The sequence below is a fragment of the Streptococcus sp. 27098_8_73 genome (assembly GCF_041432495.1).
GTDB lineage: Bacteria > Bacillota > Bacilli > Lactobacillales > Streptococcaceae > Streptococcus.
Map to the genome: position 1 here is coordinate 1 of NZ_JAPVZT010000012.1, position 81711 is coordinate 81711.

Genomic DNA, 81711 nt, shown 5'->3' on the forward strand with positions numbered 1-81711 from the left:
CAAGAGAGCTGGATTATTAGCTGAACCATTATCTGACCAAGGTGCCTTATCAGAATATTTGAGCAAGAGACGCGTCAACATACCATCTCCACCGAAAGCTTCATACGGGATGACTTGGTTAACACCCGCCAAGAATGGACCAGGAACATTTGCTTTTTCTAGGTAGCTAGCTGGAACGTCGATATGGTCTTTAATATTTTTAGTGACTGAATCTTTGACTGCTTCTTTTGAAACAAGGCCGTTCAAGTTAACAGTTACATTTTTTGTAGCTACGAGATTGGTTAAATCTGCTTTGCCATCTTTGGCACCATAGACCTTGACAGTCGCTTGGTAAGCATATGTTCCATTAGTGCGAAGTTGGTCAAGAAGAGCTTGTCCGTCTTTACCTGTCGTGTTGCCGTTCAAATCTACTTCGTAGAAGTATTGACCTTTGGCCAAGCCTTCAAGCGGTAAGAGAGCTGGATTATTTGCTGTGCCATTGTCTGACCAAGGTGCCTTGTCAGAAGATTTGAGCAAGAGGCGCGTCAACATGCCGTCGCCACCGAAAGCTTCATACGGGATGACTTGGTTAACACCCGCCAAGAATGGACCAGGAACATTCGCTTTTTCTAGGTAGCTGGCTGGAACGTCTACTGTATCTTTAGTATTCTCAGCAACGCCTTTTTTAACTTCCTCTGGAGTTGTTACTGATTGAGGAGCAGTCGCTTCACGATCTTGTTTTGAAACTGCATCATGAGTTGCTACTGGCTTAGCTTCTTCTTCTTTTGGTTTGTTAACTTCCGACATAACCTTTTCTTCTTTTGGTTCGTTAACTTCCGACATAGCCTCTTCTTCTTTTGGTTTTGCAACTTCTTCCTTAGGAGCTAGGCTAGACTTGTCTGAAGAATTAGTTTCATCAACTACTTCCTTTGGAGCTGACTGATTTTCAGGAAGAGTTGAATCCACTCCTTCTTTTAAAACTGTCTCTGGCAACTCATTCTTTTCTAGTGATGATGAATCTGTTTGAAGAACTTCAATCGGAGTCGTAGTGAGAACATCTGCATGTACAGTGTTTGGTTGACCAACTAGCAAAAAGAAACCACTGGCAACTACGACGGAAGCCACACCCACGCTTAAACGACGGATTGACCAGCGAGTATACTTTTGATTTGGATTGAATTTCATAGGATTCTCCTTTAGATTTTTTTGATGAATCTAGTATAATCTCCTAAGATTAAATAGGGATAAGAAAGAGTTAAAATTTCTCTTAAATCTATCTTATAAAATGCTTATATTGTCTTATTATTCATAAGAAACAACTTGAGTTTCTTCACCGAACATTCCCAGTCTTAAACTTAAATCACCTACTACAATTGACAATGAGTCAAAAAAATCCACCACACTGTGGTGAATTTTCTTCTTATGCTTCAAATTCAAATGCTTCAGTTTTTTGCTTGTTTGGCAAAAGGAGGGAAAGCAAGATCCCAACCAGAGCCGGCAGCAACCAAGGTAGAGAAGCTTGAGCAAATGGCAGAGCATTAACCAGATTGAGAATAGCAGTTAGCTTGAATTGTCGTCCCAAAATGCTAGCAAAAGCAATCAGCGTCACTACTGCGATGGTCAACTGCATCCCTGGTTTAGAAAGTGGTAAAAAGCGATTAACCATGACAATCATCACAATCGTAATGGTAATAGGATAAAGAATTTCCAGAGCTGGAACTGAATACTGAATAATAGCATTCAAACCAAGATTTGCAATAGCGAAACCAACTAGCGTAAAAATAGTCGCATACACTTTATAAGATACTTTCGGGAAGGTATTGTGGAAAAATTCGCCAGTTGAGACGATAAGTCCAGCTGTTGTTGTAAAACAAGTCACCGTTACCATAATCGCTAGAAAAATTTGAGCCATCGGCCCAAAGATAGCCTGAGTCGCAGAAGACAAAACAGAGGCCCCTACGTTTGCACCTTTCGGCAAATTCGCTAGATTAAGTGGGAAGTGATTTCCAAGAAAGGCAAGGCCAATATAAAGAACGCTAAAGCCAAGTGCCACAAGAATACCCACGACCCAAATAGTAGAAATATATTCCTTTTTATTCTTGAAACCGAGCTGATTGAGCGTTGTCACGGCAACCACACTAAAAGCAACTGAAGCCAAGGCATCCAGAGTATTGTAGCCTTGAAGAAAGCCTGCTCCGAAAGCTGAAGCAGCATATTCCGCTGTTGCTCCTTGAGGAGCGGTGGAACCATATTTGGCAGCGCCTAATACAACTAAAACTACAATCAATAGGGCAAAGATTGGCGTTAAATAACGACCAATACTATCAAGGATTTTCGATGGATTAAGTGCAATCAGATAGGCAAAGGCAAAATAAACCAGCGTAAACCCAAAAAGCCAAATGGCATGAGAACCTGCAGGCAACATGGGCTCAATCCCGACAGAAAATGCAGTGGTCGCCGTCCGAGGAATGGCAAAGAAGGGACCAATTGCAAGATAAAGGGCTACCAAGTAAACTACCGCAAACCAAGGGGCAATCTTTTTCGAAATTTCATCAATATAGCCCTTGGGATTCAAAGTACCTATAATCAAGGTTAGAATAGCAATACCGACGCCCGATAGGACAAAGCCTCCAATAGCTGGCCAGAAATTTTGACCAGATTCCAAACCCAATTGAGGTGGAAAAATCAGGTTACCGGCTCCGAAAAACATTCCAAACAAAAGCAAACCGGTCAAGGATCCTTTTTTTATCATCGTCATCTCCAGTCTTTTTAAGATTTTTCCATTATACCGATAAACACCACTCATTGCAAGGATTTTGAAATAAAAATCGCCTTTTCTCAACCCTAAGAAAATCGCTAAACATAATACGATTTATTACGAATTATTTTTATTTAATTTCGATTTATATCATATTGTCGATTCCTTTTTTATTAGATGGACTTATGCTATACTAGTTATAAGTTCATTTGCGAGGTTTTAATATGTTACTTCATCTAATCTGGCTCATTCCTGCTGCTATCTTTACTTTTTTAGTCTATCGGGAACCTAGAAGTTTATTCAATGCTTATCTCCTGACCTTCACTCTTATGATGATGGGCATTGTTTTAGCTGGGCTTACGATTGTTAGTCTTGAGCGATTTATTGGTTATACACCAGCTATGATTAGCTTTTATATCCTGCTTTTAGCAGTCCCCTTTAGTATTTTTGCTTCTACTGCTTATTTGATTTTCAACGGTCGTCAAATGTTGCAGCTAGAGGGACTCAGACTAGCCAATCTCCTATCGCTTCTCTACGGCCTAGCGATCGTAGGACTTGGTTTACTGCATTTTTTCGCTCCTCGGTCATTTCTTGCAATTTTGATTTCCTTCGCTGATTTGCTACTATTTTACGGAACCTTTCTCTATCTTTCCTATATCATCTACGCATTCTTTTTAAATATTTTTCCAGTCAAGAAAGAGCCTCAGACTATTATTATCCTCGGTGCAGGATTGTTTGGAGATAAGGTGCCTCCCCTGCTGGCTCAGCGCTTGGATAAAGGGATAGCCATCTATGAGAAATTTAATCGGAGACCAGTTATCATTGTCTCTGGCGGTCAGGGAGACGACGAGTGGATTTCCGAAGCAGAGGCTATGGCAGGTTATTTGATGGAAAAAGGAGTCCCAGCTGACAGTATTTTCCTCGAAAATAAATCTCGCACTACGCTTGAAAATCTCATATTCAGCAAGCAGCTCATGCTGGCTCATGGATTGGAGCAAGATCGAGTTCTCCTAGTCACAAATTCTTTCCACGCGCTACGTGCTGGCATCTATATGAAACAAGTCGGTCTCAAAGGCCGCAGTATTGGTTCTCGCACGGCCTTCTATTTTCTTCCTTCCGCATGGATCCGAGAAACCGCTGGCTTAATCCGTATCTACTGGAAATGGCATGCGTTTATCATCGGAATTCTGCTACTTCCCTTCCTTTTCTCCTTATTCCACACATATTTTTCATTGTAAAAAGCCCTTGAAAAAGGTATAATGATGATAAGAAAAAAATGGAGGTCCGTCTAAGATGAAATTTACCATTGATAAAAGTTTAGCAGAACTTGGTATCACAAGTGTCGTCCTTGGCATTGCTAGAAATGTCGATCCTCAAGCACCTTTATCAGAGGCTTTTCTCCAGAAACAGAAAGAAGCAGAGAACTGGGCCTTGAACTGCAATCTAGCCGAAATCACTGATCATCCAACTATCCAAGGCTACTGTGATTTGCTGAAAAAAGTAGGGCGCAGTGTTAAAAAGAACCCGCCAACAGTGCCAGCTTTAATCCGCAATATCCAACACCGCGGCTCCATTCCAAGGATCAACAGCATCATTGATATTTATAATGTGGAATCCTTGCATTCTTTCCTAGCTATCGGCGGGCACGACCTTGATAAAATCGGTGATGAGATTAAATTTACTGTCAGTCAGAAGGACGATATTTTCCTTCCTATCTTATCCAAGGAAAAGCACGTAGCTCCGACCGACTATGTCTATCGAGATGAAAAAGGCATCCTTGCTTGGCTTGATGTCCGTGACAGCGACCTCTATAAATTTGATAATAGCACCAAAAATGCCATTTTCATTATCCAAGGAAATGCCCACACGTCCGTTCAAATGCGACTAGAAGCCCTTGAACGCATTCAACAGGATTTAGCAGCAGCCATGCCAAATCTCGAATTTGAAACCCATGTCATTCAAGTAGAAGATCTTTAAGCAACTTTTCACTCGACAAGTTTTTGAAGTAAAACTCCACCATTATAAATCAAAAAGGAAACTCAGCTGAGTTTCCTCTTTTTGTATGTCTAGTCTTCTTTCTTATCTGAAAATTGGCTCATATACAAGTCATGATAGAATCCTTTGTCGGCCAGCAGCGACTCGTGATTGCCCTGCTCAATGATTTGTCCATCCTTGAGCACCAAAATCTTGTCTGCTTCTTGGATAGTAGACAAGCGGTGAGCAATGACAAAGCTCGTCCGCCCCTGCATCAGAGTTTTCATGGCCTTCTGAATCAACAGTTCCAAACGAGTGTCCACTGAGGATGTCGCCTCGTCCAAAATCAGAATCTTAGGATCGGCCAAGAGCGCCCGCGCAATCGTCAGAAGTTGCTTTTGTCCCAGCGAAATATTGCTAGACTCCTGATTCATTTCCATATTGTAGCCACCTGGCAAGGTACGGATAAAGTGGTCCACGTTGGCTGATTTGGCGGCTTCCACAATCTCCTCATCGGTAGCATCAAGGTTGCCAAAGCGAAGATTCTCCTTGATAGTCCCCTCATAAAGCCAAGCGTCCTGCAGAACCATACCAAATTGCTTACGGTAGTCTTGACGGGACAGCTGACGAATATCGTGACCGTCCACGCTGATAGAGCCCTTGGTCACATCGTAGAAACGCATGAGAAGATTGATCAAGGTCGTCTTACCAGCTCCAGTCGGCCCAACAATAGCGACCATTTCACCTGGCTGAACTTCCAGATTAAAATTGCGAATCAGCGGCTTGTCTGCTACATATTGGAAGTCTACATCTTTGAAGCTGACTTGACCAGTCAAGTCCTTATCTAGCCGGACGGTATTATCCATGACTTCATCTGGCTCATCCAAAATCTGGAAAATCCGATCCAGCGAAGACTTAGCGCTCTGGAGCTGTCCTGCCAGCTGGGTGAGGTTTTGAATAGGCTGATTGACCTGCCAGACGTACTGGACAAAGGCTTGCATATTCCCGATGGTCAGCTGACCAGAAATAACCTGTAAACCACCCAAGAGAGCAACGATAAGATAGGTCAAATCTGAAATCCCATTAAGAACAGGCATCATGAGTCCTGAGATAAAGCTGGCTTTAAAGCCGACTTCCTGTAAATTTTGAGTAATAGCTCGAAAATCCTCAGCCGAGGTCTCTTCCCGACCATAAAGTTTGAGGACATTAAAACCAGACAGATTTTCCTGAACGAAGCCATTCATAGCGCCCAAAACATCCGCCTGCTGCTTAAAGTAAGGCTGAGATTTTTTAAGAATAAATCTAGCTCCCAAATAAGTCAGAGGAATGCTGACGATAACAATCAAGGCCAGCTGGATATTCAGATAAAGAACCATCCCAATGACCAAAATAAGGGTCATGACGGCATTGACCACCTGCAAAAAACTTTGTTGAAGTGCATTTGAGACGGTCTCCACATCACTGGTGAAGCGCCCAATCAGATCACCGAACTGGTGCTTGTCAAAGTAGGAAACAGGAATCCGATTGATTTTACGACTGAGCTCATTGCGCATATCGCGAACGGTGCTCTGCACAGCATTGGTCATAAAATAGTTAGAGAAATAGGCACCAATCTCATAAAAGAGGGCACGAATAAAGTAAAGCAGCATGATCCAAGCCACATAGCTGCTATTGATGGCTGCACCGGGTACTCCCTTGGCCATATCCAGCAGATTTTGTGTCAGCTCTGTGATGGCAAGTCCTAGGACAAAAGGCTCTAGGACACTCATGACCACACTGACAATCTTGAGGAAGACTGCAAGAAGCACAGCTGCTTTATAGGCTTTTAGATAGCCCCATAAACGGACAAAACTATTTTCTTTCATCTCTTCCTCCTATTCTTCTGTTAGTGATTTGCTATTGAGCTGGGAATTGGCAATTTCGCGATAGATGGCATTATTTTCCATCAGCTCCTCATGTCGGCCTCGACCCACGATCTCACCCTTGTCTAAGACAATGATTTGATCCGCATCCATGATGGTTCCGACCCGCTGAGCCACAATGAGAACCGTTGCATCCTGCGTCACTTCCTTGAGTCGGCGGCGCAAAGTCGCATCTGTCTTGTAGTCCAGAGCCGAGAAGGAATCATCAAAGATATAAATATCTGGCTCCTTAACAACCGCACGCGCAATGGACAGACGTTGCTTTTGACCACCAGAAAGATTGCTGCCACCTTCAGCCAAATGCGTCTCGAAGCGCTCTTCTCTGCTCTCGATAAAATCGCGAGCTTGAGCCACATCTGCTGCTTGATTGAGCTCCTCAGAGCTAGCATCTTCCTTACCATAGCGGATATTTTCAGCGATCGTCCCGGTAAATAGCAGAGCTTTCTGCGGAATAAAGCCAATCTTCTGACGGAGGGCCTTTAGATTATAGGCGCGGACATCCACACCATCCACCAAAATCTTGCCCAAGGTCACATCATAGAAACGCGGAATCAACTGAACCAAGGAAGACTTCCCAGAGCCTGTTGAGCCGATAAAGGCGATCGTTTCCCCCGGCTTGGCCTTAAAAGAAATATTATGCAGGACAGGATTTTCCGTCTCACCTGGATAGGCAAAGGTTACATTGTCAAATTCCAGATAGCCTTGAGTCGCAGTTTCCGTGATCCCATTCTCATTTGGATCGATGGAAATCGGCATATCCATGACTTCCTTCAGCCGCTCACTAGAAACCGCCGTCCGTGGATACATGGTAAAGAGACTGGACAGGAGCAGGAAGGACAGAAGGGCATGAAAACTGTACTCGATAAAGGCAACCAAATCCCCGATTTTCAGCTCGCCGCTGCCCAGTGGTTTTAGGGCAAACCAGACAATGGCCACAATCATAGCAATGATAATCTGCACAAAGAGAGGCTCCGTCAAACCGGTCAGTTTAAAGAGACGGTTGGAATTCTCCGCATAGATTTCATTCTCATTAGCGAAGCGCTCTTCCTGAAATTCCTCACGGGCAAAGGCTCGAATGACCCGCAGACCGGTCAGATTTTCCCGAGCATACTGGTTAATCTTGTCCAGCGTCTTCTGCTGCTTTTCAGACAGGGGACGCGTCTTGACCGCCACATACCAAACTACGATTGCCAAAAAAGGCACTGAAATCGCTACAATCCAAGCCATGGACGGACTGGTCAGGAAAATCATGAGGATAGACGACAGCATCATGATAGGCGTGATAGCTCCCATCTTGAGCGTTTGCTCCGCAAACTGCATAAGGACAAAGGCATCACTGGTAATCCGCGTCACTAGCGAAGAAACGCCAATCTGCTCGTACTCATGATGGGAATACTCCTGCAGCTTGTCATAGAGATCATTCCGCATATCCCGCACCATGCTGGTCGTTAATTTTCCAGCGGCGTAGGAAAGGACGATCCGCCCCAAAATCCCAAGGATAATAACCAGTAACATGATAAAGCCCCAGAAATACAGGCGTTCCTGATTGCCTTGGTTAATCCCCTCGTCAATCATGCGCGCCAAAACCGTTGGCAGCCCTAGATTGACCACTACAAAAAAGATGGCCGACACAAAATCCAGTACCAACCACTTGGGGTAGCGTTTCAAATAAGACCAAATGTAAAGCATAATCCCTCCATTTTTATAACAATAAAAAAGCACTGAAGAGTACTTTTAGACAGAAAAGAGCGCGCAAATGCACGCCTTATTAAAAATATTATAGCAGAAATATGAAAAAGCGTAAAGAGTTACCAGCATATCTTTTCTTCGAGTTTATATTTTATTTTAAAAAAGCATTACTTACTCCGATTTGTTAAAACTTAAATAATTACAAAAAAGCCAAGTCAAAAGACTTGGCTTTTTTAAAATTGGATACCTTATTACTTAAGAGTAACAATTTGCAAATCCTATTTTCTCCCAGTATTAGTGGGTTAATTCCTCAAGTTTCAACTTTGGCAGGAATTTGGTAGGTAAATTGATAATCCAAGATTATCTAAACTGTTTGTGATCTCTTCTGAAATTGTTGAATCACCTGAATAATACCAGTGACTATATGTATTCAACGTGGTTGACTTATCAACATGTCCTAATCGATATGAAACATATAAGGTATCCTTATGCAATACATTTATAAGGTAGGATGCGTGACTATGTCTTAACCCCTTCCCCGTAATTTCTGGTACACCAGTAACCCTAGCATGCCTTTTTATTATTCTAGAGATTGTAGACTTACACAAGGGCTCACCAAAACGTGATATTACATAATCTTTATCATCATTCTTGATTTGAACTTCTCGCCATTTTTTAAGTATTATAATCGTAAAATCATCTAAATCAATTTTACGATTCCCTGCTACTGTCTTTGTTTGTTGTTTAGCATACCATACACCGTTTTTATCTTTCTCAATTGTCGAATGAACATGAATCCATTTACGTTCAAAATCAATATCTTCCCATTTAAGAGCAATACCCTCACTTACTCTTAAACCAGTCATAAAATATAACCAGATCGTCATGTAATTATGAAGTCCCTCATACTCACTAATATCAAAAGAGTTTATTACCTTCTTAAATTCATCAAATGTCCAAAATTTTGTATCAGGGTGCATTCCTCTAGGATTATCTAATCCTTTAAAAGGAACTCTATCAATATAACCCAATCTTTCTGCATAACCCAGACATGCTTTAAATCTAGACCACATATTTTTAGCATAGTTACTAGAATACTTGTCTATAATAGCTAAGCGAAATCTTTCACAGTCAATAGTACTAATATCTGATAATTTTTTACTACCAAATTGTTTAATAAATAACTGATGATGTGGTAAAGCAGTCTGATAAGTTACAAATTGAACTTTTTGTTGATAATATTTTAAATAAATCTCTTCCATAAACTCTCTAAAAGTTAGAAAACTATTATTAATAGTAGAGTTCGCAAATTCATGTTTTAAACGAACTATTTCATCGTATGCTTCTTTAAAAGAACTAAACGGTAAGCCCTGCTGATTTTTCCTTCCTTTCCTCTGAATTCTTTTCCCAGTTATTGGATCAACTCCTAATTCAACTTGAAAATAAATTTTTCCTTTTGAATCTTTGTATACACCTTTATATTTCTTTGTCTTTGATATAACCATTTTTCTCACCTTCTATATCTGAAAAAGAAATACCAATTAAATTTTCTACAATATTTTTAGGAGCAATGCCTAACCTTTTATTATCGAAAGGTGAACATCCTAATTGTACCGCATTCTTATCATTTTTTCTAGCTTCTTCAAACTTTTTTACAGCAATCTTTTTTGCTTGTCTAATAATATTCCTCGATGTGTGCTCTGGAAAACCAATCGCTACTAAATCTTTATAGTTTACTGTTTCCATGATTTTATTACTTCCTTTCTTAGATATTTTACCTCCATGGCATGACTGATGAAGTCATCATAAGAATTTCACTTACTGCTCTTTTACGGTGGCAGCCTGAACGGTCAGAAGTATCATTGTATATCATTTGTATCATGGCATATAAAGTATCGCTCTATTTTATTGATGGTTTTAAAATCGCTCTTATCATGGCGAGCCATGCAAATCTGCTCCACAAATGAGGAAAGTACCATTTTGGACTATTCAATTGTCAAAGAACAAATAAAAAATCTCCTCATTTTCACACTCTATGAAATTGAGGAGATTATTTTCTAAAGCGAATTTTATCAGGAAAATCTGTCAATCCCAATAGGTAGTCTGTACTGACATCGTAAAAGTTTGAGAGAGTTACTAATACATCTGCTGTTAACGTATGCTCACCTCGTTCAATTTTAGCATAAGCTGAGTCTGTAAACGAAAGTGTTTTAGCTACTTGTTTTTGGGTCAAATCGTGATCTTCCCTCAAATCTCTCAAACGTCTGTACATCTAGCTTTCTCCTGAGAAAAGTATAATATATAAAACTAAGAAATCATTCAAAGTGTCCAAATTGGACATTTTGAACTAAAATTAATTTATTAAGCACTTCTCATAAGCATACAAAAATATTTAATGAAAGCCTAGAAGAATTCATGGGTATAAGTACTCGAAAAAGCTGCTTGAGTTGACTCAAACAGCTTGAAAGGATTAAATACTATGTTACACTTGATTCTACAAATAGACTTTAGAATTTCTTTAACATTAGTAGAATAAAGAAAAATAGATAAGTCATCATAGGAACAATAGCTATTTTATACGGTTTTAATAATTTTAAAAATTCCCCGAACGTGACTTCTGAATGTTTTTGACTATTCATTTTTCAACCTCTTTTTGACTTTCAAATATATTAATAGTAGTAAAATCAAATTCCACAATAATAATATGATATGACTAGCAGATATTGCTGATATTTTAAAACTTTCAGAAATAGTTTCATAATAAATGTATGGTAAAGCCCCAGGAAGTACACGTTCAATATAGGGTATAACTAATATCGGAAATAGCAGTAAAGTAGCTAACGCTGTCATCGAACTCTTATTGGGAGAGTTTATCTTCGGATTACTTACTTGAATTATTTGAACAAGAGATTAAGCTAATTACTGATAAAAAGACTAATACTCAATTTTCAAACAACCTACCAACCCCTATCTATTTAACACTTAATCTAAATTTATTCCTACGAGCTATCCTAAATATTATCAATAATGCGATGGACCATTCAAAAAGCAATTATCCAGTAATAAGAGTAGACTACAAATTAATAGATAATAAATTTTACATTTCCATATGGAATAGTGATTCTTCATTTTCGGAGAATTTACTCGAGAAATACGGGTCACTATTCTATCAAGACAAACAGGCAACAAATTCAGAGCAAGGAAGTCATTTCGGAATTGGTTTAGCATTTGTTAAGCGGATAGTGAAAATTCATGGAGGACAGGTAAATTTGAGTAATTTTGAGAACGGTGCTCTTGTCACTATTTGTATGCCAGTCTAGCCTTTAGTTTTCAAATATTTTTATGCCAATATGTTAATTATAGAGATTAGTCAATCAAAATATTCTCTTGAAATTTTGGATTAGCCTTATTAGTAGTAATATTTAACATTTTTACAAATTCTTCCAATCTTCTAGCAAGTCCCTCGTACTCATAAAGATAATGCTCTAGCTCCTCTTGCGATATGAGTATTTCGTGATTTACTTTTTCTAATGATGCTGATTCTGTTAAGTTCAATTTTGAAAATTCATATCTCGCTAATTTTCGACCACTAAGTTCTTCACTCTTCAAATTGATAAGCACTTCCGCCATCTTGTTTAAGGTGGCAATTTTTTCATTGATTTGATTTAGTTTTATATCAATCTCTGCTATTTCTTTGACTAACTCGTCTTTAATGTCTTGGTATTTCTTATCTGCTTCAGTTAATTCAATGAAGAGGTTAATCTCAGTTATCTTTTCCTGTAGACTCTTAACTGTAGGTCTTCTATATGGTATTACTCGACTATCGTTGGTTAGCTGTCTAATCAAGGTTCGTCCTTTTATATACTGATTCTTATCCGAATGCTCTTTGTTATAGACAAAGTATGAGGTTGTCTCACGGATATAGACTTTATATTTTGTCTGATTCTCTTCTTCAAGAATATCTAATTGATAGTTGGGAATGAAAATAAGACCGCTCTGTTTGACACCGAAAGACACCTTGATATAGACGCCCTTATCAACTAGCTTCTCTATTTGGTGCTCTGCAAGTTCCACTTCAAATTCATGAACGGCATCTCGTTTTTCCTTAAATGTCTCAAAGGCTTCTTCAATCTCTTCAGTGGATACCTTATCCTTATCTCGTTCTTCTTGAAAAGCATGGTATTGTTCCGGTAGATTCTCTAATCCTTCTGAAATGCTGACTTCTTTATTTTTAAAATAATCTTGAAAAAAATTGACATCATATAATTTCTTATCACTTATTTTTTTATGACCTAAACTTATCTTTTGACTATCTTCTTCCAAGATAAAGGTTACATTTTTTTGTTTTAAATAAATGGTTAGATTTAATTCTTTTGCTTTTGTCAGTAACTCTTCTAAAGAATTAACGAGGGGCAACAGAAATTCTAATCGACTTTCAATCTCTTGCTTGGCAAAATGTGTACGAAAAAAGTCTTCATCATATAAATCTCGTTTGCTGAGTTGACGGCCTCGAATTGGTTTTGTCATTGCTCTATCCATTATTATGAAGCGACTATGCTTCTGACTAAGATCAATTTGAACATGTAATTGCTCTGCTTTTCCTAAAAAATCGTTAAAGGACTTCGACTGCTGCATCAAAAAATAAAGGCGTTGCTTCAATTCAAATTTATGACTAGACTGCCTATATTTTTGGTAATCACAGTACGAGTAACGTTTCTCAATAATTTTCGCTCCTGCCATTTTAGAAATACGGTCTGAAATCATACGGAGATTTCGTTCCAAGGCATAATTCCATATTAACTTTTTATCTGAATTACTGTCTATGGCATTGATTAGGATATGGTTGTGGATATGATCTTTGTCTGTATGAGTTGCTACGATAAACTTAAAGCGACCTCCTGTCAATTCCATCATAGTCTCGTAACCAATTCGATTGATTTCTTTCGGTGTTAAATTATCCTCAGGAGAAAATGATTGAATGAGGTGATGAGCATGAATAGTTTGCTGGTGTTTTTCTTGTCGATCATTTCTGGATTCGTACAACTTGTCGTTATTAGTAAAGTTAACATTGTACATTTCTACCATTTCTGCATGGATAGGAAAGTCTAAGTAATTACTCATGCCAAAATCAGATACTAATTTTAGATTATCTGTTTTATCTGGATCGAGGATATACTTAATCAAACGTCTGCGATATTTTTTACCGTGAGTCGCAAAATGCTTAGTGACTACCATGAAACTCCTTCAGTCTTTTCACTTCCACTTGAAATTCTTTGTCCACTTCCTTAATTAACTCTCCAACTCCTTTACTCAAGTCTTGTAATTGTTCCTGGGAAATCAGATGGCTTTGATTAACAGCACGCGCAATTTGATTGATATTATTTCCAATCCTTCTCAATTCAAAAACCAACCGATCATATGTGTCGGTGTTAATTATGACAAAGGACATGTTCGGATTCAATAACACTCTTCTAGCATAGACTGAAAAATTTTGACAATTGCTCTTCGCAATTCGCTCATTCAATTGATGTAATTCAGAATCAGTTAGAAAAACTTTTTTGAGATTGGTACGATAGCGATAAACCATAGCAGTCTCCTAGCCCGTATACTTTTCACAGAATTCACGACTGAGTGGCTGAGCTTGATTGACTTCTACAATTAATTCTTGAACACAAGTCAATAAGATTGAGACGTGTTCTTGAGTCACTTGATGATTCTCTCTTGCAATAATCAAAACCTCATGTACATCTCGACTAATCTGTTCTAACTTCTGAGAGTTCCAAAGAGATAACCAACTTTCAAAAATTCTATCCTGATAATTCTTTTTCAATAAATTCTGACGAAGAAATTCTGAGAAACTATCCATTTTTTGTTCCCTCATCATTTCTTTTATCTGTTTTTCTTCTTGTCTCGTGATTCTAAATTGCTTTCGGATTGACTTAATTTCTTGTCCCATTCTGATATCCCTTCAACATTCTACTTGTCTGACAGTGTAAGTCTACCTCACATTGTCAGTACGCTTCCTAAAGTCCTCACTCGCTTCTTGTTCGGTCTTTGCGAGCTCAGATATTGTGTCCACAATATCCCAAAAATCATATCGTCAGCCTATCAAAACCTTCTAGTTTTGACAGCCAACGATAAAATAGCTTGGTGACTTCGCCCCCAAACCCCCATAGAGAATCAAAAATTGATTTTCTATGAATGATATTAGGATAACAGGGAAGATTTGAAAAAGGTATCACAGCTAATATAGTTATGATTGACTTTCTCTGATTCTATGATAAAATTTCTGTAAACTAATATTTGGAGAAATAAAAATGCTGAGTCTAGATCAAATACATTTACTATTGAATACTCCCGAAGATGAGTTTCATGATTTTAAACAAAAATGGCATCATTCAAAAACTGAATTGGTGCGTGATATCTTAAATTTTGTCAATACATCACATCACGAAGATTGTTATATCATCTTTGGAATTGATAATATCACTTTAGATATAATCGGTGTACACAATGATGATGATAATAGAAGAAATGAAGAAGATCTAACAGATTTACTACATAAACTCTTTATATCAACAAATAATCAAATTAAAATTAGCATACAAACTGAAACTATAGACAACAAAGAAATTGACATCTTAATTATTCATGATACAGATAAGGTTCCTGTATTTTTAACAAAAGATTATAAGCCTAAGAAAGATACTGCATTACCAAAAGGATTAATATATGCTAGAAATGGCTCTATAAATACTCCTAAAGACTCCTCTGCTCCTTTTGAGTTAATAAATAAGTTGTTTCAAAAGTTTAATCATACCGACTTAAATATCAAAGAGCAGTATTTTCATGTTTTAAAAGACTATAAAAATTGGTTCTTCATTGAAAATGAAGACGGAAGATTTTTTATTTATAATCCTAATCCCGATTTTTATATTAAACTTACCGACGATGATGCAAATCGTTTCAAAACTATGTCTTATAGTTTAAATCAATACCAGACTAATATTGATTGGCAATTAGTACAACTTCGATATCGTCATCTTACAATTGACGAATGTATGGCTATATATTTGGATCAAGGTAATTGTCTAGTCCCCTCTCCTGATTTAGAAAGTTTTAAAATAGATTCTCACGAGAATATTTATTATCATTGTCTATACAAAAATACTTTAAAGTACCAATTGCTGAAAGTATTTTCTTCAATACCTGGTCTCGAAAAATATCCTTTAACTAGATTTAAAGACAGTATCGTAATTTATGATACAAAAATAGAACTGAAAAAGACTCACAGCTTAATAAAAAGTAAATTCACACCAGAAAAGATAATAGAACAACTTGAAGTCTCAGAAAAAGATTTCGATTATTACTATAAAAAAGCGAGACAAAAAAATCCTGATTATAATATCCAAGAAAATAAGATAAATTTAACTGAATTGAACTTAGTTAAGTTATTGAAAAGTTTTCAAAAAAATATATCTTGATAACCTACTGTAACAGTTTTAACTACTTAAAAAGACAAAACAAGGTATAGCAATTAGTTTATCTAAAAAGCTAATTGCTATACCTTAATCATTATTAATAACATCGACTAAACTAGATTGAGTTAGTAATGAATATATCTCATTAATATTTCTAGTATTTTGTGGCCAATTATTTCTCAATTTACAGTATGTGAATATTAGGTAACTTTTTGCTCTTGAAAGTGCGACGAAGAATGTACTTTTATCTTCTTCTGGTTGATTATTAAAATTCCAGAATGCAGAGTCCTCTAACCCTAGAAAATAGACTGCCTCGTATTCTAACCCTTTACTTTTATGGATAGTCATAATTGAAATTGAGTTTTCACCCTTGAAGTTAGATACTATATTTATCCAGTCATCTTGTGTTTGAGAATATTCTTTGTATAATAACTTTGAAAATTTCTTGACAATAATATCTAGATCACTTTTTCCATTGTATATTGAAAAAGTGGAAATAATTCTTATATCACCTATTTTTTCAATAATACACTCAATTAAATTTAGCATGCTATCTTCATTAGGAATAAAATTTGAAATTAGGGAAGTAATATCACTAATTATATTATCAATCTCCTTGTAGGATTTTGCCAAAATTAATTCACCAGTAAATTCATCTATTCCATTGATATTTCCATAAAAATTACTAATATTTTCCCAAATTAAAGGATCTCGTTTTCCTTGACTGCATGATATTAAATCTAATAATAGGTTACAAGTAGGGTCTTTTAAAAGCTCTTGATATTCATTTTCAATTCTTGCTTTAATCCCTTTACTGTTTAATGTAGTTATCAATTTTGAACTATAATCATCAACCTTCTGTTTTGCTAGAATACAAATTTTTGATGGTCGTATACCTCCTTGAATTTTTGATTCTATATCATTTGCAATTAACTCAGCTTCTAAACTTTCATTTTCAAATTCAAATAATGTTATTTCACCCTCTTGAAATTCTGGATAATTATTTGTCTGAATAGAACTGTGATTACTATTTAATATCTGATGAACCTCTTTTTGAAATTCTACAAGTTTAGGTACAGAGCGGTGATTCATCAACAATTGATATTCATTTGACTTAAAGTCTCGAATATAGTCTGGAAAAATATCAGGCTTTGCACCTGCCCATCTCATAATGGCTTGCTTATTATCTCCAACTGCTGTTAATTTACAAGACGAACCTAAAAAACAAGTTTTTAATAAATTATACTGGGCATGTGTAGTATCCTGAAATTCATCTAGAAATACAAAATCGTATGTCATTTGAAGTGCTTTACGGATGTATTCGTTATTAGCTATTATTTGAGTACTCAACTTTGTTATTTGCCTATACAAGAGTACCGGCTTATTATCTTGTGTTCCTTTTAGTAAATCCTTTTTTAATTTGTGAGTATTCCCGTCATTAAGTATAATATTTTCGACAAAATTTCTTATATCCGACATTCTCCATCCATTAATTCCATTTATAGAGAGTATTTCTTTTATAGTATCCCAATCTTCAATCAAATAATCTTTTGATGGTCGTATAGCCTCAGGTAGAACATCTCTAAATTGGTCTAAAATTCTCTTTTCAAAAGCCGAATAGGTTAAAGAGGTAAAACGAGAAGCATATTCATCACCATAATGTTTCTTAACTCTTTCTTTCAAATTTGATGCAGCATCCGTTTTGAAACTTAATGCTAGAATTTTTTTCGGAGAAACGCATTTATTTGTAGAGAATAGATAGTCTAACTTTTGAGCTAGTAATTCAGTTTTCCCCGCGCCTGGTCCAGCAATGACTAAACAGTTAGTCACATCTTTGACGGCTCCTAATGCAGCCTCTTCTAAAATGATATCTCCTTTAGGAAACCACTCCTCACTCTTTACCATGTTCAATATCTCCAAGTAATTCTTCAGCACGTTTAACCATTTTTTCAAATACAGAGGGTAGATTTCTTGTTAATTCATCATCACTAATAGATGATAAAAATTGCATATGAGTTGTTGGCTTTCCTCTACCTAAAAAGAAATATTGATACCAAATCATTAATTCTTTCTCTTCTCTAGTAAAACTATCCCCTGGTCCACTCTTATCCTTTAAAGTAGCTATCTTTGCTTCTTCTATACGTTTTTCGAGACCTTCTAACTGCAATTTATCAATACAATCCAAATCAGTTAATTTTACTTTTTTACTATTTCCATCTGAATCAGCATATGAAACGACTGGTCCTTCTTTCAAAGATAATGTACCCAGATAATGTTCCTTATAATGTTGTAACATCAAGAAATCAATATCAAGAGGTGCAGAAAAGAATATATTGAATTTTTCTAAATGATTTATCCAAGATAACAATGGTTGTGAGAAGATATCACATATCTGCCAAGAACTAATTCTAGCAATGTCTTCATCTTTCAATATTCTACCATCTTTCAATTTCACTAAATCACTACGCTCAATACCTATTTCTAGTAACTGTTGGATAACATATTTTACTCTTCCCCAACCACCTCCGTATCTTTCATTATCAAAGTCTAGTAAAGTAATATGAGGTATTTTTAGAGAATTTAATAATTTCCAAAAATAGTTAACATGTCTTCCTCCTAAAGGCACAATTGAAATCTGAGAGCTATCTATCTCATTCCCAAGTAAATCAAAAAACTTTGGTAATAGCAGTTCCTCACTATCACCTTCACCTAGAACTACTAACTTGGCAAAATATAGTTCAGGATATGCTTGAATTGCTCCTTTAATATATTTATAAGATTCATCAGTATCTTGAGGTAGTTTTATATCAGAAACAATGGTTTGAAGAACTCTGTCATTACTTTCAATTCTTAAATACCTCAATTCTTCTGGTTCAATTCTTTTTACAATAGCTGGGGAATGTGACGTTAAAATTACTTGAGAGTTGTCATTATTACTCAACTGTTTAAACCTTTTCACCAGTTTACCAATGTGATGTGGAGCAATATGATTTTCTGGCTCCTCTATTGCTAAGATAGTTAGTATTGGAGGTATCAGCTTAAATCTTGGATTATCAGGATTTTCTTCACGATCTTTTGTAATCTCTAACTCAATATCAAGTATTGAATCAACAAGTGAAAAATAAAAAATAGATCTCAGTCCATCTCCTAAATCTGAAACTGTAAATGCTTCTTCAGTAGTCGTTGGTGAAAATTTTAAGGCAATCTGTCTGAGGGCTGCCGCCATCTCAGAAGAATTAATAGTTAACTCTGCCTGAGAAAAACGGTTATCTTCATGATATAGTTCCCATGATTTCTGAATCTCTTGGTTGATTTGAGTTAATGCTCCATTTTCAGATAAAAAAGTATTATTCAACTCATCAATTTTATCTGTAATTTCATTTGTCTCATCCTCGGTCCAATTTATACTATTTACAAGTCTACTTAACATACTACCAGAAGCATTCCCCAGCTCCTTCTCAGGTGTCCTTGAAGCTGGCACATACAGAACTCTGATTTTATCTAAATCTTTTCTTGGTGCACGATGCTTATCTTCTTCTTTAAACTCCTCTTCACCAGATGAAATATAATAGATTTGAGTATCAATACTTCCTTCAATTGTTCCATCATCTTCCCAAGAAGATTCTAACCTGATTCGTAGAAATGGTTTGGCACCATCTTGAGAAACTGTAAAGTGTTCGAAAAACGATGGAATTGATGGACTATAGAGAGTTCTATAAAGTTCATCAAACTCAAAAATAGTTTCTATAAAGAGGTTTCTAATATTTTCTCCGGGCCTTGAACCTTTTGGAAGGTGAAAATCACTTTTTCTAATTATTCTATCATTTTGTTTGTCCGAAAACAGCTTACTCAATGCTTGTAATACAGTTGTTTTTCCCGAACTATTATTCCCAATCAGTACCGTTTGATTGTTTAATTCAATAATTTGACTTTCACCGAATGATCTAAAATTATTAATAATTACTTTTGTTAACTTCATTTCTTATCTCCATTACCTGAAACTAATTCACACAACCGTTCCTGTCCCACCTTCAACATCTCTTCCTCGACCTTACTCTATTACCCCAAAAGGCATCATTGAAGAGTGACAGAAGCTTAACCTTGATCTATTTTTGAAGCATAGACTCATCTTCTATGAATCCTTGGCAAATAGTGTCTATAAATTCTGTTGAAATGGTACTTGTTCCATTTTTATAACAGCTAAGGGCTATTGCGTAAAATTTATACAATTCGAGCAAATCTGTTTTTATCAGGCCATGTGTCTTTCGTAGAATTTTATATTGTTATCAATTATAGTATGCTCCTTTTACTTGATAACACCATTATAACATTTAAAAATAAAAAAATAGGTTCTAAATTAATAGAAAGTATAATTCTAAAATTAGAATTTTCGTGATAATCCTATGAAATGTTACTTTTCTAATAAACCTGTACTTATTTCCTTCAAACTACACAACTCTCTAGTTGTTGTAAGTTTGTAATTGACTCAAAAGTATTCGATATAATTTCAAAACAGTATTTTACTTTATAGTTGACCAATAACATTTAATTCTAACTAAAAGAATCATTATACAAATCAAGCTACTAAAGAGGACTTTATGGTATACTAGTGATAATAAATTGTTATCGGTAGGAGATGTTTTATGTATTACGGTCGCGATACTGAAATAGAAGAATTAAAACAGCATTTTAAATTTTCCAGTAATGATAAAAATAGTTTATATATTATTAATGGTTTAAGTGGTAGTGGTAAAACCGAGTTAATCAAAGAGGTTTGTCAACAAGTTTACAGTCATGATAAAGAAGTCTTTATTCTCTACATTGATGTTATAAATGATGGGTTTGAAAGTAATAAATTTTTTGAAAATCTACTAAAAGGAGCCTATGTCCCAACACAATTCAGAAGAAATCTATGCTTATCAATACCTCAAAAATATTCGTTTTCAAATTATTTAAGAAAACAAAAACTAACAAATCTAACTCTGAAACATAGTTTTAGGTTAATCAGATCGTTTATTGCGTTCGATACAACTTACAAAAAAGTAATTGATTATCCTTGGGAAGAAGTTATTGCTGAAATAAAGGAGGGAATATTTGAAAATGATTTATATTTAAGATATTTCAGTCATACTTCAAAAAAAATCCGTCTTAATATTATTATTGATAATTATCAATTTTTATCTGAAGATATAAAAATAAAATTTGAAGATGACTTTAATACACTTCAAAGCGGAATCTCTTTAACTATTATAAACCGAACAAATGATAAGTTAAAATCGATTGATAAACTAGATACATTGGACAATTATACTCCTACTGTATTAAATTTATCGTATCTTACTGAGGATGAGTGTAAATTACTAATAAGAAATAAAATTGCTTTACTTGATAATATCAAATTGAATCAAATCTGGCAGATAACACAAGGTAATTATAAAGATATTGAATTAATTATTAACAGACTTATTGATAATCCAAATTCAGAATTATTTAATATTTCTGATATATATGACAAACTTCCAGATATTCAAAAAAATATACTTATCATATCATCGATTTTTCCTGCTGGTATGAGAAAAGATATAGTTTTTAACTACATTAAATCTATATTAGACGAAAATACTGAAGTAGCTGATTCTCTAAAATCCCTTATTGATGCAGGTTTTGTATATATTAATGGAGATACAAATGATAAAATCAAAATTTCACACGAATCAATTGTAAATGGTATTTTAAATCACACAAATGCTTCTGATCTTCAATTAGTAACCAACAATCTAAAAATATATTTAGAGCAAACTATCCTATCTATAGGAGTTGGTGGAGAGTTAGCCTATTTAATTCACTGCTTAATAAATATATGTAATATTGAAGAGTTGCGGCAAAATGTAGAATATATCAAACAGTTACTTGAAATCGAATACAGGAAAAATTCATATTTTTACATTGTATCTTTGAGTAAGAAGATACTTCATTTAATAGAATTGTTACCCGAAAAATACTTACATTATATATTGAACTCGTACCAGTGGATTTCTGATTTTAATGGAGGTTTAGCTATTTTAAACAGTCTTCAAAAAGATAATTATTCAAAAGATTTACAGCTATACTATCCTAGATTTCAAATTCAAAAATATGAATTTGAGGAGGCGCTAAAATCACTGGAAAAGTTAGAAAATTGCTCTGGAACATTACTCTACAAGCTAAATGCTTATGGTCATTTAGGTAAAGATCGAGAGGCAATTAAACTCCTTAATGAAAGCATGAATTCTGTAGAAAAAGACGACTTCTATTATATTATTTTACGAAATTCTGCTCATTATTTCCCAACTAAAGAAGCTACCGAAAATCTCAAACTAGCATTGGACTATTTTCAACGTAATGAATATCAAATACCTGTTGCAACAGTATATAATAATTTAGGTGTTGTTAATATATGGGACGGAGAATATGATGTAGCTTTAGAGAATCTAAATAAGGCCACAAAAATACTAAAAAAATATGATTCAAATGAAATTTTTGAACCATATTGTAATAAATCAATTATTTTTTTGATGAATAAAAATTATCAACAATCTCTGAAATTTATAAATAAATCACTTCAAGAATGTCCTAAAGCTTTGACCTTAGATATTAGGATGCTCAAGTTAAACAAATTAATTATTGAATTGATTTCTGAAAGAATCTCTTTTACAGAATTTCAAAATTCACTAAGAAACTTTGAGGAAGAAATTCCACTCATTGACGATCCTTGGTATAAATTTCAAATAGTATACAATTTACAACAGTTTGATGATATTCCTTTTGTTTGTGAAAAAACTTATATTGATGATTATCAAGACGGACTCACTAAATACTATCTGTTGATTCCTTACAAAAAATATAATTTCTGTATAGGTCTTTCTCCTAATTGGAGATATTAATTTGTTCATGGTACTTACGAATGAGATCTAAATATATGGAATAATCATATTGTTTATATTTTAATAAATTAGCTACTAGTTTAGCTAATTTTTTAATATCATCATCAGTATAGGATAAATTTGTAATTCCGATTGTTCCTAATCTTATTCCTGAAGTCGTCATTGGTCCGTGTGTATCATTTGGAATTTGATTTCGGTTAACTAATATTTTATGTTGAAAAAGTAGATTCTCTGCATCCTTACCACTCAAGTTTAGATTCAGTAGATTAACTAAAATTATATGAGTCTTTGAGTTTTTATAAACAACATCAACCCCCTCTTTACTTAATTGTTTTATAAACAATAAAGTATTTTTTATAACCTGTTGTGCATAATCTTGAATATCTATTGATAATAATTTGATTAAACAGATACATTTCGCAAATAATGCATTTTGTGTAGGACCTCCCTGTGTTCTAGGAAAAATTGAATTAGTTATTTTTTCTTCAAATATAGAACGATACAGTAGTACCCCTCCTTGAGGCCCACGTAAACATTTATCCATTGTAAAAGTAACGAAATCTACATATGGAAAAATCGACTTATGTAGCTTTGCCATAATATATAAAACACTATGGCAAATATCCGCTAAAATGAGGGTATTGGGGCTAACCTCTTTTATAATTTCATAAATTTGTTGATAATTAAATTCATTTCCATACGATGAAGCACCAATAATAATCAATTTAGGTTTATATTTATCTAATAATTCCTTTAATTCGATATAATCAATATTTAAGTTATGATCTAAGTGATAATATTTTACAGTACCTTTGCCTGTATAAGTGTGTGAAATATGTCCTCCGTCTTTTGGAGATAACGATAAAATATAATCGTCACTTTCTAAAACACAATTATAGACTATTTGGTTAGCCTGAGTTCCTGAATGTGGTTGCATATTAACTCTATAATCACCAGGATTTAAATCAAAAAGTTGAAGACACAATTCCTCTGAATATATTTCAATATTATCCAATGAAGTACAATGAGGAAAAAAGCGTTTTTCAACAGCTCCCTCTGTGGGCAGAGTAGCGAGAGGGAAACTTTGAATTTCTAATACTTCGGTGAATGGATAGCTAATACATGCAGCAAGATTTATTAGGCTATTCTGTTCTTGGTTATATGAATCAAGAATTTTATTTAACTTCTGATAGATTTCACCTTCAAATTTATTAATTTTATACACTGACTTCTCCTACCGATAACAATTTATTATCACTATACAAAGCACTCAAATAGGTTTATAATAGCATGATTATTGATAAAGGAGATTTTTATGGATTATAAACTTATTTCTACTTACTTAGATTATTGCAAAACTCATAAGCGTTTGAGTTCACACACGATTCGCGCTTATAAGAATGATCTTATGCAATTTTATAACTCAGACTATGATAATGTCGAATCCTATATAGAACAGTTGACACAATCTAACATAAAAACGAATACATTAAGAAGAAAAATTGCTTGTATGAAGGTGTTTTATAACTATCTAAAATACCAGAACATAATTGAAGAGAATCCCTTCAATCAATTGCGCTTTCAATTTAGAACTGAAAAAGTATTGCCTAAAACGATTCCGTATGGCATTCTGAAAAGCATTTTCATATATTTAGAACAGAAAGTAATTCTATCTAAAACTGATTATCAAAAACAACACGCTGAAAGAAATCTACTGATTATTTCACTTTTACTTTCAACAGGCATCAGAATTTCTGAACTTTGCCACATTCATCTCAAAGACATTAATCTTTCCAATAAGACACTCCATATTATAGGAAAGGGTAATAAAGAACGTATCTTATTTTTAGGAGATCAAAAAACATTAAATTTATTAGAAACATATATAAATAAAACAAAAAATGAATCAAATGATTTCTTGTTTCCAGGGAAACATTCACTTAAACCATTGTCAGAGCAAAGTGTACGTTTAGTTATAAAGAGAATCGTTGAACAAAATAACTTTTCTAGAACTATTACACCGCATATGTTTAGACATAGCTTTGCGACAATGCTTCTAGATAGTGATGTAGATATTCGATATATTCAACAAATTCTTGGACACAGTTCTATATCAATCACACAAATCTATACTCACGTATCTCATTCAAAACAAAAAGAAATACTTAGTTCTTTTAATCCCATATCAGTAATTCATTCTGAAATCGAGTAAGAGACATTTCCAAAGTCTACAGTTCAGTTCACTTCATCTTAAATTAATTTTTGTAGTTCTACTTTAGTTAAGACTTTATTCAAATAAAAGAAAATTTTATAAAACTATTCACTTCCTTCCGTCTTTCCTAAATCTCTCTAAATTCTTCTCCAATTGTTCCTTATGAAGTTGATTCTTAGCTTCCTTTAATGTGTCATCCAAAGTTTCTTCTCTATAAATTGCTTCTGTTTTTAGCTGTTCTGATTCTTGATCTAGAGTGAAAATGATATCTAACAGTCGATCTATTTTTTCAAGATCTTGGACAGACATATCAGATAGTCTATGAATTAGCTTTTTAAATACATCACTATTGTCTTGATTTTTCTTAAAAAAAGTTGTAAACATCTATAGCCTCTCAAAAAAAGCAGCCTCTTAAGACTGCTTAGTGTAATTCGGAAATCGCATCATAAATTGACTGCAATTTCTTATTGTCTTTATTCTTTGTATCAATCAACGTATATAGCTCTTCAATTTTCTTTTGACTACTTTCAATATCGCTATTGTTATCCGCAATCAGTCTTTTTAGATGTTGCTGATAACTTGTAGTAATATCTGTCTCTTTTCCTGTTCTAACCTCTGTAACTTTAGGTTTAGAACTAGGATTTGATTCCGTCACAGGTGCTTGTTTTCGCTTTTGAAAAGCTGCTTCATAATTTACATCATTACCTCCTTTATGATTTCCAAATAAGGCCGCAATTTTATCTGGATCTTCTTGATTTTCTGATTTACTTTCTAATGGTTGATTAAAATCCCAATTTTTTGTCATTCACTCATTTCATCCTTTCTAAATTCAGAATCATCGAATTGTCTTTCTTTACCAAAGGCATGGTCAAGAGCTTCTTCAAAACTCATGTGACTGATGCTTTGACGCCTTTTGAACGTCGCAAACATCGCTGTCTCCAGTTGTTCTTTGTAAGCAGCGAGTTTTTCTTTCTCTCTTGCTACCTTGCTTTCTTGCCTAGTGACTTTTTCTTCTAAGCGTTCAATAATGGTCATATACGATCCTCCTTCATTCTAATATTAGCTAAAACATCTTGATTTTGTTATCACAATTCTAAACATTGAGATGATTGTCTTACTGGTGGATTTCCAAATGTCTCTTTTACAGTCTCAAGCATAAATTGTAAATCTGATTTCTTTTCTCTAAGAATATCGTTCCAGTCTATTTTTTCTTTCCCAAATTCATTATTAGGTAAATCCAGTAAAACAGGCAATCCTGCTTGAGATAACTTATCAGAAAAATCTTTTCCTGCATCATCACAATCTACCGCCAGTGTCAATAAATCAGGATGATTATCAAAATAGGTAGTGGTATCACGAATTGTATTGATCAAAGGCAATAACTTTGAAGGTGTTACTGTATCTAAAAATTCCAACTTCTGATTTTCTTCAGCTATCAGTCGTAAAGTTTGATAAGCGATAACAGACCTTTTTAATCCTTCCATAGATACCAAACGAACATCAGATAGACTTTGTTGATGCAGTTCGTAATAGCTCATTAAGTCAATGAACGATTCACAAAAGACCAGTCTATTTGGTTTACCAATATCAAAGGATATTCCAATATGTCCATGGCTTCCTTTTAGAATCGTTTTCAGCCTCTCTCTAGGAAGAGAGTGATTCTTATAAATACCTTGTAAGCTTGCTGCCTGCAGCTTGTGACGATGATCAAAGCTTTTAAAAACAATAACAGGTTCAACAGTTTCATTTGTTTTCCAACTAGCTTGTGCTATCAAACCTTGTTGAATCATCTTTTCTATGATTTCGTCTGAGATTCCTCTACATTCTGTTAAATAATATCTGGCCAGACTACAGTTAGAATCTTCTATTCTCTTTAAAGGATAATAAAATGGTCTCTCCCTATTTTCTTGAACAGCTTCTTTTTGAAAAGGTTCTTCAGAAAAAAAAGCTAGAGCTTCTTTAAAGGAAATTCCCTTAACAAGTCGAACAAAATCAATGACATCACCTTGAATATCTCTTGAAAACCATTTAAAAGTATTGGTAGTTGAAAAAATCCGAAATGAATCGTGTTCAGGATGCTCATAAACACTGTTCGAAACTTGTTTAAAGGAGATACCTAAACGACTTGCTACATCAAGAATTGAGATTTGCTTACATTCCTCTATATTCATAAAACATCATCATTTTGTCGTAGTATTTGGCAGTGATGGAACAGATGAGGATTCTTCCAAAGTTTTGGGAGTGGCCTTATCCAAATCATCCAATCCAGATTTCCAAACCTGTACTTGATTGACCAATAACTTACCTGGTAGTTTCGAATAAGACAACTTAACCGTTCTGGTTTCTGTCTGATTGGTCTTTGATTGGTTGGCATTCTTTAAATCAGATACATAGGTTACATTATAAGAGACCATGGCAATGGCTTGATTCGTAGTCTGATTGACAAAGATATCAGCTTTTTCAAAATGATAATCCAAAATATAGTCCTTATACACTTGGTTCATGGCATCGTTTTGACTTGTTAATTCTTGAGAATAAGCCGATTCAGTCATATAAGGTTGAATACGTGTATTATTTTCTCCGAGCTTTTCTTTCGTATAGTACTGAGTCAAAAATTCTTTTACAGTATCCGATGACAAAATGCTGGCTTTATCTTCTGCTTGTTTATCCTCTACAAGTTTAGCTGCAGCCAATTCAATCTCTTTACGACTTTGTTTAGCAGTCGAGTGTTGACCAACAGTATATCCCATCATGAGAATAAAGCTAGTTGCAGCCACTGCTCCAACACTAATTAAGGCTTTAGTTTTGACTTTATTTAACATCTTAGACCTTCTTTCTATAAAAACTAGGTCAAGAATAGCAGATAAATCTTGAAAAAAGTATCACAGAAGTAAAAATGCCACCCGAAGGTGGCCAATATATATTACAAATTTAGTAATCCGTCTGATAAAGTTTTTTATACAAACCATTTTTCATATTCAATAGTTCTGTATGACTTCCTTGTTCTACAATTTCTCCTTTATCCATTACAAAAATCTGGTTAGAATCGATAATGGTAGAAAGTCGATGTGCAATAACAATAATTGTAATATTTTGTTCTTTAAATTTCTGCATAATCTCTTTTTCATTAACATTATCTAGATAACTTGTGGCTTCATCTAAAAGTATTATTTTGGGTTTCTTAACTAGCGCTCTTGCTAAAATAATTCTCTGACGTTGCCCTCCTGACAGATTCATTCCCATTTCTGAAACTAAAGTATTATACCCCATGGGCATTTCCATAATTTCATCATGGATATTAACTAACTTACAAATTTTTGTCATTTCTTCCTCTGAGACTGAGATATCTCCAGCAATATTCTCATATATGGTTTTATTAAATAAAGTCATGTCTTGTGGGACAATGCCAATTTGTTGACGAAGATACTGTTTATCCAACAAATTATAATCTAAGTCATCAAATAAAATACTACCTGAGGAGGCTGGAAATAAACCTATTAATAATTTGGAAAGTGTACTTTTACCTGATCCAGAAGAGCCAACAATTGCTACCTTCTCACCCTTCTTTATTTCAATAGACACATTAGAAAGTACTTTTTTACTATCTCTAGTATATGAAAATGAAACATTTTTAAGTGTAATTTCCCCATTTAAGTCGTGTTTCACTACACCATTTATCTCAGTTTCTTCACCTAAAATCTCTAAAATCCGAGATAAAAATGTTTTGCTATTGTAGAATGCTACAATAGTATCAAAAATACTATTAATCTTACCAAATAATAGAGATGACAAAGAATATACTGCAAAAATCCCACCTAACTTATTACCTAAATGATTATCTGGCAACAACATAATAAATAATAGGATAAATGGAGATATAAAAGTGATAATTGAAAATAACGAATTAACAACACTTGAGAACAATTCACTGGCTCTATATCTATAAAGATACTTATCTAAATAACCTTTCCATTGTTTAAACGTTCGAACTTCAAATCCTTCCATTTTTATTCCCATCATAGAATAAATCATTTCGATTTGTTTATTTTGGAGATCATTCTGAGCTATCACAAAAGATTTACTTTTTTGTTCCAAATTTTTTCTAGTCAATAGAAGCAACAACAAATTTATTACCACTAACATAAGAGCGATAATCGCCACGAAAAAATCAATATATAGAAAGTAAAACAAAATACAAATTACAAAACCAATATCTAATATTCCTAGTACAACCTGATTTGTAAATAATTGCCGAATTCTACCCAAACCATTTATAGAATAAATTAAATCACCACTACTTCTAGTAGAGAAAAATTTATATGGTAATTGAAACAAACGACCAATTACACTATTATTCAGTCTTTTATCTATATCGTTTGTCAGATTAATAGAAAGATATCTCTGACCGAGCATTATAATAAAGTATAGTAATGTAAAAATAATAAAATTGAGCGCTAAAATTGCTGGATTAAACTGATTGCCACCTGTGGCTTGATTTAATAGCCGTTGCGTCCATATAGGCAGAATAAAGCTAACCGCATAACTTACAAAAGTTAGAAATAACAGAGGTACAAAATAATGCCAAGATTGCCAAAGTTGCGCATAAATCTCTCCGTAATTCTCTTTTGATTTTTGTTTTATTACTCTATCACTACTAGAAATACTAATTAAAAATTCTGAGAAACCGGCTGAGAACTCATTTAAATCATATCTTAGTTTTCCGAGTTCAGGATCAATTACCCAAACAAATTTAGAAGTTACTTTTTCTACAACAACAAAATGCTTACTCTCCCACAATGCAATGGCTGGAACTTTTATCTGTTTATATACATCTGGTCTATCTTTTGGAAAACGGAATGATTTCACTTTAAATCCCATATTTTCTAACAGTTCAATTAAATTTTGAAAACTAGTTCCATCCCTCCCTGTTTCTTTTAGATTTCTCAGATCTTTAACGGAAATTTCGTGATTATAATAACTTGACACCATCGCAACACAGCATAATCCACACTCTGTTTTTTGGTGTTGTTCGATAAACGGGATGTTTCTTTTCATATCTAACCCCCATTAATTTAAAAGTAGTATATCATTTAATCTAGTCCTACTTTTTCTATCATTAGCCATCAATATTCCCATTTCTCCTGTCAAAATCCCCCAATCATCACATTCATAAGTTTCTTTATCCCAAAGATATGAGATACTTTCAGTAGCTATTCTATTTTCTATATCAACAGAATAGCCTAAAATAGAATCTAAAATGACTAGGTTCCCGATACTTCCATGACAGATTGAATTATCTAAAGTAGGATCTTGATTTAAAATTTTATTGGAATAATCTTGAACTTCGGTCTTTAAAAATTTGTCAGGAAATTCATTAGTTTCTAAATAGTTCTTAGCATTAACGATTCCCACAATACCATTACACCATGAATAATACTTGGCATTTTTTCTTAAAGGAAAACCTTTTTTTCCACATAGTAACGAACGCTCTTTGTCAAGATATTCTTTTATACAAGAAATAATGGAAGTTTTTACATCAGATTTGCATGTGTTAGATAAAGAATATCTATAAAGTTGCGTAATAATGCCATAATTACCATGAGCATATCCAGGATCATTTTCAATCCAAAAGCCATCTTTTTTATATTTTTCTAGTATTTTTTGAACTATACCTTCAGACAAATTCTGAGTCAACTCAGTTACCCGAGAACTATCGAGCATTGTTTTCTGGATTTTTATCAGTACTCCTAAAATTCCTGCTAAACCACCTATTATATCTAAATTATCAATATTTCGTAGATGTCTAAATGTTGACGACAATGTTTCATATATAATCTCTTCGATATCTTCATCAAATAGAGTACCTTCTTCTCTCAACACACACAATGTATATAAGTATCCATATACACCAGTAAAAGCACCTAACTGGTGTACAGGGAAATTCCCTTGTAATTCTTTTATATAGTTATTGGTATAATTGATAACCCCAGGTAAAAGCGTCCGTAATCTAGTATCATCTATGCTTGTTATCCCCAAAATCATACCAGAAGTTCCACTGTATAGACTACAATCCATTGGATATATCTCATAGCTTTTATTCATAGCCACCATCGCTAACCAACTAGTCTCATTATTAAATTTAAATTTAGCTGATGAAATCCGATTGATTATTTTTGAAGTAATAGTTTCAGTATTCATGTGTTCTTCAGATACTCTAGATTTCTTTGGAAATAACTCGCTCCCCATAAAAGCCATATTTATAATTCGTTTTTGTCTGAGTAAATTATCATCTGATAAACTAGTTATTCTATTTAAAACCTTATTAACGATACTATGTCCGTCTAAAGCACAAATATATCGACCTAGTCCATTATGAATTTCATTGCTACTTGTATTCGCATAAAATATTGGAACATCACCTTTTCTAAGCTGGCAAACCTCATCTTTCATCATAACATTATCAAAAAGATTAGCAACATCACCATATTCAAATAAACGAAGCAAATACATTTCAAAATCATATTTATTTTTTAACAATTCTGGGTGATGGCTTGTTTCAAGAAATTGTACATAAATATTGGTATTTCGATAAATATATCTCGTCTCACAATTTTCAAAATATTTAACGATCATCCTAGAAACTATATTTCTATTTTGTAAAACAATTTTGTAAATAGTTTCAAATCCTCTTTGAACTTCGTTGAGGTAACTAGAACACGATACGTTTTTTCCTTTATATCTTACTGTGCTAGGGAAATCCCCGACTATTTTAAATACTTTTTCAATTCTAATTTCATCAGTCCCAACATTAGCCAGTTGATGGGATAAATAAGGTGATTCTCGCCTTTCACCTGAATTTAATGCTCCAATTTCCATTCCTTTGTCATTATTTACTGAATAAAGGTTCATTGGTAATATTCCCACACTATAAACTGAGTTAGTTACAAAATTATAAATATTTTGTGCATTTGAAGTGATATTTACAGGCTCACTGAAATGCAATATCGTCTCATTATCAATAAGATAAGGATGTTCTTGACAAGCTAAAATGTTTTCACCATGATAATCTTTAGCACCAAAAATATGTAAAAATGCTAAAAGTTTTCCCATATTTGTATAATAAGCTTCTACCTCCTGAAGTGAATTGCATTCTTTCTCTTCTATAAACTCTACAAAGCTATAAGAATCTTTACTCAGTGTTTTAGGGACGAATAATAATTCTGAAAGTCCAAAACGATGAGCAAATTCTTTAGAGAATAAGTTTAAATTAACATCGATAAACATATTTCTTGGTTTGTAAACTAGCTTTTTCTTAGTATTTAATTTAAGAATACAAACACTCTTACCATTAGAGTGAGTATCGCCAGCATTAAAATCAATACTCGATAATTTTAAATTCTTATAATTAAAATAACTTTCTAGGTCAATTAGGTTCTCTTCAAAATGGAGAATAATTTGTTCAATATAGTCTAAGACGTTAGAAATCTTCTTATCTAATAACTCAAACAAGACGGGATACTTTTTATAAAACTCCAATATATAATCTCTGTCCTTTAATAAAGTATTGATAAAATAATTGTATCTATTTTTACTATCTTCACCTTCTAAACGAGACGCTCTCCTTAAATCATTAATCTCTAAGACAACCGTTCTATAGCTCATATTCATACAAATTTCAAAAAATACTGATTCAATATCTAGAATAAATTCATTTGTATTGGTTATACATTGCGTTTTATTTAAAAAGCTAGATAATCGCTCTAAGTATTTAAAACAAATTGGTTTAAATAAATCTAGCCAATGAATACTTACTCTGAGCTTTTCCTGAGGGTTATATTCATCATATAAGATTGTTCCTAACTCTCGCTCAATATAATCTTTTCCACACTGCTCGTACTGAAGAAATTTTTCTTCCCAATCTTGTAGACTATCTCCAGAGGTAGTCTTTAAAAATTCATCTAACTGCTCATCATCTTCGATATTATTAAATAAACTTAACCATTTTTCAGATACAATAGACATAATGATCTCCTCCTTAATTACTAATAGATTATCAAATTTACCGTTTATTAGAATGAGTAATATGTGCAATTTTTGTAAATAAATTAAAAAAGCTGCATCTTCTGCAACTTTTTAATCTGGTGGAAAATAGCCCAACTGCTCAGCTATGTGAATCGCCTCCTGCCTGTTAGTCACTCCCAATTTTGAAAAGATATTGGCCAAGTGATTGGAAACTGTACGTTTACTCACATAGACCTTGTCACAGACATCATCAATGGTCAAGCCATTTCTAACCAGTTCTAGTATCTCGATTTCTCGTGGTGTTAGCACCTCTACCATCACTTCATCTGAAAAGACCTTACCACCTAGATAAATCTTTTCCAATTTTTTAACCAACTCATCTGGGTTCATACTTTTGTCCAGAAATCCATAAGCTCCCATAGCTTTAGCTCGGTGTTCATACATTTTTTTACTGTAACCTGTCAAAATCACAACCTTACTAGAACAACTATTGTCGATAATCTCTTGTGCCAAGGTCAGCCCATCATCTTGATACAGACTCGTCAGGTTGATGTCAATCAAAATAATGTCGTAGTCATTAAAAGCAATCTCCGAAATAGTCGAAAAATTATCCACTAACTGGACCTTTTTAATGTTTTCCGATAACTCTAAAATCATCTTGATACTTTGACTAAATAATTTATGATCATCAATTAACAAAATTCTCATAACACAACTCCTTATCAATCGGGAGAGTAATTTCTACACGAAATCTCTTATTATTTTCAAAAATCTGCATCTGACCACCTAAAACACTAATTTTATTAAACATATTTTTCAAGCCATAACCTAAGGATTTTTCTGTTTGAAGGCAGTCATTTTCAGAAATTATAAAAATAGCGTCATCATGCACATCAATCTTCAAAGAAATCGTTCCACCACTAGCGTACTTAACGGCATTGGTCGCCAATTCCTCAACCAGACGATAGACAATTTTATCGTAAGGAGATAAAAGCCTAAAGTGGACAGGAAACTGTGTGACGACTTCATTTTCTGCGTGATAGCGCTTGACAATTCGATTAATCAGCCCTTGATACTGGATGTCTAACTGCTCGTCTGTTTCTACCATTGGCTGATAATAATCCATCCGCTCACGAATCCGCTGAACCAACTCCTCTGTCACCAGATTGATCTGTTCACCAAAAACTTGATTGCTACTATATTTATTGAAATTTTTTATTGCAATCACATTTTGCAGGATTTCATTGTGAAGAAATTCGGAGAACTGTTGTTCTGTGTCTTCATTTGCCAGCAGATTTTTCACCATACGGTTACGCTTTAAAAAGAGAACTTTTACATAATCCCTAGCATCTAGCATTTCAGCAGAACGAAAGAGGCGAATCAATTCTTCCGAACAAATCCCGAACAATAGTAACATGATATTCAAGACCAAAAAGCTCGTGTTTAAATCTAGACGAAAGATGATGAAAATACCTACTAACAAAAACATAACTAGTAAAAATAAGTGTGAAAAAGCTTTTATATAGGACAATTTTAACTCTGATACCTTTTTTTGAAGAGAGCTGATAATAGTTTTGAAGTGTAAAAAAACTAAGATGCCAACAATTTCCAGATACCAGGCTAGGTTCATCACTCCTGAGCCCGTCGTATTGATATACAAAAAGAAATAAGAAAGAGGCAATATTAAAGCTAATATCCACAAATTTCGTCTCTGATACTTGAGTTTACTTTTCAACTCTTCATGATATAAAATAAATAAAATCAAGGGAACAAGGTTTAAAAAGAAAGACGCAAACAAGGACAGAAAGAGAAAAATTGAAGGACTTAACAGATACGAACTAACTGTGATTAGTGTCAACACAAAGGACACACTCATCAGTTCTTCTCCTATTTTCTCTCCCAGAAAGAGAATAGACAGAGAACTATACACCAATAAAAAAGAGTTGAGCGGATGAAGGATATCAAAAAAGTGCAACAGGGTGCTCGTAACTCCTTGATTAAATATGGATTGCCAGCTAATGAGAAACATCATCAGGAGCAACCAGAGTTTCAACTCACTATAACGAAAGGTCACAATATTACAAATATAACTAAATGCAATTAAAGCAATAATCAGCAATAAAACCATCTGTAAGGAAAAATCTGTCGAAAAGTCCAGAGGAACCCTATAATAAATATAAATCATCAAAGTTAGATGATTAAAAATCGTCAACCACCACAATAAAAGTGAGTTTTTCGAGATCAATTTGACAAACTGTTTCATATGTATCCACTTCCTGAACTACTTTAATATCATTATAACACAATACCAGAATTGTCGGATAGGCAACTCTGGTATTTGACTTAATTTTCAATAATTTGCCAACTTACTCTGTAAGTCACTAGCAGGTAAAGGACAAAGAGTAAAACCGCTACTCCCAGATAGGTGATATCAATAGAAATGCTGGTATTAGCGAAATTCTCAAAATAGCCCAAAAGAGCTGTACTCAAGGCAAGTGCTAGCGGACCTGCGATAACCAGCGGAACCAAGAAATAACTTAGAATCTGTTGCAAAAGAATAGAGCGATTTTGCTTTCTCTTATTCCCAAGAAGGTATAAGATTTGATAATCATTGACACTATCCAAAGAACTTGTAGAAGTTTGAAGTGACAAGATACTGAGGGAAATAATGATAAAAATAACACTGACAAAAATCATGACAAAGACGATGACGCCCATAAATCCAAGATAAATCTCAAAAATTCTTCCTTTCGTTTGATAGGTGAACGGATTCAACTCTGTACCATCACGAGTGAAGTAGTATTTTTCAATCCACTGACTCAAGAATGTTTCTACTTTCCGCTTGTCAATATTTTCTTTGAAATTGGCAACATAGGTCATGTGGTCTTCCGTCAGTCCAATTACTACCTTATCGGGTACAATCAAGGTTCCTGTGTCATTTGTACCTACTGAAGATAAAAAGTAAACTGTTTCAAGTGGCTTGGAAGATGCAAGATTGAGAGAATGACCATTAATCGTGAGGTTTTTGGTCGTTGATAGAAAGTCCTGAATCTGCTTGGCAGTTCCTTTATAGTTGGCATTGACCAGAAATTGGTTATCTGCCAAGTCAACCGCTTTTTTCCCTTGCAGTTTGCGGAGATGATTGTAGGCAGAAATTCCTAAAATCGGTACTTTTGATTCAGGAAGTTCCTTATCATGCGCCCAAAGATTGCTAGTATCAATCAAATCTTTATAGGTTAAATCACTAGAATAGATAGGATAGCTGTACTCCTCTTTGATGAGGTTAAAGTCAAATCCATCTGCTTTCAATCTGTCTTTTACAGATTCCTGAGAAAACTGGAACTCTTGACCACGATAAAGATTGACAGATACGTCATAAGGTGAGTATTTGTTCAGCTCTCGGTTCATAGTCGTATAGGCACTACCACTAAAAACTAGTAAGCTGAGAGCCAGTGTCCAGGTCAAGGATAAGACAGCCAACGTGACCGAATTACTGTCAGCTTGTTTTGAAAATTGACGAATTTTAAAACTGTTTAGTCTGTTATAGTAGGTTTGAGGCAGTTTTCTAAGGGAAAACAAGATAAAATGGCTCAAGGTATTGTAAAATAAAATCACAAAAATCACGAAGACAGATACAAGTAAGATACCCCAGCTTTTCAAGAGTGATAGATGGTGATAGTCTGAAAAATAGAGAGCACCAAAACCGATAACAGCTGTCGAAAGAATAAAGAGAAGTGCTTGAAGAACTGGCTTGCCTTTTGCCAAGACAGATTTCTTGACCCCATTTTCTTGAATGAGTGCAATGATATTTTGCTTTCTAAAGGTAAGAATGTCCATGACACCAACAATAAAACTAGTTACCAAATAGGAATAAACTAGTAAGATGATAGACTTTATATCAAAGAAAACCAAATTACCAAAGTAATTCGCCATGAAAAACTCAGAAGCCACCTTAGCTAGAACAACCAACAAGACCAGCCCAAGCAAGAAACCTAGAATCAAGGAAAAGATATTGACCAGCATGGTTTCAAAGAACAGGGTACGGATAATCTGCTTCTTCTTCATTCCCAGCGTTGCATAAAGTCCCAGCTCTTTCTTGCGCCGTCCCAGGACAAAGTTTGTAGAATAAACGACGAGAAAGGCAATCGCCGATAGAATCAGATAGGAAAGCAAGCCCATGTACTGGCTCATCACCGTCGTTAACATTTCCTTTGCTCCTGATAAACTTTGCATCACTGGATGGCTTGGTAAAGCATTAAAAGCGTAGAGCAAGCTATAAATCAAGGTCAGACTGAAAAAATAGATGGTATAGGTCTGTAAATTTCGAAATACATTTCGTAAAATCAATTTTGGATACATACTCTCCTCCTCCTATCTGGTACGGCTGTAAATCTCTTGCAAATACTGTTCATTAGATAAGCTGTTACGTTCCAAATCATCCATAATCTTTCCATCGCTAAGTAGCACCATCCGTGAAGAGTACTTGGCTGCGGCAGGGTCATGCGTAACCAGTAAAATGGTAATACCAAAACTTTTATTGATTTCCTGCAAAAGTGCCATCAGTTTTTCAGAATTGGCAGAGTCCAAGGCTCCTGTCGGCTCATCTGCGATGATCAGTTTAGAATCATCAATCAAGGCTCTAGCAGTTGCCACACGTTGTCGTTGACCACCTGATAACTGATTAGGAAACTTATCTTTTAAGTTTTGGATGGCCAACTTATCCAAAATTTCCTCAATCTTATCCTGATGTTTTTTGATATTTTTCCCCTGAATTTGAAGAGGTAGAACGATATTTTCATAGACCGTCAAGTTTTCCACCAAGTTGTAAGCTTGGAAAATATAGGAAATGTTTTTAGCACGATAGTCAGCTAGTTCATTTTCCTTGGCATGGATGATGTCAAAATCTTCAAATCGAATCTCACCTGATGTTGGTTTATCAATCGTTGAAATACAGTTGAGGAGTGTCGTTTTTCCACTACCACTGGCCCCCATAATTGCCAGAAATTCACCTTTTTCAACGGACAAGTTCACATCTGATAAAGCATGAACGATATTATCCCCTTGACCAAATGTTTTCGTTAATGCTGTCACGATAAGCTGTTTCATCATTTCATTCCTCCGTTTCTTTTTTACACTCTCATTATACGGTTTCTTTCAAGGTTTGCCATGAGTATTTTGTGCAATATATTTACGCTATAAAAAAAGCCGATACTTTTTAGGTATCGGTCGATATTGATTATTTTCGATTGTTTCTTTTTTTCATAAAGTAAACAATCCCTATGACAATAACTCCTAAGACCACTACAGGTGCATAGAAGTCTAGTGTTCCAATAATTCCTTCCATTTTATCCTCCTCTCAAAGAATGGAGGTAGTTTTATCCACAGCGCACGTTTGGCGAAGTACATTCATAAGAATATGTAAACCACCAACCACAGCGACCCTGTACTGTTAATCTAACAGCCGTACGCCACCCTGCAGCAGATTTACCATTCAACTCTTGGCTATTAATTTCATAATCCAAAGAATCAATCTCAAAGTTGTCTTGTTTCATTTGTATTTCTCCTTGTAAATATAACACTAAATCAAAGTGTTGTCAATGTTTTGTAATAAAATACTAGAATTTACCTTTTGTTTTATCTAACAACGAACATTATTTGTCGTACACTCATAGGAACAGGTGAAACACAATCCACAGCGACCTGCTAGTGTCATTTTAAAAGCTGTGTACCACCAGCCAGATCCTGAGGTACCATTGAGTTCCTGATTGTCAATTTCAAATTCAAGCGTATCAATCTCAGTATTTACTTTTTTACTTTTCATAATTTTACTCCGTAAATTTCTTTCGTTCCGTTTATATTTTCCATAAACCTTGTATATAGTCCTTCAGTCTACTCTCAAACCAAAGGACTATAACAAGTTTCAAATTGAAAAATGAATCCTATAGAAACAAATCTACATCAAACTTTTTAGTAGTGAGAAAAACTAGCCACACTTCACATTATTTGATGTACATTCATAAGATCCTGTAAACCAACGTCCACAACGTCCTGCTAATGTAAGTTGAACAGCTGTAAACCAACCAGAACCTGATTTACCAGAAAGCTCTTGGTTTTTTACTTCAAAATCAAGTGTATCAATTTCTTTATGATTGTTATTTTTTCTCATTTTCTTCTACTCCTACTCACTATGGTTTAAACCTAGTTCTATACTCTCCAAAGAAAATGAAAATTTAAGTAAAAGAATCATTAAAAACAGTTTAATTTCTACAAAGTTATATTAACTTAAAATTTCATTTTCAAATTGATGAGTATCGAAATCTAGGCTATCCGCATTTCACATTGTTCGTTGTGCATTCGAAAGAGCCTGTGAACCAGCGTCCACAACGTCCCGCCAATGTAAGTTGAACAGCTGTAAACCAACCAGAACCTGATTTACCGGAAAGTTCTTGGTTTTCAACCTCGAAACTTAGTGAATCAATCTCTGGACGACTTGTATTTTTAGGCATAAGGTTACCTCCTTCCTTCTTTTAGATGATCATCTTTACAGTAACTAGTATAAACTCTAGTATTGGCTAAGTAATGAGTAAATCGTGCAAGTTTCTTATTTTCGAGAAAAATTTTTATAGTGCCCAATTAAAAAGTAGCTGAACAATCTCTTGCTCAGCTACTTTTTAATCTTCTTGTCCAACTAATGATTTTCAAAACACCACATACAAGCAAGGCTAGATTAAATACCACATAAAATCCTGTAAAACTGATCAGACCATTCTGGGATAAATCTTCCATATAAAGGGTCGGTTCAGTAAAGAACAGATAAATTCCATAGACCTCTATGAAAATAAGAAAACTGACAAAACCAATAAGGAAAAGTCCACTTGCAATAAGAAAGAGTCTCCATAAAAGAATGAGAATTCCTCCTACTGCTAAAAAAATTACTGGGATAAGGAGTAAATCTTTCATGACTTTCTCCTTTCTAGTCAATCAACTGACGATAATGGGTGGCAAGAGAATAATCAAACTCTTCTAATTTTTGAACTAAGGCCAAATACTCCTCTTTCTCATAATCTTCAAAGTCCTCGCCTCGATGATTCTGAAGAGCGATTTCCAATTGACTAGTGAGTTCTTGTTTAGAAAAACTGTAATCCCCTGTCACTTCCTCATAATGTTCCTTTAGCTCCTTGTAGGCTTGGTATTCTTCAGGTGTTTGAAATCCCTGTACCAAGGCCTCTTCCAATTGATAATAGGTATCTTCCATCATAATCGTCACCTCGTTTCTTTCTATCTTTATTTTACCGCGCTTTTCTTTTATTGTCCGCTATTTATATATATTTTTTAATCCAATTCAAAAGAAAGTTGTTCTTGCTTTTCTTTTTCGTGGAATTGTCTTAAGGCCTGATCAATAATATCTAAATCCGTTTCTGTTTCAATCAATGGCGCGAGTACATTGTATTCGGCCTTTTTAGTTTGATAATCCTCTTCCTTTGGAAAATTTTTCTCAATTTCAACTTTAGCAGTAGTCCATTTATCCTTTAATTCATCCAATAAGTTCTGAGTTTTCACTTGGTCCTCTTTAATGTGATCAATCGTATGTTGGAGCCTTTGAATTGTCCCCAAAGGAGAATACAAATCTAAACTGACAGAATACAGATTTTCTCCTACAATCTTAACAGAGAAAGTTTCAGGAAGAGGTTGATTTGTTGGAAGACTAAGCATTTTAATGTCAAATCCTCGATAACTGGCTAGGGTACGAAATTCTTTGCTGTCTGATTGATTATGACGGATAAGACGGTGTAGGGATTCCCCTGCTTCAGCTCGTTGATCAAAAAATTGCTTGCCTACTGCCATAGAAAATGCTTGGTCTTTCGACATTTCAGACTGTTGAATGTCGCCTTCATACTTGCTTAATCGTTTCTCAAGAATGGGCATATTTTCTTCACAGTAGGAGATTGTATGACGATAGTGATCTTTGCTGCGTTGAAAGGCGCGTCTTTGATTTTCTAATAGGGTTAGATCATTCTCTAGTTCCATCTTATATTTGAGATAAGGATTACCTGTTGCTAGTGCCTTAAAATCAGAAGCTGTCATGGTCTGCTCATCAATGTCTTCTGCAGCACGAATCGGCTCCTTAGAAGTCATAATCTGCTTAATATAACGGAGTTTGTTCTCCTGAGTTGCCCATAGATAATTATCAAATGAACCTTTTGTAATGTAGTGGTAAATATCCACTTCCTTGTTTTCATTTCCCTGTCGGATAATACGTCCATTGCGTTGCTGAATGTCACTTGGTCTCCACGGTACATCCAGGTGATGAACTGCTTTCATCTTGCTCTGAACATTTAAACCTGTTCCTCCTTTTTCAGTTGAGGCAAGGAGAATCCGCACCTCTCCTGCATTAACCTTTCGAGATAAACTATTCTTCTTTTCATCACTATTGGCATCATGTACAAAGGCAATTTCTTTACTAGGGATTCCTCTATCAACTAATAAAGCCTTCATTTCAGAATAAACATCAAAGCCATTATCTTTTTTCTTAGGTGTGCCAATATCTGAAAAAATCATCTGAGTAGCCTTATTTTCCATTCCTTCACGATAAATTCTCTCAACATTATCCACTACCTGAAGCAGTTTATGATTGTCTGCTAGACTATAACTAGAGTCCAATAAACGCATATCAATTGCTAGTTTTCGTGCCTCACCCGTAATTTTTAACATGTTATCCTGGCTCGGATCAACTGTTCCACATTTGACCGCATCTGACCTCATAACCAATTCTTCTAAATAGAGTTTCTGATTTTCAGTTAACTCACTCTCAATAGGAATAATATGGGCTTCTGGGACAGGTAAATCCAACATATCTTGTGTTTGAATGTCGGCTGTTTCTTTATAGATTTTCATCAACTCAGGAAGATTGACAAATTTTTTAAATCGCTTCTTAGGTTGGTACTTATCCCCTGTAGGAGCTAATTCCATAGAGTTTTGAATTTCTCCAAAAGCACCTACCCAAGAGTCAAAATAATCAACTTGATAGCGTTTTAAGATATCTGGTTGAATGTAGTTCATCATAGTGTAGAGCTCACTAATAGAATTGGAAACTGGTGTTCCTGTCGCAAAGACAATGTTTTTAAAATCATGTTCTTCCTGAATCTGTCGAACCTTCATTTCCATATCCACATTCTTCTTAGACGTTGTATTGGTAATCCCTGCTACATTTCCAAGTCCAGTAATCGGACGTATATTTTTAAAGTGATGTGCTTCATCCACAAAAAGAAAATCAATTCCTAAGTTTTCAAAATCAATAAAGCTATCACGATTGAAGCGTTGGAGTTCTTCCAATTGTCTCTCTAAACCACTAATTGATTGTTCCGCTTCTTTAACGGTATACTTATTTTCAGAATGTGTTTTAATCTCTCGTAGTTCATTGAGTTTATCCTCAATATAGTTCATCTGTCTTTCCTTACTGACAGGGATTTTTTCAAATTGAGAATCCCCAATGACAATGGCATCGTAATCTCCTGTAATAATACGTGACACAAATTGTTTTCTTCTCGCCTTCACAAAATCTTTCTTAGTGGTCACAAAGACCTTTTTAGTAGGGAAAAATTTCATGATTTCTTGACCAAATTGAGCAGACAAACTAGAGGGCACTACATACAAGGGCTTATGAACCATCCCCAACTCCCTTAATTTAAACCCAGCACCAAGCATGGTCAAGGTCTTTCCTGAACCTACCTCGTGAGCTAATAAGGCTCTTTTTTCTTCTACGATTCTTTGAATGGCATTCTCTTGGTGAGGACGAAGACTAATGTTTTGAGCCAAGCCATCAATAACTAAATGGCTACCGTCATACTCTCGACTAACCGTTCGATTATAAAGACGATTGTAGCTTTCCTCAATGATTTGTTGGACTTCTGGATACCGTGAGACAAATTCTTGAAAGAGCTCTTGTAAATGCTGCTCTTTTGCTCTTAGAACAGAGGTTTTTTCCAAATCTGTGATAGTCTTTTTCTTTTCCCCTTCCGTAACAGTCATAGTAATCGTCGGTTGGTTCGAATTAAGTAAATTCTCAAAGATCTTTCTTCCTGTATCATAACGTGACCCACTAACTCCAAGACTACTATCTTTGGCACTTGGATATTGATAAGCAAATGATGTCCTTAAGTGAACCTGGCCATCGACAGGATTCACTTCAATGACTTGTTCAACATCTGGCGAAGACAATTCAAATTCATGATTGGTAAAACATTCAAAGGCAAATTTACCATAAACGGATTGAGGAATCCAACGTGAGCCTATATTAAACTCAATATCTGCCAGATGAATCCGTGGAGGACGGACAGATTCTAACAAATCTAAAGCATGGCTCCAATCACATTCTTGATTGTTTTCCTCTACTAACAGTTGAACTACTTCTATCTTATTGAGAATGTCTCCTGATAAAAACTGGTTCTTAGAAAGATATTTTCTTTCTCCTCTTAAATAGCTTTCTGGATCCATTAAAACCTGATCCCCTAACTCATCTAAAATAGCTGCTTGGCTATGTTCAGGGTAAATTGATACCATATAGTCTAAATCAACCCCTCTACCATCCGATAAACTGGAGTTTAAGGCATCTAAAGCCGTTGATACTCTTGTAATCACTCTCTCGGGCCTAACCAATGCTTTCTCAAAGGCTAAAGATTTTTTATATTTTACTTTCTGACTTTTAGAATCAATGTATTCATCTTCTAAACTAGCTAGTAAGGAATACTTATCGTCACTATCAAATAAGTTCCGATTAACGGAGGCATTCAAGTATCCAAATTGACTTACAAAATGGTCATAGTCACGATTGAGTTTACTAAGTAATACCTGAAAATCAGACCGACTATAATCTGGATGGCGTTGAATTTCAATTAAGGCCTGATAGGTCTCTCTTAGATCAACCATTCCCCTAATGCGACTAATGTCCTTATCCGATAAGGGACTTTCATAAAAGACAGTTTTTTTGAACAGTCCCTTATATTTCCCTCTTTTGCTCGCTTCTTCTGACTTGTATACATCTAGTGCTTCCTCATCTGTCAAATGAAGTTGCACGAATCGATCTATTTTATGTTCAGACAAAGAACTGTCCCAGGCTTTAAATTCTCCCTTCTCGTCTACATAATAACTAATTTCGTCTACTTTTGAACTTTTCCGAATGCCATGCGTATCTCGATAATAAATTTGATTTCCCTCATATCCAAAAGAATAGAGCGCTAAGTCCTCACGTATACGACTTGGGATAGAATTATCCACTTCTTCTTGGATAAATACAGGTGCTTTCAAAGAATTGTCAATTTGTTTATGTGCTTCCACATTCTCTAATGCTTTCATTATATCAGTAGATAATGTTTCTGATACCCCCTTAACATTGAGGGTTCCTCCATTAAAATTACGTACCTCATATTCACCCAAAACTTGTGTATTGTATTTCCCATCAAAATAAGGATTGATCCAGACACGCTTATCCTCCTCAAATGGAATAGAGCCACTAAAAACAAGTTCCTCCTCATTAAGATTCTTTGCTTGATCCTTTTGAAAGAAGAGGAGGTCTGTGGTTACTCGAGTACCCGCAATCTTTTTAAAAGCCGTATCCGGCAAACGTACTCCCCCTAAAAAATGAGTGTTGGTTTTAATCTCTTGTAAGACATTATCTGTCCGCTTATCCATTGTCCCGATAGATGAGATGATCGACACTTGTCCTCCGTCTCTTACTAAATCAAGTGAGTGTTTGACAAAGTAATCATGAATCATATAAGGTTTATCATAGTTTTTATCGGCAATGCGAAAATTTCCAAAGGGAACATTCGTTAAGACTAAATCAAAACTATTATTTTGATAGGGAACTTCCTCAAATCCTCGCACTTCAATATGGGTATTGGGGTGGAGTTGTTTTGCGATTGCGCCTGTCACACTGTCTAATTCAACCCCATAGAGTTCTGATTTCTCTCGTATACTTCTAGGCATAGCTGCAAAAAAATTTCCAGTCCCCATAGAAGGATCTAGTATCCTTCCTCCTTCAAAACCATCATCCAGTAATTTTTGCCAAATCTGGCGAATAATCATTGGGTCTGTATAATAGGCTGTGAGGGAACTTTGTTTCATGGTGGAGTATTCTGACTTACTTACTAAACTCTTGAGAGTTAAACGCTCTGATTCATACTTTGGATTGAGTTCATCAAAAAATTCATTGGCAAGACCACCCCATCCAACATACTTGGCTAGTAGTTCTTGTTCTTCTGGACTTGCTTGTCGTCCCTCTTTTTCTAATCTTTTAACAAGATCAATTGCGGCGATATTCGTTTCAATTTTTTCTCGATTTGTCTTAGGGTAAAAGTCCTCTAAATCATCTGGAAAAACAAAATCTTGAACGGGGACATCCGTCTCTTCCATATCTGAAATAAGCGTTTCTGTTTCCTTATCCTTATCTTTTTCCTTTTCCTTTTCATTTTCATTTTCATTTTCTTCTTCCAGATAGGAAAACAAATCTATTTCCTGACTTTCACTTGATGAATCAATCTCAATCTCTGAATCTTCTTTTTCAAGTTCTACGAAAGACAATACTTGTTCAATCTCTTCCAAACTGTTCAAGTATAAGATAGGATTCTCTTCAAATAACTGGTTGGAATCATTGAATAACTCTAATCGAACTAAGTCATTTAAGTGTGCATTTTCAATCGAAACCAACTGAAATACTTGTCCTTTATAACTTACTTGTGAACCGATTGGATATTCCCTCAAAGCTTCTTCTACAATTTTATCGACATTAGAAAAGGAGTTAGTTTCTTCCGTTTCCTGCTCAATATCACTTGAAGGAGATAAAACTTCCTCTACTTGATTAGACTTTTCGCTTTTAGCTTTTACTTCATCAAAATGAGTAATTATCTTCAGCTTTTGTGTCAGTGGGAGTTGTGTGTAGTTTTCTTCATGATGGACAAGATCCGTAACGGTATCTAAAGTAGCCATCAATTCTGAACCTAAATAGGCTAGAACATCTCCCTCTTTTTCTTCAAAATGAATCTCAAGAACCTCCTTTTTTAGTTCTTTGGAATCAACAATTAGAAGAAACTCCTCTATATCTCTACTAATGCGGTCAGATAGATTATTCGCAACCCGATAGACATTGACTAAATTGACATCCTGATTCTGATGAAATACAAGCTCACTCAATGGTGTTAGCTTCTCTTTTTCAGATTGGATGTAAAATCGAGTGAAAAGATTATAGGTTGCGACTTCTAGCACCAAGTTTTTCTCAAAATTACTTAATTGAGATAATCTACTTAGACCTGCTTGTCCAAAATTTCTTGTGTAACTTTCTAAATCTTGGTCATTATTTTCAGAACTGGCCTCTAGGAAAGAAATAATATCTTGATGAAACGAATAGACATGAGCTATCTCTTCTATCTTGCCCTCTTCAGTCAAAAAACTCTCTACCAAATCCTGCCATTTCTTATCAAAATGTTGCGCTTGATAACGAAGAAATAAGTCCATTTTCTCTCTATCTTTTGGAATTGTTCCACGAAACATAGCCAATAATTGTATTACTTCCATACTCGCTCCTTTCATCTATACGAAAATAGGAGAATCACATGATTCCCCTACAACTCTATCTCCATTTCAACCTCTTGAGGACTGGTTTCTAAATCACTAGATAAAAGAGAAACGGCATCCGTTCTCATGTAGTAAGTATATAAGTCTTCTAGGTCTTGTTGGTTTTCAATCCCTGTTTCAATACTAATCAGAGCCTGTATAAATTCCTTGTAGTGACTCTCCATCATATCTGAAATCTTTTGTTTCATTTCCATAAATACTGAGGACGGTTCAGTGATACTTGTTTGGCCTATGTCTTGTAAATCCTTTTTTAAGGGATTGGTTCCTTCTTCTATTTCCACTAAATCTGAACATCCATCACCATCAGAATCTGCGCTAAGAGGATTGGTTCCTAGCGCCAATTCTTGAGCATCAGTTAATCCATCTTGATCCGAATCACGTTGATAAATGGCTTCCATATACTTCCTTCTTTCCTAGTTAATCTTTTTTCACTCCAATCCTACCAAATAATCCTTGAAAGAAGTATCACAACAAAAAAAGAGAACGAGCCAAAACTGCGTTCTCCTTAAAATGATAAAAATATATTTTATGCCACAAAAGATATGTAAACTAATCTTTTAAATAATAAAAAAGTTCCGACGTTTGTAAATGTTTTGAGTAAATGGAAATTACTTTTTGACCTTTTGGAAATACTGTCTTTCTCTTCAAATCTAATAAAGACTGAGGAACAATTTTCCTAGATGTCTCTTTCAATGTTAATGCTAATATCTGTTTTCTTGTACGTAGAGCATAATCAAACTCCAAATACAAATAACGTCCTGAACCAGTTAGATGAACATGCTTTCCCAATAACTCCTCAATGGATCCTAAAACTTGTAACTTTTGCATCGTGGTTCCATCTTTTTTTATTTTCAACTCATCAATTATGACATGTCTTTTTAAACAATCGTCAAAGAAACTGCCTGCACCTTTTCTGTAATCAACACCACATAGGTGCATGAAATTAGTAGGTGAAAAATGAAGTTCAACACTTTCTATTTCAGTTTCATAATACATGATTTTGCCAACGAAGTGCTCTTTAAAAAAAGAAGCCGCAATTTGTAACTGAGTAAAAAAACGCTGAAGTTTTATTTTTTCGGTGTAATTTGGATTACGATAATCTCTAGAATTTGCCATATTTTCCTCACAAAAAAGGTGGTTTACAGAGTCTGTAAGCCACCTAGTCAGTCGGTTTATTCTGGTGTCTGCCACCGCTTGGCCCTTACGTCCAAGATTGCTATCGGATTTCGTTCTGGTGTCCGCCACCGCTTGGCCCTTATGTCCAAGATTACTATCAGATTGACCATGAGCCGACCACTCATCTACACTATTTATTTTACCTGAAAATGGCTAAAATTTCAAGTGTAAACTCTTCTATTTCGTAGTATAGGCAAAACTAATGGCGCTATCTGCTTGCGAGATTTTTCTAAAGGTATAGTTAGGATTGCCACCATAGTTTGTCTCAGACACAAGGAAAGAACCATCATCATATACTTTCTCGACAAAAGCCACATGACCGTAGATGGCTGGTGTGCCATGTGTACCTCCCACAAAAGAAACAATGGCACCTGCTCTTGGTGTAGAGCCAGTTTCCCCACCAAGACTTGAAGCTGTCGCAACCCAGTCCTGACCATTTCCCATGGTATTAATGATTGAAATCTTCTCTCCATTACTTCCTTTTAATTTTAAGCCTAATTGATTCATACGAGCCGCAACACCCCATGTACATTGTCCATAGGCATAGGCCATACCATCTCCACCACCAGGAACAGAATGCTCATACAAGTCCCCACGAACCCCTTCAAGGGATTGCGGGTCACTTTTTGCCTGTCCTCCATTTGTTTGGCTAAAGCCTTTTTCAATTTGGTAATACCATTCCGTTGCTCTGGTTTGTCTTTCCAGTAGTTTGTCACCAGAATTTCCCTCCCAATAGGTAAGGAAGAGTTGGGCCAGATTGGCTGCACTGCCCGTATTTCCAAAGAAATCCTTTAACCAACTTTGATAGTAAGGACTATCCCCGTGAAGCATAAAATCAAGTTGGAGGTCTAAATCATACCACTTCTTATTTTGGGTGCGTGCATAATTCAATAAAGCTGTATGACGTGTTGAACCATCTGCAGTATCCGTCCATTGCCCTAAACCCAAACCTCTATGAAGGATATTAGGATAAGCACCACTATAAATGGCTGGACCTCCAATTGCTAACCAGGTTTCATCATCCCATGAGGAATCGGTAGCGCCAACAGGAGGAGATAAATAATCTCCTTCAGCTCGTTTTGGATTAATAGAAGACTCTACAGACCAATTTCCTAAAATTGCCGCAATGGCTTGGGGACTTGCCCCTTGAGATTTTAAAAACTCATAAATATGTTTTGCTCGTTCAAACTCATCCCCACCAAACTGACCAATGGCAGGTAAGATAGTTGTCTGAAGTTGAATGACTTTTGGAAAATAAAATTGCGGATTGACATACACCAATTTTTCTTTCTTGTTTTTATACTTTTGATAAGAAACTTTCAAACCTGTATCGTCTGGTGTTTCACCAATAATATCACCCGTTAGGACTCTTCTCCCCTCAATCGCACGGCCATTATGAATAGAATACAAGGTCAATCGACTCTCATTCTCTCCTTTTCCGTTAGTGAGAATAACATTGTCGCCATCTAGAGATACAACTCCATCCATTGGTGCGACAATCGTTTGGTGAGCCTTCGCTTCTAGTAGAATGTACTCCTGAAGGGTAGGTTTTCCGTCTAAATCATAGTATCCATAACGATAAGTCATGGTTAGACTATCTTCGTTGCTTTTCCCCTCAAATGGATTGTCCAATTCCTGCATGGAAGCATACATACCCTCTTCTTTTAGTTCCTTTATTTCCTCTTGATCGTCTTTCGAGAGTTTATACTTAGGAGTTTCATAGAGGTCTTGCATGGATTTCAAATCTTCTCCATCGTTTAAATCATGCCACAAAGTAGATAGATAATCCTTGTAAGTTTCTGAACTAAACAAATGAACTGGTTTGTGTAACTCATAGTCATGGAATTTAAAGTTCATATACCCCATCACATCATCAATTTTTGTGTAATAGGTAATTCCTTTGTCATTTGTGCGAGTATGTTCTGCATCTTCCCAAGTTAGGTGGGTATAAGCTTTTGTTAATTCAAATTCATCTTGTTGAATCAAACTAGCAGATGAAAATCCTAAAAAGAAGCTCATTATAAGTAAAAGAAGAAAGACTATTCCTCCAACTATCCAGGTTACAGGATTTCCAGCCGCAAATGTAAAGAAGGAAAAGGCTGCTTTTAGTTTTTGATAGATATTTCGGACACTTGTAAGACCTTGTTTCTTTAATTTTCGAAACCGATTTTTAAAGGAACTTGGGTTATCTTTCGCTAGTTTCCATCCTTTTCCATCCTTAAAATGATGGTATCGCTCTTTTGTGTTGGTAAGTCTTTTCTTGGTAAAACGACCTGTTTCTTGTCCTGTTTTGACACTAGCTTTTCCAAGGTTATAAGAAAGCCGACTGTAGCGTTTTCCTTTTCTAATGGTCTCTTGTAGCGTGCGATAACCTTCTAAATCTTCATTTTCTGAAGCTAACTCTCCACCTTCACGGCCAAGGACATAAAGAAAAGTTTTGGCTTTCCTACTGACTTTTTTGGACTTATAGGCTTGTTTAGTAGATTTTAGATTCTCTTTTGCGGCCTTTACTTCTTTCTTAGATTTTAATTCTTCTAAACTCTTCCCTTGAAAGAAAAAATTAGATTTATGTTTCAATTCCTGACCGTAGAGAAATTTTTGATTGGTTTTTCTTTCTTTACGACTCTCTTTTCTTTCTTCTTTTGCTTGTACCTTGGCTTCTCTAAATTGCTCCTTGGCTATTTTCAATCGTTTCCTAGCATGAGGCAACCGTCTGTCTCTTAATTCTTTGCGATTCAAAAGAGATGGAGGACTATTTTGAAGAATATGGTTGTAGTCTTCATTTGCTTGTTTTACTCTCTCCTTTGAAGCTTCTCTCATCTCCTCTAGCTTCTGCTTCATCTCTTTTTTCCATGCTTTTTCATCCAGTACAGCGGAATCTTTTTTCTGTTTCTTCACCTCCTTCTTTCCTTGTTTCAAGAATTTCTTCTCATCTTTTAGACTTCTTCTAAATGCCTTTCGTGCACGTATGATTTCTCTTTTATCCTTCATTTTACTTCCCCTTAATTAGAAGCCATTTTATCAGGATCTGTACTCATGATATCAAACAATTGTGTACCTTGAGGAATCTTATTTTTAAAGGGTACGACAACTGAACCAGCTTTTATTAGTCCAGCCCCTTTTTCTGGATTGACTAGGTATTTTTCAAGTTCTTTTGACAAGCCTAAGAGTTGAACCAGTTCTTCTCGGTCATTTTTTGCTTGCTTGAGGAGAATCATAAATTCACTATTTGCAATAATCCGTCTACCATTTGGATCTAACAATAAGGTTTCGACATTTTGGGTTATCCCAGTCGGACTAGCTCCATATTTTCTGACACGACTCCACAATTTAAAGAAGAAATCACTAGCATATTTATCTAATAAGAGAAGCTGCATTTCATCAAAATAAATCCAGGTCTTCTTCCCTAATTTTTGGTTCCGAACAACACGATTCCATATCTGATCAAACACTACCATAAGGGCGATTTGTTTCAGCTCATCTCCTAACTTTTTAACGTTATAGATTAAGAAGTTAGATCCTGTCTGAATATTGGTCTTATGAGAAAAAATATCAAGAGAACCTTCGACATACAGTTCCATATCAAGTGCCAAGTTCTGCGCTTCTTCTTCTGGTTGTTGGCTCAAGACAAAGACCCATTCTTCCAAAGAAGGCTCTTTAAATGACTGATAGGTGAGTCTGGTAACTCTGTCGATAATCGATTTTTCTCTTCCATCCATTTTCCTATCCAATAACTTGCCGATAAAGGATAAAAGAAATTCTGATTTTACCTTTACAGGATCCTCATCCATATTTTCCTCAGACAAGTCAAGGACATTGAGATAAGTTTGGGAATCGGGCGCAATATCAATCATTTCTCCCCCAAAAGCCCGTCCAATAACACTGTACTCTGCTTCTGGATCCACGATGATAATTTCAGTATTTTCACCAGATTCCTTGATTTTGGTCGTGATAATTTCATGTTTGGTTGCCATCCCTTTCCCAGCTCCAGATGTTCCTAAAATCAGACCAGACGGTGTATTTAATAGACTGCGATCAATGGTAATAATATTGCTTGAGATTTGATTGATACCGTAATATTTCCCACTACGGTCTTGTAAATCTACTGAAGTCCAAGGTGAGTTCACTGCTATATTGGACGTTAATAAACTCCGTGATACTCCTTCTAAAAAATCACAACCAAATGGCAGCAAACTATTAAAAGCTGCTTCTTGCATATATGGAAGTTTATCAATCATTAGGTCATTTGAGCCGGCCACTTGTTGGATAGTGTCTAGGGCTTGTTTGAGTTCTTCTTCATCCTGACCAAAAACACCAATCAAGAAGACCGTTTGAAATAGTTTATCTCCTGTCTCGGTCATGGTTTTTAAGAGTTCCTCAGCTTCATCGATATTGCTTTCTAATACATGACCTACTTTTTCCAAATAGATACCTGTACGAGCTAGTTTTTGTTGTTCCCCAATCTTTTGGGATTCCATCAAGGTCTTCTTTGTTCGTAGTTTCTTCATAGCATCTGCCTTGGTCGAACTTTGAGCATGGAGGCTCACAATCAATTCCAAATCTCCTTGCATGAGGTCTCGAATAAACTGATCCCCTAATTCCATGCCGTAGTCTCTCACATAGACAATCTGCAATAAGCGGTCATTAATTTGTAGGTAATTCTTGTTTTTAAAATCTAAGAGATTAGGTGCTATGAAGTGACGAGTTGTCTGACCAGATCTCGTTAAATCACGGTAAGAAAAAGGAAGATGGTGTTCTCCTCTAAGCATATCTGCCAACAAGTTCACCCGTTCTTCTCCAGCCAAGGATTCAAATCGAGCTTCAATTTCTGAGAAACCACTCTTGAAATATTCTCCAATTTGGAACAAGGAACGATAGGCTTGTTTGGGATTAGTATCCTTTCTACCAAAGCTAATCAACTTCACAGCTGAAAAATTATTTTCGCCACTGTCTAAATTCTGATTCATCATCCGATTCAATTCTTTACGATAGCTATCGTACCCATCTTCTTTTTCCTCATACAAAACACTTTGTCTGAATTTTTCTAAATTCAATCTTTTATTAAAGATAGTTAATTGGAAGTTGGTTTGGTCATCTAGGGAGTTAATCAAATCAGAATACTTCTCAATGATTGCCCCCTTATCTTCTAAACCAACGGTCTGGTAATTGACATCACCAAGTAAATAGCTTTGTGAAAAATAATCTTCTTTTACCTGCATCAGACCATTTTGATACAGGGCTTGATAGGAAAGAGTATTAGCCGTAGAGGGTAACACTTCCTCTTTTTTCCCTTTAACTTCTTCCTTTTTATTAGTCATTGAAGTTTTTTGTTTCTTTAATGTATTTGATTTTCTTTTCATGTTCAGGTCCTTTCTTTCCTGTAATTGTGCGTAGGGGAACCGTTAGTTCAAAATGAAGACGGTATTTCAAATAATGTTCAAAATATAAATCATTGGGTTTATAGACTCCAAAAAGCATGAGGGGGATGGTAAAGGCAAACACAAAACCGTAAACAAACCAATCTCCAAATTGCCAGAAAAAGAGATTCAAGCCCAAAACAATAATTGTGACAATAAAGGCTGGTAAAACAAAGATGATTTGTCTTGTGGTGAAGCCTAACCAAGCCCTGTGTTGGTATTTTGAGATGTCTTTAAAGACACGTGTATTCATGACTTTCCTTTCTAAAAAGGCTAAGAAGCATTCACTTCCTAGCCTTTATCTAATTACATACCTAAGATTGAGCGAGCCGTACGTTGAGAACCAACGAGGGCAATAATCAGTAAGATAGCTTGTACCAAACTACCAAACATAATCGCAAGTGATTGCAGGACTCCTGCACCATTTGAAACAGCTATTTTCCCAGCAGATTCAAATAAAGGAACAAGAGAAACAATCAGAAAAATGAGAACCCCTTGTACCGCATAGACCATAATATTTTTTAAATAGCCAATACCAATAGACTTCCACTCATCACTTAAAAATGTTGGAATCGTAAGAGGGGCAAATGGAATCATAAGGTAGAGTTGAATAAATCGAATGGATACCAAAAGATTGACCATGGCTGCACTTACTATCCGAACTAGCCAAATTAGGAGGGCGAAAAAGCCCACAATCATCCGGCCAATAAATCCTGAACCTTTTAATCCAGAGATGGTATCATACTTTGCCCCACCGTGAGCCACAATCGAGGCCACTTGTTCAATGGCGTGACTCGCAATCCCGATGATAGCTTCTACGATAACGGTAGTATTGGTAATTACAACTGCGACCATAATGTAACTAATCAACATCGGCGCTAATGCTTCAAAGGTCATCGCTCCTCCTGAGTTAGCAATTTTCTTTGCCATCTTCGAAAATTCTAAGATGAGAACAACTGATAAAATCGCAACTCCAAGAGGCTGCATGACACTTTTAGTAATACTAGACATATAAGTCCAAACAGTTGGATTGTAGCTAGATAGAGATTTAATCAAATCTACCGTAGATTGTAAATCTACATTAAATCCTTCAAATAAATTTTCAGCTGATATTTTTTCAGATGCAAGGTAAACAAAGGGTGAGACTAAACTAAGATTCATGTCATTGTTGATCCTCCTAAATAGAAATCTGGGTTACAAAGGCTCCAGCAGCCCCTACCATAACTCCACCGACAATTTCAAGAATGGCATTCCGAACACCTGGTCCACCATCTTTAATGTTGGTTGCAAGGTTGACAATCCCCACAACAACGAGAAAGGCACCAACCGCAATCAATCCCTTCTGCAACAAAGACATAGCTTGTGCAAACATGGCACTTGCGTCTACTCCATAAACAAAACCTTTAAAATGCGTAATCATCTATTTCCTCTTTTCTATTTTTATTTTAAACTAGATTCAAAAGTTAAATCACGAATTCTAAGGCCTTCAAGATGATTTTCTTGTCTTTGATTCAAAGGATTGATTTGATAGTTCCACCACCGTTCATCGGTTTCTTGATTGGCTAGGTATTTCCAGTTTGGATGCTTAGTGGAATTGTATTTTTTGCTTTTAAAGACAGGCATATTGGCAATTCGAACCAAGCATTCATGCCGTTTCATATTTCCGACTTCATCAGGTGTCATTAAATCACGAGCAATCTTTTGATGAGAAAGGGATCCTGAACCTGTCTGGCCAAAGGAACGACTGGTATTTCGAACATCAATGGTTTGTTTACCGAGTAACCCACTCATAAATTTAAAGGTATCTTCATCATTACCACCTAAGTAGACTAAGCTATCACAATTTCCAAGAATAGTTTTCCAAGCTTCTTTTTCTTTATAGAGCCCTTGAAGTTGTGCAATATTTTGAAGAATGGGAACGAGACTCATATTACGAGAACGAACTGTTGAGGTTTGTTCAGCAAAATCTGGGATTTCTCCGATATTCGCGAACTCATCTAAATAGACTCTCACATGAAGAGGCAATTGACCCTTAAAATCAATATCTGCTTGTCTTGTTAAGGTTTGAAATACGGTTGAAAAAAAGAGGGCTGAAAGAAAGCGAAAGGTACTATCGTTATCTGGGATAACTAGGTAAACCATTGATTTTTCCTGGCCCCATGTCTTCATATCAAGGGTATCTCTTTTGGTCAAATCCATGACACTTTGAATATTGAAGAGGGCAAATTTAGCAGTGGTTACAGCTATAACAGAATCCAGAGTCTTATCCTTATAATTTTGAAAATCTGCCCAATTTCGCATGGTAAAATTTTCAGTCCCATACTTTTTAGAATAATTTTCAAATAGAATTTCTAAGACACTTTTTTCTTGATTTTCACCCTTGGATAAGTGTTTAATGAGTTTTGAGATTTCAGCAAAACTTGGATAACGCCCTCTTTTTTTTCGCTCTTCCACTTCTTTTTTTTGACGTTTCAACAAGTTTTGGTATTCTGTTTGACTCAAACGACTCTCTTCAATGTGCTGTTCTCTTGTTTTAGGTGGGTTATAGAAATCGACCAAGTAGGAGGCTAAAGCTCGTACCAAAGTCATAGAAGCTTCATCCCAAAATGGATCACTACGAGAGCCAGAGCCTTTGGTGTTATTGAAATAAACCGTCAGCATGCGATTCAAATCATTTTCTGTCTCTATATAGCGGAAAGGATTGAAGCCATCTGAGTTCTTCATATTGACTAAATCTAGCACCTTTACTTGGTAGCCATGTTCCAAAAAGAGTCTTCCTGTTTTCTCAGCTAAGTGATCTTTAGGATCCACGACAATATTTGAACTATTCATCTGAATCAGATTGGGTTTTACAAAGCGAAAGGTCTTCCCACTTCCTGAACCTCCGATCACCGCAATATTCTTATTTCTATCATATTGGGGTGATTTCTTATCTAATAATGTCAAACGAACATCTTGAGCTAAGATCGTATCATGAGAAAATTCTTTACCGTAAAAGAGCTTCTTTTCTTTTAGAGTTCCAAAACGGGCGCTCCCGTATTCTACTCCTTCTCGGTATTGTTTTTTGCAAGTCTCTAAATAGAGATAAACCAGCAACATCATCACAAAGCCTAGTAGAAAAAAAGCACTTGATTTTCCAGTAAAAGAAATATTCCATGGCGACTGAAGAACTTCATCTTGACCCTCCATCAGAAGATGAGTCCATTTATCTAATGTATTTCCAGTATAGGAATCATACAAAAGCGTCAAACGATGAAAAAGATAGCCTAGTAAGATACCTAACAGTGAGAATAGTAGGAATTTCTTTCCACTGTACATCATCTCACCATCTCTTTCTGTTTGACGGCTCCTTCTTGTCTAAAGGTAATTTGGGATTTAGCCTCATCAATTGCATCGTCTAATGACTTATCCATGGTAAAATCAGCTAATTTCTCTGGATTATTAACCATTTTTTCTAACAGATGGTCTAAATGATTGTCCAGAATCGAACGGTCTTTCGTGTAGAAATGTAGAGAATCCCCTTGCCAAGCGATGGCTAAAGGAATCTCTTCTTTTTCTAAAAAAGCTTTAAATTTCTCTATATCAATTGGTTTGTCTAAAAAATCTTTTTTCAGATTAATCGTATCAATCGAATAGGGAGATTGTAGCAATTCTTCTAATTTCTGCACCCCTATCTTATAGGCGGAATCCTGTGCTAAAGCCTGACGTCTAGACCATTCTAGAATCTTTAAAAGACTTTTTACAGTAAATAAAAGACTACGCTCAGCATATTGAACCGCCATTCGTTCCTGTTGTTCAGAGGACATCTGATACCTCCTTCTTAACAAATAGCAGCTTTCCTTCTTTATAACGATAAGCTATCAATTTCTGACGTTGCTTAATCGACTTGACAACCTGCAGTAGATCTCTCGAATAAGGTTCTCGAAGAGTAACTTCTACTGCATTCCCATCAACGATACCAACACGTTTAAATTCAATGTAGTCTTTTTTAAGATGTCCTAAGCCCATACCAAAAGGAAAGTGATGAATCAATTGGATGGTACAACCACCTTTATTTCCCATTTGTTTCAAATCATACAAGTTTACTACCTTCATGATTAACTCCTTTATCTAGTTTGTCGCATCGTTTAAGTCTGGTAACGATAAACTCCGTGTCTGTTAGAAAATTCTCACACACGTCTTGTGCCAGTTGCCCTTCACAGGGAGATACTCTCAGTCCCTACTTACACAGGCACGCTAATCAAGACGGAGTGGATTCAATTTTCAAAGAACAGGTAGCTTTATTATAGATAAGAGTAGTTGAAATTTTTATCACATTTTTTATTTTTCTGTAGAGCTAAATTCATACTAAACAAAGATTTTGAAATAAAAGACTAACGTTGTTACATAACGTTAGCATTTCATTTCCCTAAAACAAGCTAATTTGGTCTAAAAAAGCAGCAAACTATAAACTAGTAGGTTCCACACCAAATGTACACCCATACTTCCCCATAAGTCAGATTTATAGCGCACCATCCCTAAAAACATCCCAAGTGAAACATATAAACACCAAGCTAGTATGGTTCCTGGATGATGTGCTAAGGCAAATAAAACACTTGTCAAAGCAACTCTAATATCTATTTTACTGACCAAGTTCCATATAATTTCTCGATACAGAAATTCTTCAACCATACTCGCATTGATTAAGAACAATAAAAATGAAAACCAAGGAACTTGATGTTGAAGGCCAATTAAGTTTGCTTGGTTCGTGCTTCCTTGAGCATGAATCAGACTAAAACATAGGCTTGTAATCAGTAGGCTAACGAATCCAATACCAATCCACTTTATCCTAATTTTCATATTGACCTTGGCCACTTGTTTTCGTTGACCATACATCCATAAAAAAGAAATGAGTGACGCACAATAGAGAATCTGTAGTATAGTTAACTCACCGATACAAAGCAATTTAAGTAAGTATAGGGATAGCAATAGGACATTAACTTGTTGGAATATATAAACTGGAATTATTCTTTTCATAGTTACCTCCGAAATAAATCTTCATAATCTAAATCTAATACCTGCACAATCCTTTCTACCCATGGACTTTGAGGCATTCGTTGTTCCATCTTGTAGTGGCGTATCTTTTGATACAAACGATTCAATTCACTTGGATAGTGAAACTCTCCCGCAAACATTTTTCTGGTTAACTCAATCCAGCTGATATTTCTTTCAGCCAAAATAATGGACAAGTTCTCCCAAAATCGTTCTGCCATATTGCTTCTCCTTTAACTTGATAAATAATGTGTTTGTTCCATGTAAATCAATTGTTTCGTATCTCTAGGTAATAAAGCTCTAGCCTCCTCTAGATTCAGATTTGGATAAACTCGCTTATTTGAAACCGCAAGAGGAAGCCTGATGGTTAGTTCAGGATTTTTTAATATCATTTCAATGAAATCCGTTAATCTTAGATTGTCACGGTTCTTAAATCGTAATAAATTGGGAGATAAAAATTCAAAACAATCTGAAGAATAGCTCATCATCTCAATTAATTTATCCTTTGTCATTTCAGAAACTGAATGACAAGATACCTCGATGCCATAGTTTTGGAAGAAGTCTAAAAGAAGTTGATTTCTTTGGCTATTTTTACTTAGATAGAGATCAATCATGGGAGACCTCCCAAAGATTCGGTTCCATTTGATATTCTGATACGATTAAGGAATCTAATAAATTTGCGAAGTTAATCGGTTGCTTGTCTTCATCATAAGCTTTTACAGTTACTTGGGTTGTAAGTATTCCCTCTTTTCCCTCGGCTCGATAGCCTTGTCCATATAAAACAAAAACAAGATTTTGATGATCATCTACAAAGGCATCAACTCCATTCTTTATTTCTTGACTTTCAAGGAAGTCCATAATGTTTTGAAGATAGGATTCGTAAAATAGTGGGTAATTATGTTTTTTGTGGTAATCATCTAAAAATGTCACTTCAAACTCACATGGATAATTGGGCATCAAAAATAATTGTTCATCCAGCTGTTTGATCTCTGCATCATGTAATTCTATTTCTAATTCATCACAATCTAGTATTGATTCTTTATTTAATGCTTTCATCTTTTTCCTCTATTTCTTTTAATTTCTTTGCGATTGCGGCAATCACAGGAACGGTTACACTATTACCAGCTTGTTTATAGAGCTGACTATTACTAGAGACTTTTCTAGCAGCTTCAAAAGCCCAATCAGGAAAGCCCTGCAATCGAAAACACTCTTTAGGAGTGATTCGTCGTATTCTCAAACGGTAAAATTGTCCGTCTATTAATACACCAGCTACTTGGTAAACTTGTCTATCTTCTCCTTCATAGCTAGCCACTACTACTCCCATTTGACCACTAGTTGTCAAAGTATTGGCTATACCTTTTCCAACTCTACCACGACGATACTGAGAACTTGGTCTTTCTAAATTGATTGAATCCCCAATCTCTGCTTGAGCATATCCTTTTTTCGTTGCTTCTCGGACTTTTAAAAATTGGATTGGTTCTGGAATCAGTATTTTGGGAATTTTATCTCCCCCTTGCATCGTAGTCAGTGTTGGAGATAAGCCCTCACTTCCATAGACGCGACCGGTCTCCTTAAAGCTAGTTGGTAAATCTCCAACAACGACAATACCATGGCAATCCTGAGTATTTAAAGTAAACATCGTCTCTTGGTTTCCCTTAAAGCATCTACCATTTTGTCTGTTGTCTAATCTATCTGGTGTCATACAAGGAATCGCAATCTTAAATCCTTCTCCTTTACCACGAACTAAGGTTGGCGCAAGACCTTCTGTATAATAAACTTTACCGCTCATTCCACTTTTTGATGGATTCAAATTCCCTAATGTCTTTAAAATCTCAGAGTTAGTTGCTTGACCTTCTCGTCTGAAAGGAAATAAAAGTCTGGTACCTCTCTTTCTAGAATGTCCGATAATAAACACCCTTTCTCTGTTTTGGGGAACGCCAAAATCCTTACTGTTAAGCACCTGCCACTCAACATCAAACCCCAACTCATCAAACGTGGTAAGGATTGTGGTGAACGTCCGTCCCTTATCGTGATTGAGTAGGCCTTTAACATTTTCAAGAAAAAGAAAACGTGGTTGGATTTGTTTGGTCGCCCGAGCAATTTCAAAGAACAAAGTTCCTCTAGTATCTTCAAATCCCAATCGTCTTCCTGCGATTGAAAATGCTTGACAAGGGAATCCCCCACAGATGACATCGACTTTCCCTCTAAGTTTTTTAAATTCGTCATCTGAAACATCTCGTATGTCATGAAATTCGATTTCTCCTTCCGTTTGAAAAATGGACTTATAAGATTCTCTAGCAAATTTATCAATCTCACAAAATCCAATACACTCGTGTCCGACACTTTCCATTCCTAGTCGAAATCCACCGATACCAGAAAATAAATCAATAAATTTCATTTCTTGATTACTCCTTTCTGATCGACTACCAATGTCCAAAGAGTCACACCACTTGAAATTAAAATGAACATAACTAATATCCACTCGATTGGCGACATTTAACTACCTCCTTTTCTAACACGGTTATTCCAAACAGAATACAAACCGTTAAACACAAATTCAGCAAGCACTTCCGCACGTCTAACAAAGCGAACATTATCTAGAGCATACTGATAGATTCTCTCAAAATCAGTCATAGCAATTTCACTGGCTGTTTCAGAAAAACCTTCTCGTCTAAATTGATCTTGTACCAATCCCCAAATATAATCTCGATCATATTTTGTGACCTTTTCTACTTTTCTTTTCAAGATAGGTTGAGTATTCCTATCCTCCTCATCCTCAATAAATAAAAAATCAGTCTCACTATATTTAGTCTCACTAACTTCAGTCTCACTAGGGGCTGAATATGAGACGGGGGTCGTTTCATTTTCAACCTGCCCTAGTCTTTTTTTAACACTAGGCCTGTTTGAATTACCTACTGGGGTAGAAGATAATTCCCCTAAATAAATCTTATTAGCTAGTCTTCCTTTCTCACTTGAAGATTGTTGAACTTCATCAATTAAATCATATTCTTTAAGAGTTCTTTTGATGGACAGTAATTTTGACTTCGAACAACCTAATAGCTTCATCAGTTTAGAATTAGAAAATACTAAATAAACCGCTCCTTCTTCATCTATCCAACCACGACTAAGAGATAATTCTAAACGATCTTTTAAAATAGAATAAGCCACCTTTACCTCTAGTTTCATATCCATATATTTCTCATCCTCAAAAAGAATTTTAGGTAATTTATAATACCGTTCTGAAGTTTGGTATTGATTTGCGGTAATTCGTTTCATAGCGCTCCTCCAAGTTCTTTGAGTATTAAATCTCCACTTGATTCCAATCGAACCAAGCCACTTTTTTCTAATTCAGCCATAAGAGAGATGGCTTCAACAATGTCAATTCCCATTTCACGTACTAAAAATGAAATGACAATATAGCGTGATGATTGTAATTCTTTTGTCATTTTTCCTCCTGAAAATAAAAAAGGAGAACAATATTCAACTGTTCTCCAAAATAATTTTATTAAAAAGAAAAACCCTGCCAAATTAATTTTTGGTAGGGTTTTTGGTAGGAAACTAAATTAATTTATCAGTTTCTAAAATGTGTTCACGATTCTAAAAGGCTGATACTATAGTATTCCGAATTCTAATTGGTATATGCCTCTTATTTAAGAGTAACTGAAGCTCCAGCTTCTTCCAATTTAGCCTTGATTTCTTCAGCTTCTGCTGCTGCAACGCCTTCTTTAACAAGCGCTGGTGCACCATCAACAAGTTCTTTAGCTTCTTTAAGTCCAAGACCAGTGATTTCACGTACAACTTTGATAACGCCGACTTTCTTGTCGCCTGCAGCTGTCAATTCAACGTCGAATGAATCTTTAGCAGCTTCTTCAGCGCCACCAGCAGCAGCTACAGCAACAGGAGCAGCCGCAGTTACACCAAATTCTTCTTCGATAGCTTTTACAAGGTCGTTCAATTCAAGGATTGAAGCTTCTTTAATTTCAGCAATAATGTTTTCAATGTTCAATGCCATTGTTATTTCCTCCAAATAAGTTTTATATTTTATAATTTATTTCTAGCCGAGGGCTAGGCTGCGTAGCTTAGGATTAAGCTGCGTCTTCTTTGTTGTCTGCAACTGCTTTGACAGCAAGTGCAACGTTTCGAACTGGCGCTTGAAGTACAGAAAGGAGCATAGAAAGAAGTCCTTCGCGGTTTGGAAGAGTTGCAAGTGCAAGAATCTCTTCTTTTGATGCGACAGCGCCTTCGATAGCACCACCTTTGATTTCAAGTGCTTCTGCATTCTTAGCAAAATCGTTCAAGATTTTCGCTGGTGCGATAACATCTTCATTAGAAAATGCTACTGCAGATGGTCCAACAAATACTGATGCAAGATCTTCAAGACCAGCTTTTTCAGCTGCACGACGTAAGATTGAGTTTTTAATTACTTTGTACTCAACTTCGCTTCCACGAAGCTCACGACGAAGAACAGTATCTTGCTCAACTGTCAAACCACGAGCGTCCACAACAACGATTGATGCAGCAGCTTTCATTTTTTCAGCTACTACGTCAACTAATTCTGCTTTTTTAGCAATAATTGCTTCACTCATTTAGTGTTTCACCTCCGTAATTATTTTGCTTGGGGAATTTTTCTAAAAGAAAAACGCGCCCAAACCTAGACACGAAAGTACAATACGCTTCTTTTACATGATACGTTTTGTCCTCGGTAGGATCTTTATGAGTCGAGCTCCCCTACTGTCTTAGGCAGTTTTTTCAAACCATTGATAATTATAGCAAAAGAAAAAAAAGATTGCAAGCTTTTTGTGCAATCTTTTTACTTTTTTATGCATTTTTAGGAAAAGTCTTGTCAAGCAAGGCTTTACTAGCATCGTCAGCAGGCACCCAGCCATCAGTGAAAACTCGGTCTTTTATCCAAAGACGATTATAGAAAAAGGCCCAAAAGAAATTGTAGACATATCCTGCAAATCTTAAGAAATCATCTGGGATAAAGAGCGTTGCAATCACAGCAAATACAAATAGTGAACCAAGCATGATCCCAAAGTATTTCCAGTCTTTACGAAAAAGAGGAACGAAAAAGTTAAATAGCAAGGTTGTAATAGAGCACATAGGTGACAAAGTTTTAGTCTTGCTACCATCTGGTGATTGAATAGTAAGTTTATTCATAAAGATCTCCTTAAATAAAAAATTATTACTAAAGTTTAACAAAATTTTATATGTTTGTCAATTTGAATAAGTCTAGACGGGAATCAGATGGTCACTTCTTCAAAAAAAGAGGCTGGGACAAAAGTCCTAGCCTCTCAATTGTCTTTGGATTGTCGAGCAAGACGCAGTGGTTGAGTGGACTCTACCACGCTGATTTCATCAGCTTTTACAGCCCTACTCAACTGTGCGGAGGTGGGACGACGAAATCGAATTCTAACGAATTACCGATTTCTGTCCCACTCTCTTTAATCTACATAATGTTCTTCTTTTTTATTGAACCAAGCGTATGGCAGACCGATCAGAAGACCACCACCAATCAAGTTTCCTACGAAGGTCACAGCCCAGTGACGCAGGATATTTCCAATACCAAAATTTGCCACCTGTGATGCAGCCGAGCTAAATTTGACGATAGCAAAAGAAGCAAAGTTAGCTGCCAAGTGTTCATTTGTTAAGAAAACAAACATATAAATGGCTGAAATAACCAAGAAAAGCTTAGCTGTACTATCTTTCACCAAGACGAAGGAAAGAATCGCAATATTAACAAATACATTGGCTAGAATTCCCTCAAGTAAAATAAGTTCATTGGAACGGGCAAGCTTCATCTGCACAACACCAGCAATGAAACTTTCCTTGCTAAGTCCTGCATAAGCTGCCGAATTAGCAAAGAGCCAGCCAGCAATCAAAGCCCCAATCAAGTTAAAGAAAGTACAATAGAACAAAATAATCAGTGCTTTTTTCCAGTCAATCTTCTTCAAGAAAGTTCCCGCCGTCAGAAACATCATGTTGGAAGTCACCAGCTCAGCATTCAGAAAGACGATATAGGCCAATCCCCAAGCAAATATAAAAGGAAATAGAAAGCGACCTGTTCCTGGGACAATCTTATTTGTCAGGTCTGCTGCAATAGCTCCTGCTCCTGTACTGAAAGTCAGAAAGGCCCCCTGCAAAGATAGAGCGGACAGCATACTTCCCTTTGCTTGTGTCGAACAAGCCTTCTTTCTTACGGCAAGCTGCTTCTATTTTTGGAATAAATGTCGATTCGACCATAATAATTCTCCTCTAAGTTAAACTATGTACAGTATATCACAAACTTCTATTTTTGGAAAGCGTTTTCTGTAAGTGTTTTGCTAAATTTGAAATTGAATTTGGAAAACTACATTTTAAGTTCTTAGTTCGCCTGCTAGCTGCCTTATATCTTCTGGCCGAGTTCGACAGCAACCGCCAAAAAGCTGAACGCCCTGTTTCTTCCAAAGATGGCTGTAATCAGTTAAACAGAGCTGCTGCTCAGGATTGTCCTGCCAAGTATTCGTCACCCCATTATAGACCTCTCCAGAATTTGGATAGGCTAGTAAGGGCTTATCGCACACCTGTTTTAACTTTTCTAATAAAGGAGCAATCAAATGTGGAGCTGTGCAGTTAAAACCGACAGCCAATACTTGTGGACTCGACTGAGCCAAGCGCCCAACTTCTTCTATTAAGGTTCCATCCGAAATTGCTGATGCCGTTTGAGCAGTAAAAGATAAATGGGCTTCCACCTGCGGAAATTCTTCTGATAGTAAATGAACAAGCGCCTCGGTTTCTGCTCCGTTAGGAATCGTTTCAAGTGCCAATAAATCACAGCCCGCGTCCAGCAAGGCTTGAATGCGCGGACGATGAAAGTCTTTAAATTCCTCCTCACTCAAGTGATAGGCTCCTGTGTACTCCGATCCATCAGCCAGGTAAGCAGCATAAGGCCCCACCGATCCAGCTATCAAAGGATAAGAGCGCTGCTTCTGCTCATCTAGCGATAAGCTCCCCCAGACATTTTTAACAGCTACCTGTGCCAAAAGGACTGTCTCTTTGAAGATTTCATGAGCCTTGTCTAAACTCAACCCTTCTTCGACAAAAGCTGGAATGCTGGCCTGATAACTGGAAGTGGTGATAATGTTACTGCCCGCCCGAACATAGTCCTCATGCAGGTCTTGGATAATCTGAGGATTCTCAAGCAAGTACTTGGCTGACCAAAGCCGACCAGAAACATCATAGCCCTGCCTCTCCAGCTCTGTCCCCAAAGCACCATCTAGAATTATTATGTCTTGCTTTTCAAGTAAATCTTTAAACGCTCCCATTCTTGCTCCTCAAGCTTTTTCTAAAATAACAGCTTAGTCAGTTTTGCTAAAGATAAATAAGTCTGCTTATTTGAAATGATCGTCTACTTCATTAGCAAAACGCAAAAAAGAGATTATTATAATCTCTTTTTTCTTATCTAGTTATGTGATGCCCATGCTTGGTCTGTTTCCAGAACATCTTGAGTCGTGTATTGTCCACGGTAAGGATTGTAAACCATATTAGACGCTCCTGTCTGATAGCTAGGCGAATCAAACTGAGTCAGATTGTATGCTTCAATCAGATAGTTTAATTTTGCATAGTAATGACTATCCGTTGCATATACACCTGTCAAGGCAGCTGTCGCATCTTGATAAGTCGGGGCATTGCTTTTCCAAGCTCCCGCAAAATGACTTTGTCTCAAGACATAGACATAATCCTGAAGTGACTCAGCGTAACTTGAGTAAGAGCGGAATTGATCATTGATCGCGTAAGTATTGCCCTGACCATCTTCTTCTAAGGTCTCCATCGTCGCTGACTGACCACCATAAGCTCCTTTAATCCCGAACAGATTATAGTGAGGATAGCCTGATAGACCAGACTGGCCAGAACCACTCTCTAAAATAGCTTGTGCAATCATCACGGAAGCATACAGATCATTATCCTGGGCCAATTGGCGAGCTGGCTCACTGATTTGTGAAATGAAATATTCTGTTTGGTTCAATGGTTGCTGAACAGCATCATTTGCACTTGCTGGCTTGATTTGCTTTGACAAAGCCAGACCAAAGACAACGGTTGAAGCCATCACTGCCAAACCTGTCAAAAGTCTTTTTCTTTCTTTTGAAATTCTCTTCTTCACAGTCTTTCTCCTAAATACAATATCTATTCTACTATTGTAACATACTAAAAGCAAAATAACATTAGCAATAAATTACAAGTATATGACATTTTTTAGATCTTCCACGAATATAAGTTTTACAAGCCACGATTGTTCCATTCAAAACTTCCTCGTTCGACTTGCATAATGAGCCTTATCATTCAGATATATGCAGGCTGAGCTGAAGATGAAAATAACCTGACTCCAACCCATACGGAATCAGGCTATGATCTTAAACTCTGAAAATTCAACTATCATTCCGATACAATCTAACATCTAGATCTTGTCCAAAATCGCATCCCAAGCTTGATCAAGACCAGTTTTATCAACTGAAGAAAAGATGATAAAATCATCAGTTTTGTCAAAGTCCAGCTTTTTCTTAATGGCACTTTCATGCTTATTCCACTTACCGCGTGGAATTTTATCAGCCTTGGTAGCCACAACAATAACTGGAATTTCATAGTATTTGAGAAATTCATACATCTGCACATCATCCGCACTAGGATCATGGCGTAAGTCTACTAGACTCACGACCGCTCGCAGATTGTCCCGACTGGTCAAGTATTCCTCAATCATTTTGCCCCATTTAGCGCGCTCCGCTTTCGAAACCTTGGCATAACCATAGCCAGGAACGTCCACAAAACGGAGCTTATCATCAATGTTAAAAAAGTTCAACAGTTGCGTTTTACCAGGCTTACCTGAAGTCCGTGCTAGATTTTTGCGATTAAGAAGAGTATTGATAAAACTAGATTTACCAACATTGGAGCGACCAGCCAAGGCGATTTCTGGGATATCATCCTGAGGGTAATGCGACTTATTGGCTGCACTCAGTAAAATCTCAGCATTATGTGTATTGATTTCCATAAGCTTCCCCTAGGCAGTTTCCAAGATTGGCTTGTCTGTGCCGTCCACTGCTTCCTTCGTGATACGAACCAGTTTGACATTTTCCTGACTCGGCACTTCAAACATAACATCCATCATGGTTTCTTCAATAATTGAACGAAGTCCACGCGCACCTGTCTTGCGTTCGATGGCTTTTCTCGCAATGGCTTGCAGGGCTTCCTCGTCAAATTCAAGCTCAACATCATCATAAGAAAGCAAGGTTTGGTATTGCTTCACTAGCGCATTTCTCGGTTCATTCAAAATGCGAACCAAATCATCAACAGTCAGCTGCTCTAGGGCTGCAAAAACTGGCAAACGACCAATCAACTCAGGAATAATCCCAAATTTCTGAATATCATCAGCGACAATGGCCTGCATATAAGACGCACCTTCGTCAATGGCCTTATTATTTTGACCGAAACCGATAATCTTCTCACCAAGACGTTGTTTAACAATTTCTTCGATACCGTCAAAAGCACCACCAACGATAAAGAGAATGTTCTTGGTATCAACCTGAATCATTTCTTGCTGTGGATGCTTACGACCACCTTGAGGAGGCACGCTGGCTACCGTTCCTTCAATAATCTTCAGTAAAGCTTGCTGAACACCTTCACCTGAAACATCACGGGTGATAGAAACATTTTCGCTCTTCTTAGCAATCTTATCGATTTCATCCACATAAATGATGCCACGTTCTGCCCGTTCAATATTGAAGTCAGCTGCCTGTAAAAGCTTGAGCAAGATATTTTCTACATCTTCACCAACATAGCCAGCCTCAGTCAAGGCTGTCGCATCCGCGATAGCAAAAGGAACATTGAGGCTACGCGCCAAGGTCTGAGCCAGGAATGTTTTCCCAGATCCAGTTGGACCAATCATGAGGATGTTGGATTTTTGCAGCTCCACATCATCCTCTTCGCGACTATCATGAAAATTAATCCGCTTATAGTGATTGTAAACGGCAACAGCCAAAGCACGTTTTGCCCGATCCTGACCGATCACATAGTGGTTCAAGATATTGAGCAATTCTTGCGGTTTTGGTACTTCAGAAAGATCAGCTAAAACTTCCTCAGCTAATTCTTCTCGGATAATCTCCTGCGCCAACTCGACACATTCATTACAGATAAAGGCATTGTTGCCCGCAATAATTTTTTGGACTTCGTCCTGATTCTTTCCACAGAAAGAACAATACACCATCATCTCATTATTACGATTTGTAGGCATTGTTTACTCCCATTCTAAATTTCTAATTCAATTTTTTATTTACATTTTAAAAGAGGGTCATATAAAAAGCATGGATGGAATTAACAAGATTCGTAAAAGCATTTAACAAAAATAAAATAGCCAATCCATAACGTTTCTTACGACAAGTCTGAAGCGAACAGATCAGACAAATTGCACATAAAAAGGCCGTAAAAAAACCAAAAACACTTCTTTCCATTCCTATGAACCCTTTCTTTTGAGGATTTTTACGGTGAAATCATACTCATTTTTTTCATCTTTTGGTCGAAAACGACTGCTTACTTCATCAAACTGTGTCAAATCAAAGTCTGCTGGGAAATAAGTATCACCTTCTAAGCTAGCATGGATTTCTGTCTTAATCACCTCATCCAATTCATGCTCAAATAAAGAAAAGATTTGACCGCCACCGATAATATAGAGATTCTTCTCTTGCTCTTGGTACCATTTCAATACTGCTGAAAGCTCATGAAATACCAAAACACGCTCATCTTCAATCTGATAATCCCTATCGCGTGTTAAAATCAGAGTTTTTCTATTTGGCAGCACGCGCCGATGCATGCCATCAAAAGTCACCCGCCCCATTAAAATTGCATGTCCAGTCGTGATTTCCTTGAAATGTTTCAACTCAGCTGGTAAATGCCATGGCAAGCTTTGGTCTTTGCCAATCAGACCATTTTGATCCTGTGCCCAAATAGCCGCAATCTTTTTCGTCATTTCTCCATCCTTCGCATTGATATTTCTATTCTATCAAAATTTATTAAAAAAGACTTGTTTGGACTATCACTTCTATCTATTTATTTTTGTCAGCTGATCCAGATAAAAAATCGATAACCCAAAAGATTATCGACTATTCGTTTGCTAGGCAAATTACTCTTTCTTCATCTTTTTGATAAAGACAAATCCTACAACAGCAGCTACAAGGCCAAACAAGGAAACGTTCAAGAGCGTTGAGTCTGCCTTTTTAGGCTCAGCAGTGGTAGCCTCTTTTTTATCCGCTAGGGGATCAATATCACATCCCTCTCTTTTGACTGACTTACCTTCAGTTGAAGCATCAGCATTGCTTTGCTCGGTCCCTTTGTTTTTAGGGCCTTTTCCATGACAAAGCAAATCAATCGTATAGGATTTCTTTCCCTGATTTGCTCCATCCGAACCTTGGTCTACAAGCTGTAGAAAATCATCTTCCTCCACTGAAGAATCCGCAATTTGCTCAAGTTGGGACTCTGCCTGCTGGACTTCATCCGCACCCACAAGAGCCATCGGTGTCACAGAAACCGATAAGCCAAGCAAACATGAACAAATGCCCAGACTAAAGAGTTTTCTCCTGCTTCTATGTGTTAAAAAAATTGCTTCCATATCAATACCTCCGAGATAGGCACTAGCGAAACACATATATCTATTGTCATTATAGCACTTACAAAATATATTTCAATCATTTGCTCTTGAAAATTAAAAAACCTACTGACTGTCATTCAGTAGGAAAAATATAATCAAATCGCTAAATCGAATTTGAGCTGAGGTTTGACTGGATCGTAGTCTAAGAGCTCAAAATCCTCTACCTTGATATCAAAGAAATTGGTTCCATCCGGCACATTTAAAATGAGTCGTGGTTGACAATCGCTAGGCTCTCGGCGTAAGAGTTCCTCCGCCTGGTCGAACTGATTGTCATAGATGTGCAAGTTATTGATAAAGTAAAAGAACTTGCCGACCTTCCAACCGAAATGCTTGGCAATCATCATCTGCAGAGCCACATACTGCATAGCGTTGATGTGGTGAGCCACTAGCATATCATTTGAGCGCTGGGTCAGAGTCGCATCCAGACAAATGTCTCCATCTACACGCCGAACATCAAACATGGTCTGAAAAGCGCATGGTAGTAAACCGTCCGTTTCTTCAAATGCTTCATAATCCCAGAGAGAGATGATATTGCGGCGGTTCCAAGGATTGGCTTCCAGCTGTTGGAGAATTTTATGGATAATATTGTGCTTCTTGACAACGGCTCCGTAACGCTGGCCAATGGTGCCCGTATCACCAACTTCCCAGTCATTCCAATAGTGTACATTGTATTTGTCATTGAGCAATTCCAAGCTATTAGACTGGTCTTGATAGATCCAAAGGACTTCCTTGATGGCCGACTTGATGGCAATCGGTCGCAGAGTCGTGATTGGGAACTCTCCCTTGCTCAAATCGTATTCTGCGAAAGAACCAGTGATATATTTAGAGTTGGCGACATTTCCATCCTTGTAGCGCGGACGGGCATTCTCAGAAAAAACACCTTGCTCCATAATCTTTTTTATATTCTCTTTGAAAATCGTATCTGCTAGCGTCATGATTTCTCCTTCGTTCAGTGAACTTTTTCTAGTATAGCAAATTTTCCATAAAAATTCTCCTGCCAAGTTTAGCAGGAGAAAACTTTATTTGACCCATTCATCTGGATGATTGAGCTTATTCGCATCTTTTTCTGATAATCTCAAGGTGATATCTGACACAGCAGGGATATTTGAAAGGGTGACATAGGGGTAGTTTTTGTAGGTCGTGAATTTAACGCCACTTTTTCCCTTTCTCCCACTAATATCGTAGATGTAATTAACCTCTGCATCATCAGGTAAATCAACCCAGGCATCTTCATTATCTTCCTCAGATTCGACCTTATCCAGAATGTCTGCAAATTCATCCAAGGTTTTGGTGTTTCTTGTCTGATAAATCTGCTGATTCTGACTATTCAATATGGTCAGAAAACCTTCTGTCTTTGATTTGCAAGCGGATAAAATCAAAAGAAGAATGGGAAATAATATTAGAAAATATGCAACTTTTCTCTTCATTTTTAGCCCTCCTTATAGCTATGCTAAGAGAGGAAGTAGTTAGAACTATTGAAGTACCAGCGAAGCTGCTCCAATTACGCCAGCATCATTTCCAAGTGTAGCCAGCGCTAATTTAGTTGACGTACGTACTTGCGGGAAAGCATTTTCTTCATAAACTTTACGAACACCCTCAAGTAGGAACTCTCCTGCCGCTGACACTCCACCACCAATAACGATCGTTGATGGATTAAGTGTTGAACCGATATTGGCACAAGCAATTCCCAAGTAACGTGAGAAGTTACGATAAACGATCAAGGCAAGGTCGTCGCCTTCTTTTGCCAAATCAAATACAGTTTTAGCAGTTACTTCTTCTCCGTTATCGATCAAGCGTTTCAAAGTTGCGTCACCTTCATATTCATCAGCGTAACGACGAGTCAAGTTGACAATCCCTGTTGCTGAGGCAACTGTCTCAAGACAGCCTTTTTTACCACAGGTGCATGCGATTGGTTGATCGAAATCAACAGTGATATGGCCCAGCTCGCCTGCCGCACCTGCCACACCGTGGAGCAATTTACCTTCCGCAACGATACCGCCACCAACACCTGTACCAAGCGTCATAAAGACAACGTCTGGCTGGTTTTCACCAGCACCCATCCAACGCTCACCAAGCGCAGCTACGTTGGCATCATTATCAATGAAGAATGGAATGCCTGTCGCTTTTTCGATTTTCTCTTTTACCGGTTGAAGGGTCTTCCAGTTCAGGTTATAGGCACCGATAACAGTCCCTTTCTCACGATCAACCACACCCGGTGATCCCATGCCAATTCCGACAAAGTCCTCAGCTGATAGCTTTAGGAGCTCCAAACGATGCTGAATAGACTCAATCATATCGTCTACAATATGGCTTCCTTCATCCAAAATATTAGTTTTAATAGACCATTTTTCTTGGATTTCACCCTCTTGTGTTAAAATTGCAAATTTGATAGATGTACCACCAAGGTCAATCCCAATAATTTTTTTTGACATGATATTCTCCTCTGTATTCGTTCTCCCTCTTATTATAGCAGATTTTTTTAACGGTGAAAAGGTTTGCACGGTATTTTTTGTAAATCGCTGATTACTACACTTAAATTAGAGATTATGAATATTCTTTCATGTAGAAAAATAGCTTTTGAACAACAATAAATAAGTAATAAGATCAAGAAGAGTAAAGATTTCTTTTTCACAATTTCAGAGACTTCAGACTCTGCATTTTAGATTCCGAACATCAAAAAGGAGAAGACCAAAAGATCCTCTCCATAAATTGACTTATCATCAAACCACTACAGTTGACAAAGAGCCCTTTTATTCTTCCTTCTTCTTCATCAGGAATAATCCTGTCAATGCTAACAGAAGGCCGAGAAGGAAGGCTGAATCTGTTGCTGTGCCTGTACTTGGTAAGGTTGCTGACTTAGTGGCTGGACCTTGACTCGGACTAGCTCCTTTAGCTCCTTGCACTTGCTCCTGCATCTGCGGGGTTGCAGTTGACTTGTAAACAACCGCATAAACACCTAGCTGATCTGTCATGTACTCGACATAATGACCTTTTTGCTGGAAGGATACCGCATCAAGCTGATTAGCTACTGTCATAAAGAAGACATTTTCAACATCTTTATTAGATGCAACTGGAAGGCTGACAAAGACCTTGCCCTTAGGCTGAACAGCTTTGCCAAATTGGTCTTCTAGTCTAATGTCATAAGCATCGTAGAGCTTACCTTCTAGGCTTTGAGCTGCTACTTTCTTAACCTTCAAGGCCACAACTTGATCAAGCGTGGTCTTCATACCAATCACTTGAACCTTGGTAGCTTCATCCATCAAGATACGTAAGTTATTTTCTGGCTTAGATGGCTCTACAGGCTTCTCTGGTGTAGTTGGTTTGTTTGGTTTCTCTTCCCTGCTTCCAACTTCCACGATTTGATCTACTGGCACTTTAGAAACGAAGCTATCGCGAGTCACTCGACCAGTTTCTTGACCATTTTCGATGGTCACTTCGACAAGCGTGGTCTTCTCGCCGTTCTTGCCTTCTTGGACGACTTTTCGAGCGCCCTTAGGCAACTGTGGGTTTTCACGTTCGACAGTATTAAACGGTAAAGCTTCGGCCACGATATCAAGGCGTGGTTGCTCGACAACCAGATTCTTAACGCCTTCTGCTGGGGTGACTTGTTCAACTGGCTTGCCAACTTCCACAATCTGATCCACTGGGATTTTGGAAACGAAGCTATCACGAGTCACTCGACCGCTTTCCTTGCCATTCTCAATCGTCACTTCAACAAGCGTGGTCTTCTCACCATCCTTGCCTTCTTGGACAACTTTTCGGATGCCCTTAGGCAATTGTGGATTTTCGCGCTCAACGGTGTTGAACGGTAGAGCTTCAGTTACCACATCCAAGCGTGGCTGCTCGACAACCAGATTCTTAACGCCTTCTGCTGGTGTAACCTGCTCAGCTGGCTTGCCAACTTCCACAATCTTGTCGACTGGGGTTTTGGAAACGAAGCTGTCACGAGTCACACGGCCAGTTTCTTGGCCATTTTCGATTGTTACTTCAACCAGCGTGGTCTTTTCACCGGCCTTGCCTTCTTGGACAACTTTTCGGGTGCCCTTAGGTAATTGTGCGTTTTCACGTTCAACAGTATTAAACGGTAGAGCTTCAGTCACTACATCCAAGCGTGGCTGCTCGACAACAAGATTCTTAAGACCTTGATCTGGTGTTACTTGCTCAACTGGTTTGCCAACTTCCACAATCTGATCGATTGGGTCTTTAGAAACGAAGCTGTCACGAGTCACACGACCAGTTTCTTGACCATTCTCAATCGTCACTTCCACAAGCGTAGCCTTTTCGCCGGCCTTGCCTTCTTGGACAACTTTTCGGGTGCCTTTCGGCAATTGTGGATTTTCTCGTTCGACGGTATTAAACGGTAGAACTTCTGTCACAATATCCAAGCGTGGTTGCTCAACTACCGGAATCTTAACACCTTCGTCTGGAGTCGTTTTGTGAACTGGAGGTTTTGGTGTATCTGGATTGGGTGTCTCAGCAATCTCGGCATGATAGGTAGAGACTTCGTAAAACTCAGGGCGACCACCTTCCCACTTCAACTTAACATCTAATAAGTGGGCGCTGTTAGCGAGCTGGAAGGTTTGGAAACTTGTGGTAACCGCACCCAAGTTTTGCCATGCTGTTTGGCCATCTTTGGAAATGGTTCTTACCCAAACGTGCGCTGAGCTTCCTGATGGAATATCTGAAATCAGGCGAACGTGATTTGATTCTGTCTTTTCAGATAGATGGTAAATCAACTCACCGCTGTCTTGAGTCGCCTTGTAACTGTTGAGAATATTTCCATCTGCTATATTATTCTTTTCAGATGACTTGGTCTCTGTACCAGTACCTTCCACAGTTGGATTATTGACTGACTTAGTGTATTCTCCATCATTGATAACTAACTCTGTAAATCCAACAAAGCGATGACGATAAGGAGCTGTGTAGAGCACTCGGAGATATTTCGCCGCAGTTGCTTCTGGCAATTCTCCCTCAATATAGCGATTTCCAGGTCGCTGTGAATCATGTGTCCAGCCATCAGTTAAGGAGTCGTCACGTACTGGATTTTCCTGACCATCTCCCACTGAAACGACATCTTTCCAGGTCTTGCCATCTGCGCTAACTTGAATCTTTCCATCACGAAGATAGTTCTGTGTACCATCTTTAATGTAGGCACGAATCTTCTTGATTTGACGGGTTGCTCCAAGATTGAGCGTCATATGACCATCGGTTTGTGGATAATCAGAGAATTCAACATAATTGTTTAAATCACCATCAAAGAGCTGGTCTAGGTTTTTCGATTTACGAACATCTCCGCTACCATAGTTAGGATCAATACCCATGCTGGTAGACTCAATCGATGTTGGTTGAATTTCCTTAGTGGTCAAGAGCAAGGAAGTTGCTCCGATTGCCTGTCTCTGACCTGTCTTGTTTTCAATACGTACATAACGAACAAGCTGGTGGTCTTGTAACTCAGAGGCACTATACCACTCCACTCCATTTGGAGAATAGCGAAGCTGGAGTGCTTGATTAGCATTCTCACCCAGTTTCAAATCCTCAATTTCATGGAGACGATCTAGTTTCATTCCAAGATATTGGCCCGTATCTAAAGTTGTACCGGCTGGAATATGCATCTCGTAGCGACCCAATTTTTCATGGACTTGAGTAGCCTTGAGTTGCTCAACATTAGTATCTGTATACTGGTCTGTTCCAGTCTCTGACTCAACAGATAGGTTGCCAATTCGCCACCAGAAATTAGTCTTTTGCGTATTTCTAACACGTACATAACGGATATTCTGATTGGTTTCAACTTCTTTGCTTTGCTCACCTGTCAAGTTGGCTACTGTTGTCCAGTTTTGTCCGTCAGTAGAGACTTCGATGACACCAGCTGCTAGCTTATCTGTCACACCTTGTACCAAACGAATCTTCTTGACTGTTTGTTGAGAACCAAGATCCAACTGCACCCAAGCATCTACTGGCGTTGTATCTCTTTCTCCATTTGCCGTTGAAGAACTTGCCAACATTGCTTCTGTGCTATCACTATTGTCTGTCATCTTGGCAGCCGTTGTATTGAGTTTATAGACCAGATTTGGACTGATGGTAATGCTTCCAGCTTTCTTCTTGGCATTTTCAAGAGGACGGTTAACTGCGATTTCACGGACTGCAAACCAAGTATTGTCTCGGTCTTCTGTCGCCACCATCCGAACGCCCTTAGCCTTAATTTCAAGATTATCTAAGGTAATCTCCGACTCATTTCCGACATAGTTACCTTGAGGAAGGGCAGTCCACTCACCTGCTTCATTTAAGTATTCAATCTTGGCCTTGTTAAAGGTGTCTTTCGGATTGCTGACAGCTCCCATAGCAAAGCTCAATTTCTTGATAGAAACAGGCTTATTGAACTGAAGTCCAACATAATCGCCAGCGCTAATTCTAGTTGGATTTTTAAAGATAATCTGAGTCGACAAGTCTCCGTCTAAGACCTGAGCCAAATCTCCTTCACCACCTGTACGGTTAGTAATAAAGGTCGTTACAACTTTATCTGGATTCAGTTCTTTTTCGATTTCCTTAGCCAGATATTCTTTTAGGTTAAGGATAAATGGACGGATATGCTGCACGCCCAGCTCAGCATTTTCATAGTGGTCAACATACCAGAAGGAATGTTTCTTAGATTGCTCATAATCTTTTAAGCCCTTGTAGTAATTATTCCAAAGGCCGTCAGCATTTTTGCTACCAATAAATTCAGTAGCTGTCAAGAGAGCATCCAGAGCATTCATCTGGTCAATGGTATTGTCAAGCCAGTACTTAATCTGCTCACGCATCTGTTCATTTCCTGATGATTTATAGGTCTCAGCTGCAGCTTTTAGTTTAGCAAATTCTGCCTTCAACTCTTTGCGCTCAGCTGAGACATCTTGACCTGTTTTCAGCTTGTTCATGAAGTTTGTCAGTTTCGGAGCTAGCTCTACAGACTCTTCTAGCTTCACAACACGATTATCCATATGTTGGTTAATCATGTGCTTACCTAGCTCACGGAAGGCTGCAGATTCTTTGGTCTCTGTAAAACGACCTGTTTCTGCAAAGTTGAAAGCTATATCGTTAACAGCTTTGGCTTCCGCCTCATTCTTCCAGATATTCCAGCCGTACTCTGCAGCTGAGAAGAGAGCAATTTTAGATGGTTCTGATTGCTGCATTGGATTGAGCATGACCCCACCGATTAGGCTTGGATCCACACCAGGATGTAGGAATTTCTCACCACCACCCAATATAAGGTGTTGCTTAGAATTATCTGTACACGGCCAGTTAATCCAAAGTTGAACAGGACGATATGGTTGACCAGATGCCTCTATATTTTGCTTGAGTTGAGTCAAGAAGTTTTCAGAAACTTCACCCCAAATCTTGCCTCCTGTCAGAGTCATAATGCTACTTTTCGGAAGATTACGGTTTAGAGAACGCAGTTCGTCTTCTCGACCATTGCCCCAATACTGACTTGGAACAAAAATCATCTCTTTCTTCAAGCCTGGATAAGTCGCTTGTTTTTCAGTCAACCAATCGGTCATATCTTTCATCAAGCGGTTATAACTTTCATAACCACCATAAGGCTGAGCTGCATCATCTGCAAGGATACCAAACTCACGAACGCCGACGTCCAGCAACTGAGTAAATTTAGCTTTGATTGCATTCAAGTCTTCTTGGTAAACCGTCTCATTTTGGAAGCGAATTCGACTATTCATAAATGGATGAATGGTCCAGACATAGCGAGTCTTAGTTTCATTCCCTACTTTAGCAAGTTGGCGGATTTCTTCTAGTTTTTCTTTTGGATAAAGTTCTCTCCACTTACTGTTGTGATATGGATCATCTTTTGGTGCAAAAATATACTGGGTCAGTTTCAAATCACCACCGTAGCGCATCAAGGCCGCCCGATCTTTATTAGACCATGGATTACCATAATAGCCTTCGATAAAGCCACGATTCTTCATATCAGCATAATCTTCAACATTGACCTCACGCAGAACTGGAGCAGAGCTATCATTTAGCATATGCTTGAGTGTTGTTAGTCCATAGAAGACAGCATCTGTATCTTTGCCGACAATAGAAATTTGCTGACCTTTAACAACTAATGAATAAGCATCAATCTTATCAAATAGTCCTTGGTTAACAGACTCTGTTCTCTGAGCTTCTTCCGCTTTTGAGCCAGTCTGGTGAACTCCCAGATAGATATTGGTTGCGTCAGCTTCGGCCGTCTTACCAGTAGTATAGGAGATATTGCTATTTTGCAAAATAGATTTGAGTCGATTACGAGTGTAAATATCAACTTGCACACCGATTACCAAATGAACTTTCTTATCTAAACGTACCAAGCCATCACCATAAGTAACCTTGTGAGGAGTTGGGAAAATCTTATACTGTTTCTTAAGGTATTCTTGGCTTCTCAAAGCTGCTTCTACTACACTTGGATCTGCTGGTTTTTTAGCGATAAAAGTATCTCCCAATTCAACAGTTCCGTCGTCTTTCGGAGTTGGAGCTGGAGTTTCAGGTTTTGGATCTGGTTTTGGTGCTGGTGGTGTAGCAGGCTCATCTGATGTAGCTATTGGTTTCAAAAGATTGATTTCAGCTGCACTGGCATATCCTTCCACTCCCTGTAGAATCTTCAACTGGATTGTATCCGTTTCGACAGCTTCAAAGTTTGCAATCTTTTCAGCTGCATTATTATCCCAAGTACCTTCAGCTACCTTAACCAATTGATCAGCCTTTTTAGCATAAACTTCATATTTAGTCACAAGACCATTTCCGCCGCCTGGACGAGGAAGGTAAGTCAAAGCATTGACAGCTGTCGCTTGCTTCAAGGTCATAGTAACCGTATAAGACGGATCCTTCTTCGTCCAATGTGAATGCCAGAAGGTTGCAGGATTGCCATCAAAGGCTTTAGAAACAGCTCCTTCTGTAGCATTTCCTGGTAGCTGCTCACTACTTGCTTCCACACGGGCAATCTGATCCTGTGCAATCAAACGTGGATTGACAAATGGCTTATCAGATAAGCTGAGATTGTGCAAAGTACCTTCAAAACCTCCGATTTTTTCAAGAGGTAGGACAAGACTTGTGTGAGCCAATCTTGGATGAGCTGGATTGGCAATACGATTGATCTTTTCACCATTGACATAGAGCTCAGTTGACTGAGGTTTGGTGACAAAGACTAGCTCATAGCGTTTACCTTTTTCCAATGTCTTGTCAAACTGAATATGGTGTTGCTCAAACTTATAGGCTACTTTACCTGACTCATCAGACAAATAGAGCTTATTCCCCTCACTAGAAGCCAACTCCTGCACACCATCACCTGTAACCGTCACATCAACTTTTAAGACGTGACTTGGACCGACGTTACCAATGGCATTTTCAATCTTGCTTTCTTTATTGAAGACTAAACCTTTAGCATTTTGTGTGATGTTTTCTGCATCGTAACGCTTGATTGTCTTTGGATTGATTTCATAGGTCTCAGTATCATCAATCTTGTACTCTGGATTGCTACCGGGTGCATAAACATAGTCTGCGCGTGGTAAAGTTCTTCCTGCAAAATTGTTAGCAGCCCGGTTTGATCCCCAAGTCTTTTCAGCAGTAACTCTTGTTGCTTCAAAGAAGCGCTTGAAAATATCATAAGAAGTCATGCCTGTTTCGTGGAGATCAATATTATCATTCCAAACAGCATGTCCACCACCCAAGATGTGAGGGTTTGAAGCTGCTAATTGTGGACCATTTCCTGCTGTCGTAAAATCATTTGGCGTCCAGCGATTATATTGATACTCATAAGAAGAGTAATCACCGTATGCTCCTTGCTGGTTATTACCATTTGGCACACTGTAAGTCGGAACATCCGTAATATTGATAATTTTAGCACCAGCCTTCAAAGCCGCTTGTGGATGTTGCCAACCTAGACTCCAGATATCCACCTCGACACCCTTCAAATCAACTGGTGTTTGCCCACTCTTACGGCTAAGTGAACCCCAAATTCGTGGCGTATAGCCCTTACCTTTGATATAGGTGACCAAATCATTGACATAACGACGATAGTTTTCATTGTTGCCATAGTACTCATCTGTTCCGATGTGAATCGTCTTAACACCACGAAGCGGTGCATCCTTACCATCCAGCAATTTATCATAAACAGACTTGACAAAGCGCAATGTTTCATCATAATTCTTGTCCAAATCAAGCATCTCAACACGCTCTACATTGTGCTTATTCGGACTCAGCTGTCCTTTATACATCAAGTCTGGACGAACCTTCACAAATGATAAAGCATGCCCCGGTGTATCAATTTCTGGTACTAAGTTGATTCCTAACTCATCAGCCAAAGCGATGAGTCTTTGCATTTCATCCTTAGTATAGTGTTGCTTAGAAGTCAAGGGCATACCATTGTCACCGACAATATCTGTCTGTAAACGGAAACCTGTATCTGCATGATTGAGCACATATTCAATTTCCTGCTCCTTGGTCAGATGTTTACCTGCTAAATGCTCCTTGAGGAAAATATAGTTATCATTCAAATGCAACTGCAAGTCATTCATCTTGTAGTAAGCCATGTTTAGCATAATGTCCACAAGAGTATCATAAGGAATAAACTTACGACCAGTATCTAACATAAATCCTCGGTGGCTGAAACTTGGAAAGTCTCGAATTTCACCATTTTGGATATTTTCTTGACCCATTTGAAGTAGGGTTCGAGTAGCATAAAAAGCACCTTTATTGGTCTGCGCTTCAATGGTAAAGACATTATCACGAATCGTAATACCATAACCTTCTTCACCATAGCCCTTGTCCGTTACCTTTTTAAACTCAATACGATGCGCGGATGTACTGTCTCCCTTGGCAAGCTCTAATCCTCGAGAAACCAAGTCATTAGCATAGAAATTAGCTGCCTTGTCAAATCCCGAATCTCCAACAGATAGAACAGTGTCTTCCAAAATAGAAGAACGTCCTTCCTCACCATGCCATTGCTGAACAGTTGGAGCCACTGTTGGCTTGTCTCCAACTCCCTCGTCTGCATAACGACCAGGAACTCTAACTTCAAATTCCTTGGTAATGGTTTGGCCCTCATGCACTTGTTGCAAAGAAACTTTAACTGTCTGCTCTGTTAAAGGCTGGTGGATTTTATTATTCAGATCAATCACACCTGTTTTATTGCTACCAACTAAGCTAACTTTACCTGGTAATTCAGGTAAAACAAGTGAATGTCCATCTTGAGCCAAAGTCAGTGACTCTACTTGGTTAAGATTTGTTACCTTATCTGGTTCTGGAATGTTAGAATAAGCTCGTATTTCCTGAATACCGACATTGCGCCAGCGCATACTACCTTCAGTGTATTTTGTGATTTCCAACTTGAGATATTTGGCTTCAATTGGAGTATCAAGATTAACCCTTTCATCTAAGATAGGTTGACCATCTTTTTCATAAGCTAGTTTCCATTTACGAGTAGCTTCTTCTTCATTAATAGCTTCTGCTGTAGCATAATAAAGTTTCCATCCTTGCACATTTGGATCATTAGGCTGTCCCGCTCTCTGCCTACGATCCCAATCAATCTCAATTCGCTTGATTGATGTCACCTTATTTAAAGTCATGGTTAGATGAGGAGTTACTGCATTCCTATCTGTTGCCCAACGACTATTGTCGTCTCCATCTACAGCTTTATCGCCAGTATTAGATGTATTCTGCTCATGGTTGGACGCTCTCACCTGTGCATTCAATAAATGATTAACATCAGGAATATTTACCACTTCTTTCACTGGTGTAGTTGGTGCTGAAGGTGTAGTCAGTGTTGGTTGAGTCGGCTGTGGATTAGTTACTTCTGTGTTTGCAGACG

Annotated in this window: 68 protein-coding genes, 2 pseudogenes and 1 other annotated feature; of the genes and pseudogenes, 7 read left to right on the top strand and 63 right to left on the bottom strand. The window is 36.8% G+C overall.

Features of this window, described 5'->3' with window-relative positions; genetic code table 11:
- Both O3651_RS08325 and brnQ read right to left on the bottom strand, forming a co-directional pair.
- A partial coding sequence (locus tag O3651_RS08325; protein WP_371610173.1) for an SSURE domain-containing protein occupies positions 1–1164 on the bottom strand: 1164 nt, incomplete at its 3' end.
- Positions 1165–1399: 235 nt separating this feature from the next.
- Positions 1400–2731 (bottom strand): branched-chain amino acid transport system II carrier protein, encoded by a 1332-nt coding sequence (gene brnQ / locus O3651_RS08330; protein WP_371610174.1) that lies wholly within the window; start codon positions 2729–2731, stop codon positions 1400–1402.
- Between the two features lie 230 nt (positions 2732–2961).
- Here brnQ and O3651_RS08335 point away from each other — a divergent pair, with 230 nt between their 5' ends.
- Positions 2962–3975, top strand: coding sequence for a YdcF family protein (locus O3651_RS08335; protein ID WP_268731867.1), 1014 nt, complete (start codon positions 2962–2964; stop codon positions 3973–3975).
- A 55-nt stretch (positions 3976–4030) separates the two neighbouring features.
- A complete protein-coding gene (locus tag O3651_RS08340) occupies positions 4031–4714 on the top strand; it encodes a B3/4 domain-containing protein (RefSeq protein WP_268731868.1) in 684 nt (227 codons plus the stop codon).
- Positions 4715–4803: 89 nt separating this feature from the next.
- Here O3651_RS08340 and O3651_RS08345 read toward each other — a convergent pair whose 3' ends face one another.
- The 5 genes from O3651_RS08345 to O3651_RS08365 all read right to left on the bottom strand — a co-directional run bounded on the left by O3651_RS08345 (position 4804) and on the right by O3651_RS08365 (position 10594).
- Positions 4804–6576, bottom strand: a complete 1773-nt coding sequence (locus tag O3651_RS08345; protein ID WP_268731869.1) for an ABC transporter ATP-binding protein — start codon at positions 6574–6576, stop codon at positions 4804–4806.
- Between the two features lie 9 nt (positions 6577–6585).
- The gene (locus tag O3651_RS08350) at positions 6586–8322 is read right to left on the bottom strand and encodes an ABC transporter ATP-binding protein (protein ID WP_371610175.1); all 1737 of its coding nucleotides are present in this window, start codon (positions 8320–8322) and stop codon (positions 6586–6588) included.
- A gap of 317 nt (positions 8323–8639) precedes the next feature.
- On the bottom strand, positions 8640–9827 hold the full coding sequence (locus tag O3651_RS08355) for a site-specific integrase (RefSeq protein ID WP_084972545.1): 1188 nt from the start codon (positions 9825–9827) through the stop codon (positions 8640–8642).
- A complete protein-coding gene (locus tag O3651_RS08360; protein WP_000450956.1) occupies positions 9799–10068 on the bottom strand; it encodes a DUF3173 family protein in 270 nt (89 codons plus the stop codon). The genes O3651_RS08355 and O3651_RS08360 overlap by 29 nt, the downstream gene beginning before the upstream one ends.
- A 304-nt stretch (positions 10069–10372) precedes the next feature.
- Positions 10373–10594, bottom strand: coding sequence for a helix-turn-helix domain-containing protein (locus O3651_RS08365; protein WP_084972546.1), 222 nt, complete (start codon positions 10592–10594; stop codon positions 10373–10375).
- A gap of 736 nt (positions 10595–11330) precedes the next feature.
- Between O3651_RS08365 and O3651_RS08370 the strand changes: the two genes are divergently transcribed.
- Complete coding sequence (locus O3651_RS08370; RefSeq protein ID WP_257367071.1) at positions 11331–11642, top strand: ATP-binding protein; 312 nt, start codon at positions 11331–11333, stop codon at positions 11640–11642.
- A 46-nt stretch (positions 11643–11688) separates the two neighbouring features.
- Here the strand turns inward: O3651_RS08370 and O3651_RS08375 are convergent, their stop codons facing one another.
- From O3651_RS08375 to O3651_RS08385, 3 genes are read right to left on the bottom strand one after another with little or no spacing between them, the layout of a single operon-like run.
- The gene (locus O3651_RS08375) at positions 11689–13557 is read right to left on the bottom strand and encodes an SAG1250 family conjugative relaxase (protein WP_371610176.1); all 1869 of its coding nucleotides are present in this window, start codon (positions 13555–13557) and stop codon (positions 11689–11691) included.
- Entirely contained in the window at positions 13544–13909 is a 366-nt protein-coding gene (locus tag O3651_RS08380; RefSeq protein ID WP_084972548.1) for a MobC family plasmid mobilization relaxosome protein, read from the bottom strand. Before O3651_RS08380 ends, O3651_RS08375 begins: the two co-directional genes overlap by 14 nt.
- Positions 13910–13918: 9 nt before the next feature.
- A complete protein-coding gene (locus tag O3651_RS08385) occupies positions 13919–14278 on the bottom strand; it encodes an SAG1252 family conjugative relaxosome accessory protein (RefSeq protein WP_084972549.1) in 360 nt (119 codons plus the stop codon).
- Between the two features lie 361 nt (positions 14279–14639).
- Here O3651_RS08385 and O3651_RS08390 point away from each other — a divergent pair, with 361 nt between their 5' ends.
- Positions 14640–15806, top strand: coding sequence for an ATP-binding protein (locus O3651_RS08390; protein WP_084972550.1), 1167 nt, complete (start codon positions 14640–14642; stop codon positions 15804–15806).
- Positions 15807–15890: 84 nt separating this feature from the next.
- On the opposite strand, the gene O3651_RS08395 is transcribed toward O3651_RS08390, so the two are convergent.
- Complete coding sequence (locus O3651_RS08395) at positions 15891–17708, bottom strand: UvrD-helicase domain-containing protein (protein WP_084972551.1); 1818 nt, start codon at positions 17706–17708, stop codon at positions 15891–15893.
- Entirely contained in the window at positions 17695–19782 is a 2088-nt protein-coding gene (locus tag O3651_RS08400) for an ATP-dependent endonuclease (protein WP_084972552.1), read from the bottom strand. The genes O3651_RS08395 and O3651_RS08400 overlap by 14 nt, the downstream gene beginning before the upstream one ends.
- A 664-nt stretch (positions 19783–20446) precedes the next feature.
- On the opposite strand from O3651_RS08400, the gene O3651_RS08405 reads away from it, so the two are divergent.
- Positions 20447–22726, top strand: coding sequence for a tetratricopeptide repeat protein (locus tag O3651_RS08405; protein ID WP_084972553.1), 2280 nt, complete (start codon positions 20447–20449; stop codon positions 22724–22726).
- On the opposite strand, the gene O3651_RS08410 is transcribed toward O3651_RS08405, so the two are convergent.
- Positions 22710–23951 carry an aminotransferase class I/II-fold pyridoxal phosphate-dependent enzyme gene (locus tag O3651_RS08410; protein ID WP_084972554.1) on the bottom strand — a complete coding sequence of 414 codons (1242 nt, stop codon included), beginning with the start codon at positions 23949–23951 and terminating at the stop codon, positions 22710–22712. The two genes, O3651_RS08405 and O3651_RS08410, sit on opposite strands and share 17 nt — an antisense overlap.
- A 90-nt stretch (positions 23952–24041) precedes the next feature.
- Between O3651_RS08410 and O3651_RS08415 the strand changes: the two genes are divergently transcribed.
- The gene (locus O3651_RS08415) at positions 24042–24938 is read left to right on the top strand and encodes a tyrosine-type recombinase/integrase (protein ID WP_084972555.1); all 897 of its coding nucleotides are present in this window, start codon (positions 24042–24044) and stop codon (positions 24936–24938) included.
- A 108-nt stretch (positions 24939–25046) separates the two neighbouring features.
- Here O3651_RS08415 and O3651_RS08420 read toward each other — a convergent pair whose 3' ends face one another.
- The 20 genes from O3651_RS08420 to O3651_RS08515 form a co-directional block, all read right to left on the bottom strand.
- Positions 25047–25322: a hypothetical protein gene (locus O3651_RS08420; RefSeq protein WP_048791717.1), complete on the bottom strand. Its 276-nt coding sequence runs from the start codon at positions 25320–25322 to the stop codon at positions 25047–25049.
- 37 nt (positions 25323–25359) lie between these two features.
- Positions 25360–25743 (bottom strand): DUF5945 family protein, encoded by a 384-nt coding sequence (locus tag O3651_RS08425; RefSeq protein ID WP_048791718.1) that lies wholly within the window; start codon positions 25741–25743, stop codon positions 25360–25362.
- Positions 25740–25973 carry a DUF5965 family protein gene (locus O3651_RS08430; RefSeq protein WP_084972556.1) on the bottom strand — a complete coding sequence of 78 codons (234 nt, stop codon included), beginning with the start codon at positions 25971–25973 and terminating at the stop codon, positions 25740–25742. Before O3651_RS08430 ends, O3651_RS08425 begins: the two co-directional genes overlap by 4 nt.
- A 50-nt stretch (positions 25974–26023) precedes the next feature.
- Positions 26024–27109, bottom strand: coding sequence for a toprim domain-containing protein (locus tag O3651_RS08435; protein WP_048791720.1), 1086 nt, complete (start codon positions 27107–27109; stop codon positions 26024–26026).
- Between the two features lie 9 nt (positions 27110–27118).
- Positions 27119–27760, bottom strand: a complete 642-nt coding sequence (locus O3651_RS08440; RefSeq protein WP_048791721.1) for a hypothetical protein — start codon at positions 27758–27760, stop codon at positions 27119–27121.
- Positions 27761–27869: 109 nt separating this feature from the next.
- A complete protein-coding gene (locus O3651_RS08445; protein WP_371610177.1) occupies positions 27870–29993 on the bottom strand; it encodes a peptidase domain-containing ABC transporter in 2124 nt (707 codons plus the stop codon).
- A 12-nt stretch (positions 29994–30005) separates the two neighbouring features.
- Complete coding sequence (gene lanM, locus O3651_RS08450; protein WP_048791723.1) at positions 30006–32960, bottom strand: type 2 lanthipeptide synthetase LanM; 2955 nt, start codon at positions 32958–32960, stop codon at positions 30006–30008.
- Positions 32961–33071: 111 nt separating this feature from the next.
- Positions 33072–33668 carry a response regulator transcription factor gene (locus O3651_RS08455; RefSeq protein WP_084972557.1) on the bottom strand — a complete coding sequence of 199 codons (597 nt, stop codon included), beginning with the start codon at positions 33666–33668 and terminating at the stop codon, positions 33072–33074.
- Positions 33649–34377, bottom strand: a complete 729-nt coding sequence (locus tag O3651_RS08460; RefSeq protein WP_239682820.1) for an ATP-binding protein — start codon at positions 34375–34377, stop codon at positions 33649–33651. The genes O3651_RS08455 and O3651_RS08460 overlap by 20 nt, the downstream gene beginning before the upstream one ends.
- Positions 34378–35303: 926 nt before the next feature.
- Positions 35304–37319 carry an FtsX-like permease family protein gene (locus tag O3651_RS08465; protein WP_084972558.1) on the bottom strand — a complete coding sequence of 672 codons (2016 nt, stop codon included), beginning with the start codon at positions 37317–37319 and terminating at the stop codon, positions 35304–35306.
- Positions 37320–37331: 12 nt separating this feature from the next.
- Positions 37332–38066 (bottom strand): ABC transporter ATP-binding protein, encoded by a 735-nt coding sequence (locus O3651_RS08470; RefSeq protein WP_084972629.1) that lies wholly within the window; start codon positions 38064–38066, stop codon positions 37332–37334.
- A 269-nt stretch (positions 38067–38335) separates the two neighbouring features.
- Positions 38336–38512, bottom strand: coding sequence for a salivaricin M family lantibiotic (slmA, locus tag O3651_RS08475; RefSeq protein ID WP_025172692.1), 177 nt, complete (start codon positions 38510–38512; stop codon positions 38336–38338).
- Positions 38513–38598: 86 nt separating this feature from the next.
- Positions 38599–38781 (bottom strand): salivaricin M family lantibiotic, encoded by a 183-nt coding sequence (gene slmA, locus O3651_RS08480; protein WP_023396278.1) that lies wholly within the window; start codon positions 38779–38781, stop codon positions 38599–38601.
- 162 nt (positions 38782–38943) lie between these two features.
- Positions 38944–39126, bottom strand: a complete 183-nt coding sequence (gene slmA, locus O3651_RS08485; protein WP_016397470.1) for a salivaricin M family lantibiotic — start codon at positions 39124–39126, stop codon at positions 38944–38946.
- A gap of 157 nt (positions 39127–39283) precedes the next feature.
- The gene (gene slmA / locus O3651_RS08490) at positions 39284–39466 is read right to left on the bottom strand and encodes a salivaricin M family lantibiotic (protein WP_016397469.1); all 183 of its coding nucleotides are present in this window, start codon (positions 39464–39466) and stop codon (positions 39284–39286) included.
- A 154-nt stretch (positions 39467–39620) separates the two neighbouring features.
- Entirely contained in the window at positions 39621–39920 is a 300-nt protein-coding gene (locus tag O3651_RS08495) for a DUF5966 family protein (RefSeq protein ID WP_048791728.1), read from the bottom strand.
- A gap of 13 nt (positions 39921–39933) precedes the next feature.
- The gene (locus tag O3651_RS08500; protein ID WP_084972559.1) at positions 39934–40218 is read right to left on the bottom strand and encodes a DUF5962 family protein; all 285 of its coding nucleotides are present in this window, start codon (positions 40216–40218) and stop codon (positions 39934–39936) included.
- 74 nt (positions 40219–40292) lie between these two features.
- A complete protein-coding gene (locus tag O3651_RS08505) occupies positions 40293–46529 on the bottom strand; it encodes a DEAD/DEAH box helicase family protein (protein WP_180364038.1) in 6237 nt (2078 codons plus the stop codon).
- A 47-nt stretch (positions 46530–46576) separates the two neighbouring features.
- Positions 46577–46987, bottom strand: a complete 411-nt coding sequence (locus tag O3651_RS08510) for a thrombospondin type 3 repeat-containing protein (protein ID WP_084972561.1) — start codon at positions 46985–46987, stop codon at positions 46577–46579.
- Positions 46988–47138: 151 nt separating this feature from the next.
- Positions 47139–47705 carry a PBECR4 domain-containing protein gene (locus O3651_RS08515; protein ID WP_084972630.1) on the bottom strand — a complete coding sequence of 189 codons (567 nt, stop codon included), beginning with the start codon at positions 47703–47705 and terminating at the stop codon, positions 47139–47141.
- An 18-nt stretch (positions 47706–47723) separates the two neighbouring features.
- Between O3651_RS08515 and O3651_RS08520 the strand changes: the two genes are divergently transcribed.
- A complete protein-coding gene (locus tag O3651_RS08520) occupies positions 47724–47912 on the top strand; it encodes a hypothetical protein (protein WP_071788347.1) in 189 nt (62 codons plus the stop codon).
- 30 nt (positions 47913–47942) lie between these two features.
- Here the strand turns inward: O3651_RS08520 and O3651_RS08525 are convergent, their stop codons facing one another.
- From O3651_RS08525 to O3651_RS08670, 30 genes and pseudogenes are all read right to left on the bottom strand, one after another.
- Complete coding sequence (locus O3651_RS08525; protein ID WP_084972562.1) at positions 47943–50756, bottom strand: phage tail tip lysozyme; 2814 nt, start codon at positions 50754–50756, stop codon at positions 47943–47945.
- Between the two features lie 11 nt (positions 50757–50767).
- Entirely contained in the window at positions 50768–53125 is a 2358-nt protein-coding gene (locus tag O3651_RS08530) for a VirB4-like conjugal transfer ATPase, CD1110 family (protein WP_180364039.1), read from the bottom strand.
- Complete coding sequence (locus O3651_RS08535; protein WP_001097589.1) at positions 53076–53435, bottom strand: PrgI family protein; 360 nt, start codon at positions 53433–53435, stop codon at positions 53076–53078. The genes O3651_RS08530 and O3651_RS08535 overlap by 50 nt, the downstream gene beginning before the upstream one ends.
- 53 nt (positions 53436–53488) lie before the next feature.
- Positions 53489–54343 (bottom strand): conjugal transfer protein TrbL, encoded by an 855-nt coding sequence (locus tag O3651_RS08540; protein WP_001054257.1) that lies wholly within the window; start codon positions 54341–54343, stop codon positions 53489–53491.
- Positions 54344–54359: 16 nt separating this feature from the next.
- Positions 54360–54602: a hypothetical protein gene (locus tag O3651_RS08545; protein WP_000627865.1), complete on the bottom strand. Its 243-nt coding sequence runs from the start codon at positions 54600–54602 to the stop codon at positions 54360–54362.
- Between the two features lie 20 nt (positions 54603–54622).
- Positions 54623–56500 carry a VirD4-like conjugal transfer protein, CD1115 family gene (locus O3651_RS08550; protein WP_084972631.1) on the bottom strand — a complete coding sequence of 626 codons (1878 nt, stop codon included), beginning with the start codon at positions 56498–56500 and terminating at the stop codon, positions 54623–54625.
- Positions 56500–56988, bottom strand: a complete 489-nt coding sequence (locus O3651_RS08555) for a hypothetical protein (RefSeq protein WP_048791736.1) — start codon at positions 56986–56988, stop codon at positions 56500–56502. Before O3651_RS08555 ends, O3651_RS08550 begins: the two co-directional genes overlap by 1 nt.
- A complete protein-coding gene (locus tag O3651_RS08560) occupies positions 56978–57277 on the bottom strand; it encodes a hypothetical protein (protein WP_048791737.1) in 300 nt (99 codons plus the stop codon). Before O3651_RS08560 ends, O3651_RS08555 begins: the two co-directional genes overlap by 11 nt.
- A gap of 333 nt (positions 57278–57610) precedes the next feature.
- A complete protein-coding gene (locus O3651_RS08565) occupies positions 57611–58198 on the bottom strand; it encodes a CPBP family intramembrane glutamic endopeptidase (protein WP_084972563.1) in 588 nt (195 codons plus the stop codon).
- A 2-nt stretch (positions 58199–58200) separates the two neighbouring features.
- Positions 58201–58434, bottom strand: coding sequence for a hypothetical protein (locus O3651_RS08570; RefSeq protein WP_000840776.1), 234 nt, complete (start codon positions 58432–58434; stop codon positions 58201–58203).
- 12 nt (positions 58435–58446) lie between these two features.
- On the bottom strand, positions 58447–58827 hold the full coding sequence (locus O3651_RS08575) for an arsenate reductase family protein (protein WP_000566547.1): 381 nt from the start codon (positions 58825–58827) through the stop codon (positions 58447–58449).
- On the bottom strand, positions 58820–59269 hold the full coding sequence (locus tag O3651_RS08580) for a hypothetical protein (protein ID WP_084972564.1): 450 nt from the start codon (positions 59267–59269) through the stop codon (positions 58820–58822). The genes O3651_RS08575 and O3651_RS08580 overlap by 8 nt, the downstream gene beginning before the upstream one ends.
- The gene (gene dcm / locus O3651_RS08585; protein ID WP_084972565.1) at positions 59253–60611 is read right to left on the bottom strand and encodes a DNA (cytosine-5-)-methyltransferase; all 1359 of its coding nucleotides are present in this window, start codon (positions 60609–60611) and stop codon (positions 59253–59255) included. The genes O3651_RS08580 and dcm overlap by 17 nt, the downstream gene beginning before the upstream one ends.
- A gap of 98 nt (positions 60612–60709) precedes the next feature.
- A complete protein-coding gene (locus O3651_RS08590) occupies positions 60710–61489 on the bottom strand; it encodes a replication initiator protein A (protein ID WP_048791742.1) in 780 nt (259 codons plus the stop codon).
- The gene (locus O3651_RS08595) at positions 61486–61659 is read right to left on the bottom strand and encodes a hypothetical protein (protein ID WP_000159607.1); all 174 of its coding nucleotides are present in this window, start codon (positions 61657–61659) and stop codon (positions 61486–61488) included. Before O3651_RS08595 ends, O3651_RS08590 begins: the two co-directional genes overlap by 4 nt.
- Before the next feature lie 200 nt (positions 61660–61859).
- Positions 61860–62225 (bottom strand): 50S ribosomal protein L7/L12, encoded by a 366-nt coding sequence (rplL, locus tag O3651_RS08600; RefSeq protein WP_001196967.1) that lies wholly within the window; start codon positions 62223–62225, stop codon positions 61860–61862.
- Between the two features lie 73 nt (positions 62226–62298).
- Positions 62299–62799 (bottom strand): 50S ribosomal protein L10, encoded by a 501-nt coding sequence (gene rplJ, locus O3651_RS08605; protein WP_001287273.1) that lies wholly within the window; start codon positions 62797–62799, stop codon positions 62299–62301.
- 38 nt (positions 62800–62837) lie between these two features.
- Positions 62838–62972 (bottom strand) — a sequence feature (ribosomal protein L10 leader region).
- A gap of 59 nt (positions 62973–63031) precedes the next feature.
- Positions 63032–63373 (bottom strand): hypothetical protein, encoded by a 342-nt coding sequence (locus tag O3651_RS08610; RefSeq protein WP_371610178.1) that lies wholly within the window; start codon positions 63371–63373, stop codon positions 63032–63034.
- 284 nt (positions 63374–63657) lie between these two features.
- Positions 63658–64456, bottom strand: a pseudogene (locus tag O3651_RS08615) (formate/nitrite transporter family protein).
- Positions 64457–64569: 113 nt separating this feature from the next.
- Positions 64570–65517: a homocysteine S-methyltransferase gene (mmuM, locus tag O3651_RS08620; RefSeq protein WP_371610179.1), complete on the bottom strand. Its 948-nt coding sequence runs from the start codon at positions 65515–65517 to the stop codon at positions 64570–64572.
- Positions 65518–65654: 137 nt separating this feature from the next.
- A complete protein-coding gene (locus O3651_RS08625) occupies positions 65655–66353 on the bottom strand; it encodes a glucosaminidase domain-containing protein (RefSeq protein ID WP_148888075.1) in 699 nt (232 codons plus the stop codon).
- 294 nt (positions 66354–66647) lie between these two features.
- Positions 66648–67235, bottom strand: a complete 588-nt coding sequence (yihA, locus tag O3651_RS08630; RefSeq protein ID WP_125390734.1) for a ribosome biogenesis GTP-binding protein YihA/YsxC — start codon at positions 67233–67235, stop codon at positions 66648–66650.
- Positions 67236–67244: 9 nt separating this feature from the next.
- On the bottom strand, positions 67245–68474 hold the full coding sequence (gene clpX, locus O3651_RS08635; RefSeq protein ID WP_015604700.1) for an ATP-dependent Clp protease ATP-binding subunit ClpX: 1230 nt from the start codon (positions 68472–68474) through the stop codon (positions 67245–67247).
- Positions 68475–68693: 219 nt separating this feature from the next.
- The gene (locus tag O3651_RS08640) at positions 68694–69206 is read right to left on the bottom strand and encodes a dihydrofolate reductase (protein ID WP_223367786.1); all 513 of its coding nucleotides are present in this window, start codon (positions 69204–69206) and stop codon (positions 68694–68696) included.
- 153 nt (positions 69207–69359) lie between these two features.
- On the bottom strand, positions 69360–69845 hold the full coding sequence (locus O3651_RS08645; protein ID WP_371610180.1) for a hypothetical protein: 486 nt from the start codon (positions 69843–69845) through the stop codon (positions 69360–69362).
- A 134-nt stretch (positions 69846–69979) separates the two neighbouring features.
- Positions 69980–70819 carry a thymidylate synthase gene (locus tag O3651_RS08650; RefSeq protein ID WP_371610181.1) on the bottom strand — a complete coding sequence of 280 codons (840 nt, stop codon included), beginning with the start codon at positions 70817–70819 and terminating at the stop codon, positions 69980–69982.
- An 84-nt stretch (positions 70820–70903) separates the two neighbouring features.
- Complete coding sequence (locus O3651_RS08655; protein WP_371610182.1) at positions 70904–71311, bottom strand: hypothetical protein; 408 nt, start codon at positions 71309–71311, stop codon at positions 70904–70906.
- 45 nt (positions 71312–71356) lie between these two features.
- Positions 71357–72316 (bottom strand): ROK family glucokinase, encoded by a 960-nt coding sequence (locus O3651_RS08660; protein WP_371610183.1) that lies wholly within the window; start codon positions 72314–72316, stop codon positions 71357–71359.
- Positions 72317–72634: 318 nt separating this feature from the next.
- The gene (locus tag O3651_RS08665) at positions 72635–73792 is read right to left on the bottom strand and encodes a G5 domain-containing protein (protein WP_371610184.1); all 1158 of its coding nucleotides are present in this window, start codon (positions 73790–73792) and stop codon (positions 72635–72637) included.
- Positions 73793–81711: pseudogene (locus O3651_RS08670) on the bottom strand (beta-N-acetylglucosaminidase domain-containing protein); the annotation flags it as partial.

Bases quoted from the DNA above. Each gene is read 5' to 3' on its own strand.
- brnQ (WP_371610174.1), bottom strand. From the start codon at position 2,731: ATGATAAAAAAAGGATCCTTGACCGGTTTGCTTTTGTTTGGAATGTTT.
- O3651_RS08335 (WP_268731867.1), top strand. From the start codon at position 2,962: ATGTTACTTCATCTAATCTGGCTCATTCCTGCTGCTATCTTTACTTTT.
- O3651_RS08340 (WP_268731868.1), top strand. From the start codon at position 4,031: ATGAAATTTACCATTGATAAAAGTTTAGCAGAACTTGGTATCACAAGT.
- O3651_RS08345 (WP_268731869.1), bottom strand. From the start codon at position 6,576: ATGAAAGAAAATAGTTTTGTCCGTTTATGGGGCTATCTAAAAGCCTAT.
- O3651_RS08350 (WP_371610175.1), bottom strand. From the start codon at position 8,322: ATGCTTTACATTTGGTCTTATTTGAAACGCTACCCCAAGTGGTTGGTA.
- O3651_RS08355 (WP_084972545.1), bottom strand. From the start codon at position 9,827: ATGGTTATATCAAAGACAAAGAAATATAAAGGTGTATACAAAGATTCA.
- O3651_RS08360 (WP_000450956.1), bottom strand. From the start codon at position 10,068: ATGGAAACAGTAAACTATAAAGATTTAGTAGCGATTGGTTTTCCAGAG.
- O3651_RS08365 (WP_084972546.1), bottom strand. From the start codon at position 10,594: ATGTACAGACGTTTGAGAGATTTGAGGGAAGATCACGATTTGACCCAA.
- O3651_RS08375 (WP_371610176.1), bottom strand. From the start codon at position 13,557: ATGGTAGTCACTAAGCATTTTGCGACTCACGGTAAAAAATATCGCAGA.
- O3651_RS08380 (WP_084972548.1), bottom strand. From the start codon at position 13,909: ATGGTTTATCGCTATCGTACCAATCTCAAAAAAGTTTTTCTAACTGAT.
- O3651_RS08385 (WP_084972549.1), bottom strand. From the start codon at position 14,278: ATGGGACAAGAAATTAAGTCAATCCGAAAGCAATTTAGAATCACGAGA.
- O3651_RS08390 (WP_084972550.1), top strand. From the start codon at position 14,640: ATGCTGAGTCTAGATCAAATACATTTACTATTGAATACTCCCGAAGAT.
- O3651_RS08395 (WP_084972551.1), bottom strand. From the start codon at position 17,708: ATGGTAAAGAGTGAGGAGTGGTTTCCTAAAGGAGATATCATTTTAGAA.
- O3651_RS08400 (WP_084972552.1), bottom strand. From the start codon at position 19,782: ATGAAGTTAACAAAAGTAATTATTAATAATTTTAGATCATTCGGTGAA.
- O3651_RS08405 (WP_084972553.1), top strand. From the start codon at position 20,447: ATGTATTACGGTCGCGATACTGAAATAGAAGAATTAAAACAGCATTTT.
- O3651_RS08415 (WP_084972555.1), top strand. From the start codon at position 24,042: ATGGATTATAAACTTATTTCTACTTACTTAGATTATTGCAAAACTCAT.
- O3651_RS08420 (WP_048791717.1), bottom strand. From the start codon at position 25,322: ATGTTTACAACTTTTTTTAAGAAAAATCAAGACAATAGTGATGTATTT.
- O3651_RS08425 (WP_048791718.1), bottom strand. From the start codon at position 25,743: ATGACAAAAAATTGGGATTTTAATCAACCATTAGAAAGTAAATCAGAA.
- O3651_RS08430 (WP_084972556.1), bottom strand. From the start codon at position 25,973: ATGACCATTATTGAACGCTTAGAAGAAAAAGTCACTAGGCAAGAAAGC.
- O3651_RS08435 (WP_048791720.1), bottom strand. From the start codon at position 27,109: ATGAATATAGAGGAATGTAAGCAAATCTCAATTCTTGATGTAGCAAGT.
- O3651_RS08440 (WP_048791721.1), bottom strand. From the start codon at position 27,760: ATGTTAAATAAAGTCAAAACTAAAGCCTTAATTAGTGTTGGAGCAGTG.
- O3651_RS08445 (WP_371610177.1), bottom strand. From the start codon at position 29,993: ATGAAAAGAAACATCCCGTTTATCGAACAACACCAAAAAACAGAGTGT.
- lanM (WP_048791723.1), bottom strand. From the start codon at position 32,960: ATGTCTATTGTATCTGAAAAATGGTTAAGTTTATTTAATAATATCGAA.
- O3651_RS08455 (WP_084972557.1), bottom strand. From the start codon at position 33,668: ATGAGAATTTTGTTAATTGATGATCATAAATTATTTAGTCAAAGTATC.
- O3651_RS08460 (WP_239682820.1), bottom strand. From the start codon at position 34,377: ATGTTACTATTGTTCGGGATTTGTTCGGAAGAATTGATTCGCCTCTTT.
- O3651_RS08465 (WP_084972558.1), bottom strand. From the start codon at position 37,319: ATGTATCCAAAATTGATTTTACGAAATGTATTTCGAAATTTACAGACC.
- O3651_RS08470 (WP_084972629.1), bottom strand. From the start codon at position 38,066: ATGAAACAGCTTATCGTGACAGCATTAACGAAAACATTTGGTCAAGGG.
- slmA (WP_025172692.1), bottom strand. From the start codon at position 38,512: ATGAAACAAGACAACTTTGAGATTGATTCTTTGGATTATGAAATTAAT.
- slmA (WP_023396278.1), bottom strand. From the start codon at position 38,781: ATGAAAAGTAAAAAAGTAAATACTGAGATTGATACGCTTGAATTTGAA.
- slmA (WP_016397470.1), bottom strand. From the start codon at position 39,126: ATGAGAAAAAATAACAATCATAAAGAAATTGATACACTTGATTTTGAA.
- slmA (WP_016397469.1), bottom strand. From the start codon at position 39,466: ATGCCTAAAAATACAAGTCGTCCAGAGATTGATTCACTAAGTTTCGAG.
- O3651_RS08495 (WP_048791728.1), bottom strand. From the start codon at position 39,920: ATGAAAGATTTACTCCTTATCCCAGTAATTTTTTTAGCAGTAGGAGGA.
- O3651_RS08500 (WP_084972559.1), bottom strand. From the start codon at position 40,218: ATGATGGAAGATACCTATTATCAATTGGAAGAGGCCTTGGTACAGGGA.
- O3651_RS08505 (WP_180364038.1), bottom strand. From the start codon at position 46,529: ATGGAAGTAATACAATTATTGGCTATGTTTCGTGGAACAATTCCAAAA.
- O3651_RS08510 (WP_084972561.1), bottom strand. From the start codon at position 46,987: ATGGAAGCCATTTATCAACGTGATTCGGATCAAGATGGATTAACTGAT.
- O3651_RS08515 (WP_084972630.1), bottom strand. From the start codon at position 47,705: ATGGCAAATTCTAGAGATTATCGTAATCCAAATTACACCGAAAAAATA.
- O3651_RS08525 (WP_084972562.1), bottom strand. From the start codon at position 50,756: ATGAAGGATAAAAGAGAAATCATACGTGCACGAAAGGCATTTAGAAGA.
- O3651_RS08530 (WP_180364039.1), bottom strand. From the start codon at position 53,125: ATGAAAAGAAAATCAAATACATTAAAGAAACAAAAAACTTCAATGACT.
- O3651_RS08535 (WP_001097589.1), bottom strand. From the start codon at position 53,435: ATGAATACACGTGTCTTTAAAGACATCTCAAAATACCAACACAGGGCT.
- O3651_RS08540 (WP_001054257.1), bottom strand. From the start codon at position 54,343: ATGAATCTTAGTTTAGTCTCACCCTTTGTTTACCTTGCATCTGAAAAA.
- O3651_RS08545 (WP_000627865.1), bottom strand. From the start codon at position 54,602: ATGATTACGCATTTTAAAGGTTTTGTTTATGGAGTAGACGCAAGTGCC.
- O3651_RS08550 (WP_084972631.1), bottom strand. From the start codon at position 56,500: ATGTACAGTGGAAAGAAATTCCTACTATTCTCACTGTTAGGTATCTTA.
- O3651_RS08555 (WP_048791736.1), bottom strand. From the start codon at position 56,988: ATGTCCTCTGAACAACAGGAACGAATGGCGGTTCAATATGCTGAGCGT.
- O3651_RS08560 (WP_048791737.1), bottom strand. From the start codon at position 57,277: ATGAAGGTAGTAAACTTGTATGATTTGAAACAAATGGGAAATAAAGGT.
- O3651_RS08565 (WP_084972563.1), bottom strand. From the start codon at position 58,198: ATGAAAAGAATAATTCCAGTTTATATATTCCAACAAGTTAATGTCCTA.
- O3651_RS08570 (WP_000840776.1), bottom strand. From the start codon at position 58,434: ATGGCAGAACGATTTTGGGAGAACTTGTCCATTATTTTGGCTGAAAGA.
- O3651_RS08575 (WP_000566547.1), bottom strand. From the start codon at position 58,827: ATGATTGATCTCTATCTAAGTAAAAATAGCCAAAGAAATCAACTTCTT.
- O3651_RS08580 (WP_084972564.1), bottom strand. From the start codon at position 59,269: ATGAAAGCATTAAATAAAGAATCAATACTAGATTGTGATGAATTAGAA.
- dcm (WP_084972565.1), bottom strand. From the start codon at position 60,611: ATGAAATTTATTGATTTATTTTCTGGTATCGGTGGATTTCGACTAGGA.
- O3651_RS08590 (WP_048791742.1), bottom strand. From the start codon at position 61,489: ATGAAACGAATTACCGCAAATCAATACCAAACTTCAGAACGGTATTAT.
- O3651_RS08595 (WP_000159607.1), bottom strand. From the start codon at position 61,659: ATGACAAAAGAATTACAATCATCACGCTATATTGTCATTTCATTTTTA.
- rplL (WP_001196967.1), bottom strand. From the start codon at position 62,225: ATGGCATTGAACATTGAAAACATTATTGCTGAAATTAAAGAAGCTTCA.
- rplJ (WP_001287273.1), bottom strand. From the start codon at position 62,799: ATGAGTGAAGCAATTATTGCTAAAAAAGCAGAATTAGTTGACGTAGTA.
- O3651_RS08610 (WP_371610178.1), bottom strand. From the start codon at position 63,373: ATGAATAAACTTACTATTCAATCACCAGATGGTAGCAAGACTAAAACT.
- mmuM (WP_371610179.1), bottom strand. From the start codon at position 65,517: ATGGGAGCGTTTAAAGATTTACTTGAAAAGCAAGACATAATAATTCTA.
- yihA (WP_125390734.1), bottom strand. From the start codon at position 67,235: ATGGAAATCAATACACATAATGCTGAGATTTTACTGAGTGCAGCCAAT.
- clpX (WP_015604700.1), bottom strand. From the start codon at position 68,474: ATGCCTACAAATCGTAATAATGAGATGATGGTGTATTGTTCTTTCTGT.
- O3651_RS08640 (WP_223367786.1), bottom strand. From the start codon at position 69,206: ATGACGAAAAAGATTGCGGCTATTTGGGCACAGGATCAAAATGGTCTG.
- O3651_RS08645 (WP_371610180.1), bottom strand. From the start codon at position 69,845: ATGGAAGCAATTTTTTTAACACATAGAAGCAGGAGAAAACTCTTTAGT.
- O3651_RS08650 (WP_371610181.1), bottom strand. From the start codon at position 70,819: ATGACGCTAGCAGATACGATTTTCAAAGAGAATATAAAAAAGATTATG.
- O3651_RS08655 (WP_371610182.1), bottom strand. From the start codon at position 71,311: ATGAAGAGAAAAGTTGCATATTTTCTAATATTATTTCCCATTCTTCTT.
- O3651_RS08660 (WP_371610183.1), bottom strand. From the start codon at position 72,316: ATGTCAAAAAAAATTATTGGGATTGACCTTGGTGGTACATCTATCAAA.